This is a genomic window from Vibrio barjaei (genome assembly GCF_001639065.2).
Lineage (GTDB): Bacteria > Pseudomonadota > Gammaproteobacteria > Enterobacterales > Vibrionaceae > Vibrio > Vibrio barjaei.
In genome coordinates this window covers 57,787-141,788 of sequence record NZ_LQXO02000028.1, presented here as the reverse complement: position 1 = coordinate 141,788, position 84,002 = coordinate 57,787, and the positions used below count along the sequence as shown (strand labels likewise).

Here is an 84,002-nt window from a genome sequence, read left to right as displayed (position 1 = left end):
CGTGCCATGCTTTGTGAGTGAAGTGTGTGTCTGTTGATACTGAGTAAACTTCTACGCCGCGCTCTTGAAGCTCCGCGTAATGGTCAGCTAGGTCACCAAGCTCAGTAGGACAAACGAATGTGAAATCTGCTGGGTAGAAGAAGAATACAGCCCACTTACCTTTCACGTCTTGCTCTGTGATTTCTACGAAGTCGCCTTGTTTGAATGCAGTTGCCGAAAATGGCTTGATAGTCGTGTTGATCATGATTTTTGCTCTCTCAAGTTATTCTTTTTTAAAAGGTAATGCGCTTTGCTGCGCCGATATGTGTATATTGCAACGAGAGAGTACTTTTGAAAATTCGACTGTTCCTATCTATTCAATTGATAATTCCTATTAAAGATTTTTTATGGTCAGGGAATAAGAGCTACAATCACAATGGCCTTTCTTTGCGAGAATGTGTACAACGAGGTGTCCTGTCTATTGAACATCCCCAGTGTAGTGTCGATAAAGAAAAAGCCGCGTACTTTAGCCAACCTCATCATAATGAAACTATGAAAGTACTGCCGCTTCCTAGCGCAGATTTGACCTCTAGTGTGCCTTCTAAGTTCTCCACCATAGCAAGCGCCAACGATAAACCAAGACCATACCCTTCGATATTGCTGCGACTACTGTCGACTCGATATAAGCGCTCAAAAATCAGGTCTTGAAACTGTCGTTCAATACCAACACCGGTGTCCGTAACGTTGATGGCTACTCGTCCACTATTTTGAGTAGAAGCTTCTATGGAGACGCTTCCCTCCTCCGGCGTATACTTAATGGCATTATCGACCAAATTCACCAAAATCTGCGTGAGCTTGTCAGGATCAGATTGAATCACTATTCCTTTAGGACAATGAACAGCCAATCGTATGTTCTTATCGTCTGCAATATCTTCATACCAACTGCGCACTGTCTCTATCACTTGCCCGACATCGGTATTCACATTTTGCTGAGTTCTTTTACCCATGAGTTCATCATTTAGCTTCATCAATGCGGTCAACATATTACTGGCCTGTGTCGCATATTCTGCACAATCAGAGAGCGCATCTTGCATCATTTTCGGGTTACTACCATCAAGCAGCGCGGCTTGGGAAGACAGCGTAATGCGGGATAGCGGCGTTCGAACATCATGTGCAATCGCATCGACCGTCGTATTCAATGTTGTCGTCGTGTGTTGAAGGCGTGTAATCGCCTCTTGCACGCTACTGCTAATCACACTAAGTCCTTCTGGAGATTCTGCTGGCGTCTCGGTGAGGTCGAGTTTTCCACGCTTAACTTTGTCTAGTAAATCACCCAGAGTGACAAGTGGCGTCATCGCACTGCGAATTATTCTCCTTGTAAATAACGCCGTGATGATCACAATGACTACCAAGGCATAGAACGTCATTAGCCACTTTTGAGTAGCAATGAAATAACGTTGTTCGTTATCAAGTACTAACCAAAAGTCTTGTACATCTCCCTTAATTTTAATTGAAATGTAAGGACTAAGAATAAAGCTGTTAATCCATGACTTGCCTGCTGTTGTATGTGCCTCAAGATCGATATTGAGAGGGAGGTACCAATCACCGGCCACATATTTTGGTTTGCCCCCCCCATGCTTGTCCACCGCGTAAGCCGCAATATTATTGTCAATCAAACGATGAGGGTTTGCTTTGAGAACATGTGTCAACTGCTCGGCAGAGTCGTAGGTCAGTATCCGCTGATATTCAGAAGCCATGGAGGTCAGTATTTTTTTTTCGGCTCGATAAAGATCAAAGAAGAAGAGGGCGCCAATCGCCAGTTCAACGAGCAATAAACACAATAGCATCAGAAACATAAACCGTAGCAATAACGTATTTTGTGCTTTGCTGAGCGCTCTCTCAATATTGTGACTTGAGGACATAACCCACCCCTCGCAAAGTGTGAATCAATGGACGTTCAAAGCCCTTATCTACTTTACTTCTCAAACGGCAAACCAATACATCGACAACGTTGGTTTGCGGGTCAAACTGGTGTCCCCATACTTGCTCCAGAATCGCGGTTTTAGAAATCACAGTTTCTGGTCTCTCTAGCATTAACTTTATCAAGATAAACTCACGCTGATTTAATTGGATAGTGGTATCTCCGCGCTTGAGTGAGTGCTTGAGCAAATCTAGAAAAAGATCTTGGTATGTAAGTTCAAGAGGTTGAATTAGGCTGTGCTTGCCTCGCCTAGATAGAGACTGACAACGGGCAAATAACTCCGGAAATGCGAATGGTTTCACTAAGTAATCATCTGCACCGCTTTGGAGTCCCTGTACCCGTTCTTCAACCGAGTGTTTCGCACTCAGTATAAGTACAGGGGTCGCGTGCCCTTCACCTCTCAACTGAGCAAGCACCTGAAATCCATCTTTTAACGGCAACATTAGGTCTAAAACGATGACATCATACGATTCGGATAATGCGGCATGGAGTCCATCAACCCCATTTACTGTATGTGTGATAGAGCATCCCTCTTGATGAAAGCCATTCACAAGAAAGCGAGCTATATACGCATCATCTTCAATCAAAAGTATCTTCATTAATCATCCACTATATTATGCATTCACTCGCTTTGGTCGGCTTACTCTAACAAGAACCTTTCATAAATATAACCAACATTACACTTTTGTAATGTTTAAGAAACTCCCCAGTAATGGACGCTCCATTACTATGGTGGCGTTGAATAAAACAATGTCTTAACGGAGTAAACATGAAAACAACGAAACTCACCACACTAGCAGCAACCCTCGGCTTTTTTTCACTTTCTTTCAATGCAGCTGCTGCAGACAAAGCGCAAACCATATCGGTCAATCAAATCTCATCGAAATCAGCGTTTGCGCTTGCTCAAGAAGCCGTAAACCAATGCGAAGCCGATGGCTATAAAGTGTCGGCGACGGTAGTTGACCTTTCTGGTAACGTAATTGCACAGCTTCGTTCGGATGGCGCAGGTATCCACACGCTAGATAGTTCACGTAAGAAAGCCTTCACGGTCGCCAGCATGAAGCAACCTTCAGGCAACTTGATGAAGCTCATTGCGGATAAACCGATCATGCAACCACTACAAAATATGGATGACAACCTGTTGTTCTTAGCTGGTGGAATTCCGGTTCAACTTGATAATGTGATAATCGGTGCGATCGGTGTTGGTGGCGCTCCTGGTGGTCATCTTGATGTAGTTTGTGCTGAAAACGCAATTAAGAAGTTCTTCTAAAAAGAATCACTTACAACACAAATATCAAAACACGCATTTGGCTAGGAATGCGTGTTTTTTCGTTTTTATGAAATAGAATCGACTTTGCTACGGTCTGCTCTATTCAACGTATCACCAATTTGCTGTTTACTAAAACGTGAATCACATTCGGGGAAGATTATGTGGATCAAAAAGAATCATCGCTGGGCTCTGTCTGAAAACGAAGCAACGCCGGAGTCTATCTACAAAGAGCGTCGAGACATACTAAAGAAGCTCGGTATTGCTGTCGTCGGCATGCCTATTGCGGCCAATGCCCAAGCGGGCATACTGGATATCTTTTCTTCCGATGAGAAACCCATTACTGACAGTCGAATTGATCTCAGAGCCACTAAACCACAACAATACCAAGCCGACCTTTCGTTAACGCCAGAAAGTAAGGTTCTGAAGTACAATAACTTCTATGAGTTTGGCACTGATAAATCCGACCCTGCAAAGAACTCGTCTGAATTTGTGACAGACCCATGGACTGTGAAAATCGACGGGCTGGTCAACAACCCAATGAAACTCGACTATGACGACATCTTTAGTAAATTCACGTTAGAAGAACGCATCTATCGCCTTCGCTGTGTGGAAGCATGGTCAATGAACATTCCCTGGATTGGTTTCCCACTTGCGGACATCATTAAAATGGCCGACCCAAAAAGCAGCGCTAAATATGTTGCTTTTGAAACCCTCTATGACCCAAAACAGTTCCCTGCTCAAGGCTCATTTAGCAGCATTGAATATCCTTATGTCGAAGGACTTCGTCTCGATGAGGCGATGAATCCTCTCACTCTAATTTCGGTTGGTTTATACGGCAAAACACTCGCCCCACAAAATGGCGCCCCACTGCGACTGGTTGTGCCATGGAAGTATGGATTCAAGAGCATCAAATCGATTGTTCGTATTCGCCTCACCGACCAAGAGCCACCAACGACGTGGAATCGTCTGGCTCCTAATGAATATGGCTTTTACGCCAATGTGAATCCTAATGTCGACCACCCTCGTTGGAGCCAAGCCAGTGAGCGTTTCATTGGGGAAGGCAGTGTCCTCAGTACTCGCAGACAGCCAACCCTCATGTTCAACGGCTATGAAGAAGAAGTGGCGCATCTATACAAAAATATGGATCTGAGGAAGTTCTATTGAGAAAGCTAACGCCTAAAGCGGTCATCGCGCTAAAAGTCGTCATTCACGCTGTATCATTGGCATTTTTGGCGCTGCTTGTCATTGCTATTAATACCGACAACCTAGGTGGCGATCCGGTACAAGGCATCATCCATTACACCGGTATTAGCGCGCTGAATACCTTGTTTATCACTCTGCTGGTTTCTCCTTTGGCAAGATGGACTAAACAAGGTTTGCTTCTTCGCGTACGACGGCTATTGGGACTGTACAGCTTCTTTTGGGCGGCGCTCCATTTGGTTGCCTTCGCGACGCTGGACTTAAGGTTGGATTGGAGCTTATTGGCCTCTGAGATTGTTAAACGTCCATACCTTACCGTCGGTGCGGCAGTGTGGGTGATTTTGCTGCTTCTTGCAGTCACGTCCACCCTAGCAATCCAACGTAAAATGGGCGCAAGATGGCAAAAACTGCATAACTGGGTCTATTTAGCTGCCATCTTGGCACCGATTCACTTTTACTGGTCGGTAAAGTCAGAAGTGGCTGAACCTACTATCTACATCGTAATCGCTATAGGTCTACTTCTCGCCCGTTGGAAGACATTGAAACAACGAGTGTTTCGAAAAATGCTATCCAGTTGAGCGATTGATGATTCTTAGACTAAGCTGAATATGCAACCAAGGCATTAATCTAAGAGGCGCTCAATGGTAGATTCAAACCAATCCCCACAAGCTCAGTTCCTTTCAAAAGGATGGAAGTATTTTGTTACTGTAGGCATCGTCGTTTCCCTCGCGGGTATTGGAGCGATGGCGTTACCTGTATTTGCTGGTGTCACCATCTCAACCATTATCGGTGCCGTACTCTTGTTTAGTGGGCTTGTGCAGGCTTATCACACCTTTTCGATAAATGCGTGGGGACAAAAGCTGTGGTATGTCTTAAGCGCGGTACTCTACATAATCGGCGGTTTATTCATTCTGTTTAAGCCGCTTGCAGGGCTGGTCACTATTACTATGTTGATGGTGTTAGTGATGATATTAAACGGACTGACACGAATCTTCTTCGGGCTCGCCAATCGCAGTCTTCCAAGTAGTGGCCTCATCATTTTTAGCGGACTTCTGTCCGTCATAATAGGTGGTTACTTCTTCACGTTACTTGAAGACCCCGCTTTCTCCACTTCATTGCTGGGTACTTTCATTGGCATTTCTTTGCTAATTGAAGGAGTCAGTTTTGTGTTTTTAGGTATGAAGTTAAAACAGCTAAGCAACTAAAACTGGAAACTAGATAGCGAGCGGAATAGCTTTTACATCGTCTAGGTTAAGCTGGTCGAGTTACTTTTGACATTGTAGTATTGAGTGAATACATATGACGCGGGATACCAGCCCAGATGGATGATAACCTATTAAGAAGGCTAGACTTTAATACACTAAAGCTGCTAAAAGTCCTTGGTGAAGAACGCAACACCAAACGCGCTGCCGACCGCATGTTTTTATCACAGCCTGCGGTCAGCAAGCAGCTTAAAAAGCTCAGGGAAGAGTTTGCCGATGAGCTGTTTATCCGCAAGCAGTATGGATTAGAACCCACACCCTATTGTTTGGAGCTGCTGGAAAAGCTGCCTGCTCTGTTCGAGCTATTGGAAGATCTATTCTCTAGAAATCAACAATTCAATCCAGCGTTGTATACAGGTGACATTAGCATCGCCATTAATACCACTCTATACAGACCAGTATCACGACGCCTGTATCACCACCTCCGTCCTTTGCTGCCTAACGCTACGCTCAAAATCATCAACTGGGGGCAAGATACCGAGCACGATCTTAAGCTTGCACGCCTTCATATTGGCATCAATTACTTACCGCTAGATATCTCCAAACAGGTGATACAGAAAAAACTGACTCATTGCTTTTTCAAACTAATTTGTCGAGACGGGCATCCAGTCCTTGAAACACAAAGAACCACACAAGATATTGGACAATACCCACTCGCATTGCTTCAGCTTCCTGACTTCAATAAGAAAGAGAACTTAATTGAAACCAAACTGCGAGAAGTCGGAATTACGCCGCAAGTCGGGCTTAGAGCGGACCAACTCAGTATCTGCCTACATGTCGTTGCTCAAACCGATTCGATCTTGCCTTGTGTCGACATTTTTGATGCTGATTTACCGCAAGGGACTCAGTTCTTCTCAGCTCATAAAGAACACCAACTAGGCAGTGATATTGGTGCCTTGATTCCAAGCAAACTCTCCAATGCTCCACTGGTGAAATGGTTATATAGCGAAGTTCGCACCGTATTTGAACAACAGGAAAAGACTGAGCAAGAGCATTAATACCACAAACCCCACTGCAAACTAGTTTCCGTAACTGGCTCATCTACAGTGGGGCGTAAAGTATCAGCGTGGTTGTACGCTTAATTAATTACCATAGTTAAACGTCGCTTTAGGAACCATCAAACTTTCTAGCTCGGTTCCCTTGTAGATAATACTTTGCGCAGTATTACCTGCTAGACCCTCTTGAGGTAGGTAATAGCGGACTACAAAGTAATAGTCCTCTCCATCGACCACTGGCATCCAATAAGTCCCATTTTCAGGGTTGTCGCTTGAGAAAGTAATGGTGACATTTCCTTCATCGTCTGGCGTAGTATTGCCACCAGCCCATACTTGACGATCAGACCCACCTATCGTCGCTGGGTCCAGCGGTAAGCGCGTCTCATCAGAATAACGCGTCACCGACCAGAACTTACCCACCGCTTGGTCATGAGGCATGGTCAACACAAAATCTTCTGAACCATTCAACTGCTTACCTTCAGGCGTCATTGGAATTAGCTCATAATAAGCGTGCTCAGCAGGGAATCCTAAGTGACCTAAATGAGTCAACAGCGAACGACGTCGCTCATCAGCAAGGTCATCAGCATGTCCTGGGTGCTCAAAACCGGATAAGTTATTCACCACCAAACCAGATGTCCCTAATTCGTGTACGTAATTGCGAACCTCATTAAGTCTTTGTTTATCAAAGCTGTCATCGGCAATAATGGTTTGCATATTAGTGTGCGTTTGTGCCCAACCATCTGAAATCTCATCGGCAAACTTAATTACAGCATGAATATTGTTGCGATCTGGCAACGCAATCTCAGACTTCGGTGCAAGGTTGTTAACCTCAATCTGTTTACGCCAAGCATCGGCAACACCACTATCACGATACTCAAATGTCTGGACACGAATGAAAGAGAAAATAAGGTCGTCTTTCACCGCAATCGTATCGATATAATCGCCTTGAGGAATCGTATAGTCAGCGCCTTCTCGTACGATTAGATAAGTACCTCCAACTTCTGGTGTCACTTCGTGATAAACCGAGAAGTGCTCCGCATCCACTAAGTGCAGAGACGCGTAACGCTCTGATTCACGAGGGGGGACAATCAACTCCACGGGACCTGCTGTCACATCCAGCATCGCTTTGCCATAAATATGGTCCAGAGCAGGGGTAATCACATCCCATGTATGGTCCGCCAACCCTGGGAACTCAAAAGTATTCACTCCATTTTGCTGCATAAACGCCACCATATTTTCCATATGGTGGTAGACACGTTGACCCGTGAGTTCTGCATCCGTAGGGGTGGTATCTGCGGCGCTGACCAGAGAGCCGAAAGACAAAGATGCCACTAATAAAGAGAGTGTTGTTTTTTTCATCGTCATACCTATAAAACCGTTTGTGATTGCCTTAGCAATTCATTGGATTGTCGTCTTGGTGAGTTGTAAGAAAGCCAGAGCTAGAATTGGTAGTTGTATTCCACTCTAAAATCCGTGCCTTGTAGCACTTCACCAAAGTTCCAGAATGCTCGCAGGTTACTTCGGTTGTTCAGCTGATAGCTCGCCGCTATTTCATGCTGCCAACCATAAAAGTTACTGAAAGACTCCACTCCACCAAGTTGAGTGGTGTACATCGGGTTGTAGTTCAGCCAGAGATCATCGGTAATTTCGATTTTTGAGTAGAAACCCACTAGGGCAAAACTCGAGGGGATGGTGTAACCAATGGAACCGTCATAATCAGGGCTCGGTAGAATCAAGGACGAATGAACATCCGCCACATTAATGCCAACTCCCGCAAGTGGATAAAACTGTACAGCGCCCATTTTTGGTAACGCTTGAATCAAGGAATAGGAAGCTGAGCCTACTTTGTTGTCAAAGTCCCAGCTAAGATCAACTTGAGAGCCCAGTCCACTATTGATGTCGACGTTAAAATGTCGATATCGTAGTGAGTCGAAACTATCATCCCCCTTTAACCCCAAACTGTCTGCAGCAAACCCTTTTGCTTCTAGTACATGCATCGCCATAGTTGAGTCATTATTGGTGTCGTAAGCCTGACCAAACTTAAAGTTGATACCTTTATTGGTCACGCCCATACCCGCTTGAGAATACACTGCTAGTGGGTCAGACATATCCTGATATTCATCTGCCGTTACTGAAGCTGACGTTAAAGAGACCAATGCTGTTAAAATCATCCAACTCAGCGGACTTTTTGCTGTTTGTAAATTCATAATTACTCTTATTTATTTCAAAAGCCCTCCTTAGCAAAAACAAATTGTGGAACTTAATAACTCATTATTTTCAAGCGATTAAGTTCGATAGACTCAGGCAAACCATATCTTCACCTGACAAAATAAATAATAAAACAGAGTGAACCAGCGTCTGAAATGACTCATTGAGCTTTAAATATTACCCAAAGTAATATCTAAGAATTAACCGTAGAATGGATATGCAGATGCGACGAACAACGTACAGCGACACGGATGATATCGCGCTTATTCGAGCATCTACAGATAATCAGGTAGGAAGAAAGTGGGTTACTGCATATTTTCAAAGTAAGCTAAAAATTCTCGAGTATCCTTTTGAAACAGCGGCAGCGCCATCGCAATTTGCTCGTCACTCCAGTTCCACCATGCTAGTGCCTCTAATCGAGGTCCGAAGCTGTCATCATCAAAACGGGGACGAAGGACTCGCGCCGGATTACCGACCACAATGGAGTAAGCAGGAACCTCTTTTGTCACTACGCTCCCCGCACCAATAATAGAGCCGTTACCTACTTTGACACCTGGCAAAATGATCGCACCATGACCAATCCAAACATCATGACCTATCACTACTTTGTCTTCTTCACGCCAACTGAACACTTCGTCATCCAATACCGATGGGTTATCTCCCAAACCGTATTTACCGGGGCGATAAGTGAAGTGGTGCAACGTTGGTCTCCACCATGGATGATTGCTTGGATTGATGCGCACAGCTGCGGCGATGGAAGTGAACTTTCCCACTTCGGTAAACATCAAATTGCAATCATTTTGAATATAACTGTAATCACCAACGGTGACGTTATTTAACACGCATCGCTGCGCAATCTCAGTCCAGCGACCCAGTTCGGTGCGATGTAATTGGCTACACGTTGAAACACTCGGCTCGGCAGAAAGGGTTGGCGATAGAGGCTGACTCATAGTTGGATCTCCTGTCCGTCATGAAGAAGCTGAAAGCTGTCAGAAAAGCACTGCGGGTGTTGTTTGGCCCAAAGCAAAACATTGTGACCTAAATGCATTAGGCCAATACGCTCAGGCTGGCATTGCTCAGCGATGTACTGCACTTGGTAGATATCGTTATGGTTATTGCTAAGTCTTGTATGCTCGCACTCGACAGGAGGAAAGCTGCAATCGGTCACAATCCAGTCCACAGAGCGCTGTTTAAGCCACTGCGTCGTCGCTTCTGGCAGCCCATTGGTATCGGTCAAATAAGCAATGCAACGGCCATTCAGCTCAAAGGCATAGCCTACACAAGGTCTAGAGTGGTTGAGGGGAAGTGGCGTTATGGTGATGTCTTGCCATATGAAGGATTGAAACGGCTGTGAACGCAGCGAGAAATCCAACACGCCGGGGTACTTGTACAAATCATCACACCCTTGTTCGTCCTCAGGTGAATGTACTGGAATACGCGCTCCCTTACCCCAACGAAGATCAAACAAACTGTGCACATGGTCCATATGAAAATGTGTTAACAGAATCTTATCGAACGACCCGGGTGGAAAGCGCTCAAGAAGATCGGGGGCATTGGCATCTAACAGTAGCTTACGACCATTGTGCTCAACATAAGCCGAGCTCTTTTCACGTCGCATTGCTCTATCCAGCCTTGCTTCAAGACATATTTCGCAGTCGCAGCCCCAAACAGGCACCATGGCACTGTTTCCCGTACCCAACATGACAAGCTTCATCGCGACTTCCCTTCAAGTTGAAAACGAATGTGGCGGAACTGCTTTGCGCTCGACTGCACGTCACCGCTGTTATCAATTGGGTAAAAACCCTCTTGTTTCGATAAGGTAAATTCGGTGGCGCGTTGTAACCTGCGTTCAATCTCTTCGCGAGATTCACGTCCTCGGTTTTGCAATCGAGCCCGCAATACATCCAGCTCTACATTAACCACAATAGGAACCAGATCTGAGCCAAAGCACTGCTGCGCTTGAGCCAATTCCGCACGCGAGCCATTCAGCAAAACCGAAAAGCCTTTATCTAGCCACACTTTCACTTCTAACCCCACACCGTAGCACAACCCATGGGCCTGCCAGCTCATGGCAAATAGCCCTTTTTGTTGCCTTGATAAATACTCTTGCTCACTAACGGCAACATGGTTTTCACCACCGGCACCAAAAGGACGCGTGATATAGCGGTGAGCAACAATAATATCTTCAGGATGATCGGCGCGAATGGCATCAATCAGGGTATCTTTGCCCGCACCTGAAGGGCCTACCACATAGTAGAGTTTGCCTTTGCGCTTTGTTGAGGCGTTGGCGTAATCCGCCGTAGATGAAAAAGAAGCATCCGAGGATGCTTCTAATAGTGTGTTATTGGTCATCGGCTAAAACACCTTTTTGCCTTGTCGCCATACACGAGCGACCAACGGATGCCCATCCACTTGCTTCGCTAGTACGAGGTCGGCACGCTTCCCTTCTGCAATAACACCGCGATCATCAAGGCTCAGTGCTTGCGCTGGGTTCTTGGTGACCAGTTGAACCGCTTGGGGCAATGTTAGGGCGTTACGCTCATCCCACGATAACTTGTAGATACCTTCTAGCAGACTCATTGGGTAATAGTCTGACGATAAAATGTCTAGTACACCGTGAGAGGCCAGTTCGTGCGCGGCGACATTACCTGAATGAGACCCTCCGCGAACCACATTGGGTGCGCCCATCAACACTTTCAGTCCAAGCTCATGAGAGCGTTTCGCCGCTTCCACTGTCGTAGGGAACTCTGCAATTACCATTCCTAAGTCTTTTGACTCTTGAACATGCGCCTTTGTCGCATCATCGTGGCTCGCCATTGGGATGTTGTGCTCTCGGCACTGACGACAAATTTCATTACGGTTTTGTGTCGACCAGCGCTCAGAGAGCTCAACTTGCTTCTTCTCAAACACCGCCATCTCACTGTCCGTTAGGTTGTGCTTGCCTTGATAGTAAGTGCGATACTTTTCTACATCCACAAACTGTCGCTGACCCGGCGCATGGTCCATCAGCGAAACCAACTGAACTTCCGGTAAATCCACATACTTCTCAAACATACCGACTGTGCTTTCGTGTGGCACTTCGCAGCGAAGGTGCAATAGGTGCTCTGCACGAGTCAGGTTACGTTTTTGACTATCCACTACCGTATTGATGAACAGATCCAAGTTAGTTTGACGTTTCTCATCTCGAAAATCACCCAGCGCCACTGCATCCAGTACCGTGGTAATGCCTGAGCCAATCAATTGAGTATCATGCGCACTCATTGCAGAGAAAGGCGGCCAATCCACTTTTGGTCTCGGAGTAAAGTACTGCTCTAGGTTGTCGGTATGCAGTTCAATAAAGCCCGGCATGAGAAAGTCACCTTCTCCGTCATAAGCGCCTGCCACCTGACTTTGTGAATCTGACATGCTAACGATTTTGCCGTCACGGAGCTCTAATGAGCCTTTTACTACTTCGTTCTCAAGAACCAAATTTACATTGGTGATAATCATGCTGCTTTCTCCCGTTATGCGCATGCTGAGATGGAGGTTGCCAGAGCACTGCCCTGCTCGGCCTGTCGAGTGGCTTCATTTTGTTTCTTCACGTCATACAAACGGTCAGCCACCTGATCTCGAGTCGCTTCATCGTGGAAAATTCCCACAATGGCGGCGCCGCGATCTTTCGCTTCTTGAATCAGATTCACCACAACCGCACTGTTGGTGGCATCTAACGACGCCGTAGGTTCATCCAACAATAGAATTGGGTAATCAACGATAAAGCCTCGAGCGATATTCACGCGTTGCTGCTCACCACCGGAAAACGTGGCTGGTGCTAGATTCCAAAGGTGCTCTGGTACATTCAGACGAGTCAGCAGTGTTTTCGCTTTTTGCTCAGCTTGATCGCGGCAGCCTCCCATTTCCAACATCGGCTGCATCACCACTTCCAATGCGCTAATACGAGGAATGACACGCAAGAATTGACTGACCCAGCCGATGGTATACTTACGAACATTGATGATCTCACGCGGCTGCGCCTTAGCAATATTGACCCAGCGTCCTTGATGCTCTACTTCGATATTGCCAGTATCCACAAGGTAGTTGGCGTAAAGCGCTCGTAGCAAGGTTGATTTCCCTGAGCCTGAACGGCCATTAAGCACCACACACTCGCCACTCGCGACGCTAAAGTTGGCGTTATCGAGTACATCCAAAGTAATGCCATTTTGGTTATGCAGAACAAAGGTTTTGCTTACATTGGAAACGATGATTTTTGTTTCAGTTGTCATGATAGTAATTCCTTTATTCAGCCATCAGTTCTGCAACACGGACGAAACTAGTAATTGGGTGTAAGGGTGCTGTGGGTCATCAAGCACCTGGTCCGTCAGCCCAGTTTCTACCACTTCACTGCGACGCATCACCATCAGTCGATGAGCCAGTAAACGCGCCACTGCTAGGTCATGAGTGACGATAACCACAGCCAGTTCCAGTTCTGTGACAAGGCGGCGCAATAGGTCGAGGAGTTTTGCCTGCACCGAGACATCCAATCCACCTGTCGGCTCATCCATGAAAATCAGTTTCGGGTGAGTCACTAGGTTGCGAGCAATCTGCAAGCGCTGCTGCATACCACCAGAGAAGGTGGTTGGCATGTCATCAATTCGGTCTTGAGGAATTTCTACATCAGTGAGCCACTTGGTTGATGCCGTACGAATATCACCATAGTGACGCTCGCCTACAGCCATTAAACGCTCACCAATATTACCGCCCGCAGACACACGACCACGAAGTCCATCCATTGGGTTCTGATGCACAACGCCCCATTCTGTGCGCAATAATTGACGACGTTGACTTTCTGCCATCAAATAGAGGTCTTCGAGTTGAGTCACCTGATCTTCTCCGCGGCCACGAATGTAAAGCACCTCACCGCTGTCTGGCGTTTGGCGACCCGACAGTGATTTTAGTAAGGTACTTTTGCCTGAGCCTGACTCTCCCACGATGCCTAGCACTTCGCCGGGGTACAAATCAAACGAGACATTAGTAAAGCCTTTTCCTGGTGCGTAAAGCTTTGTGAGGTTACGAACTGACAATAGTGGCTGCTCACTTACATCATAAGTGTTGGCATCAAATGTCGGCTTTTCTGCCGCTAGCGTGCTCATGCGTGACTCTCCATTTCCTTAGCATGGATGGTGTGTTGTTCTACTTGCTGTGAACAGTAATCAGTGTCTGAACAAACGAACATATGATTGCCTTTGTCATCCATAACGACCTCGTCAAGGAAGGTGTCCGTTGCGCCACAAATGGCACACGGCTCATCCCACTGTTGGATTTCAAATGGATGATCTTCAAAGTCTAAGCTCTTCACTTTAGTGAATGGCGGAATAGCATAGATTCGTTTTTCACGACCCGCACCGAACAACTGAAGCGCCGCCATATTGTCCATTTTCGGGTTATCAAACTTAGGGATCGGAGAAGGGTCCATGATGTAGCGATCATTGACACAAACCGGATACGCGTAAGAGGTAGCAATATGACCAAATCGTGCGATGTCTTCGTACAGTTTGACGTGCATGATTCCGTACTCTTCCAGCGCGTGCATTTTTCGCGTTTCAGTCTCTCGCGGTTCAATAAAACGCAGTGGCTCTGGAATCGGCACTTGGTACACCAAGATCTGGTCTTTATCGAGGGTGATTTCTGGAATACGGTGACGCGTTTGAATGATTGAGGCGTCTACGGTTTTCTCGGTGGTTTTAGCGCTCGCCACCGACTTGAAAAACTCTCGAATGGAAACCGCATTCGTTGTATCGTCAGCACCTTGGTCAATCACTTTTAGCGTGTCAGTTTGACCAATTATCGCAGCGGTAATCTGAACACCGCCGGTTCCCCAGCCGTATGGCATTGGCATTTCACGGCCACCAAATGGTACTTGATAGCCCGGGATCGCAACCGCCTTGAGTAGAGCGCGACGAATCATACGTTTGGTTTGTTCATCAAGGTAACCATAGTTGTAGCCGGTCACACCTTGCGCCTGAGTATGGGTTTGTACTTGGCTCATGACTGGCTCTCCTGGGTTTGTTGGCCTTGCGACTGAATGAATTCATCATGCTCTTTGTGCATCTTACGAAGCAGCTCTAGCTCTGCTTGGAAATCCACGTAGTGAGGAAGTTTCAAGTGTGAGACAAAGCCTGCAGCTTCAACATTATCTGAATGCGATAACACAAATTCTTCGTCCTGAGCTGGACCATCAATGGCTTCGTCGTAATCTGCCGCTTGCAGTGAGCGATCCACCAGCGCCATCGACATTGCTTTGCGCTCGGTCGAACCAAACGTCAAACCATAGCCGCGGGTCAGTTTGGCTTTTTCTGTTTTGCTACCCACAAAACCATTCACCATTTGGCACTCGGTCAGTTCAACCTCGCCGATATCAATAGCAAAGCCAAGCTCCTCTGGCACCAAACTTAAATCGCAGAAACCGATGCGAATTTCACCTGCAAATGGGTGGTTTCGACCATAACCACGTTGCGTCGAATAACCGAGTGCCAGCAAAAATCCTTCATCGCCGCGAACCAAGTTTTGCAGTCGCGCGCTGCGATCACACGGATAGTTCACCGGATGCATGGTGATATCTTCTGGAGTTTGTTGGTTGTCTTCTTCGGTCGTCATCAAGTCGAGATTTTCAAGAATACTCATCACTTGAGGGCACGCTTCCATCGCTTGAACATCTGAGGTGTCCACTCGCGGTGCTTCACCTTCAGCAATCAAACTAAAGTCCAACAGACGGTGGGTATAGTCATACGTTGGGCCCAATACTTGACCACCAGGCAGATCTTTATAGGTAGCAGAGATACGGCGCTCAATACGCATTTTACTGGTGTTCACAGCTTGTGAAACCGAAAGACGTGGCAACGTGGTGCGATAAGCACGCAGCAAAAAGATAGCTTCCACTAAATCGCCGTTCGCTTGCTTTACAGCCAGTGCGGCTAACTCACGGTCATATATGCCACCTTCAGTCATCACACGATCAACGCTTCCTGAGAGCTGTTCGCTAATTTGTGCCACCGTCAATTCCGCTAATTCAGTATTACCACGACGCTTTTTAGCCTGCAGCTGGTGCGCGTTGTTAATGGCTTTCTCACCACCTTTTACTGCTACATACATGAGTTCACCTCAACAAGTGTGGTACGTGGTAGGCATGCAACGCTCTCATCACTGACCAAGATCAAATCGATACCAAGGGGAAAAGCAAAGTGCTCTTGGCGTGCTTGTAAAAAGTACTGAAACTCCTGAGAGACCACACCAATGTTCAACACAGATTGCGATTCGATACCCGGTCCTGATAGCGTTAGCGTGATGCCACCTTTAGATTGATTCGCGACAGAGCCATTGCCTAAGCTGCCTAGCTCGACAATAACCGTCGTAGACTGATCTGGGTACTCTTCACAGCCAAGGCTAAATGTTGCATTACTCCAATCAAAGTCAGCCAAATCTTGCTCAGCAATCACGGCAAAGCTGGCACTGTTTTGTAGCTCGGTGACGGGACTACCACTGTGAAAGCGGATATTTTCGCGAATTGCAGCATCTTTTAAGTGTGACTCTGACAGCCATATCGGCGTGGCATTGTCGCTCAAGCTCAACAAGGTTTGTGTCGCCGCTTTATGCATCGCGCCAAAGCCTTTGCTCATATCTAGAGTGACGATCTCACCCGGTTCAGACATCGCCTTAAGCAGCAATCTGAAGCACTGCTGGCTGTCATGAACTGCATCTTTAAATGCAGTAGTAATTGTGGTCATTATCTTTGCCTTACTTGGTTAATTCGTTAAACCAAACTTGTTCATGTACCTTGGAATCAATCTTCACCGCGCACCATGGTGAAAAAGTCCACCTTACTGGTCGCCACTTCTTTTGCTCTGAGTTGCTGCTGTTCTTGTTTCATCGCCGCTAAGGGCTCAATGACCATGCGCATTAACTGTTCATGGTGTGACTGGGTCTGCAGTAGGCCATCTATAACAGCAGCTAGCTCTGCTTGCGCTTTATTGCGACCGCGTAAGTAGCTATACCCCATCTCTCCACTATCCAGTTTGACGACAGCTCGAGTGATCGTGGCATCACCCATATTGAATTCACGACCGCTCCCCCCCATTCGAGCACGGACTTGTGCTAACCCGACTTCGGGCTGACGCACCATCTGATAGCTCGCTTCAATCTTCGTTGAGTGCCACAGTTGCTCTAACTCGTTCTGCTGACTTTGTGCCAGCATTGACATCCAACTTGCTCTCTCGCTCACAGCAGTCATTTAATGCTCCATTACTATTTCAGTTGCGTCGGAACGGCTATTGGAGGTCGAAAACTCGGCCACCATGTCCGTTCCCTTGATAACGTTCTTGGTTTTGACTCTTAAAATTGGTGTGTTTTGTGTGATTTGCAGCAGTCGGCACTCTTCACCCGTTGGCGTTTTCGCTCCCACTCGGGTCTCTTTGCGCTCAAGCTCTATATCAAGCCCACGTTTAATGAATTCGTGTAATGAACCACTTTGGTAATTCTTCAAAATGCTCCACCACTCTATATTGGATAAGTAGTGATCAATGATGGTACGAGGACACTCCTCGGTTTTTCGCAGTGTGCGGATATGGATGATCTTACTGCCCTCTACAACGCCAAGATTGGCGGCGATATCCATAGGAGCGACAAACACTCGATGTTGGATCACTTCGCAGCGTGGCCTTGCCCCTTGTTCAATCAGATTCTTAGTAAAGTGCGCGCCCGAATGCACGTGATACTCACTGGGCTGCCTTATCACCATATTGCCTTTACCTTGATGACGTTGAACCATGCCAGTGTTAACAAGCTCATCGATAGCTCGACGAAGCGTATGACGATTCACATCAAAGCGCTGAGCAAGTTGTCCTTCTGGTGGCAGGTAGTCACCCGGAACGTAACGTTCACGAACTTCTTGTTCTAATACCGACGCAATGTCTAAGTAAACTGGCATAGTGATCCCTTAGCGAGTGGGTTATCTAGACATGTGCTCTACTTAAGAACAGCAATCCATTTACTGTTCATGTCACATGTGTTTTCTGTGATAACTGTACTTTGAATGGGAAAGATGAAAGTTACGTGTCGATTTGTTTGCAGAATTGCAACATTTCTAAGGCATGCACAACTTATCTAGACATGCAAAAGGCTTTGAATTGATTGAAGTAAAAGGGAACTTTTGTCCATAAGTTACAGACATATATACATCACGAATTCACAATAACTTGATACGTGATGTCGCAACTTTGTGGCGCTAATTGAATAGTGCATCAAAACAAGCATGCATATATACTCTGCATCAACTTTTTAAACCTAGAAGAAATCATGAAGAACTATCTGACTACATTCTTAAAAGGAATGGCGATGGGTGCGGCCGACGTTGTACCTGGGGTATCGGGAGGTACGATCGCCTTTATTACAGGTATTTACGACACGCTTTTAGAAAGTATCCGTCGTATTAACCCAAGTATTTTTGGGATCTGGAAACGTGACGGATTCAAGGCAGCATTTGACCATATCAACGGCTTTTTCTTAATCGCTTTGTTTGGTGGCATCCTGACTTCTATCTTATCACTAGCGAAATTCATTTCTTGGGCACTAGAAACCCACCCAGTGCCAGTGTGGTCCTTCTTCTTCGGCCTTATCATGGTCTCCGTGTATCACATGATTAAGCAAGTCGAACAAAAGACACTATCGCGTTTCGTGTTCTTATTACTTGGTGCCGTATTTGCCTACAGCATCACGGTATTAAAACCATTGCAAATGGACCCTACCAGCATCAACATCTTTTTCGCTGGCTGTATCGCTATTTGTGCCATGATTCTTCCTGGTATCTCGGGCAGCTTCATTCTATTACTACTAGGTATGTACACGCCGGTATTGGGCGCTGTGAAAGGTCTACAAATCGATGTAATGGCGTTGTTTGCGATGGGTTGTTTGATTGGTCTTTTGTCATTCTCTCATGTTCTGTCATGGTTACTAAAACGCTACCGTGATTTCGCCTTAGTGTTCCTGACTGGTCTAATGCTAGGTACATTACCAAAACTGTGGCCATGGAAAGAGACCATCTCATGGCGCATTAACTCAAAGGGTGAACAAGTGCCTCTTATTCAAGAGAACCTATCACCATTTAACTTTGAGTCAGTGACTGGCCACCCTTCACAACTGGCTATCGCAATTGTGCTGATGCTAGCCGCCGTAGGTTTAGTGCTAGCACTAGAGAAAATCGCAGAAAGTAGCGACAAATAACGATTACTTACGCTTGAAACGAAAAAAGGGGCTCACTATTGTGAGCCCCTTTTTTGATATTGGGTAAGCGGACCTACGAACTAGAACACAAAATTAAGCATGACAGTGTACATATTGGCATCAGTGTCTAAGCCAGGGTTGCTTACAAATGGTCCTGATTGACCACCGAAGCTATTAAATGTTTGCCATTCGGCATTTAGAGAAACATTGTATAACACGTCGTAACGTAGCCCTAAGGTCCAACTATCCCCCGTTTTTCCGTCATATCGATTATCGCCACCTTCGCTATACGTTTGACCATAAACGACATAGGGAGTGAATTTTTGAATGCGATAAGCCGCGCTACCGTACCAAGAAGAGGTCAAATCGTTTTTTTGACCTTCAGCCGTTAGCTTCAATTGCCCAAAATCATATTCTCCACCTAATGAATAGAGCTTAATATTTTGGTCGGCCAATAAAATCTCATTATGCGGAGGCGGTAACTGAGATTGCTTTATCGTTTGGTCAAAATTGGAATCGAGGTAAGCAAAATTCACTCGGAAGTTATCGCCAATCAGTTGGGCGTTAACCCCCCACATATTCTTTGTCTCAAACTCTAACGTTAAACTAGGGTTGAACTCCACCTCATTAGTGTCTTTGAAACCAACAAATGGTGTAAGAGACAATTGTAGTTCATCGGTAAGACTGTGGTTCCACGTAACGCTTAGCCCGTTAAATGCGGTTACACCTAAAATGCTGTTGTACACTTCTTCGTTGGGCCTAGCTGTCGTATACGCTTGCCCAACATAATAGTACTCAGATGCGAGGAAGACTGGTAGACGAAGTCGACCACCACGCCCCTCAAACTCACCGATGGAATAGCTAAGATACGCCCACTCTAGTTGGGGTTCGCTCCAGTTATCTTGTGGACGTTTTACCACCTGTACCGAGGCTTTAAACGCGTCATAGAAGTAATCCAACTGAATACCGAAGGTCGTATCACAGTCAAAGCAGTTTTCTTCACTGATGCCTCTATTGATAAGTAGTGGTGTTTCGTTATCAGACTTAGCCCAAGAGGTTGAGCCGAAGCCACTTATTGAAAAGTTGTCGGTGATGTCAATGGCAGATACGGCAGGAAAACTTATCGCCGTTGTAATAAGTGCGAGTAATGAAGTTTTATTCGTCATTTGTTATTTCTCCTTACTCACGATGTAGAGTACTTTAGCATCACTCGGTAGAGCATCTAATGGGGCGTATCCAATTCGGTTGGGTTTTGCTGCTAACCAAGTAATCAGCGTATTGACACTGGCCTCGTCAATTTCTTTAGGAGGTCTTGCCTTTCCGGAGAACGAGAGACTTGCCCAGTAGGCGTTCATTTGAGAGACGTCTTTTCCAAGCAAGTATTGATAAAATTCTGAACGTTCGGATGAACTTTCTGGCCAATCGGATAATTCTATCCGCTTCCCTTGTAACGATTTAGTCTTACCTCGATAAAGCATCCTAGCTTTACTCCGACTTAATTCATCAAAGTTGTCATTTAAGGTGAATACCGCATATTCATTAGCGGCGAAAGCTCTACTTTCAGATGATAGAGCCAACATCAAACTCAAAGCGATGATGGCACTGCCACGAAATAGCCCCACACGTATGCCTATGTTTATCAGTAAGTTTTGAGTCATTTTATTACACTCAGGCGAAATCCTTTCCTAAACTAACAAACAGATTAGTTCACCAGAAACGATGTTCAAGATTATTATCAAGGAATAGTGATATGAATTTGCTAAATAAGATGTCAATAAAGAGCAGGATCATACTATTAGCTATTTTACCCTTGACTGTTATTTTATTATTTTCAGCTTGGGAAGCGTTTAGAACACAGCGAAGTCTACAGCAAATGTCTGTTTTATCGAATGAAGTAACTACTCTAGGTTTTATTTCCGGATATAGTACATCGCTCCATAAATCACGAATAAAAAAACTAGAAAACACCTTCTCTGGTAATGAAAATGAAATATTTAGTGAACTGAACGATTGCTTGGATAAAATAGCAGCGACTCTAACTCAGATTTATTCTAGTGACGTCCTCTCATCTGCGAATACAACATTAGAAGAGTTGAGAGAAGCGCAAAATGAATTGCAGCTGTTGACCGATATGGAAGAGCTTGAAGAGTGGAGCTCATGGACTAATGATCTGATAAATCAACTAATCGCTCAACTAGAAAGCACCAAAGTCGATACCGGAACAATAAAACTGGAGTCACATTTAAATGCTTTATTTACTCTCGAGTGGATTCGACTTTGGGCGACTGAGGAAAACTGGTTAATTCACATTGATATTGTGGAAGGCCACGGTGAAGAACACCACGAATCCCACTCTGCCCACGAACAACTAACCACCTTGTTCGAACGCCAACAATATTTGATTGAGCGATTTCTTAATATCAGTGCCGATGCCTCTCAAGTCAGTTTACTGCTACAGACCTTCTCTGATGACTCGTTTGTCGAAAGTATCCTGTTTCGTGATCGTGTATTAGACGAAAGCCAACATGCTCTTAGCGACCAAGAGATTACCTCTGGCGTCGCGGCTTTAGATGAACGACTTAAATTGATTCAAAAAGCTGCTGACCAAATTAACGAACAGTTAACCAATGAGATGGCGCTTAGCATTAAGAACTTGGAACAACGTCTTTGGCTCACAGTTGGCCTTACGATATCTATCATGGCCGCGCTTTTCATTTTAAGTATTAACATCACTCGCAGAATCATCTTTTTCTTAAATAACACGCTCGACACGTTTGAAAAGATAGATAACAAAAATGAGACTGACATCTTGGCATCCACAGAAGGCCAGGATGAATTTAGCCATTTTGGCCGAAAGATGAATAAGCTCATCCAAGAACGACGAGAAAATGAACACCGAATATTAGCGGCTAAGGAAGAAGCAGAACGAGCTAACGTGGCGAAAAGCTCTTTCCTTGCTAATATGTCTCATGAAATCAGAACGCCCCTAAACGGCATCATCGGCATGTCAGGTATTCTCTCAGAATCCAATCTCGATCCCATTCAGCGCGATTACCTCAACACCATCGACACCTCGTCACAGACTCTACTTATCTTAATCAATGACATCCTAGACATTTCTAAGATCGAGTCTGGCAACCTATTGATTTCTTTACACAGTTCAAACTTACGCGAGATCGCTTACGACACGATCGCGATCGTAATGTCAAAAGCGAAGGAAAAAGATCTCCAACTGCAGATCAGTTTCTCACCCAACATGCCACATATGCTGATCATTGATGATCACCGCTTACGCCAGATCTTGATGAATTTAATGTCTAATGCAGTGAAGTTCACCAACCAAGGTCATGTAAGAATGGAAATCAAAGTAAGCGACATTGACGGTCAACGCTGCATTATCTACTTTGCCATTATCGATACGGGAATAGGCATTGACGAAGATAAGCAGGACACTATTTTTAAGCCATTTACCCAAGAAGACAGCTCCATCACCCGACAATATGGTGGCACAGGTTTAGGGCTAGCAATCTCGTCTCAATTGGTTGAACTCATGGGAGGTGACATTGAAATCGACTCAGAAAAAGGCAAAGGCAGCCGATTCTTTTTCACCATTGAGTCCAGTGTAAATCAAGCCAAACCTCAACCTATCCATGAGCTAGATGACTACTGTTTTATTATCATCAGTAATGAACAGCCTTACGCAACTCAGGTTAGCCAAGAGCTTTCTCAATTTGGATTGGAGACACAGTCCATGTCCACCTCCCACAACGAGGTGAAAGCAAACCACAACTCCATCATTATTTATTGTGCTGACGAAGAGCGTAATACCAGATCTGATTTAACTGCTCTTGCCAAACAGTCCCCCGACAGCCCAATTGTTCTAGTGCTGCCGCAAAATGCATCTTCCAGCCTATACCCAAAACTTATATCTGGTTTGGTCACCTTCCCTCTGCTCGGGGCTCGTTTAATTGACACCTTAAAACATGCACCGAATCAACACCAAACCCGTCAACAATCCGCTGAACAAGAGCTGGAGATTGCAGGAAACGATTCTGCTGAGTCAAACTCAACAACTTCTGCAAAGTCACTGCTTAATATCGTAAGCAACCCAGATAGCCAATCTATATTGCTTGTTGAAGACAACCTAGTGAATCAAAAGGTCGCATCGCTATTACTGAAGAAATCTGGCTACGAGGTTGATATAGCGAATAACGGACAAGAAGCACTGAACTTTCTGTGTGATGATGCCAACTATTACCATGTCATATTGATGGACTGCATGATGCCAGTGAAAGATGGCTTCACCGCTTCCCAAGAATTTAGGCTTTACGAAGAACAATACAATAAAGCGCGAACCCCAATTATTGCTCTTACTGCTAGTGTGCTTGATGATGATATCCGTCGTTGTACCGAGAGCGGAATGGACGATTACGTGTCAAAGCCCTTTAATAAAACCGTCTTGTTAGAAAAAATCAAAACCATCCGTGACAACGCTGACTAATCGTCGACAAAAAGTGGCTTTTTATAGCGACGTTTTTTCAATAGAATCAGCGCAACGTTATTAATCTAGCAAGATATTATGAATAAGAGTCTCATTACTAATTTCATTGCCCTAGCGCTGCTCGCTGCGGGCTATCAACTCGACAACACCCTAGTGCTATATGCTGGCCTATTCGCTTTTTCAGGCGCGGTGACTAACTGGCTCGCCATTCATATGTTGTTTGAGAAAGTGCCGGGACTTTATGGCTCTGGTGTTATCCCAGCACGCTTTGAAGATTTTAAATTAGCAATTAAGAACTTAATGATGGAGCAGTTCTTTACCAATGAGAACATCGATCGCTTCCTCAATAAAGAAATAAGCTCAGGTATTCCACTGGATTTAGAACCAATATTAGAAAAGGTCGACTTTAACCCTGCTTTTGATTCGCTGGTTGAAGTGATCGCGAACTCTCAATTTGGTGGTATGTTGGCGATGCTTGGCGGCACCGAAGCGTTGGAACCAATGAAACAGCCTTTCGTTGAAAAGATGCAGCAGTCGGTGATTGAAATCAGCCAAAGCGATTCAGTAAAACAAGCTCTGGTTGAACAACTCGAATCGCCGAAGATGTTAAACGAAGTCAAAGACAATGTTGAAGCGATTATCGACCAGCGACTCAGTGAATTAACTCCAAAACTGGTGAAAGAAATCGTTCAGAAGATGATAAAGGAGCACCTAGGCTGGCTTGTGGTTTGGGGCGGTGTATTTGGTGGGGTTATTGGTATTTTGTCCTCACTATTTGTCTAGCACTTGTCGTGTTGACAATTACTATGCAAAGGCCAGCGGTATATTCGCTGGCTTTTTTGTATCTTACTCAATATAAACTGACAGCTTTAATCAAAACTAGACATAAATAAACTTAGGTTCATAACTATTACCTATGTCACGTTACCTAAATGATGAAAATATTACTATACACATCAATAACTTCGGTAAATGGACCTACTAATAATGAAGAACCTCTCGTTCAAACTAAAACTCTATTCGATAGTCATAGCAATTATATTTACTACCATTGGCACCAGCTATTTTGCTGCTAATAGCTTTGTGGAATCCTATATTGAGCGCAGTGGTTCTTCTACAACACAAGAAAAGCTCACCCTATTGAACCAAAGTGTTGCCGACAAACTTAACTACAGTTTTCAACAAGCCAAGTCTCTTAATGTCAGCTTTATCGACGTAAAAGATATCGTCGAAAAAACCGAGTTTGATAACATCACTAAAATGTCTTCTGGTTTCGTTTTCGACAAATCCGGCATTGTGGAAGATGAGAATATTGTTGCGGCATTAGAGGCAGAATTAGCCCAAGCCAACGGGCAGATCGTTGCAAACGAAATCATCAAACAGGGTGACAAGCTTTTACTGAATATAGTGGTACCCAATACTCAAAGTAATGAAGTGACCTTCTACCAACTCGATCTCAGCTTTATCACTCAACCGCTCGCAGAGACCAGCGGCAACGGTGACTACCTGACACTCAAAGATGGCGCTGGCAATGTCCTATTCTCCAATACGACTCCGGGTCAACATATCGAGTTCGACTCGACGATCCCCGTGCTAAACGATACTTGGACACTGACCGCTTACTTAGATAGTGCAGTAACGGAGGCCCATGCCGCTACGATCAGTACGCAAATAACACAGGCACTGCTCGTTGCTGCTGTCATCATTATTCCATTAAGTATGATGATCATCGCCTTCTTACTAAAACCGATCACGCTACTTCAGAACGTGGTGAGAAACCTAGCCACGGGTAAAGGCGATCTTACTCAAAGACTTACGGTCGACTCGAATGATGAGTTTGGTAAAATTTCCCAAGACATCAATACCTTTATCGCTCAATTGCAGACCTTGGTGGGTAATGTGATTCAGTCGTGCAATGAAACCAGTCGCTCCATATTACATATCGAACAACAAGCTAAAGAAAATCAGGCTCTGTTCCAATCACACCAGAATGAAATGGACCAGATTGTTACCTCTATTCATGAAATGAGCGCCTCTTCCGATACAGTGGCCAATGATGCGCAACAAGCATCAAATAATACGGAAACGGCTAATCAAGCCAGCTCCGACTCGAAGCTGATTGTCGAAGAAGCTATCTCTAGTTTGCAGGCTCTGGTCGCAGAAGTGGAAAACACCTCACACGCTGTTGTAGCTATGAGTGCCGATACACAGAAGATTGGTGACACTCTTGAAGTTATCGGTGATATCGCAGAGCAAACCAATCTACTTGCACTTAACGCTGCAATCGAAGCTGCTCGCGCTGGTGAACAAGGACGCGGGTTTGCCGTCGTCGCTGATGAAGTGAGAGCTCTGGCATCCCGAACTCGACAAAGCACATCTGAAATCAATGAAATGCTATCTAAGCTTCACGCTGGTAATGAGGCGGTTGTCGCCAATATGGACTCAACCAAACATCGCTGTAAGCTGTATGAAGAGCAAACCAGCGGAGTGACCAACTCTCTCGACTCCATGATGAGCTTTACTGATGAGATCAATGGGCTGGTTGCTCAAATTGCATCATCAGCGAAGGAGCAAAGTACGGTCTCGGAAGAGATCAATAAGAACATGGTGACGATTCAAGATATGGTGCGCACATTGGTTCAAAATGGAGAACTGGCAACGCAAAATGCCAATGACTTAAAAGGCAGAAACCAAGAGCTTCTCACTACTGTTGAACAGTTCAAAGTATAACTTCAGATCTGAGTATCCTAATAAGCTCACTTCGGTGAGCTTATTATTGCAATGACAAGCATCGCAAAAAGAAAAAAGCCAATCGCGAAAACAAGGCGATTGGCTATATAACATGTGAACAAGAGGTGTTCACTAACAACGTCAGTTGGCTAGGTGACCCTTAAATCAGAGGGTCAAATCATTCTAGATTCATAAACGAGACAAATTCAAGCAACAATTGCCATTTATATCAGCAATTTATGTACTATTGGATTTACATCACAGCTCAACTTATCGCCAGCCGAAGTCAATTACCACTTTATAGTTAAAACCGTGTTGTTCTCATCACAGCTTAAGGTAGGTTAATTCCTACTCTTAATCGGATTGTCATCTCGAATCACTTATCAATCAGTGTCATACTAGACACATCTTTCCTTGCCGCCTTTGTGAATCATGAAAGACAAAATCAACTTGGTAACATTGCCCAAAGGTCATCCATGTCAGGTCGTCGATTGCCGAATGGAGTCAGAAGAAGTCTTCTTGGAACCTCATCGTCACGACTACTTTGAAATCATTTGGTGTTTGGACAACTCCGGCTCTCAACGTATCGATTTTGTCGATTATCAGAGTGTACAAGGGCGTTTTTTCACTATCGCCCCTGGGCAAGTTCATGAGTCAAACTCACTAGGTAGTAACGTCAAAATGCTCATTTTCTCGACCGATTTTTTCGAAAATCGCTACCGTCATCAATTGATGTTTGACGCAATATTTTCTGCTCACCAGAATCAGCACCCTTATATCGATACTCAGGGTAGAGGAGCAACGCAACTTGATGCCGTTTTCGATTTGTTGCTGGAAGAGTATCAACGTGAAGACACCGATTGGGATTTGATCGAATCCTTGCTTACCTGTTTTTTGCGCTATCTTGTTCGCTTTTCGGTGGACAAGACCGAAGCAATTACCGTGCGGGATGAACGGATTTCACAGGTGATAGCACTTATCGAAACCCACTATCAGAGCGAACGAAATGTGGCGTTTTATGCCGATAAACTTTCCATTACCAGCAAGCGTCTTAATGAGCTAAGTAAAGCACACCTAGGTAAAACCATTACCAAATTGCTTCATGATAGGGTACTTCTAGAAGCGAACCGTGAACTTGTTTTTTCGACGAAAACCGTTAAAGCCATAGCACTGCAACTTGGGTTTGAAGATCCCGCTTATTTTGGCAGATTTTACCGTACGAACATGGGTGAATCTCCCGCAGAATTTCGCAGAAGAATATCCAAATAGTGCCAGATTAAAGGCAGATAATCCCTTTTTTATATCAAATTTCGTAACGATAATACCATTATCTTTGTTCATCAATTTATAGGTCTTTTCGTTTCCAATGAGCATAAATCTCAAGTCCGATCCAATCCAGAAATCGTTCATCCAGTATCTTTTACCAGCACTATCAGGCATGGTTATTAAATCCATTTTCATTATGGGTGATGCTTGGTTTGTCGGGAAAGGTGTCGGTGCTGAAGGTCTTGGTGCTATCTCTTTGACGATTCCTGCCTTTTCCCTCTTCACTGCGATTGCAATGATGATTGGTATCGGTGGCGCAGCACTCATGTCGATAGAGTTTGGGAAGGGTAATCTAAATGTTGGCCAGACGCTGTTTAGTCAGGCGATGCTTGTCACTGCGATTATCTCGACCATGACCGTATCAATCGCACTCATTTGGCTTGACGATATCATTCGCTTGATGGGCGCTACTGGATACATGGCACAGCTAGCTCACGACTATCTAGGTATTATGCTCAAGTTCTTTGTTCTTTATGCTCTTGCTTGGGTTATGTCTTGCTTTGTACGTAATGATACCAACCCTAAACTCGCTATGTATGCCATGTCAGCAGGCGCCGTCACCAACTTGGTCTTGGACTACTTCTTTGTACTTCAGTTTGGCTGGGGGATGAAGGGAGCGGCCTACGCGACTGCTATTTCTCAAGCAGTCATCGCGCTGATTCTTCTCAGCCATTTTTGGCAAGCTAAAGGTCAGTTAAGACTGACCGTACAAGGACTTGGTCTGGACAAAGTAGGACAGATACTAAAGATAGGCACCCCCACTTTCTTTATTGAGATTACCTCTGCGCTGACGATACTCTTATTCAACTACGTACTGCTTAGCCAATTTGGAGAGAGCTATATCATCGCTTATGGCTTGACCGCAAATGTGGGTGTATTCGCGTTATTTGTTATCGTTGGCATTAATCAGGCATGTCAGCCTATTATCAGCTTTAACCATGGTGCAAACTTGCCAGAACGAGTAAAAGCTACGCTTAAGCTTGGGCTTGTCACGTCAATTGGCAGTGGCTTACTATTTCTCGCGGTGATCGGGTTGTTCTCAGAGACAGTCGCGCGTTTCTACCTTGGCGATAACATTGAGCTCGTTGAACTATCCGCAACCGCACTGCTGTATTTCTTTTATGCGACACCGTTAATGGGACTAAACCTTGTTGTCGCCAACCTGTTTCAAGCCATTGCAAAACCCAATCAGGCAACCATAATCTCTCTTGCTCGTGGGTTTGTATTTGTCGCATTAGGCGTCATCGTCTTGCCGAGCTTGTTCCCTATTAATGGCATTTGGGCGAGTATACTATTTGCAGAAGCCATGACAGCCAGCATCAGTTTGGGGCTATTATTGACCTTTATAAAGTCACAAAAAATGGCGGCCATTCATACTTAAAGAAATGGGAGTCGCCACTTTTTCGACTCTCAGTGACTTAGGTTTAGTTCAGACAAGTAGGAAAGCAGCTTTTCCCTGAGCCATATGTTGGCTTTACTGCTCTGTTCACGACTATGAGCGACCAGTTTAAAGTCGACAGGTATCGGGCGAAATGGTGCATCAATGATCTGAATATCAAAACGCTCCGCAAACAGAGTAGCCACACTGCGGCTCATCATTCCAATGCTTTCACTGCTGGCTACTAATGCCATTAACACCAGAAGAGAGTCGCTTTCCGCGGCTACCTTTCTCCCTCGAATATTCTCTTCAGTAAAATAGTCAGCCAAGAAGGCGTTTTCTCGTCTTAGCTTAAGAGTAATGTGCTTCTCCTGATAATACTGCTCAACCGTGATGTTGCCGCTGATTCGCGGGTGTGATTTGCTGGCAATCAAACAGATTTGGTCAGTAAAAAACGGCTGTGAAAAACACAGTGACGGTGTACGCTTGGCAAAGTCTATCGCTAGGTCTGCTTGACGTAGATTGAGCTTGTCAAGCAGCTCCTCTTCGGTCGCTAAAGTAGGATGAAGCACGATCTCACGCTCTCCCAAGGTTGCATCCGCTTCAATTTTCGGTAACAGCATCAGCATCACTGGTTCTGACGTGTAAACGACAAAACGCCTTTTGCCTTGCACACTAAAATCTTTAACACCATCAATGGTGCGCTCTATGGTTTCCAACGCTGGCTCAATATGGCGAGCTAACTCGTGAGCCAAGTGTGTAGGCGCGATACCTCGACCGTCCCGAACAAAAAGTTTCTCACCGAGTTGGCCTTGAAGTCGTTTTAAAGCCCCACTAACCCCTGGTTGGGTCAAGTTTAGCACCTCTGCCGCCACCGTTATCGACTGATAACGATAGACAGTCACAAACACGCGCATCAGGTTAAGATCAAAATCAGAGGTATTCATAAACATCACCATTAGTTATGTATTAAATAAATTAAATTGCATATTTAGTTATGAGTCAAGCCGCTATAGTGACCTTAATTCCTGTTCTAACCGTGATGAGGTCAATTATGTACCGCAAACTTGTACCATCTACTATCACCATTGCGATTCTTGCATCATTCAATGCCAGTGCTGATTACGTTGGCTTAGAAGACTATCAAGGCAAACCCGCAAGTAGTCATACTATTGAAGCTAACCAAGCGTTAGCCGCCACTCTTCCTTGGGAAGATACTTCTGCTTTTGAGCGCACGCAAAAGGGGCTGATTGCTGAATTTGGTAATCATGCTGCTGGTGAGCTGAAAAATCGCTTCGAATTTATGGCCGAAATGTCAGTCGAAGACATCCCACCAACAGTAAACCCATCGATCTGGCGCCAAGGCATGTTGAACTACGCTGCTGGTGGTCTGTACGAAGTGACCGATGGCATTTACCAAATTCGTGGTGCCGACCTGTCTAATATGACCATCTATCGCACCGACAACGGTTACGTTATTCATGACCCATTGCTATCACGCGAAGCCGCTGAAGCATCTTGGGACTTTGCCAAGCAACACCTTCCAAAGATCAATGGCGAGCACAAAATCACTGGCATGATCTATTCACACATGCACGCTGACCACTTTGGTGGCTCAAGAGGCATTGTTGAATCTGGAGATTTTGCTGACAACGCAAAGATTTATGCGCCAAAAGACTTTATCAAAGAGCTTGCGGATGAGAATGTCATCGCCGGCACAGCGATGGGACGCCGAGCAAATTACCAATACGGTACAACACTGGTGAACGATGCAAAAGGGATCGTTGATAACGCGTTAGGCCTTGGCACATCGCGCGGTGAAGTGACCTTAGTCGCTCCAACGACAGAAATCCAAGAACGTGAAAAAATCATTACCATTGACGGCCTAGAGTTCCATGCCATCAATATGCCGGGCGCGGAAGCACCCGCTGAAATCGTCTTGTATGTTCCGCAGTATCGCTCACTTAATACCGCAGAGCTAACCTATGATGGTATGCACAATATCTACACCTTCCGCGGTGCAAAAGTACGTGATTCCTTGGTTTGGACTAAGTATTTAACCGAGCTGAAGCTACGCTATGTTGATTCTGGCTTAGTCGATAACATTCACGCTGCGCACTCAGCTCCGGTTTGGAACGATCCAAACACGGAAGGTAACGAGATTTCCGACTATATGGCGTTGCAACGCGACAACTATGGCTTCATCCACAACCAAGCGATGCGCCTCGCTAACCACGGAGTTACTATCCATGATGTGGGCCGAGAGATTGAACACCTAGTACCTGAATCACAAAAGCAAACCTGGCACACCAATGGCTACCATGGCTCTTATAGCCACAACGCACGAGCTGTTGTGAACTTATATCTTGGCTATCACGATATGAACCCTGTAAATACCAACCCTCTAAAATCTAAAGAGAAATCTTGTGTTTACGTAGAAGCAGCTGGGGCAGACACTCTCTATCAGGCGGGACTGACTCATTTCAACAATGGTCAGTATCAAGAAGCGTCCCAACTACTCAATGACTTAGTTCAGTGTGACCCGAATAACATTGACTATCGCTTTGCACTAGCAGACAGCTTTGAGCAACAAGGCTACCAATCAGAAACTATGGCATGGCGTAATTCCTACTTACAAGGTGCAGTGGAGTTAAGAACCGGTGAGATATCACCTTCAATCAAGCTGGCATCGGCCGACGTAATTGCCAATACTCCGACAGGCATGTTCCTTGATTTTATCGCGGTTAGACTCAACGCAGAAAAAGCAGAACAAGCTCAATTGGACTTTAGTTTCGGCTTATATCACCCTGATGTGGAAGAGCGCTACTACGGTGAAGTGTCTAATGCCAACATGAGTAACATCGAAGTGGACACTCTACCGAAAACCGATGTTGAGCTCATCGTACACAAAGCGGATTTAACACGAATTGCATTGGGTCAAACGACCTTAGAAGCTTTGTTGAAGTCTGGGCAAGCAGGGATCAAGGGGGATGGCAAGTTAATCGGCAAACTAGCTGCCACCTTGGACGAATTTGACGGAATGTTTGAAATACTTCCGATGCCAAGCAAATAAACGCACAAGCCCAGAGCTTAGCTCTGGGCTTATTTCATTCGATTTAAAACACACGCTATTTAAAACACACGTCCGCCCAACGCGCTAATCCCGCAGTTACCGAACCAAAGTAGTTGCCAGATACTACAGGGATATTGGGTAGCACTTCTTGAACCGCATTGCGTAATACTGAAGAACGAGCCGAGCCGCCAGTCATATAAATGACATCAGGTAAAGTCGCAGATTGCTCTACAGCTTCTTTAACTAGTGCCTGGATTTTTCTGGTTGGGTTATCAATGGCTTCAGCCATTTGCTCATGGCTGATATCAATACCTACTCGTTCAGAGAACAAATCAATCATAGCGCGATATTCTGCTGAAGATTCTAGCGCGATTTTTGCCTTCTCAGCTTCACGAATAACAGCATAACCTAACGTGTCGTTGTGCAGTGTGACCAGTCTCGACACCTTGTCCTGTTCAATGGCTTCTTTAGCGAGAAGTTGCAGCTCTTTTAGATTGTCATGAGCATAGAATTTACGTTGAGCTTGAACGTCATTAATCGCGATAGGGTTCCAAAATTGCGTCACAGGAATGTCTAAGCCTGAGTGGCGCTTAGTCCCCATTCCGAAGGCATGCATAAAGCGACGAAATGCAATGTAAATATCCAGATCGTTTCCACCTACAAGTTGACCGGTATGAGCGATGAGCGAAGACTCTCTATCCGCTTTGCCCACCCAACTTGGTCCCATTTGAATAAATGAACAGTCCGTCGTACCACCACCGATATCGACCACCAGCACATTTTTATCTTCCGTTAACGAAGACTCGTACTCAAGCCCTGCCGCTACAGGTTCAAACTGAAACTCAACATCTTTAAAGCCAGCACGCGTTGCCGCTCGCGATAAAATTCCTTCCGCCTGACGGTTTGAGGCATCACCGCCACGGCCTAAAAAGTTAACAGGTCTACCAATAACCGTTTGGCTGATACTTTGACCCAAGTGCAATTCCGCCTGACGTTTTACATTGCTCATCATGGCGCACACCAAATCTTCGAAAAATGATAGCTGCATATCTCGAAGCCCCATGGCGCCCAAGAAAGACTTCGGTGACTTAATGTAATAGACGTCTTGAGGGTCTTCGAGGTACAGATCCAACGCGGCTTCGCCAAACAGTACATCCGTAGGAATCACTTCAATCCCTTCTTCTCGATTAAGCTTTACCGCACGTCGAAGCACGGCTTCACCTACTTCGTTGGAAGGTCGAATATCCAAGCAACGAAACAAGTACTCAGACACAGTTTCAGCCGTCGGAGCACAAAGTGTTGAGGGGATATAACAGTTATCACCCACCAGCGGGATCTGCTCGATGGCGTTATTCACAAGATGAGCGACAGAACAGTTCGCGGTTCCGTAGTCAAAACCAATGGCCATGGGTTACCTCAACATAAGAAAAAGGGCGGCAAAGAATAGCAGCCTGACAATGAAGTTCAAGGGGCAGAACCTTAAACCCTACACATGTAGACAGGTCAAAAGAAATTTTGCGCTACACTGTAGACATCCTTTTTACAGTGTAAAGCAGAATAAAGGTTGTGTGATGCATGAACCGCCGTTCACTTTAGAGCGCTTCGAACCTAAATACGCTAAGGAAATTGTGACGCTTTGGCGCCGTGCTTTCGTGCAGGCGTTAGGCATAGAGCCTATTCATTCTGTTGAATCTCAGTTGTACTTCTTAACCAATATTTTGCCTCACAGTCATGACATCTGGGTAGTTCTCACCCTAGAATCACAACAACCCGTAGCGTTTATGGCAATGGATCGGAACGAAATCAATCAACTGTATGTCGCACCGGAGTTTCAGCGAAAGGGTATTGGACGGTTGTTAGTCGAAGAAGCACAAGCTCGCAGCTCAGGGGAATTATCACTGAGAACATTTCAAATCAATCACAACGCGATTGAGTTTTATCGCCGACTTGGGTTTACCGAACAAGAAGGCAATAGTGATAACGAAGAAGGGCTAGAGGATATGGTGTTTCGTTGGGTGCAGGAGCAATAACTCACAACGTTCGTTGCTACGCTTTGACTTGAACAAACTTACTGTAAGTACTGACCTTACCGTTGATGTATTCCACACCATCGTGAATATTCTGCTCTGAACTGCCCGCAATTTGATATTCAACGATGAACTCACCGCTGATCACTTTAATAAACAGTAACCCATCGATGACTTTCCACAAACCCGATAACGATCGGCCGCCAAACATATCACGCTCAACTAAACTACCATTAGGGCGTAGCTCAATAAGCGAACTAAAACCATCTTGATTGACCTTGATCCAGGATTGCTGGTGTACTTCAAAGCTTAGGATTTTCCTACGTTTTTTCATCCACAGTTTGAAATCTTGCTGCTGTTGTTCAGTCAAAACTGGAAGATCTTCCATTTCTAGCAACGTATTCTGAGTTTGATGCCAAAATAATTGGAGATGCAGAAGTTTCATAGCGGGCTTAGTGTCGAAAATGAAGGGCTAACTCTGAGGTAATCAACGAGGGATGTCAATAGATGAAAAAAGACGCAGCATGGAGGGGAATCGCTGCGTCTTACTTCAGGAACTCATCTAGCCAATGTTTGCCAGCTAGTCAAACAGCAGAGACACCTCTACTCTTTGACAAACTTGGTTTAATCGTTGCTTGGCTATCTCAATATTCTCGCGCCAGTTATCATCTTGCGCCCACATTTCAATCACCATTGGTACGGCACAATTGGTACGTTTAAGTGTCTCGAAGATTGCCACAAAATCCACTTCACCATCACCAATCACCAAATCCCTAAACTGACCTTGGTAGTCATTGGTGACCTTATAAGTGTCTTTAAGGTGAATCTGCACAATGTGCGGCATACTCAAGGCCAGTTCCGTCGATACGTCATAATTCCAACCTGAGATGTTACCCACGTCAGGGTAGGCCGTGAAAAATGGCGAGTTTACTTCACGATTAAGCACTTCAAATTTGCTTAACGAGTTGAGGTAACGGGTATCCATTATCTCGACCGCTAGCATCACACCAGCTCGCTCTGCCATTTTTGCTGCTTGCTTCATCCCTTGGATAAAGTTCTGGTGCGTCTCTTGGTTAGCTGGCTCATAGTAAACATCATAGCCCGCGAGCTGGATGGTTCGGATACCCAATTTAAACGCCAATGTAATCGCTTTTTCCATATGTAGGTGAGCTTGTTGACGTACTTGTGGATCCAAAGAGCCATAAGGGTACTTGCGGTGAGCACTAAGACACATTGATTGCAAAGGGATCTCGTAGCGTTCGCATAACCTTTTCAGATCGTAAATGGTCTCGTCATCCCAATCTAAGCGACTTCTTCTTTCATCCGATTCATCGACTGAAATTTCTAAGAAATCGAAACCGAGCAGCTTGGTTTGTTGCAGCTTTTCTTCCCAGGACAGTTCATTGGGCAACGCCTTTTCATACAGTCCCATCCGCGGTCTATCTAGCATCTGAAACATAGTGGCTCCTTAGTTCCAGAAACGGTCAATTTGCGCACGCAGTGCTTCTGCGGTCGCTTTTCCGTTCTCGCCCGCGAGTGCGCGACCTGCGATAAACGTTTTTGCCTTAATGCCTTCAAATAAGTACAAATCTTCTGGCACGATACCGCCTGTAATGGATAGCTCGATGCCCAAGTCCGACAATTGACGCATTTTAACTAAGTCCTCTTCAGTCCAACCCACACCCGCAAGTTCTGCATCGCGAGAACGGTGATAGATGGCTTGCTTGATACCTAGATCCACCCAAGCTTGTGCATCTTCCATGGTCCAGTTGCCATAAATTTCAATTTGAATTTCACCGTTAAACTCATCAGCAACTTTCTTACAAGCACCTATGGTTGCAATATGAGCCGCAGCTGACACCGTGATCCAGTCTGCACCAGCTTCAAATGCCATTTTAGAAAGAATTGCACCACCATCAGTGGTTTTCATATCGCAAACAAGTACATGCTCCGGGTGGTTCGCTCTTAGTGTTTTTACGGCATTCATTCCTTCAGCAAACGCGAGAATAGTGCCTACTTCAATCACATCAACAAAGCTCTCTACATTGTTAGCTACTTCAATCGCCGCAGGTAGATTGGTTTGGTCTAGGGCGATTTGAATCATTGGTTTTGTCATCTTACTTATCCTTTAATTTTTTCACGTATTAAACAGGCAAGGCCGTCTTCATTGTTATTGGTTTTGCAGGTGATTTTGGCGCTTTGTTTTACTAGCTCATCGGCATTTTGCATGGCGATGCCAAGACCAGCATACTCAAGCATGGAAATGTCATTGTGGTTGTCACCAGCAGCAATGACATGATGTGCTTCGTAGCCAAGTCCTTTGACGTAATCAGCCAGTCGCTTACCTTTGCTGTTCCCTTGAGCGGCAAAATCGATACGATTGGACCAAGAGCGCTCACCATTAAAATTACTCTTTATCCAAGAGTGCTCTGAGAGACGCTGAACCGAACTCGGCGCGCCCTCCACCACAAATTTCCATACGTAATCAGTCTGTTGTGCCAATTGGCTGAACGAATCTATCTTGCGTATTTGTGGCTGATGCTGCTCCGGAAATTGCATTGCCCAAGACTCCAACGCTTGCATATAAGCAATGGGATTAGCTCGGCTGTACGTCATCTCATGAGTTACGTACATCACCATTTTCATTTGAAATTCAGTGGCTAGTTCAATGAACTTCAACGCATTGTCTGTTTCGATAGCGTTATGCTCGACTACCTCATCTCGTTGGTAGTCATACACGTACGTACCATTGCAGCATATGATTGGCGTCGTCAGCTCTAGCTCATCGTAGAATGGCTTCGCTGCGGTATGGTGACGGCCAGTGACAATGACGACATGGCATTGCTTTCGAGCCATTTGGATAGCCGATTTCACCTCTGGGTGAATCGTGTGATCATCCGTTAATACCGTGCCATCTAAATCAAGAGCTAGTACTTTATACATAGGCTTACCTCTGGCCGTAATAAGCATTCTCTCCATGCTTACGCAGGTAATGCTTGTCTGACAGTTCTGGTTGAATCTTGATACCGCTGTTGAGAGAACGTGTCGCTAATGCCATTGCGGAGATTTCTTCAAGCACGACAGCGTTGTGAACCGCATCATGACCATCTTTGCCCCAGGAAAACGGCGCATGTCCAGCCACAATTACACTTGGAATCGACATCGGTTTGATATTACGTTGGTTAAATTCCTCCACTATCACCAAACCCGTATTGCGCTCGTATTCCCCTGCTATCTCTGCTTTAGTCAGCTTACGCGTACAAGGAATATCACCATAGAAATAGTCTGCATGAGTCGTGCCCAATGACGGGATATCAATACCCGCTTGCGCCCAAATAGTAGCGCTACGAGAGTGGGTATGAACGATGCCGCCAATTTCTGGAAACGCTTTATAAAGTTCGATATGCGTATCGGTATCACTGGATGGATTGAGTGACCCTTCCACTGGGTTGCCATCGAGGTCAATCACTACGATGTCATCCACCTTCATGTCATCGTATTCAACGCCAGATGGTTTAATCGCAATGACGCCTCGTTCGCGGTCAATTTCAGAGACATTGCCCCAAGTAAACGTCACCAGTCCATATTTTGGTAATGCGAGATTAGCAGCGAGAACTCGTTGTTTTAGTGCTTGATACATAACGCCTCCGTTAAGCCATCTCAGCGGCTAAGGCTTCATCGATAACCCGGTAGATGTCTTCTGTTGATTGGCAGCGGCGCAATTTATCTAGGTCAACACCCGTTTCACTGTCTTCATCATCAAGTACTTGTGTGACTTCCATTAAGCCTTCCATGTGCTCATCAGATGAACTGCCAGCAAGAGTAATAAACACATCGACAGGCTCATCTTCACCGTCAAAATAAACAGGTGTATCCAGCGTAACCAATGCAAAGGCGGTTCTAATCACGCCGTCCTCAGGTCTGGCATGAGGTAGAGCAAGGTTTGGTGCGATACAGATGTAAGGACCTAACTTTTCTACACTGCCAATAATGGCGTCATGATAAGAAGCCTTGATAGCACCAGAGGCAATGAGCATGTCGGTGCCAATAGTGATAGCTTCACGCCAATCGCCCGCATGAGCGTGCAGTTTGATAGAGTTGTTTTCGATTAGGGATTGCTTCAAAGCCATGATTTATCTCCTTCATTGGGCCAGCCGTTAAGCCGGCCCTTTTCGGTATATCGTTATTATTTTTGTGTTGCGAAGTTGGTGTTTATGATGTCGAGTAGCTCATCACCAAATGAATTTGGGTTAAGCATGTTTTGTACACCCAACACAAACTTGCCATCGCCTGGATCCATCTCAGCAGAAAGATGCTTAGATGATACGATGATGTCGGTAGACGCGAGTTTCGATTTGTAGTCAGACACGGCACATGAATCCATCACGTGGGGTATGCCTTTCTTCTCTAGATACTTACCAATCTTCATCTTCATCATCATTGATGAACCTTGACCGTTACCGCACACAGCAAGGATGCTTACTGGACGTACACCGTCACTGGCTTCGACCGCTTTAGCTACAGCTTCAATCACTTCTGGTTCTTCTGTAACCGTTACCGTACCTTGAGCATCTTCTTCTGCACGCAAAGCACGTGATGCGTAGAACATGTACACACCAGATAGCGCGACAAGAACGAAGAAGAACAAGTTAGATGCAGATAGACCTTGCATGATTGGTGGGAAAATTAACGCCCAGTCAGCCATACCCATCCAGCCGCTGAACTCAGTGCCTTGTTGCGTGAATAAGTGGATAGCCCATGCTGAACCCACAACTTCGATGATGCCCATCACGAAACAGATCTTCATGACCGCTTTCCAGCCACCGAAGTGGTTAGCAAACACACCGATCGTTGCGTTAGAGAAGAACATTGGAATGAATCCAGGAATGATCATGATTGGCGCATCAAACGCTAACATCGCAAGAACCGCGACGAATTGACCAATCGCACCCCACATAAAACCAAATACCATTGCGTTTGGAGAGAATGCGTAGATAGCCGCACAGTCAATCGCTAATACTGCGTTTGGAATAACACGTTCAGAGATACCTTTGAAGGCTTCAGACAGTTCTGCAACGAACATACGAACACCTGCAACGATAACCTGAATCGCTACCGCAAACTTAAGACCAGTCTCGAGAATATAGATTGTCCAGTGCGTGCTTCCAGCCATGGTTTGTAGGTTATCTAGGCCGAATGAAAGAAGGATAATACCGAAGAAAACCGTCATTACGATCGCTGTTGCCGCGATGCTATCGTGGAAAATATGCAACCATTTAGGCAGTTCTAATTCGTCAACACTGTCATTTTTGTCGCCCAATTTTGGTGCCACTTTAGTAGCAATCCAAGAAGCAACCTGTTGTTGGTGACCAATTGAGAATCCAGCGCCACCAGTGACGGCTTCTGTTGGCTTAAACATGATATTGGCGGAGATACCCCAATATAGTGCCATCAGAATTGCTGAATAGATGATCGTTTCCCACATGCTGGCGCCAAGCACGAAGTAGAATACCGCAATCAAACCTGCTTGTTGGAACATGATATGTCCAGTAAGCATGATGGTGCGAATACCGGTATAGCGGCGGAAAAGAACTAGGAGAATGTTGATGCCGAGTGCTAAAAGAACCGCATAGCCTACCCATGAGTAGTTATCACCCATCGTCTCCATAGTGGCCATCATTGACGTGTATGGGTCAATGACAGAACCGGTGAGTCCGTGGAACTCAGAGAGTTTTTCAATAACGGGTTTGAAACCTGCGACTAAGGTTCCCGCCCCGACTTGTACCAGCATAAAGCCGACAATAGTTTTGATTGTACCTTTGATGATAGTGGTGCCGTCGCGTCTGAGTAGCCAGTAACCAATACAAGTTACCAGACCCAATAGCAGCGGCGCTTTGGTCATTACTTGACTGTAAAATATGTAGAAGATGTCGTATAGAAACTCCATATTCTTGCCCCTTGGTAATGTTTTATATTTATGTGTAGGTCAGAGATTGTCCGTGTCGTTCACTGATGTTCTGTTCAGTAGTTGCTCACAGTACAAACATTACCAATCATAAGTAATCATTCAATGCTCATTTATGATTATTTTGATTTTTATCAATTTTCGAGTTCTATAAACTGTATTTTTGCCAACACGATCACACACAAAAACAACAAACCATTTAATATCAATAACTTAATTAATTTTAGTGATTTACTTAGCACTTTTAGGGCGAGAGAATTTGACAGTCAGCTCTGAGCAAAATAGAATCATTACAAATCAAAAATAATCACCAAGTAATCACTTGATGACAAATTAAGGTGATAACCATGAATGAATTACAAAGACATGATGGAATCTTGTCTCTACTTGATGAAAAGCGAGTCATCAATGTGGCTCACATCATCGAGAACTTCGATGTTTCGCCTGCGACTGCTAGGCGCGATATCGCAAAACTCGACGAGCTAGGTAAATTAAAAAAAGTAAGAAATGGTGCAGAACGTATTGAGATTAAGCGTAAGGCGTGGAGCCCACTCAATATTGATACCACCGATCATTACCACGAAAAATCACGTATCGCAGTGAAAGCCGCCGATTTGTGTCAACCAGGCGATAGCGTTGTGATTAACTGTGGTTCAACAGCTTTCTTATTAGGACAAGAGTTATGCCAGCAAGATGTGCAAATAGTGACGAACTATTTTCCACTCGCCAGCTATTTAATTAATGAAGATCATGAAGATGTCATCATTATTGGCGGGCAATACAACAAAGCACAGAACATATTTCTTAATCCGTCGCCAAACTCTTTAGGCGGATACGCCGGCCACTGGATGTTTACCAGTGGTAAAGGGCTCACTGAAAACGGTTTGTACAAAGCGGATATGTTAACTGCAGTATCTGAACAACAAATGGTAGAGCAGATCGATAAGCTCGTTGTTGTGGTAGATAGCTCGAAAATAGGTAATCGCACTGGCATGCTTTTCTGCCCAGCAGACAAAATAGATATCTTGATTACTGGCAAAGATGCCAACCCTGAAGTGATAGCAGCAATAAGAAGTAACGGCACCGAAGTGCTTCTCGTGTAAATAATTAACTAACCAAGTCCAGAAAAAATACCCAAGTACCTCTTTGCAAAAAGAGGTGCTAGGCACCCTACATCCAAAATTTGACCAATTTATTGAAATAAAAGGTATTGTTATGAGCAACGTAAATGAAATTACTCGTGAATCATGGATTTTAAGCACTTTCCCTGAGTGGGGTACTTGGCTAAATGAAGAGATTGAAAATACTGTCGTAGAGCCAAACACATTTTCAATGTGGTGGTTAGGCTGTACGGGTATTTGGCTTAAGAGTGAAGGCAATACTAACGTTACTATCGATTTCTGGTGTGGTACTGGTAAAAAAACACAAAAGAACCAGTTCATGAAAAACCAGCACCAAATGATGCGTATGGGTGGTGTTGAAGCACTTCAACCAAACTTACGTACAGCAATTTTCCCACTTGATCCCTTTGCGATCAAAGACATCGACGCAGTTATGGCCTCTCACGATCACGCCGATCATATCGATGTTAACGTGGCCGCGGCGGTACTACAGAACTGTGGCGATCATGTAAAATTCATAGGTCCACAAGCGTGTGTTGACCTATGGATGGGCTGGGGCGTTCCAGAAGATCGTTGTATCGTGGCAAAAGTAGGTGACGTTCTTGAAGTGGGCGATATGAAGATTCGCGTTTTAGACTCATTTGACCGAACTGCTCTAGTAACTCTGCCAGAAGGTACTTCTTCGTATGATAAAGAGATCCTAGATGGTATGGATAAACGCGCTGTAAACTACTTAATTGAGACCACAGGCGGTAGCGTTTACCACTCAGGTGATTCACACTATTCAAACTACTACGCTGCACACGGTAACGAGTACCAAATTGACGTAGCACTATTGTCTTATGGTGAAAACCCTCGCGGTGTCACCGATAAAATGACGTCATCTGACATCCTGCGTGCTGCTGAATCTTTAGATTGTGAAGTAGTCATGCCATTCCACCACGACATTTGGGCTAACTTCCAAAACGATCCTAAAGAAATCGAAGTACTTTGGAATATGAAGAAAGACCGTCTTCAGTACAGCTTCGCACCTTTCTTCTGGCAAGTCGGTGGTAAATACACCTACCCAACAGATAAAGGTCGCATGCACTATCAGCACTTCCGCGGCTTCAAAGACATCTTCAAAAATGAGCCGGAGCTGCCATATAAAGCATTCCTATAAAGCGAACCGGGGGCGATATTCGCCCCCTTTTTTTATCTGAAGAAAGGAACATCTGAATGCTGCTAAAGGAATTCAAACATCACTTTGCAAGAGGTGATATTGAAGGGGCAATAGCCCTTAAACCTCGCACGGCAAAGGGCTACTATCTGCTGATTATGAGCTCAAAATGGGGAGTCAACAGTTTCTTAGAAACAGGCCGTGACCTCACCCCTCGCATGTTCATGACAATGAGCGCGCTAATCAATGCCGCAACAGCGATTGGTTTGCAACCTCATCAAGTTGAGGTACAACATGAAGTATAAGCTAATCGCCATTGATCTAGATGGAACGCTACTCAATTCACAAGGGGAAATCGATGCTCAAACCCAGAAAATGATTCGCTCCATCTCGACTACGACCAATATCATCTTAACGACAGGCCGTCACCACACCACTGTCGCCTATTATCACCAGCTGCTGCAACTGAACACTCCGGCCATCTGTTGCAATGGCTCTTATGTCTACCAGTTCGAAAACCAACAGATCAGTTTTGCTGAGCCTATAGACAAACAGCGAGTGGCGCATTTTGTTTCTAAGTCTGAGTCTCTCGATCTGATTGCTTATGCTGACGACAAAATCCTGCTTTGCCAGCAACATCCCGCTAATTACATCTCAAAATTGGAGTCATGGGGCGCCACGCTCGAGGCAAACATCCGGCCCAAAATAGAGCGTGTTGCTGATTTCGCGAACGCCCTGAGCGATTGCAAGCATGTCTGGACGTTCGTAACAGAAGGTAGTCCAAATGACATTGATGCCTTTATCTCTAACCCTTCGATTTATAACTATTTTAGCTACGAACAATCCTGGTTCAACCGCATTGGCTTTAACAAAAAGGGCAATAGTAAAGGCGTGATGCTTTCACGTTTAGCTACTTCTTTAGGTATTGATCTTAAGGATGTTGTGGCGATCGGCGATAACGACAACGATGTGTCCATGTTGCAGTGTGCAGGACTTGGCATTGCGGTAAATAATGCGACCGAGAAACTAAAAAACTGTGCGGATGTGGTAACGAAAGCCTCAAATGACCAAAACGCTATCGTTGAAGCCATGAAGATAATTTCTTAGCACTAGGAGAGCCTGTCTCTCCTAGTTATGTCTTCTTGTTATCAATCGAAGATTGCGATGCTCTGACGACTGACTGCCACCAACTGACCTCTATTGTTCCATATATTGGCCTGAGCATGCGCGTACCCTTGAGCCGCCTGACGAGTATGGGATTGGTAAGCAAACCAATCTTCTGGTTCAACAGGTTGGTGAGGATGGATAAATTCCAAGTTCCACATCATGCTGCTCGCAGGCGCTGGCGTTGACATCATTTGCAGTACTCCTGGCGGCCATGCGTCGACCAAACAAATAAGATGTGCATCTGTAATCAGTTTTGGAGCTTGCTTGAATCGCATCCACCCCCAAGTATGTGAGTCTTTACTTGCAGTAAATGGCAGATGACCTCTAGCTAAAGCTAGGTCGATGTGCGAAGTATAATTGGGGGCACCTTGAGCCACATCTGGAAATCTAGGTAGCTCATCTGGCAGGGGCATGATGTGATTATCGTTGTTGTTAACACTAATATTCGAGTCGCGATCTGCCCCAAAACATCCTTGCTGAAATACAGCAACCTGACCATTTTGAATCAATCGAGCGCTCATCTGAGACACGCTTTTCCCTTCACGCAACACTTCAACTTCAAATGTGAAAGGCACATCTACAAGTAAGGGACCAACAAAGTTGGTGTTCAATGAGCGTAATACACGCTCACCATTAACTTTGGCTTGCATAACGGTATACAACAGAGATGCAGATAAACCACCAAACACCGTTCTGCCTTGCCCCCACGAAGATGGAATGGCCATATGCTCTCCAGTTTGAGCACATTGCTTAGCTTTTTCTAATAATTCATCGAAATGCATGCCGACCACCTCATGTTAACAGCTTGTTAGTTAAACGATAACTGGTCGGATAAGATAAATCAACACGAGCCTTATTTTTCTATAACCAAGGTCATGTTTGTTATAAAAATAAGCATTATTTGTTAACTTCGGTAATTGTTGACAGGTGTAGAACAATTATTCCACCCTATAGGTAGTACAAACATTCTACCCATAGGTTTTATGATGTCCCAACAACAAATAGCCGAGAACCTGGAACGTGCTTTTGCGCAGAAAGGGTTTGCTGAACCGAGTGTTGCTGAGCTAAAAGCACTTTCTGGTGTCAGTATGCGAACGCTTTATAAATATTTTCCTTCTAAAGAAAGTATGGTCGTGGGCGCGCTGGATTATCGTCATCAACGTTACCTATCGTTACTAGAAAGCTGCCACAGTGCCCCTGGCTTGGCTGCCACCTTATCGGCGTTTGATACGCTTAGTCACTGGATGAGGCAGAACGCACCAAAAGGATGTCTCTCTGCAAATGCTCTAGCGGCGTTTCCTGACAATGCAGAAATCCACTCCACTGTTGAAACCTATAAGCATGCGGTAATTCAACAATTGGCACAGATAAGTGGTCGTGAAGACCTAAGTCAGGCGTTATATGTACTTCATGAAGGTATCACGGCCGCTTACCCTATCCTGGGAGAAGCTGCCGTGAGTGCCGCTAAAACGGCAGTCAGCGCTCTATTCACAGCGACAACATCAAACAACTAAATAAGGAAACCACACATGAGTTCAATTATGACTGGCGTTCAGCTCATTGGGCACGGTGACTTAGAACAACTTGTCGTTAAATCAGACATCGCGGTTCCTAAACCAGCCGCTAATGAAGTTCTCATTAAAGTCAGCGCCGCAGGCGTAAACAACACCGATATCAACACTCGTATTGGCTGGTACTCCAAGGGCGATAACGATAGTGACGACGCAGGCTGGTCTGGCAATGCTCTTTCTCTACCAAGAATTCAAGGTGCGGACGTTTGTGGTCATATTATCGCTGTAGGAGAACATATTGACGATGCTCGAATTGGCGAACGCGTGCTCATTGATCCTTGTCTTCGGTACGCCGATGGAGAACGCCTTGATCATTTCTGGTACTTTGGCTCTGAGTGTGACGGTGGTTTTGCAGAATATACCGTGGTGGATTCTCGCCAGGCTTACAGTGTAAATTCAAGCTACAGCGACATTGAGCTCGCCTCTTTCCCGTGTTCTTACTCAACCGCAGAAAACATGCTCACCAGAGCAGCAGTCACGGCTAATGATACAGTTTTAGTCACTGGCGCATCGGGCGGTGTGGGTTCTGCTGCAGTGCAGTTGGCGAAAGCACGTGGTGCAAAGGTGATTGCAGTAACCAGTGAATCGAAGGCATCAGCCTTACTTGATATCGGTGCCGATAAAACGGTATCACGTGGTGAAAGCTTGGTGGATGCATTAGGTAGAAACAGCGTTAGTGTTGTCGTTGATCTCGTTGCAGGTCCTCAATGGCCAGAGTTACTTGAAGTGATGCAACCCAAAGGCCGCTATGCCGTCTCTGGTGCTATTGGTGGCGCGATGGTAGAACTCGACGTTCGAACACTGTATCTAAAAGATCTATCTTTTTTCGGCTGTACTGGGCTCGAAGATGAGGTATTTCCTAACCTAATCAGCCGAATCGAGCACTCACAAATAAAACCACTGGTGGGGAAAGTGTTTGCATTGTCAGATATCAAACAGGCACAACGGGAATTTGTAGAGAAAAGCCATATCGGAAAAATTGTATTGCAAGTGACACAAGGATAATACTAAAAACAACCAACTCTCCAATGATGCCCCTTGCTTTAACAAGTGGGCATCATCTCTTGGTAACAAGACGTTCGATATTGGTTATTTCTTGCGGGGAGGCAACATATCGGTCATAGAGCCTTCCACCAATTCCGCAGCAAAGGCAAAGGTTTCTGCTAGTGTAGGATGAGCATGAACAGTGTGAGCGATATCTTTAGCACGCCCCCCTAGCTCTAACATCGCAGCTGCTTCGTGAATGAGTTCCCCAGCATTTTCTCCACAAATCCCAGCACCTAAAAGCGTACCTGTTTCGGCACAGAAAAGCGCTTTGGTGACACCATTCGTCGCCCCAACACTCTGAGCTCGACCACTGACCAACCAAGGCACTTTGCCTGTTTGGAATTCTATACCTTGCTGCTTAGCTTCCTTCTCTGTAACGCCGACCCAAGCAATCTCCGGACTGGTGTATGCCACCGATGGAATGGCTACAGGATGAAAAGTTGAATCCATACCAGCGATAACCTCTGAGGCCACCTTGCCCTCGTGTGTCGCCTTGTGAGCCAACATCGGTCCTTTGACGATGTCACCAATAGCAAAAATATTAGGGACGCTGGTTTGCATCTTTTCATTCACAGGAATAAGCCCCTGTTTATCAACCTCAATACCTAGCAAACCCAACCCTAAATTGGACGTGTTTGGCCTGCGCCCAACAGCCACTAATACAGCATCAAAACACTCGCTTTCTGGTGCTTTCTTACCGTCAAAAGATACCGTGATAGCATCAGTACCAACTTCAATGCCAGTCACCAACGTCTTGGTCAGCATTTGATAGCGCTTCTTAACCGACTTAACTAAAGGTTGAACAATGTCTTTATCTGCTGCAGGAATCACTTGCTCCTGTGCCTCGACAATAGTTATCTGCGATCCCAGTGCTGAATACACTTGTGCCATTTCTAGACCAATAATCCCGCCGCCAATGATCAGTAGTTTGTTAGGAATCGTCGTCAGCGCTAGTGCGTCGGTAGAATCCCAAATCCTCGGATCATTAGGCGCGATAGGAAGTGACACTGAATGTGAACCAGTTGCGATGATGGCATGCTTAAACAAGATTTGCGTTTCTGATTCACCAACCACTGACAGTGCATTGTGTGAGGTAAACTGACCAACACCTTGAATACGCGTTATCTTGCGAGCTTTTGCTAGGTTAGCAATTCCTTTCGTCAGCTCTGATATCGTGTTTTCTTTGTGAGATCGTAAACCGTCAATGTCTATGCTTGGAGTACCAAATGCGATCCCCATTTGCTTTCCATGCTGGGCATGTTCAATTAACGCAGCTGCATGCAATAAGGTTTTGGATGGTATGCATCCTACGTTTACACATACACCGCCCAGCGTATCTTGCTTCTCAACAAGACATACAGACAGTCCAAGATCAGCCGCGCGAAAAGCTGCGGTATAACCTCCAGGTCCACCACCGAGTACAACTACATCTACGTTGATAGAATCCACCATCCCTATTCTCCTCATTTTTCAGAAACGTCACTACCGCAACACGATAAATTCCGTCCAGTATAGATCGTCTAAATGTCTGAGCAGTGTTAATTTTTGCTGTTAGGTGACCTGTGTTTAAAACTTCTCTTTATCTGTCACAAATAGTGTTTAGTATGAGCGCTCGTGCACAAACCTAGGACAAACCACTAACTGCTATGAGAATAAAAGCACTGTTATCTTTCACCTTGCTCATCATGACGGGCTGTTCGTCATATCAAATGAATCAGCTTGGCCTTCGCTCCTCATCAGTTAATACCTACCCTAATTACATGGACACAATAGAGCTATGCGAAGTTGCCAACGGCTATCGAGCAACCAATCAAACTCGCATCTCCGTGAGCAGCGAGCAGTGGAAACGCAATCTCACAACTGAACGCTGCGACGAGCTGGTAAAAGAACTCTACTTCAGTCGATTCATCCGTAGTATTACCATATCCAAACCCGAAGAAGCAACGCAGCCTGTCCCAACACCATTGCCGGCAAAATCTCAATAGCTTTGTAACGTATGAGTATTGCTTTTATCTTTATGCAATAACAACATACCCAGAGCAGCTAGCATCATCACAACGGCGGCCACCGCAAACCCAAGCACCGTAAGATCGTAGTGAGTCAAATAGGCGATAAGAACATAACTCATACTTTGAACAAAAGTAGAGAATAACTTCATTCCACCATCTACTCTGCCTCGAACTCTATTATCAATCGTTTCATGTAGCTTATTCACTCTAGCGATTCGATTGGTCGCATTGAATAAGCCAATAAATAACGCAAAAATAACGAGACTAAGTGCTGACATCGAGCTAGCCAGTACACTCAAGAGCACCGCTAACCCGACAACACTGACAATCATTAGCTGTTCTTGTCGAAAACGAGTCAGTAGCTGCGTAATGATAACTCCGCATAACATCGCGCCTAAACCATAATTTATTTGCCACCAAGCAAACCAATGACCTTCAATGTTTTGCTCGGAAAAATAGATAGGTACCAACTTAGACAAGTAAGTCATCATTGGGTAACTCAGACAGGACAGAGCAACAAACAAGAAAAACATCGGTGAGCGTGAAAATATGGCTTTAGATTCGCTCAGCTGCGTCATAAAAGACATATGCCTGGTCTCGCGTTGCTTTGGTTTGTAATGGATGCTGGCATAGCAAATTATAGCGCTGACAGAAAGTAACATGGCCAGCAAGGCAAAGTACTCGATTGACCACAGTTCCAATAACAACACGCCTAAGCCGCCTGCAGTCAGGGTGGTCATCTGTAGGACGATCTCTTGTTGCCCTGAGATTTTTGCATAATCTGATTTTTTATAGAGTTCTTGGGTAAATGCACCGTTTGTTCCCCATGCAAGATCGTTAGTTAACCAAAAAACCAGTTGAGCAACAGCGAGGGGCCAAAGTGCATTCGGTTCAATATACCAAGTAAAAACAACGAGTAATGCAGCTAGTGCCTGTAATAGTTGGACCAGTGCTAAGATATGCTTTCGCGAAAAGCGGTCAATAGCCGTAGCAAAGAATGGGGTCGCAAAGAACGATAACGCAGTGCAACATAGCGTGAGTATAGCCAAGAATGTACTGTTGTTTCCTTGCGTCAAGATGCTCCATGGGAGCGCCATTAACATCATCCCTGAAGCGATACCGTCAAACAGCAGTGCAGAGAGATGTTGCAGCGAAGTCCTTTTCATCATCATTCCTTTATCTTTGTGAGTTGCTTCAATGCTAAAACCTCAACATTACTTGAGGTCAAGCTATACTTGAGTGCAAAAGGAGAATGAAATGGAATTATCAGTCGGTCAGGTAGCAAAGCGTGCGGAAGTTGCTGTATCAGCACTGCATTTTTACGAACAGAAAGGGATGATTTCTAGTTGGCGTAATCAAGGGAATCAACGTCGCTATGACAGCTCAGTCTTGAGACGTATAGCGGTTATTAAAACAGGACAGCAACTCGGGCTAAGTCTGGAAGAGATTAAAGAGGCATTGTTGGTGCTCCCTATTCATAGAGCCCCCTCTCAAGAAGAGTGGGAATCTATGGGCAAAAACTGGAAGCGCATATTAGATGAGAAAATTTGGCTAATGACCAAACTTAGAGACGAGCTTGGGGAGTGCATTGGTTGTGGTTGCCTCTCGCTAAGTCGCTGTCGGCTAAGAAATCCTGACGATATATTGGCTCAGCAAGGAAATGGCGCTTTGCTGTGGAAGCAAAGCACCTAACTCATAGTCTAAGCTAACAAAAACTTGGTTCTATACTGCAAGGTCTTCTTCTTTTAGCTTTGGAGCAAAGTGGATAATATGCTTGTTAAAACTGAATGATGCAGGGCCGTGCGTATTTTTTGTCGTTACCTTCTCTTCGTCAAAAGCGACCGTTACACGTGTGTGAGTTTGAACCAAAGACTCTACCGTATTGAGTTCTAACTTGGCAAACAGCTCCAGCTCCAATCTCTCTTTTTCAACATTGAGTTCATCTAACGCTTCGGTGTTTGAGCTATTCAATGCTTCAAGCTCTTTATTCTGTTCTTCCGTTCTCGCTGACTTAGGAACCTTCTTAAGCTCTATTTCGCGGCGGATTGCTTTCATTTTACTTTCTTGAAGCTCGGTATAACGCAGTTGTAGTTGTTCTAGTCCATCTTGATAGTTTTGGAACTGCGCAAAAGCTTTTATGTAGGTGGCAGTATCACCTTCCACACCGAGTTGATTACAAACCACTTTGCCACCGACTATCGCTTCTCCACCACTTAAAATCCCTTGTTTCTTCCCAGCGCCAGTCACTAATAAATCGCCGCCACACACGATGTCGTTGTTTAGACTATGCACCGTAAAGTGAATATCTCCTTGTGAGCTGATATTGGCAAACTGAGCGTAGTTAGCGACAACATCACCGCCAGACTCAATGAGACAAGATTTGGGTTCGCCATCATCAACATTATGTCCGATGATACCTTTACTGACGATGATATCCCCTTTCGACTTCAAAATTGCCGACTCAACAAATCCCCCAACTGTAATAGTCCCTGTCGCTGTCACTTCCATATTGGGTTCAATATTTCCAGAAATCACCACACTGCCTTTAAATTTGATATGGCCCGTAGATATATCAACTTTACTTAAGCAAAGGGCTTCATCAATCTCGACACCCGATGATTTAATTACCGGCATTCCTGACATCGTAGACAACAATGTATTCGGGTTATCAGCCGAGAACTTGGTCCCTGCTCCCGGTTTAAGTGGATTGTCTTTGACTGCTTTAGGAGGGATGATGGCTCCAGTGACCGTGAATCCATTCTCACCTTTAATGGCCGGTATTCGCTTCATCACTTGCTCATTTTCACCTACCGTAACAATGGCTCCTAAATCGCGCATATCCACTTTGTCGCCATCGCCGGTAGCTTGTGGTTTGAGTACACGCTTTTTAGGGTCAGCTACTAGCGGAATAAACTGCGCATCTTTACCTTCTTTTGGCCTTTTTCCTATCGCCACAGGTTGGGTATAGCTCTCACCTGCTTTAAGCTGACGACTGAGTAACAGTACTTTCTTTAACGCTTTTTTGTTAAGCCCTTTCACTACTCTGGATTCTGTGAGTAATTTAATGATGTCATTAGGCTGAAGTGGATTGCCGCCGTATGCTCCAGTGACTTTAATACTAGCAATCATATCTTGCTCGGTTAGTATCACTTCAGCGCTAGCATCTTTAATTTGGGCAATAGTGATGCCAGAAAAGGCTTCACCTTTTGCACTTGCAGCACACTTTATGAATTGAGCGACAGCAGATTCGTCAAGAAAGAAATGCTGGGCATTAAGTTCACCCAACATGTTGTTTAACAGAGAAGCTTCTAATGCCAGACCCTGATCATACTCACTCGGTAATTGGGCAATAACTTCATTACCATTTGACGATATTTTGAGAACACTTTTCCACATGATGGCTAGACACTTCCTTATGCTCACTACACAAGCTCAAACTGAACAATGTGATCATGCTTCAACAATTATAATTATCTTAATGTAGTCTCAGTAGTGAGACTATGTTCAATATCGAAAACTCCGGTTGGCGTCACGGTAATTCGGTTGGTTCTTTGACTCTGATTCAACTATGAATATGTGTTAGATGAGGGTGAATTGATTTTGAGTTTGATGAGGATTTACAGTGTAAAAGCAGGATTCCGGTAATTTACACTGTAAACGTCGATAGATTTGTTTACAGTGTAAATCAAAAAGAGAGAGTAGTTTAAGACAATTTACACTGTAAACGTTCCATGAGTGAACAGAGTTCCAGCCTGAATTGAGCTTCTGCTTGTTTACGTCCAGCTAGGCTTAATTGATGAACTACGTATTCCCAAGACCATTCTTGCAACACAACGGCCGTCACAATCTGACTATCAACATCTACTGAAGCATTTGCTAAAGACACCATGAACTCGAACAAATCGCTACGACTGGAAACCAATGAGTTGCCACCTCTTGAGTACAAAATGGCGAGCTTGGATGGCAACGCTGCGCTTCTCTCTATCATTGAACTCGAAAATAACGACCATGCAAGCGATGGATGAATATCCCGATTGACCGTTCTCAATTGATAAACCAGATTTCGGCTGAACTGTTGTTTAGCTAGAGAAAGCCAATCTTCGCTATATTTAGATGTTGGCAATACCAAAGTAAGGCTATAGGTACCACTGGCTTTATCCTTAGCACTACCCAGTTTAAGCGGAACGAATTGGTTGCTTTGCCAGAATCTAAACAGCTCTGTCGTCACTCCAAAGCTGGTGGCAAGGTAATCTACCTGATCACCTATTTGTAGTTTCAAATGACGCAGCATCTCAGAACCGACACCAGAGGATTGTACTAGAGGATGAACCGCTATTCGCATCACTCTGCCACAACGTTGCGTTGCTGGCTCTGATAGAGCAAGGTGATTGGCTAGCTCAACCGGTGCCAAGTTACCCGGCGGACGAGACTGCCCTAATTGGACTCTCTCTACGATATCAAGAGACAAATCCCCTTCCCTATTTAAGAGAACAGCGCCGATAATCTGACCATCGTAACTCATGGTATAAAGCGTCATTGTTTTTGACGACAGCAATAACATCAGATCGTTAGGAGAAGTCTGGTAGTGCGCATTAACGAGTAAAGCAAAGGCTTCAGATAATCTCGACTCGTTATTGCTCCAATCATCTGTCGTCACTGAAGAAAAAGACCAACGCTTTGAGTCAAACGAATCAAACTTAGCGTCACTTGCCAACGGTGTTAGCTCAGCTTGTAATAGAAACGCACCGGCGCACCACTTCTCTAAAGCATCGTTTTGGGCCCATCGAATCGGCTGCTGCATATGATGCAGTTTGGTTCCTTTACGTTCCTTCTGAACCCAAGGAAGGAACTTAAGACTAAACCCTCTTCCACATCCTTCATAACCGTGAACAGTCGAACTGATAACTAGACGATGGTAATGGGCAACAATGGTTTTCAAGAGAGGAACAGGAATCGCAGCGGCTTCGTCGACAAACAATAAATCGCAGACAGGCATTGACTTTATCAGCTCATCTGGCGAAACAAACTCAATAGATGACGAAGCGCTTTGTTCAATCTGACTGAAATCAAATACAGGCTGAACAGCAGCTTTGCTTGGCGCAGTGACCAGGATTCGACACGGGCGTGAAGCAGCTATTCTTGCCGCCGCTAGTCCAAGGGCACTGCTTTTGCCACGTCCCCGATCAGCAGTAATAACCAAAGGACGTTTTCTATGTCCTGTAAGGACTCGCTCAATGGCCGCTATGGCTTCGTTCTGTTCTGTATAAATATCGCGACTCTCACAAGGCTGGAATTGATTTTGCCAATAAGCCAAATCATTAATTAGGTTGCAGCTTGATTGTTTAAGTCGAGGTAGCAAAGCTAGGTGTCGCTCTAACCAAGGATGCACATCACTTTCATTCCTTAATAAAATGAGTACACCACCTCCTGCGAGCGCACCAAGTGCGGCATTAAAACTATTAGCATCAAAATCATTACTAAGCGTCACGGCAAGCAGCTTAACTTCCCTTCCTAGTAAGCGTTTTCCTTGCTTAGCCGGAATAGTGTCTAGAGAACAGATAGATTCTCCCCCTAGCTGAAACTTAGAGTCTTTAGGAAAGCGCATCGAGAATTGCTCAATCAATTCATGCTGCCATGCCAGTGAGCCTTCTAAAATGAGTGCACTTCGTTGAAAGCGTTCATCCGCTATTACACGTTGTTGCTCAAGAAGATGAAGCTGTGAGGAAAATAAAGCCGTCATGAGTATCATTGCTGTGGGGACTTACCACAATATTAACACAAAAAAATACCTCGCTATTGCGAGGTATTTTTAAAGTTACTTAGTTCATCTTAGTTTTTATGAACTCTAGGATTTCATCCATTGTTTGGTCATCGACTTTTTTGAGGTTGAGCGCTAAGTTGGGACCTTTACGAGTGTAACTAGCACGTCCCTTGACGAGATCGATTTTTGCAACTTTCGCTCGCTTAGGTGGCGCAAGTTCGTGCATCCAATTTTCCAGGGTTTCAGACACATCTTTGGTAATGCGCGCAACACCTTGAGCACGACTCTTCTGCCACACGTAACCTTCATTCTGGTGACAACGCGAAATTAATTGGTTTTGTTTGTCACCATCGAGTTCGCTAAATTGTTTATGTAGACGCACAATCGTTGGACGCCCTAAATCACTCACGTTAGGGTATGCTTGAAGAAGTTCCAGTGGTAAGTCTGCGGCTTTCAAGGCTCCGCTTACCAGCGCTTCGCTACACTGAAACATTTTCGCTAGCGCTTTTTGGTCTTCAGCTTCACCGCTTTCAAGCTTAGCTAACATCTCTTTACCTTTTTCATATAGAGACAACGGCTTATGAGCGTTCGCAACATCAGACAAGAATTTGGCGTGGTCGCCATTGATATTTTCAGCAACGTAAATCAAGAATTCTTTATGAGCAAGAATACATGACATACGACGACGACTACCATCAAGAACTTCAATGGTTCCGTCTTTTTGGCGGCGGCCAACTGCTGGATACTGTTGCCCTTTGTCTCGCAAAGTTGCCAGTACATCAGAGAGTGCGTGCTCGTTTAAGAATGATTGCTCACGTGCATTTTCTTCAAATACGAACGTCTTCGATTCCACTTCATTTGCAGGAATACGTACAAGTTCAAATGAAACCAGCTCCTCCCCTGCAACTGATAACTCAATGTATTGGGCTTGTTCCTTGGCTGCGGTTTGCGCTTCCTGAGGGGTAGTTGCACGTCTCTTATTCGCTTTTCCGAAAAGCTTAGCGTTAAGTTCAGAAGTTTTAATAGCCATATAACGTTACCCTTGATTCAATGATGACCAGTTGCTGTGAAGCACTCTTTCTAACTCTAGTGCACTTTTGTGTACTGCGTCTTGTGCTGTCGCCAGCGTTTTTTTACCACCTTCAAAGTCAGAAGCCGTTAAATCAAATACAGTGCTGTAGGTATCTGCACAAGTTTCAAATGCCCTACTACGAGGAATTGTCGCCATCATAACTTGGTCACCAAGTAGGTAATTCATCTCTGTTAACACAGACACTTGCTTTTTATTATCATCTTCAAACATGGTCGGCATCAAACGAACGAATTCTAATCCTTTCCAATCTTCTGGGAACATCTCATAAACAGTCGGAAGGTGCTGGAAGAAATTGACTGTTGAAGCCCAATCTAAACGTTTAGCTGCACATGGAATAAGCAGCGCATTAGATGCATACATAGCGTTCCAAACTAATGGATCAACGTGAGGACCAGTATCAATCATGATGACGTCGAAATCATCCGCGATTTTGTCAATCAACTTCTCTTTTAGTAGTTTAACAATATCGAGCGATTGGTTTTGAGAAAGGTTTTGCCATGCTTCCGCGTTAAACATCGCATCTTCAGGGAAGGCTGAAATCGTTTTTAGGTTGGGATACTGAGTCGGTAGCAAAACGTTACGGCGTAAAAAATCAATATCAATATCAGTCCCTTCCGGTACATTTTCTAGCATTACATCTACCGCAGAATAGATGTTTTCATGTTCGGAAATACTGATTTGTGGATTCAAGAACAAACGAAGTGAGCCTTGAGGGTCTAAGTCAATTAGACAAATACGGTAGCGTTTGTCCAAGTTTAGCGCTAGGCAGGCAGCTAGATGAACAGCACTCATAGACTTACCAGTACCGCCCTTTTGGTTTTGAACGTTAATAATCCAAGGTTTATTATTGGCACTTTGTTTACGTTCGTGAAATTTAGGTACGGCAGCCGCATCCATCAACATGTGTGCTTCTTGCAACGAAATAGAATAATGATTGGCATTATTCTTAGTAAATTGATGACCATTTGCCTCCATCTTACTGATGGCATCATCGAGTTTACGGCGAGTCAGTCCGGAACGAGTTTCCATCATTGCTTTTGACATAGCAGGAAAGTGATCATCGCTTCGTTCTTCTAATACAATTTCGATGCGATCTGCTTGTACTTGCTGAGTTTGTTCTGCAAGTTGGTAGAGATTATCTATTGTTTGTTCTCTTTTCATACCTAAGTTCCAACCAAGTAACCTAATGAATTAATGTACAGCTATATCGTACATTCACATCAAAAAGCTGTCCACTCACTTAGTGTTGTTTTTTACAATAAATTGACCACATAAAAGCCAAATCGTGATTTTGTCTACAAAGCTGATGAAAAATACATCAAACAATCCAAGTTATAATGAAGTGAAAGGCACAGAAACCTCATCAGATTTTAAGTGTTACCACGTAACTTATTTACAATGTAAATAGGAAACATCTCGGAACGATTATAAATATGGGATAACTTACGGACCTTGTTGTTTCTATCTCAGCCATTTCAAATTAAGCGTTTTTTTAGGCACAAACATAAATGTTCATTGGTCAGTGGAGAAATGTTAGAGCACCAAAAGACAAAACTCTTGATCATAGTTCCGAGAATATAGAAGCATGATCAAGGGAAGTTTTAGATACGGACCTTGAATAATTGCTCTGTTACGTCGATCATTTATCTTGGAAGAATGATCAAGTACTTCATCACTGCGGAAGCATGTAAACTTCCGACAAAATTACGGCTTATGCCCGATAGAATAAGGGATAGTGGCAAGATTCACTGGTTAACGACAGAATTCAAAATGCAATAACACATTCAATGAACTTACTTGATCATGCTTCCCAATATATAAGGGTTAAAGCCATTGCCGATGAAAAAGCGTCTGTTCGTATAACTTTTTTTAAATCGGTTAACATTTAAACAACGACCTTCATCAATTGCCTAAAACGACGGATAATTTTTCCACCTTGATCATGCTTTCAAGCTAAATTTATGATTTTAATGATATTTACATTAAGCTATTCACAGCTTTTCTACTTTTTCTGTGGATAAGTTGTGATGACCTCATGATCATCTATCCGAAAGTACAATGATCATATTTTCGGGCAAACTATGATCATGCATCCAGCGTTTCATGATCATGCATTCGAAAAACAATGATCATCGTTTCGTAATTACTATGATCATGCGTCCGAACGCCCATTAAACATTTATCTTTAAAAACATATGGTTAAGATGAATAAAAACGCCAGATCATAAGATCACTTAATCATATTAGATCAGTATTATCAGTAAAGATCAGTTTATTAAGAGCAATAAAATAGATCTTTATTTATTCGGTATTATTCTTTATTCTATGGAACAATATCGAATTTACGGATAGTGTGATATAGATCCAATCATGAACAACGATGAAAAATTATTGATCCGATCTCCACGAGATCACAAAGGCGGACATCTTTTTGAAGTGACAGAAACGTCTGTCGATTGGATTGAGCAGTATCAGCACTTCAAAGGCGTAACCAAGAGCATTTTGGAATTACTGAATCTTATCTCTTTACGCGGATTCAGTTCTAAAGACGGCTACGTGTCAACGACTGAATTAATCGACGCCACTGACGGTAAACTAACTCGTGCTGCTATTCAGCAGCGTTTAAGGGCAGCTGTAAATATTGGTTTGTTCAGCCAACATGGTGTTAAGTTTGAGGAAGGCCTCGCCGGCAAGACAATGCTTCATCGGTTTATTAACCCTAATCAATTGGTCTCCGTTTTGGGCGCAACAAGCCTTGTAACCGAATCGGTTAAGCAATCCGAAAAGCAAAAAAAATCAAAAGCATTGGCTCAAACGCAAGTGAATAAACGCTTGTTGAATGAACATGGACTTTATACGCCACCAGCTATGCGCGATGAAGCAGATCAGTTTGTGGTATCTCCAACAAACTGGGCTGGCATTATCGACCAAGCACTCGCTCCGCCTCGTACACGCAAGAGCTATCAGAAGTCCATGGTATCTATCTCAGGTACCAAAGCGGTGATTGAAACTCGATCATCGAAGAATATCATGACTGTTGATGATCTCATGACGTTATTCGCACTGTTTACGTTAACGGTGCAATACCATGATCATCACCACGAAGAGTATCATCTTGATGCTAAGCATGTGCCTAACAAGACTCCTTTGTATATCACGGATATCCTTTCTCTTCGTGGTAAAAAAGACAGTGGCCCTGCACGTGATTCCATTCGTGACAGTATTGATCGAATTGAATTTACCGATTTCCAATTGCACGAACTTACAGGTCGTTGGCTCAGCGAAAATATGCCTGAAGGATTCAAGAGTGATCGTTTTAGGTTTATTGCAAGAACGATCACCGCATCGGAAGAGGCACCGCGCGAAGGCGCTGATGGTGAGATCAAGATCAAACCTAATTTGTATATCTTGGTTTGGGAACCGTCATTCTACGAAGAGTTATTGACGCGAGACTATTTCTTCTTGTTTCCACCTGAAATTCTAAAACAGCACACCTTGGTATTTCAGTTGTACTCTTATTTCAGAAGTCGTATGGCACGACGTCATACCGATACTCTCCTTCTTTCCGAGCTAAATCAAAAGCTTGCTCGTAACATAGAATGGCGACGCTTCTCAATGGATCTTCTTCGTGAGCTTAAGAAACTAGCAGAAGGATCTACAAGCAATGATCAATTTGATGTCAACTTATGGGGCTATCATCTGACGCTAAAATGCATGGATCCTGATGCAAAGCTACCAGATTATCAGGTTGATATTCGTTGTGATGTGGAAGAAGTGTTGCGTTACTCAAGAGCAAGAACCACGAATGCAGGAAAGCGGAACATGGCGCCAACCTTACCTAACCCATTGCGCAATGAGTTAGTGACGCGTAAGCAACTTGATGAGCTGTCGACAATCATTGACGGTGAGTTCGAGCCAATTCAGCGCAAAGCACCGTCTCCAAGAGGAAACTTGGGGCGTAGAGTGAAACAGAGAAAACACTTAGTTGAAATCAATGCGGATGAAATTACCATCATCCTGTCTAAATATACTTCATTAGAAGCTCTAGAACGCAGTGTAACGGCATTATCAGCCATGACAGGGCATTCGGTCGCCTCAATCAAACAAGAGTGCTCAGAGCTTATGGAGAAGCTGGATTGGTTGCGTGTTGATGACCAGGTCATTCCGTATGAAGTGTTAAGTCGAGTTGTGGAGTTATATAACTCTCGACAAGAAAACAAGCACTTGTCGATTGAACGATTGATCTCAGCGTTGGCTGTTCGTAAAAAAGTATGCAAACAAGTGCACGAAGGGCATATCGATGAAACGGTATTTCGAGTGCTAGATGAGGTCGCTATTTAGCGCTAATTTAACCCCTTGTTACACATAGAACTAACTTGTTAGGAATAACACATAACGCTGACAATAAGCTGACAAAGTAACAAGCGTGGTTGGCTAATATTTATTCCGAATAGACAACCTTTTGTCCTTTCTAATGAAATAAGTAGATTGGCTCATATTGTTACATTCATTCTGATATATTTTTGCGAGTTCAATTTGGACTCGCTTTTTTTTGTCTGAAATTCGACTATTACCCCATTTCTGGGTGAGATGAAGCTAATATCTGGTGCGGGTTTAGAGGAGAAAAAGGAGATCTCGATCAAGTTGATTTTCTGAGGTGGAATCTCCTAAATGTAATCCCACAGCTGATGGATTTCAAAGTTTAAAAACCGCTTTCTAAAACTTCTGTTTAGAACTATTGCCCCTATCACATTCTGACTCAGTTTTTCTTAACAACAAAATTGTCGTTTGCTACAGATTAGGTGTTCAGACATGGTTCATCAGGAGGTAACAATGTCCATTAATTCAATCGACCATGACGAAATGACATCCATGACAAGTAAGTGGGATCACTCTGAGGAAGTCCAAGAAAACATACGTCCTGCGAAACAAGGAAAATCCGCAGAAGCTAGACGTCGCATTGAAGCGTTGAGGGAAATCAGAGAAAGTGGTCTAACTCTCGAAGAAGCAAGAGAGCTAGGCTTGATTCACTAGTATTGGATAACCAGATAGGGTGGCTAAGGCCACCCTTTGTATTTTCTATCGATCCCAAATCACACCCTTTCATTTGAGTTTAATACTTCATCAATGGTATATTCTGCTCCCTTGCCAACATCAACTGACTAAATACCATGTCCCATAATTTGTCGCTTCTCCCACCCTCTGAAAAGAATAAAGTTGAACTTGATAAACAAGCTTCCTTTGTTGTGTGGCAATTAAAAGAAGCCAAAGCGGGGCCTGAAGCTATACGCGAGCAACTCGAAAAGATAGCGGATGAGGCTGAACAAGCATGGTTTGAACAGTGTGTCGACAAATACAAAAGAATGATGGGAGTGATGTAAGCGCCATTCACGGCGTTCACAATTGAATTGTACCGACGATTTGATAAAATCCTCCGCGTTAAAATGAATTAGAGAGAACATCCCGATGGGAAGAAGTTTTGAAGTGCGCAAGGCCTCAATGGCCAAGACTCAGGGCGCGAAAATTAAAGTTTATTCCAAGTATGGTAAAGAGATCTATGTAGCTGCTAAGAACGGTGGTGCAGATCCAGAAATGAACCTTTCACTTAAGCACCTGATTGCTAAAGCTAAAAAGGATCAAGTTCCTGCTCACGTTATCGATAAAGCACTAGACAAAGCTAGCGGTGGTGGTGGTGAAGATTACCAGCCTGCACGTTACGAAGGGTTTGGTCCTGGTGGCGTTAGTGTCATCGTTGACTGTCTAACAGATAACGGCAACCGTACTTTCCAAGATGTTCGTCAATGCTTTGTTAAGACTGGCGCAAAGATTGGTAGCCCTGGTACTGTGGCTCACATGTTCGATCACCAAGCGGTGTTCCAGTTCAAAGGTGATGACGAAGAAGCGGTGCTTGAAGCTCTGATGATGGCAGATGTTGATGTAACTGATATCGAGCTTGAAGATGGCGTCATCACGGTATTTGCACCACATACTGAGTTCTTCAAAGCGAAAACGGCATTGAATGCAGAATACCCAGACCTAACGGTTGATGTAGAAGAAATTACGTTTGTACCGCAAACTCATACTGCAATTGCTGGCGAAGATGCTGAGAAATTCCAAAAATTCCTCGACATGCTAGATGACTGCGATGATGTTCAGCAGGTTTACCATAACGCAGAGCAATAATACGCTCGTAATGAAGAAAAAAAGAGTCGACATAGTCGGCTCTTTTTTATTGCCGTTTTTTCAGTTCTAAACGGCGACTAAATATCATGCTCTCAGAAGCATGATCAAGGTACTCTGCCATGATCATGCTTCCTTGCTTTTAATCTTTCTTGGAGCGCATACCCAAGCTGCGAAGTTTCTCACTTGAGGCAAGACCGTAAGGTTTAACAACAGTGCACATGGCCAAGCAATAAGAAAACTCTGTAGCCATATCGGTGGCCATGCGCTACTAAAGCCCATTTTGTATCCTGAGATAATGCCGGACATCATGATTCCCATAGTTAGAGATGAAAGTAGGGCTGATACCCAAAATTGTTTTTTACTCATTGTTATTCTCCTGTTGATTTTTGTTACAAGAAGTATAAACCTATTCATAAATAGATAATATTGGGTAATTTAGAATTGTGGATTCCATATTTGGGTATATAGATGACGTCTACTTGTTTTGTAAGGTCGTGGAACACGGCTCAGTCTTAAAAACCGCTAATCTATTGGGTGTGCCTCAATCGACAGTATCAAGACGTATCTCATCACTTGAGGAGCGTTTAGGACTGCGTTTGCTAGAGAAGAAGGGTAGGGAATTAGCTGCGACTGAAATTGGTAAGCTCGTTTTCGATCAACTGAGCAGTGGTATCGAGCAGATCGAAATAGGGCTGGGTAATGTAACAGAACAAACAGAACAGGTTGCGGGTACGGTACGTTTGTCCGCCCCTCACAGTTTCTATCACTCTTTCGTAGCACCTGTGGTTGAAGGGTATTTAAAGCAATACACTAAAGTTCACATCGATCTCGCTTTAAACCATGATCAGCAAAAGCCACAGACCAATCGAGAGTTGTTGATTACTTTTGATATCAGTGAGATGGATGATCTCATTGCTCGACCACTGTTTACAGCACGTCACGGCTTTTTTGCGAGTGCTGAGTACTTAGCTAATCGTAGCCAAATTACGCACATTGAGCAGTTACAAGAGCTAGATTGGCTTGCCATAGATAATAGTCAGAAGCTGGCGATTTACCGTGATGACGCTCTTGAGCAAAGCATGACGATAAAACCTAGGCTTGTTGTCAATGATATCCAAGCGTTACTCGATGCAGTTGAGCGAGGCTTAGGAGTTGCATCACTACCTTTACGGCATGTGCGTGGCAACTCAAATTTAGTTCATCTGCTGCCTGAGCACTATCGTAGTGACCGACAGGCGTTTTTGGTGTACAAAGATAGGAAATACCAACCAAAGGCCGTCAAATCGCTAATAGACGCGATTTTATCTAGTGCAGATACGATGGATGCCGCGGTAAACCCCACCAGCAATTAAAGGAGTACAAATGAAAGTTAGTTTTATTGGATTAGGCGTTATGGGATACCCAATGGCTGGTCATTTGGCTAAAGCAGGATTTGAGGTTTGCGTATTTAATCGCACTACAGAAAAAGCGAAACGCTGGGCGGAAGAATACAATGGTCGATATCATGAAACAGTGGTGGATTGTGTTAAAGACGCCGATGTGGTGGCGGTATGCGTTGGCAACGATGATGACGTTAGACAGATGACCACATCCGCGACAGGTGCCATTGCGAGCATGAAGAAAGGGGCTATTCTCGTTGATCATACGACTACATCAGCACAGTTGGCAGAAGAGCTTGGAGCTGCGTGCGATAAAGTGGGTGTCCGTTTTATGGACGCTCCCGTATCTGGAGGACAGGCTGGCGCAGAAAATGGTGTGCTGACCATCATGTGCGGTGGCGAACAAGCAACTTTTACCGCTTTGCAGCCAGTATTTGATGCTTATGGTAAGTCATCGGTCTTGATGGGGACTGTTGGTCAAGGACAGCGAGCAAAAATGGTTAACCAAGTATGTATCGCTGGTGTTCTAACAGGGTTGTCTGAGGGATTAATACTCGCACAAAAGAGTGGCTTAGATATTCCTTCATTAGTTGATTGCTTGAAAAATGGTGCGGCGGGTTCTTGGCAGATGGAAAACCGTGCCAAAACCATGGATGAAGATAAGTTTGACTTTGGCTTTGCCATCGATTGGATGATTAAAGATCTCGGTTTTTGTTTGGATGAAGGTGCTCGTCAGGGCATTCGACTTCCACTGACGGAACAGACGGTCGAAAGATACAAAGCACTCTCTTCGCAAGGTGAAAATCGTTCAGATACGTCTGTTTTACTTAAAGCAGTTCGCAAAGACGCTGAATCGTAACGTTTACAGTGTAAATGAAGCGTTGAGCGGTAGTCGACTAATCAAGCCGACACCGCTCACATCGTTTCTTTCCAGTTAGCCAGCCCGATATTTGGTAGCGATTACGAGCAAATTTCAGGTACGCCCAGTCGCAAATAGGCTTGAAGAGTGGCCATCGTGTGAATCCATATAGATAGGGTTTTCCTACTAGGCTCCATGCTCTATGAGTAACGTCCAAACCGAGAAGCAATTTTCCTTCTGTATCGTAGGCATGAAGGCGCTCTGATGCTTCTTTAGGATCGATATTAGGAAAGGCCTCAAACTCTGTAGAGAAAATGTCGATAAGTTTAATGGCTAGTGCTTTGTCATGATGCTTTAGAGATTGCATTTCTTTGACACAAAGCGGGCACGTTCCATCAAAAAACACGATAAGTTGGGTCGACATATCAATTCCCTTCTTTGTTTTTAGCTTTTGTCTTCTTTTATTCCTAATACTTGTTTCCAGTTCATATCGATCTGTTGGAAAGTCATTTCACATTTATCTTTTTGCTCCTCTCTATAGTCTTCTTCTATCTCATCCAGAAGCGTGGCATGGTTCTCTGGGTCACTACCATATACTAGACAAAGTGTGCTGAAATAACGTTGTAGATCAAAACTATGCTCACCGATATACTCGGCAAAATCGTAATAGTCGGGCCGGTCTTCGGATTCAAAGGAAAACATATCTGCAGCGCTGATAGTGGCATCGGCACCATTTTCTACGTAGTTGAGCATTAACACTGCCGCAAAGTTATCTACGGCATCTTCTTCTTTACCTAGAATAGGAATGCCATGATCCGCGACGTAAGCATGTCCTGCTTCATGCAACAAAGTATGAAGCAGAGTATCAAGCGCTCCATCCTTAGCTGGTTTGCCAAATTTCTTTTGGTAATCGTTGTTTAAAAAGTAGTTGAGTGAGTCGGTATAGAATGCATACGGAATATGCACGACATGAGCTTGAGGATCGTAAAGTGGTCCGTCATCACCGCCATATTGAATCGTTAGGTCGTTGTTAAATGGAAAGTAAGCATCTGAGAGCTGAACCACCAGCTCATTTATTTTGCTTTGATCGATTGCAGTTTTCGCTTGTTGTTCTGACGTTGTATTTGTATCGCCATAGCTAATATTGACTGCGCTTATTGCAGTGAATGGTGCCAATAGAGCGACTGAAAAAACAGTCCTTGTTAGTATAGATTTCATTCCGTTATCCATATATTCGATGGTTCAATTAGTCGCAATGGCCTGTCTGTGGTACACTGCGCGATTAATTTAGTGTAGTTCTTCTTTTTATATTCATAAACTCAATGTAGCCAATAGGTTAACAGTGTTTCTGTTGATTAACTATGGCCACATATTTGCCGATTCTTCCCGGCACCTTAAGAAGTGATAGATAGTCTAAACAAGGTCGTTTGGTGTCTGCGTAAAGCGAGTCGCCATCTATTCTATTTCTACTACACTTTACAATTTAGTCGAACCTCATTAAGGAAGATGAGCGATAAAGCAAAAAAAGAGGTTATATGAACAACACCATCTCTGTTGGCACGTTAGAATCTTTTTTGATCGCTATCAGCGTTCTTTTTCTGGGACACATCATTAATAGTAAGCTCCCTGTTCTAAAAAAATACAACATCCCCGAACCTATCGTTGGTGGATTAATCGTTGCCCTTATCATTACGGTTTTACACTTTAACAACGTTAATCTTGAGTTCTCGTTACCCTTGCAGAAAACATTTATGTTGATGTTTTTTAGCACCGTTGGACTGGCGGCTAACTACACCCAACTGATGAAAGGTGGCGCTAAAGTCTTTGTCTTTTTAGCGGTCGCATCGGTATATATTATTATCCAGAATAGTGTCGGAGTTGGATTAGCCACTATGCTCGGCTTAGAGCCGTTAATGGGATTAATTGCAGGTTCTATTACCCTGTCGGGCGGACATGGTACCGGGGCTGCTTGGGCTCAAACCTTTACCGAGACGTACGGCATCAGCAACACACTAGAAATTGCTATGGCTTCTGCAACCTTTGGTCTAATTATCGGCGGTATTATTGGTAGTCCTGTCGCACAACGACTAATCGATAAGAATAACTTCGAGTCAGAGTATGGCCGAGGCAATGATACTCATGAGCGCTTCCCTGAATTGGTAACCTATAACGAGTACGAAAGAGATCGAGTGACTGCTAAGAAGGTTATTGAAGTTCTGTTTATCTTACTCATTTGTGTGACTGGAGCAAAGTATTTACATGCGTGGGTTAATACATTTGAAATATCTTGGTTAATGATACCGGACTTTGTTTATGCGTTATTTATCGGTGTGTTCATTACCAACATCTGTGAAGTAACCAAAAGTTATAAAGTGGATGCAGAAACGGTCGATATTCTCGGTACAGTGTCGTTATCGCTTTTCTTAGCAATGGCATTGATGAGCCTTCAGCTATGGAACATCTTTGATCTGGCGATTCCTTTCTTAATCATACTCGCCGTGCAGTCTGTTATTTTGGGGCTGTTTGCTTATTACATTACGTTTAGAGTAATGGGCAAAAACTACGATGGAGCCGTCATAGCCGGTGGGCACTGTGGGTTTGGTTTAGGGGCTACGCCGACTGCAGTTATGAATATGGGGTCCATCGTTAATCGATTCGGACCATCTCCTCAAGCCTTTATGGTCGTGCCTATTGTTGGGGCATTTTTCATCGACATTGTGAACCTAATCATCCTACAAGGATTTATCACAGTAATCGGCTAAGATTAAGCTTAAAACTCTTCCCGAAAAGTCTCGTATTTGCGAGACTTTTTTCGTTTTTGAGACAAACTAAAAATACTTCCCCAAAAAGTTTCATTTCGTCAATTTATCTGATATCTAAATGTAAAATAAAAGTAAAATTTCGAGCTTGGGCTAGTATGTCCATTCGCGCAAGCAAGGCTGGCTAGAACTGATAAAAGATATTGCTTCCTGGCGTCGGGAGCAATTCAAGGAGTAAATCATGAGTGCGTTGTCTCTATTTGGGTTAGCAAAAGTGTCTGGTACGTTAGTAATAGATGCTCAAGGAAAACTCACCATTCTTCCGGAGGGAAGTGAACCTAGACCGGGAGACGTTGTCATCAACGTTTTGAACGATACAGAAGTGGGCGAGGATATAAACCTTGTATTGATTCAAGAAGAGGGTGAAAGCCAAGAGATAGATGTTTCTGATATAGATGCCGAAGAAATCATCGCTGCCATTGAGGCCGGAGAAGACCCGACTCAAAATGAAGATCAAGCTACCGCTGCAGGTGAAGCGAATGGTTCAAGCCCAACGACTACAGGTGCTATTGAACGTGATGGTTCGCAAACGCTGGCTAAAACTCAGTTCGACACATCTGGTCTTGAGGCGCAAGGGCTAACCGCAACGCAATCGAATACACTTCTTCAGATTCTCGTCAACTCAGCACCGCAAATTCTTAGTGAAGCTCTAGCTGGAAACGCAGTGGAAGCAGGTCATAACTCTGATGGTAGCGATTTTGATGGTACTGCTGAGCTGACCGGCCAGCTTTCAGCAACCGACCTTGAATTTGACGATGGAACTTTGACTTGGAGTGTGACTTCTACTCCGGAAAATCTTTCTGACTACGGCGAGTTTGAGCTCGCCGACAATGGAGAATGGACTTTCCGTTTAAATAACGATTCCGATGCCACACAAGCTTTAAACGTCAATGATACTGTGACACTCTCCTTTACCGTCCAAGTCACCGACCCCCTAAATTCCTCTACGTCACAGCCATTTGTAATCACTATTAGTGGCACTAACGATAAACCTGTTATCAGTGCAAATAGCGAAATCAGTGGTGACGTTGTCGAAGCTGGACACAATGATGACGGTTCAGAGAACATAGGAACGGCATCGGTGAGCGGACAGTTGAACGCCACAGATGTAGACTCTCCAATCGAAAGTTTGGTTTGGTCGGAAGACGGCGATATGTCTTCTGCATATGGAGATTTTTCGATTACAGAAGCTGGCCTCTGGACATTTGAACTTGATAACACTGCAGATGAAGTTCAAGCCTTACGAGAAGGGCAATCAACTTCTCTTGAATTCAAAGTCAAAGTCACTGACGACCAAGGCGTCGATGTCTTTCAAACGATTGTTGTCAATATCCAAGGTACGAATGACAAGCCAGTAATTGACTCCGAATTGGTAACGGAAGGTGAAGTCAGAGAGTCTGGGCATTTTGACAATGGTACTGAGGATGCCGGAGCGCCAAGTACAGGTGGTCAACTTTCAGCGACAGATGTGGATTCTTCTAACCTAACGTGGAGCCCAGTAGGCGACGTTAGCAACCCGTACGGCACGTTCAGTATCACTAGCGATGGCTTATGGAGTTTTGTTATTGATAACGAAGCTGATGCCGTAGAAGCGTTAGCTGAAGGTGACGAAGTTCCTCTGAGTTTTACCGTTCAAGTTGAAGACGAACAGGGCGCTGTGGTTACTCAAATTATCTCGGTGACTGTTAAAGGGACGAATGATGTACCAGTCATAGACGATGTTGACAGTAAAGGTCGAGTTCGTGAAGCAGGTGATGATGACAATGGTAAAGCTGTCACAACAGGTTTTATTGATGCGTCGGATGTCGATAATGGAGCGGAGCTGAGTTTCACACTCAAAGAGCCAGCAGACACCACTTACGGCACATTCAGTGTTGATGAAGAAACAGGTGACTGGCGTTACGAGCTGAAGGATGATCTGCCTACGACCGATGCGTTGGCAGAAGGTGAGAAGAAACGTCTTGAATACACGGTAGTCGTGGAAGATGAACATGGTGCTAGTGTTGAGCAGACGATTCGAATTGTTGTCAAAGGCAGCAATGATGCACCAGTAATTGACGAAGACGAAAGCGACCTTACGGGTGCAGTTACTGAGTCTGGTGGCATCAATGTAGGGTCACCTGAAGCAACGGGGACCATAGTTGCTAATGATGTAGATACTGGGCACGACCTTACTTTCTCAGTTACTGATGGTACCTCACAGTACGGTCAGTTCGTTATCACTGACCCAAAAACGGGGGAGTGGAAATTTGTTTTAGATAACGAATCAGACGCCGTTCAGAAGCTGGCTCAAGGTGAGACATTGCCAATTACCTTTGACGTCATCGTTGAAGATGAGTGGGGAGCAACTGACACTGAAGTGGTAACAATTACTATCAACGGTACCAATGATAGACCTGACTCCGAAAATTTCTCAATCACACTTTCCGGAGATGATGCGATTCCCGTCATTTTTGATACTGGCGAAGGTTCGATTGAGGGTGATGGAACCGACCATATCTCCGACTATGAAGATGATCGTAGTACCACTGATGGAAAGTCACTGTCAGTTGTAATCACTGAGCTGCCTTTAGGCGGTACACTTCTCTACACTGAAAACGGTGAAACTCGAGCGATTGTTGAAGCTGACCTCCATGTCGAAGGAGGGGCTAACGGCACTCCGTTTAATCCAGATAATATTTCCTATCTACCTGATGAAAGTGCTCAAGGCTTTGTTTTAGGTGTTAAAGATTCGCAAGGGTTGGACAGCGAAGCCAGTTCGCAAACAGATTTCTTAAACTGGGGCTCTCCTGGTGATAATCCTGGAGAACGTATTTTAACTTTGGGTGATGACTCGATCAGGATTACCTCAACTGGCGGGGATCTAACTCAGTACCGGGGAGACGCTAATCACGTTGGATTTGGTCTTGGTGTCGGTGGCGGACAAGGCATCAATGAGGGAGAGACTATTTCGATTGATTTCTCCGAGAGACCAGCCACTTCAGTGACATTAGGACTAGATGGTCTAGGTGGCTATTTTGATGAAAACCTCAACAATGCCAACGAGTCATCAGTACTCGTTACCGTTACCTTAAGCGACGGTTCTACGAGAGTTCTAGATCCGATTCAAAAGACGACGTCTGGTAATAGCGATCTTGATTTAGATATTACGATATCAATCGATGACCTTTCTGGCGCGGAAGGGTTACAAATATATGGTGTCACGGTTGGAACTGAAGGTAATGGAAACTGGGAACTAAGATACCTAGAGACTAGTTTAGAAGACTCCTTTGATTATAAAGCACTTGATTCTGATGGCGCATATAGTGATGAATCAACAGTGACTATCGATGATCAACGTACCAACCTAGCACCCGATGCGATTGATGATCCAGAGTCTTATAGCCTTGTTCAAGGTGATATGGGATCGGGCGATCAAGGTTGGGATATGGTTGACAGCATTCAGGCGAAATATGATGGCCAAACTGTTAACTACAATATCGACGGCACTGACCGTATTGGTATTCCTGATGGCACTACCAACGGTGGCCCTGAATCTCAAATTCAATATAACCGAAATGAAGAAGAGTCTGAGCAGCTCATTATCACACTTAAAGAGCCAGCTGTAGATGGGGCTTTTTCTGTAACCAATTTGTTCGCTAATGAGGGTGGTGTAGGCAGTCATGAACAAGGTAAGTGGAGTGCTTATTTAGGCGACACTCTGGTTGCCAGTGATTATTTCCATAACGAGTCAGGTAATAAAGGCACGTTTGATATTGAAACGGGCGGTTTTGCCTACGACAAATTGGTATTTGAGTCCGTTGATTTTACAGGTGGTCCTGCACGTGGTACTGACTCTTCCGATTATTTCCTTCAGGGTATTGAAGTGGTCGGTGCGGGCGCTTATGTCTTTGACCATGATGAACCTGTCGTCATTCCGCTTTCAGAGCTTTTATCTAACGACGATGCAGTGGATGGTGATGATATTCGTATTACTTACGTATTCGGTGAGACGCAAGGTGATGCGCGTATTGAAGGTGATAATGTCATTTTCGATTTGCCTGAAGGCTTTGCGGGTCGCACTGAGTTCCAGTACCAAATTACCGACGATAAAGGTGGCTTTGACACTGCAACAGTGAATGTTCTTGTCAACCCTGGACCGATTTCAGTCAGCGGGTTTGAGATAGGTACGGCTAGTGTTGAAGAAGGGGAGAGCTTCTCCTATAACGTGACTCTGGACGGTTCTACCAATGTGAAGACTTTCTTTGACATTGAGTTTGGCGCTAATGGCGATGAGGCTTCAGCTAATGATGTTGACCCATCGACTATGACCTTCAGCAATGGGGTCACTTACAACGAGGTGACCGGAGAGCTTGAAGTTCCTGTTAACGTTTCTGAATTTACGATTACGTTGCCTACAATCGATGATAATCGTTATGAGGGTGATGAAGGCTTTACTCTGGTAGTCGATGGTCAATCTGCCGCTGGAGATATTCTAGATAACGATCCAATTACCCTTTCACTGACTGGTGGTGGGGAAGTGAGCGAAGACGCAGGAAGTGTTCCGTTCACTCTGTCTTTAAGTAATCCTTCTGATATTGCTCTTACGGTAGCGCTCGATCGAATCGATGTAGACACCGAAGATGATGATTTCTCTACCACGACGGCGAGCTATAACGATGGAAGTACTGATGTTCCACTGCCGATCGTTAATGGTGAGATCACCATTCCTGCTGGGGTTACCAACGTTAATATCCAAGTAGGTATCCAAGATAACGATGTCTATGAGCAGGATGAAAACTTTACGTTAAAAGTAACAGAGCCAGCGGGTGTTACCGTCAACGGTAACGTTGGCGTATCAGCTGATGCCACTATCTCTGACGATGGTCAGATAGATGGGCAACCTGGTGGTGACAATGATAATGATGCTCCAATTCTAGATTTGGATACGAGTGAAAGCGGCACTGGCTATGCCGCGACTTTCACGGAAGGGGACGCTCCGATTAAAGTCGTTGATAGCGATATGGACATTACTGATGACATTGACGTTATCACCAGTGCAGAAATTAAACTCACTAACCCTCAAGCGAATGACTCTTTTGTTGTTAATGGTACATTACCAAATGGCTTAAGCTACATTTCAAGCACTGTTGCAGGGGCTCTAATCTTAACCATAAGTGGTGAAGGGACAGCGGAAGATTACGAAGCAGCACTTCAACTTCTCGAATTTAGTAATGACAGCGAAGACCCCAATACTGATCCTCGCTCAATAACCATTCAAGTATTTGATGATCAAGGTGTGGGATCGAACACTGCAACATCAACAATAGCGGTTGTACCAGTCAACGATCTACCTGAGTCGGAAGACTTTAGCTTTAGCGTGTCGGGTAACGATCCTGTTTCCGTCATTTTTGATACCGGAACGGGCTCTATTGAAGGCGATGGAACTGATCATATCTCCGACATCGAAGATGATATGAATGGTCAGCAAGTGCAAGTCAAAATTACGGAGCTTCCGATTGGCGGTACTCTCTATCATGATGGCGAGGAAATCACTCAAACAAATGTCGCCAACGGTGATACGTTTGATCCAACTAAGATAACCTATGAGCCTGATTCAGATGCTCAAGGCTTTATCCTTGGTACCAAAGTAGTGCCAACATCAAGTGATATGGAAAGCACTCAAGATGAGTTTTACAACTGGGGTACTGAAGTCGATGGTAAGAATCGAGTATTAGAGCTCTCTAACAGTGACGGCAGCACAGACAATATCACCATTAACAGTAACAAAGGCAATCTCACTCAGTATCGAGGTGATGTCCAAGATAATCATGTTGGTCATGGCTTAGGTATTGGTGGCGGCCAAGGTATTAATGAAGGTGAGCTGTTATCTATCAACTTTGCGGATCGTCCAGCCACACACGTCACCCTTGGCTTAGATGGCATGGGAGGCTATTTCTATAGTGGCTTAGGTGGCCAAAACGAATCGGCTGTTACGATTAAGGTCACACTCAGTAATGGCGATACCGTCAATTACACACCTGATGTACAAAAAGATACGTCAGGAAATGACGTTTTATTCCATGAGCTGAGCTTCTCAATTGATGATTTAGGCGATGTCGAAGAAGGAGCCTTAATTGCGGGAGTAAGCGTTGGTACTGATGGCCGAGGTAACTGGGAGTTACGCTATCTAGAAACTGCCCTGAACGACAGTTTTAAATACAAAGCAGTTGACTCCGATGAAGGTGAAAGTTCTGAATCTATTGTAACCATCGTTGATGAGCGTGAAAACAATATGCCACCAACGCTCGATCTTGACTTGAGTGCTGACGGTACAGGCTTCGATACGAACTACCAAGAAGGTGATAGTGCTATTGAGGTTGTCGATAGTGACATCACCATTTTTGACGAGAAAAATGTCATTCATGAGGCCGAAATTGTCTTTACCAATCCAAAAGCGGGTGACAATTTTGGGATTGATGGTGCGACTAACCCGCTGCTTAGTGGGATTAGTTATACAACAGAAGTACTCGATTCTGGTGCAATTAAAATCACTTTAAGCGGAGAAGCAACACCTGCCGATTATGAGGCTGCTATTCAGCTAATTGAATTCTCCAACTCCTCACAATCTCCGGATGATGAGGACAGAGTCATTGAAATCACGACATTTGATGATGCAATGCAACCATCAAATACAGCAGTTTCTACCATTAACTTTACTGCAATCGCTGATCTAGTTGTTGCCGCCGCGATTGGTGATGAAGACAACAAGATTGCGTTGGATATACAACTGCCTGCGAACAGTGATGCAACAGAAGTTGTGATTAGTGGTATTCCTGAAGGAGCAACCTTATTCTCAGGTACTGATGAGATAGTCGTGACCAACAATGCGGCAAATATTATGCCATCACAATTAGCTAATTTATCCATTAAGCCACCACAAGATAGCGATGTCGATTTCACTTTGTCGGTGTCCGGTCGTGATGCAAATGATAATGTGGTAGAGCAGCATGATTTAGCGGTTACAGTCCGACCAGTAACAGATAGCCCAACATTAATTGTGTCCGGCGAGGACATTGTTTCTGCAATCAATTTTGAAAATGTTAATCTGGGTAATAGCAGCTGGAAAGGCAATATTAGTGGAGCGCAACTCAGTGTCGATACTCCTGATGGCTTAAATAGTGGTGATTGGGGCGTTATTACAAATAGAGGCGAAGTCGGTAAAGAAGGCGTTTATCTGGGGAATGGTGAGCAAAACCAGATCTTTGAAATAGAAGGGCGTAGTGGCCAACAAGACTCTTTATTTACTAGCTTTGCAGGGACTCCAGGCCAATTCTACGAGTTAAACTTCGATGCTGCGGCTAGACGTAGCGATTCACCGATGGATGTTAAGCTTGAAAAAGAGACCTCACCGGGTGTTTGGGTTGAAGTGGAAACCTTGCGTTCCTATGGCAGTGGAGAAGATCATAACCTAGTGGTAAAAGACTGGTCTGAAGATGAACAGCTCTTCTTCCAAACTCTGGATAGCTTTAATTATCGAGTCGTCTTTGAGTCACCTGAGCAGAATAGCTATGGGGCATTACTTGATAATATAGTGCTTTCGACACGAAGCAATGTAGGCTATGAGGATACCTTCATTGATATTAGTGATATCTCTGCCAGTCTAAATGATACCGATGGTTCAGAAGTACTGACTTTACTGATTCAAGGGCTACCACAAGGTGCAGTTGTCAGCAACGGCACTCAAACTTCGATCATAGGACCTTCTGGAGAAATCGATATATCTGATTGGAGTGACCTGAATGATCTGCAGATTAAAGTGGCTGATGTTGGAACCTATCCTATTACAATCAAAGCGATTGCCTCTGAATTGGATGGTACCTACTCTCCGGTAGATGAGGTTGTCTCGGAATCGATTAACCTTATCGTCTTAGATAACCCAGAGCCGTCCGCACCAAATACACCTCCTGAAGTCATAGATTTTGAGTTTTTTGCGCCGGATGACACTATTCCACTCAACTTTGCAGACTTTGCTACGGATAGTGAAGATGATGCTAGTAATACAAAAGCAACTCTTGTAGAAATCACTGAGGAGCCAGAGTATGGTCAGCTTTATTTCCTGAGCAATTCTGGTGAGCGCTTCGACTTAGACGTTGGCGATGTGGTGGAAGATAGTGTCGATATATTTTACGACCTAGAAGTTGGTTTTGATGTTTCCGCGCTGGGTTATAATCCTCAAGGAGATGAGCCGTTTGGTAATGACATTGTTGTTACCGGAGGCACATACGATGGTGACAAACCTCATCTTGGCGTAGAAATGGAAGAGATAGCTTTTGATAGCGCAGGTGCAGCTAAGCAATCTGGTTTCTACACCAAGCGTGATGATGAGCGAGGTCAGGGGAAAGAAACGGAAGCCAAACAAAGTGAATTTATGTCCATTAAATTTACGGCTGGCATGATGACAAGAGCTCTTGTCGGCGTAGGAAGTCTAACTGGACAATTTAGTGCAGCGGCTAACGGTAATGGTGCGGCTCAAGTCTTTGTTTACCTGTATGCCGGTGGTGTTTTACTAGATGACAATCCAATCGTGATGGATAACGGCGTTATCGACGACCATCAAGCAATTATTGAAGTAGCATCTGATATACCATTTGATGAAATGCGCATCATGCCATTTAACGCTGAGGGCAAAGACGCTGGTTTTGTGCTTCAAAGTGTGAAGGTCACAGATGGTGAGGTAGCGGATCAATTTGATTATAGAGCTATCGATTCAGATGGACTTCCAAGCTTAGAAACGGCAACCGTTAACGTCAATATCATGCCAAACGGAAATGTGGACGAGTCTGAAGAAGTCGACTATGCGATACAAGGAGGCAGTGGCGTCACAGTTATCCATGGTACGGATGGTGACGATGTTCTATCTGGTGGACTTGGTAATGATGTATTAACTGGTGGACTTGGAGATGACACCTTCAAATGGAGTGAGGGTGACCTAGACGGCAGTCATGATGTGATTACGGACTTCTCTCAAGTTGAAGGAAACCGCGACGTTATCGACTTGTCAGAGGTATTTGAGGATAGTAATACATCATTAGAAGCTCTGTTAGATAATGTCGCCGTCGACGGAGACAAGATTACACTCACTGAAAACGATGATAATACGAGTACCTTGGTTAATGTCACCAAGGGTGATAAGAGTGTCACCATAGAACTTGAGGGTGTAACAGGGTTGTCTGAATTGGATGTTCAGCAGTTGAGCAACATCATTATTATTCATGACACCTAATCCAAGTGTATAGCAATAAAAAAGGCCGCAGTTTAATCTCTGCGGCCTTTGTGCTCTTTTTGTCCCGTCTTGAAATGTGTTTACACATTGAGGACGAGGATACATAGTTTGACTTTAACTTGCGGCGCGAACTTTACCTTGTCTCAAATCACTCAACACCTGCACTTTAGGGCCATCAGCAATAATTGCTCCTTTCTCCATGACGATGACTCTGTCTACAACATCTAGCATCGATGTTTTATGAGTAATTAAAATCAGAGTCTCGGATTCCTTGAGCTGTTTTAACTGTGTCTTGATATGCAGTTCGGAACGGTTATCCATTGAGCTTGTCGGTTCGTCCATAATCAAAATAGGTGGACGAGCTAAAAACGCTCGTGCAATGGCGACGGCTTGACGTTGACCACCGGATAGCAGTAGACCACCTTCTCCAACCTGACGTTCAAGACCAGCAGGATCTTGCTGAGTGAATACGGTCACCCCTGCACGGTTTGCGGCATCCATAACATCACGGTCGTCGACCAACGGCCTTCCGAGAGTAATGTTATCGCGAATAGAGCCATAGAACAGGGCACAATCTTGCGGGACACAGCCTATATTGCGTCGTACATCCACGTGATGTAATTGAGCTATGTCTGTTTCGTCAATTCGCACATGACCCTCTGTAGGCTGATACAGGCCCATGATGAGGCGCTCTAGCGTGGTTTTACCTGAGCCAATACGTCCAATAATCGCGACTTTTTCACCAGGTTCAATAGTTAGGCTCAGATCTCGAATGGACGCCATTGGAGAATCAGGGTAGTGAAAGGTTACGCGATCCAATTCGATTTTGCCGTGGATGATTGGGCGATGAATATAGCGCTTTCCTTCTTCTTGTTCGTCGGGCATTGCCATTACTTGTTCAATGATGGTCATAGATGACTTCGCTTGATTGTAACGTGTAGAGAGCAATGAAAGTTGCACCAAAGGGCCAATAGCACGGCTACTTAGCATGGTCGCAGCAATCAGGCCACCCATTGTGAGTTCACCCTCCGCAATAAGATAAACACCAAGAATGATCATTCCGATGTTGGAAGATTGCTGAACAAATCCTGCGGTGTTTTGAATCCCATCCGTAATGCGCTTACTTTTGATGTTCCAGTTTGCCATGTGGGCCACTGCTTCTTCCCAACGATACTGATACTGGCTCTGTGCACCGAAGATTTTTACGGTTTCTAGGCCAGCCAAACTTTCAATAAGGTTGGCGTACTTTTGAGAAGCAAGGCGTGAGCCTTCTTCAATCGTTTTACGCAGCGGCCCTTGTATCAACATTGAGTAGATGATTAGTATCAACACGCCGATGATTGGGATAATGACAAGGTTGCCCGCCATGAGCCAAATAAGCACCAAAAATAGCAATGCAAACGGCAAGTCGATTAACGAAGCAATCGTTGCAGACGTAAAGAATTCACGAATCGATTCAAATTCTTGTAAGTGACGCGCAAAGGCACCGACAGAAGGTGGGCGTGACTCCATTCTGATGCCCATAACCTTGCTGAAAAGCTTAGAGGAAATCAGGATGTCTGATTTTTTGCCAGCAACATCAATAAAGTAGCTGCGCATCAGCTTCAGTACTAAATCGAACCCGAAGACAATAAATATCCCTGCCGCCAGTACCCATAGTGTTTCAAACGCTAGATTAGGTACTACTTTGTCATAAACAAGACGAGTGAACAGTGGTGCGGCAACGGCAAATATATTGATCAGTAGCGAGGCGATGAGCACATCACGGTAGATGCGTTTCGACTCCCACAGGGTGCCCCAAAACCAGTGACCATCGCGAGTTTTTAGGACTTCAGGTGATCGCTCGTCATATCGGAACTGCTTCTTAACCAAGAAGTAGCGGCCCGTGAATTGTTCTCTTAAATCCTCGAGCGGAACGGAAATGGGGACCATGCCGGACTCGAGTGTGATCACTTCCGCTTCATTGGCATCGGAGTCAATGCTGTTTAGTACACAAGCATCACCACCTTTTAAAAGCAGTATGACAGGGAATACTATGCTTGGGATTTTTTCTATATCAGAGCGGTTCTCTTTCGCGACCAATCCAGCGCGCTCGGCTGAGCGAGGAAGTAAGAACGGTGTGAGCTTACCTTCCGACAGGGGTAAGCCATTCACCAATGCTTCTGGAGAATTAGCTAAGCCGTAGTATCGGCTGATATAGATAAGCGAGTTTAGTAACGGATCCTTCATGGATTCTGCACCTATTATTTGTCCACGATAAAGCCTTGGAATACATCCACAAAGTGCTCAGACAAGAAGTCGAGCTGAGTTTGTGTTTCCACTCGTGAGGCAATAGTTTTAATACCCAAATTGTGCGCCGTTCTCGAAATCGATGTTAGCGTAAATTTTTGTTTCTCATCGTCAAGCTGGTGGGTATAGAGATAATCCAGTTTCACATAATCCGGTCTGAACTCGTTGAGATATTCCAGTGACTGGAAGTTCCGACCATAGTTATCAACACCGAACTTGGCACCTTCATTGCGAATAGCGTTACAGAAAAGTGCGGTATGGTGCGGATTATTGATAAAGCAGCTTTCTGGGATCTCAAAGTGTAGTTTATCGTTAATATCACGATGTTTGGCGAGCACTTGGCTAATCCAGCGAATAAAGCTTGGTTGAGCGATACTAGTTGGAGTGATGTTAATCGCCATTGAATCGGACATTTCTTCTCGTTCGAGCTTGTTAATCACCGACATAATAACGTGTTCATCAAAGATATGGCTGGCATCAAGCTGCTCTAAAGCGAGTAGGTATTGATTGGCTGTATAGCGTTCGCCATTCATTTCGATTGCGGAGAACACCTCTCGGTGATACGTCTCGCCACCACTGCTGTTTGCTGCTTGGAACCTAAAGGTCACTGCATCGTCGCTGATCGCTTCTTCTACCAGTGAACGCCATTGCTGTTTACCCATGATGACGCCAGTATGCTCACTAGAGATATAACCATAATCGATTTCCGGATTGGATTTCGCTTTGGTCAATGCGTTATCAAGCACGGAGAGCATTTGCGTTGAGTTCTTACGCTCTTCGTTAAAGACAACGCCTAGCGATGCGTTAGCTTTGCTCAGACCTGTAGGATCGGCGTTTAGATCTTGAATACAAGTAATGATGCTATTTGCCGCGAACTTCAATTCGCTTTCATCAATATTAGGGAATACAAAACCAAACTCATCGGTTGATATACGGGAAATGACAGTGTTTGGAATATTGATGGTCATCGATAAGAGATCAGACAACTCTCTTACTAATCCATCGCCAGCCTCGTAGCCATCAGCTTTGTAGGTTTGTTTAATGAATTCAGCGTGTAAGATAGCCACACCGCCTAGCGAAGATTCTGAAAGCCACTGATTTAGCTGACCCATAAAGAAGGCGCGGTTACCAAGTTGAGAGACTGGATCCATATAAGCGCGTTCACGGAGCTTCTGTGCTTCTTTCGCTTGTTGTTTGAATGACTCTTCAACATGCGCGGACATGCTATTTATACCATCAACGACGGCGATTAAGTCTTTCGTATTGGGACGAAGCAAAGGTTCACCAAATTGCTTATTCGCTACCTGCTCCATTTTGGTTACGATAGCTCTAAGTGGTGTGAGAGCTCGTCTCAGGATAAAGGCTATAGATAACAAACCTAAGGTAAAGATAACAACGAATGCGCCAGCAAGACGCTCAAACGCTTGCCAAAGCTGAGCGTAAGCTTCGCCGGGGTGACTGATGATTTCGACTTCCGCCAATTGTAGCCAACCGCTAGTAACCACGCGAGAATCATGAATGGGCGTAAATAGGTTCAGGTTGGTAAACCAATCAGGTACTCCGTTGGGTTTGATTGGATAGCTGCGGACAATCTCTTCATCGGTCTCTAGGAAAACGAGTTTTACCGTGGAATAAGTACTGCCATCAAATAGCGCATTAATCACAGATTCAACCGCAACCTTGTCTTGTGTCTTCAAGTAAGGTGCTAAGGCTAAGCCCACGGTGTTAATCGTGTTGTTCACCTCTGAGCGTTGTTGCTGCTCTAGGAAGTTTTTAGTCGTGTTGAACTCGATGATAAACACCGACGTCAATAGCATAATAAATACTGCTATCATGCCGACCACTAGCTGTCTGTATAGTGTCATAATTGTTTACTCGTCGTAATTTACCTTAGGTTTCCTTAACGTCAATGAACGCTCTCGGCTTCGCAAATCATTCCATAATTTCAGTCTCGACGACTTTCCGGCTAATTTGCCTTGGGTGGTTTTCATGGTCCACAAGTTGCGACCATTAAAGCTGTAGATCGGTAGTAAATCGCCTCGCTTAGAAGCGGGTTTAATCTCACCAATCAGGTTATCCAAAATCAGCGGTTGTGAACGCGGTGTCTCGTAGTAAGCGAGTACCATGTGAAATTGGTTCAATTCGATGGCTTTGACGTACACAAGCCTCAGTTTTTTGTCTGGAATACCGAGTTCAAGCAGTGAGAAGTACTTAGCAATAGTAAAGTCTTCACAATCACCTGCATTACTGCCCAAAAATTCTAGTGGTGTGGCCCAGTAGTCTTTCTTACCCCATAAATGTATGTCGTCGACAAAGTTGAGTTGATTGAAAAACTGATTCACTCCAGCAAGTTGCTCTTTCTCCGATTTACCCTGTAAATCTTCGATAACAGTGCGCCAAGTTTCGACACGTTTACCGGCTCGAGGCCCATACGTTTTTGCTACGGTGCTTATCCAACGCTGCTCTTGCTTGGTATAGGCGTCACTGTGCCCAGCCAAAGAAATAGCTGTGATTACCCCGCATACCAACAGTGCGGTTTTGAACTTAGTTTGCAGACTTCCTGTCCGCTCAATCCGTAACACTACATTCCTTTATTCTTTCAGTGCGTTGTTTTGCGCACTGAGTATTGGCTTGAGTAGGTAATCCAGAACCGTTCTTTTACCAGTAATAATGTCCACGGACGCTGTCATACCTGGGATGATCGGTAACTGCTCATCGTGTCCAAAATTGGTTTTGTCGGTTCTTACTCTGACGATATAGAAGCTATTACCTTCTTCGTCTTGGGTCGTATCGGCACTGATATGCTCCAAGGTGCCATCCAATCCTCCGTATTTGGTGAAATCATACGCACTGAATTTCACGATGGCATGAAGATCGGGTCTTAGGAAAGCAATATCTTGTGGGGCTATTTTGGCTTCTACTAACAAAGTGTCTTCCGTTGGAACTATCTCTACGATATCCATTCCCGGTTGAATAACGCCGCCTACAGTATTGACGTTCAGTGTCTTAACTGTGCCATTAACAGGAGAGACCACAACGGTGCGGTTCACACGATCTTCTAACCCTACCGCTGACTCAGTCATAGAAGAGAGCTTATCTTGAGCTTGATTGAGCTTTTCTTGCTGTTCTGAGCGGAATTTCTGTGCGATATCAATGCGGCTTAGCATGGACTCTTGAATAGCAGATTTTAAAGCTGGGACTTTCAGTTCTGTGGAAGTTAACTCACGTCGAGTATCATTGACCTGACGCTGAAGCTTTAACAATTCGACTTTAGGAACAACACCCTCATCGGCAAGAGGCTTGGTGATATTCAGTTCATCACGCGCAAGGTTATAGCCTTCTCTGAGGTTATGGACGCGCGCTTGGATTTCTATCAGATCTTGTTGTTTTTGACGTACTTGTTGGTCAATAACAGAGAGCTCATTGCGTAGTTTGTTGAGGTCCTGACGGTATTCAGCGCGTTGTCTGGAAACGAGAGCTTTGTTTTCTTCTTCAAAAGTAGGCGGGAAAGCGAGTTTGTTGAAATCTAGGGTCACCGACTTTTTCCATTCTTTATCTTTGACATCTTCATTGATGACCACACTGGTTAAGGAGGCTGAGAGTTGTAAGACGTTGGCGGTCAAATTGAGAACTTGTTGCTCTCGTTCGCGGTAATCTGAGCGGAAACGCGTATCGTCAATAAGCAGGAGCTGCTGACCTTTCTTGACCGTGTCACCTTCTCTCACCAAAATCTCTTTAACGAGTCCACCTTCGAGGTTTTGGATCACCTGTACTTGTGATGAAGGAATAACTTTGCCTTGTCCGACCGTCACTTTGTCTATTTCAGCCCAAGATGCCCACACTGCTGCACTGATAAAAAAGAGCACCATAACCCACAGCATAATCCGAGCACTGGTGGGGGTATTAAGGAGTAAGGCCGCGGTTTTGTCATCGATGTAGTCGAGTTCAGCGTCAGAGACCTTTTTGTATTCTTTTTTATCCATGTTCAACTCGGAATCCTGATGGCTAGGATTTATCTAATAATATGATTTTATTACCATCGTTAATGAAATGTAACCTTTTCAACCACAAAGAGTCGATCTATCCTGCATATTTATCAACAATCTAATATTTCAAGAATTGCATCTATCGGTATGTTTTTAACGTATTTAGAAGTTTAGCAGTGGATTCTTGTTTATAAAGTAATGAATTATCGAAAATTTGTCTGGTATGGCTGCGTATGTCATAAGCTCGAATACAAACTAGGAGATTGGATTCAAAAATCGATAATAAGATGCCGTTAGCGGGTTGTTTTCTCGTAGTTTAGAGCGCAGAATTCAAGAAAAACGTGAGGAGTGGTTATGGGAATTGAAGATATCCGCCGAGAGTATTCTCAAGGGGGGTTACGTCGAAAGGACTTGAATAGCGATCCTATTGTTCAATTTAATCTTTGGTTGCAACAAGCGGTCGACGCTAAATTGACCGATCCTACAGCAATGACAGTGGCAACGGTTGATGAACGCGGAATGCCGTTTCAACGCATCGTGTTACTGAAAAATGTGGACAGTGAAGGCTTCGTTTTTTACACCAACTTAGGTAGTCGTAAAGCTCAACACATAGAGCACAACAGTAAGGTAAGCTTGCACTTTCCTTGGCATCCATTAGAACGACAAGTGCATATCACGGGTGTCGCTGAGAAATTGACGGCGATGGAAAACATGAAGTATTTCGCCTCTCGCCCCAAAGAAAGCCAACTTGCTGCTATTGCAAGTAAGCAGAGCAGTCGTATTTCAACTCGTGGCGTACTTGAAGGTAAGTTCCTAGAACTAAAGCAGAAATTTGCTAAAGGTGAAATTCCTGTACCTTCATTCTGGGGTGGTTATCGTATTCGCCCTGAATCGATCGAATTCTGGCAAGGTGGTGAACACCGACTGCATGATCGTTTCTTGTTTAGTAAAGATGGTCAAGGTCAATGGGATGCAGAACGACTCGCTCCGTAACCATTAGCGCAAATATTGTTTCTAAGCTGCGGTTTTCGCAGCTTTTTTTATGCCTCAATCATCGATATCGCACAAATTACAACCACCGTAACTTATCGCTTCATGATCATGGTTCCGGAAGCTTGATCAAGTAAAGATCCTTTTTCGCAGTTCTAAGCGGGATACAAAATCATCACTCCGTGCCCGTTATCACAAGCTTGGTGGTGATTACTTTTTCCAATTGCTATTGAAATGGGTATACTCGGCGGATCGAATCTCATTTTACAAGATGGCCGGAAACATGGTGACACGAAACAATGACATCCTTGATCATGCTTCCCCAAAACCAGCAGAAATCGTTCGGTTACCCTCTCATATGGACTCACACGAGCACCAATACACCCAAGTTGTGATCGGGTTGAAGGGGAAATCTGAGTTTGATGTAGGTGGTGTGGGTAACCTCGTCGGCCCAGGGCAAGGATGCGTGGTGACTTCAGGCCTTGATCATGCTTTCGGAGGTGTGATTGATCAGCCTGATATTCTCGTGTTGAATATGCCGCTGCCTAGTAATGATGATCCGATACTTCTTCAACGAATCAACGAGTTATCTCAGTCCAAGACATACTTTCAGTTGGATATCCAAATTCAAAAGCTGATACAAATGTTAGTGGCGGAAATGAAAAGCAGCCCTGATGATTTGCTGCTAAGTCGTGCATGCAATGACACGGTCGTAGCATTATTACAACGTCATATCTCGGATCTTAAAACATCACTTCGTGACTCACGATTCGATCTTGAGCAGATCGATCGTTACATTGAACAGCACCTGTGCCATAAGATCTCTGTCGCTCAATTGGCTGGAAGCGTATTTTTGGGCGAAAGCCAGTTTCACATGTTGTTTAAAGAGCAAATTGGTATTACTCCTCATCAATATGTATTGAACAAACGAGTCGATGCCGCAAAACGCTTGATAGAGCAAGGCAACTTAAACCTTGGCCAAGTCGCTGAGTTAACGGGTTTTTCAGGACAAAGCACTTTTACGCATGCCTTTTCACGCCTACAAGGTGTTTCCCCTTCGCAATATCGAAAGCGCTTTTCTTGATCAAGGCGATTCGCTATCAATACAAATCATCATGGCATCGGGTCGCCAATACTCAAACTCACAGTCCATTAGATCCC

General features: G+C 44.5%; 73 protein-coding genes (1 of these 73 running past the window's edge). 31 read left to right on the top strand and 42 right to left on the bottom strand.

All coding sequences use genetic code 11. From position 1 onward, the window contains the following. The 3 genes from AWH66_RS13920 to AWH66_RS13910 all read right to left on the bottom strand — a co-directional run. Positions 1-244: redoxin domain-containing protein (locus AWH66_RS13920; RefSeq protein WP_143081478.1), on the bottom strand; the 244-nt coding region annotated here is incomplete at its 3' end. A gap of 274 nt (positions 245-518) precedes the next feature. Beyond that, a complete protein-coding gene (locus tag AWH66_RS13915) occupies positions 519-1,901 on the bottom strand; it encodes a sensor histidine kinase (RefSeq protein WP_063602910.1) in 1,383 nt (460 codons plus the stop codon). Next, a complete protein-coding gene (locus tag AWH66_RS13910) occupies positions 1,879-2,559 on the bottom strand; it encodes a response regulator (RefSeq protein WP_063602909.1) in 681 nt (226 codons plus the stop codon). The genes AWH66_RS13915 and AWH66_RS13910 overlap by 23 nt, the downstream gene beginning before the upstream one ends. Positions 2,560-2,729: 170 nt before the next feature. Between AWH66_RS13910 and AWH66_RS13905 the strand changes: the two genes are divergently transcribed. The 5 genes from AWH66_RS13905 to AWH66_RS13885 all read left to right on the top strand — a co-directional run bounded on the left by AWH66_RS13905 (position 2,730) and on the right by AWH66_RS13885 (position 6,690). Further along, positions 2,730-3,230 carry a GlcG/HbpS family heme-binding protein gene (locus tag AWH66_RS13905; RefSeq protein ID WP_063602908.1) on the top strand — a complete coding sequence of 167 codons (501 nt, stop codon included), beginning with the start codon at positions 2,730-2,732 and terminating at the stop codon, positions 3,228-3,230. Between the two features lie 159 nt (positions 3,231-3,389). Next, positions 3,390-4,394 (top strand): protein-methionine-sulfoxide reductase catalytic subunit MsrP, encoded by a 1,005-nt coding sequence (gene msrP, locus AWH66_RS13900; protein WP_063602907.1) that lies wholly within the window; start codon positions 3,390-3,392, stop codon positions 4,392-4,394. After that, entirely contained in the window at positions 4,391-5,008 is a 618-nt protein-coding gene (gene msrQ / locus AWH66_RS13895) for a protein-methionine-sulfoxide reductase heme-binding subunit MsrQ (protein ID WP_063602906.1), read from the top strand. The genes msrP and msrQ overlap by 4 nt, the downstream gene beginning before the upstream one ends. A 63-nt stretch (positions 5,009-5,071) precedes the next feature. Continuing rightward, positions 5,072-5,635, top strand: a complete 564-nt coding sequence (locus AWH66_RS13890; RefSeq protein WP_006069768.1) for an HdeD family acid-resistance protein — start codon at positions 5,072-5,074, stop codon at positions 5,633-5,635. Positions 5,636-5,751: 116 nt separating this feature from the next. Continuing rightward, positions 5,752-6,690, top strand: a complete 939-nt coding sequence (locus AWH66_RS13885; RefSeq protein ID WP_063602905.1) for a LysR family transcriptional regulator — start codon at positions 5,752-5,754, stop codon at positions 6,688-6,690. Positions 6,691-6,774: 84 nt separating this feature from the next. On the opposite strand, the gene AWH66_RS13880 is transcribed toward AWH66_RS13885, so the two are convergent. From AWH66_RS13880 to phnF, 13 genes are all read right to left on the bottom strand, one after another. Next, complete coding sequence (locus tag AWH66_RS13880; protein WP_063602904.1) at positions 6,775-8,046, bottom strand: DUF1254 domain-containing protein; 1,272 nt, start codon at positions 8,044-8,046, stop codon at positions 6,775-6,777. Positions 8,047-8,126: 80 nt separating this feature from the next. After that, complete coding sequence (locus AWH66_RS13875; protein ID WP_063602903.1) at positions 8,127-8,894, bottom strand: hypothetical protein; 768 nt, start codon at positions 8,892-8,894, stop codon at positions 8,127-8,129. A 306-nt stretch (positions 8,895-9,200) separates the two neighbouring features. After that, positions 9,201-9,845 carry a DapH/DapD/GlmU-related protein gene (locus AWH66_RS13870; RefSeq protein ID WP_063602902.1) on the bottom strand — a complete coding sequence of 215 codons (645 nt, stop codon included), beginning with the start codon at positions 9,843-9,845 and terminating at the stop codon, positions 9,201-9,203. Beyond that, positions 9,842-10,609 (bottom strand): phosphonate metabolism protein PhnP, encoded by a 768-nt coding sequence (gene phnP / locus AWH66_RS13865; protein WP_063602901.1) that lies wholly within the window; start codon positions 10,607-10,609, stop codon positions 9,842-9,844. The genes AWH66_RS13870 and phnP overlap by 4 nt, the downstream gene beginning before the upstream one ends. Then, a complete protein-coding gene (gene phnN, locus AWH66_RS13860; protein WP_063602900.1) occupies positions 10,606-11,247 on the bottom strand; it encodes a ribose 1,5-bisphosphokinase in 642 nt (213 codons plus the stop codon). Before phnN ends, phnP begins: the two co-directional genes overlap by 4 nt. Positions 11,248-11,250: 3 nt before the next feature. Continuing rightward, positions 11,251-12,384 (bottom strand): alpha-D-ribose 1-methylphosphonate 5-triphosphate diphosphatase, encoded by a 1,134-nt coding sequence (gene phnM / locus AWH66_RS13855; RefSeq protein ID WP_063602899.1) that lies wholly within the window; start codon positions 12,382-12,384, stop codon positions 11,251-11,253. A 14-nt stretch (positions 12,385-12,398) separates the two neighbouring features. Beyond that, entirely contained in the window at positions 12,399-13,154 is a 756-nt protein-coding gene (gene phnL / locus AWH66_RS13850) for a phosphonate C-P lyase system protein PhnL (protein ID WP_063602898.1), read from the bottom strand. Between the two features lie 24 nt (positions 13,155-13,178). Continuing rightward, positions 13,179-14,021 carry a phosphonate C-P lyase system protein PhnK gene (gene phnK / locus AWH66_RS13845; RefSeq protein WP_063602897.1) on the bottom strand — a complete coding sequence of 281 codons (843 nt, stop codon included), beginning with the start codon at positions 14,019-14,021 and terminating at the stop codon, positions 13,179-13,181. Next, entirely contained in the window at positions 14,018-14,917 is a 900-nt protein-coding gene (locus tag AWH66_RS13840) for an alpha-D-ribose 1-methylphosphonate 5-phosphate C-P-lyase PhnJ (RefSeq protein WP_063602896.1), read from the bottom strand. Before AWH66_RS13840 ends, phnK begins: the two co-directional genes overlap by 4 nt. Continuing rightward, positions 14,914-16,020 carry a carbon-phosphorus lyase complex subunit gene (locus AWH66_RS13835; protein ID WP_063602895.1) on the bottom strand — a complete coding sequence of 369 codons (1,107 nt, stop codon included), beginning with the start codon at positions 16,018-16,020 and terminating at the stop codon, positions 14,914-14,916. Before AWH66_RS13835 ends, AWH66_RS13840 begins: the two co-directional genes overlap by 4 nt. Then, on the bottom strand, positions 16,011-16,652 hold the full coding sequence (phnH, locus tag AWH66_RS13830; protein ID WP_063602894.1) for a phosphonate C-P lyase system protein PhnH: 642 nt from the start codon (positions 16,650-16,652) through the stop codon (positions 16,011-16,013). The genes AWH66_RS13835 and phnH overlap by 10 nt, the downstream gene beginning before the upstream one ends. Positions 16,653-16,708: 56 nt before the next feature. Beyond that, entirely contained in the window at positions 16,709-17,155 is a 447-nt protein-coding gene (phnG, locus tag AWH66_RS13825; protein WP_063602893.1) for a phosphonate C-P lyase system protein PhnG, read from the bottom strand. Beyond that, positions 17,156-17,851: a phosphonate metabolism transcriptional regulator PhnF gene (gene phnF, locus AWH66_RS13820; RefSeq protein ID WP_063602892.1), complete on the bottom strand. Its 696-nt coding sequence runs from the start codon at positions 17,849-17,851 to the stop codon at positions 17,156-17,158. Positions 17,852-18,219: 368 nt separating this feature from the next. Between phnF and AWH66_RS13815 the strand changes: the two genes are divergently transcribed. Beyond that, positions 18,220-19,143, top strand: a complete 924-nt coding sequence (locus AWH66_RS13815; protein ID WP_063602891.1) for a polyprenyl-phosphate transporter — start codon at positions 18,220-18,222, stop codon at positions 19,141-19,143. A gap of 80 nt (positions 19,144-19,223) precedes the next feature. On the opposite strand, the gene AWH66_RS13810 is transcribed toward AWH66_RS13815, so the two are convergent. Then, complete coding sequence (locus AWH66_RS13810) at positions 19,224-20,309, bottom strand: porin (protein ID WP_063602890.1); 1,086 nt, start codon at positions 20,307-20,309, stop codon at positions 19,224-19,226. A gap of 3 nt (positions 20,310-20,312) precedes the next feature. Continuing rightward, the gene (locus AWH66_RS13805) at positions 20,313-20,801 is read right to left on the bottom strand and encodes a hypothetical protein (protein ID WP_063602889.1); all 489 of its coding nucleotides are present in this window, start codon (positions 20,799-20,801) and stop codon (positions 20,313-20,315) included. Positions 20,802-21,016: 215 nt separating this feature from the next. Between AWH66_RS13805 and AWH66_RS13800 the strand changes: the two genes are divergently transcribed. The 5 genes from AWH66_RS13800 to AWH66_RS13780 all read left to right on the top strand — a co-directional run bounded on the left by AWH66_RS13800 (position 21,017) and on the right by AWH66_RS13780 (position 29,081). Beyond that, positions 21,017-23,644, top strand: a complete 2,628-nt coding sequence (locus AWH66_RS13800; protein ID WP_167360958.1) for a hybrid sensor histidine kinase/response regulator — start codon at positions 21,017-21,019, stop codon at positions 23,642-23,644. Between the two features lie 78 nt (positions 23,645-23,722). Continuing rightward, the gene (locus tag AWH66_RS13795; RefSeq protein ID WP_063602887.1) at positions 23,723-24,427 is read left to right on the top strand and encodes a DUF445 domain-containing protein; all 705 of its coding nucleotides are present in this window, start codon (positions 23,723-23,725) and stop codon (positions 24,425-24,427) included. Positions 24,428-24,631: 204 nt separating this feature from the next. Next, positions 24,632-26,374 (top strand): methyl-accepting chemotaxis protein, encoded by a 1,743-nt coding sequence (locus AWH66_RS13790; RefSeq protein ID WP_167360957.1) that lies wholly within the window; start codon positions 24,632-24,634, stop codon positions 26,372-26,374. Between the two features lie 432 nt (positions 26,375-26,806). Then, positions 26,807-27,643: an AraC family transcriptional regulator gene (locus AWH66_RS13785; protein ID WP_063602885.1), complete on the top strand. Its 837-nt coding sequence runs from the start codon at positions 26,807-26,809 to the stop codon at positions 27,641-27,643. A 97-nt stretch (positions 27,644-27,740) separates the two neighbouring features. Beyond that, positions 27,741-29,081, top strand: coding sequence for an MATE family efflux transporter (locus AWH66_RS13780; RefSeq protein ID WP_063602884.1), 1,341 nt, complete (start codon positions 27,741-27,743; stop codon positions 29,079-29,081). 29 nt (positions 29,082-29,110) lie between these two features. Here the strand turns inward: AWH66_RS13780 and AWH66_RS13775 are convergent, their stop codons facing one another. Continuing rightward, entirely contained in the window at positions 29,111-30,025 is a 915-nt protein-coding gene (locus tag AWH66_RS13775) for a LysR family transcriptional regulator (protein WP_063602883.1), read from the bottom strand. Between the two features lie 107 nt (positions 30,026-30,132). Between AWH66_RS13775 and AWH66_RS13770 the strand changes: the two genes are divergently transcribed. After that, positions 30,133-32,151, top strand: a complete 2,019-nt coding sequence (locus AWH66_RS13770; RefSeq protein ID WP_063602882.1) for an alkyl/aryl-sulfatase — start codon at positions 30,133-30,135, stop codon at positions 32,149-32,151. Positions 32,152-32,206: 55 nt separating this feature from the next. Here AWH66_RS13770 and yegD read toward each other — a convergent pair whose 3' ends face one another. Continuing rightward, positions 32,207-33,559, bottom strand: a complete 1,353-nt coding sequence (yegD, locus tag AWH66_RS13765) for a molecular chaperone (RefSeq protein ID WP_063602881.1) — start codon at positions 33,557-33,559, stop codon at positions 32,207-32,209. Between the two features lie 163 nt (positions 33,560-33,722). Here yegD and AWH66_RS13760 point away from each other — a divergent pair, with 163 nt between their 5' ends. Next, positions 33,723-34,181: a GNAT family N-acetyltransferase gene (locus tag AWH66_RS13760; RefSeq protein ID WP_063602880.1), complete on the top strand. Its 459-nt coding sequence runs from the start codon at positions 33,723-33,725 to the stop codon at positions 34,179-34,181. A gap of 16 nt (positions 34,182-34,197) precedes the next feature. Here the strand turns inward: AWH66_RS13760 and AWH66_RS13755 are convergent, their stop codons facing one another. The 7 genes from AWH66_RS13755 to AWH66_RS13725 all read right to left on the bottom strand — a co-directional run bounded on the left by AWH66_RS13755 (position 34,198) and on the right by AWH66_RS13725 (position 40,125). After that, the gene (locus AWH66_RS13755) at positions 34,198-34,623 is read right to left on the bottom strand and encodes a hypothetical protein (protein WP_063602879.1); all 426 of its coding nucleotides are present in this window, start codon (positions 34,621-34,623) and stop codon (positions 34,198-34,200) included. A 135-nt stretch (positions 34,624-34,758) separates the two neighbouring features. Then, positions 34,759-35,637, bottom strand: coding sequence for an L-ribulose-5-phosphate 3-epimerase (locus AWH66_RS13750; RefSeq protein ID WP_063602878.1), 879 nt, complete (start codon positions 35,635-35,637; stop codon positions 34,759-34,761). A 9-nt stretch (positions 35,638-35,646) separates the two neighbouring features. Continuing rightward, the gene (locus AWH66_RS13745; protein WP_063602877.1) at positions 35,647-36,294 is read right to left on the bottom strand and encodes a 3-keto-L-gulonate-6-phosphate decarboxylase UlaD; all 648 of its coding nucleotides are present in this window, start codon (positions 36,292-36,294) and stop codon (positions 35,647-35,649) included. Between the two features lie 5 nt (positions 36,295-36,299). Next, entirely contained in the window at positions 36,300-37,121 is an 822-nt protein-coding gene (locus AWH66_RS13740) for a Cof-type HAD-IIB family hydrolase (RefSeq protein ID WP_063603686.1), read from the bottom strand. A gap of 4 nt (positions 37,122-37,125) precedes the next feature. Further along, entirely contained in the window at positions 37,126-37,818 is a 693-nt protein-coding gene (locus tag AWH66_RS13735; protein ID WP_063602876.1) for an L-ribulose-5-phosphate 4-epimerase, read from the bottom strand. 10 nt (positions 37,819-37,828) lie between these two features. Next, positions 37,829-38,308, bottom strand: a complete 480-nt coding sequence (locus tag AWH66_RS13730; protein ID WP_063602875.1) for a PTS sugar transporter subunit IIA — start codon at positions 38,306-38,308, stop codon at positions 37,829-37,831. Between the two features lie 56 nt (positions 38,309-38,364). Continuing rightward, a complete protein-coding gene (locus AWH66_RS13725) occupies positions 38,365-40,125 on the bottom strand; it encodes a PTS ascorbate-specific subunit IIBC (RefSeq protein WP_063602874.1) in 1,761 nt (586 codons plus the stop codon). Positions 40,126-40,490: 365 nt separating this feature from the next. Between AWH66_RS13725 and ulaR the strand changes: the two genes are divergently transcribed. The 4 genes from ulaR (at position 40,491) to AWH66_RS13705 (ending at position 43,530) form a co-directional block, all read left to right on the top strand. Next, on the top strand, positions 40,491-41,246 hold the full coding sequence (ulaR, locus tag AWH66_RS13720) for an HTH-type transcriptional regulator UlaR (protein ID WP_063602873.1): 756 nt from the start codon (positions 40,491-40,493) through the stop codon (positions 41,244-41,246). Between the two features lie 112 nt (positions 41,247-41,358). After that, positions 41,359-42,426, top strand: coding sequence for an L-ascorbate 6-phosphate lactonase (ulaG, locus tag AWH66_RS13715; RefSeq protein WP_006069731.1), 1,068 nt, complete (start codon positions 41,359-41,361; stop codon positions 42,424-42,426). A gap of 56 nt (positions 42,427-42,482) precedes the next feature. Continuing rightward, complete coding sequence (locus AWH66_RS13710) at positions 42,483-42,728, top strand: hypothetical protein (RefSeq protein WP_063602872.1); 246 nt, start codon at positions 42,483-42,485, stop codon at positions 42,726-42,728. Further along, positions 42,718-43,530, top strand: coding sequence for a Cof-type HAD-IIB family hydrolase (locus AWH66_RS13705; protein WP_063602871.1), 813 nt, complete (start codon positions 42,718-42,720; stop codon positions 43,528-43,530). Before AWH66_RS13710 ends, AWH66_RS13705 begins: the two co-directional genes overlap by 11 nt. A gap of 41 nt (positions 43,531-43,571) precedes the next feature. On the opposite strand, the gene AWH66_RS13700 is transcribed toward AWH66_RS13705, so the two are convergent. After that, positions 43,572-44,372, bottom strand: coding sequence for an acyl-CoA thioesterase (locus AWH66_RS13700; RefSeq protein ID WP_063602870.1), 801 nt, complete (start codon positions 44,370-44,372; stop codon positions 43,572-43,574). Between the two features lie 204 nt (positions 44,373-44,576). On the opposite strand from AWH66_RS13700, the gene AWH66_RS13695 reads away from it, so the two are divergent. Beyond that, the gene (locus AWH66_RS13695) at positions 44,577-45,104 is read left to right on the top strand and encodes a TetR/AcrR family transcriptional regulator (protein WP_063602869.1); all 528 of its coding nucleotides are present in this window, start codon (positions 44,577-44,579) and stop codon (positions 45,102-45,104) included. 15 nt (positions 45,105-45,119) lie between these two features. Then, positions 45,120-46,166: an alcohol dehydrogenase family protein gene (locus AWH66_RS13690; RefSeq protein WP_063602868.1), complete on the top strand. Its 1,047-nt coding sequence runs from the start codon at positions 45,120-45,122 to the stop codon at positions 46,164-46,166. An 84-nt stretch (positions 46,167-46,250) separates the two neighbouring features. Here the strand turns inward: AWH66_RS13690 and lpdA are convergent, their stop codons facing one another. Further along, positions 46,251-47,660 (bottom strand): dihydrolipoyl dehydrogenase, encoded by a 1,410-nt coding sequence (lpdA, locus tag AWH66_RS13685; protein WP_063602867.1) that lies wholly within the window; start codon positions 47,658-47,660, stop codon positions 46,251-46,253. A 194-nt stretch (positions 47,661-47,854) separates the two neighbouring features. Between lpdA and AWH66_RS13680 the strand changes: the two genes are divergently transcribed. Next, complete coding sequence (locus tag AWH66_RS13680) at positions 47,855-48,193, top strand: hypothetical protein (protein WP_063602866.1); 339 nt, start codon at positions 47,855-47,857, stop codon at positions 48,191-48,193. Here the strand turns inward: AWH66_RS13680 and AWH66_RS13675 are convergent. Further along, on the bottom strand, positions 48,187-49,389 hold the full coding sequence (locus AWH66_RS13675) for an MFS transporter (protein ID WP_240495621.1): 1,203 nt from the start codon (positions 49,387-49,389) through the stop codon (positions 48,187-48,189). The two genes, AWH66_RS13680 and AWH66_RS13675, sit on opposite strands and share 7 nt — an antisense overlap. An 85-nt stretch (positions 49,390-49,474) precedes the next feature. On the opposite strand from AWH66_RS13675, the gene soxR reads away from it, so the two are divergent. Beyond that, positions 49,475-49,909: a redox-sensitive transcriptional activator SoxR gene (soxR, locus tag AWH66_RS13670; protein ID WP_063602864.1), complete on the top strand. Its 435-nt coding sequence runs from the start codon at positions 49,475-49,477 to the stop codon at positions 49,907-49,909. 30 nt (positions 49,910-49,939) lie between these two features. On the opposite strand, the gene AWH66_RS13665 is transcribed toward soxR, so the two are convergent. The 4 genes from AWH66_RS13665 to AWH66_RS13650 form a co-directional block, all read right to left on the bottom strand. Continuing rightward, the gene (locus AWH66_RS13665; RefSeq protein WP_063602863.1) at positions 49,940-51,613 is read right to left on the bottom strand and encodes a DUF342 domain-containing protein; all 1,674 of its coding nucleotides are present in this window, start codon (positions 51,611-51,613) and stop codon (positions 49,940-49,942) included. A gap of 307 nt (positions 51,614-51,920) precedes the next feature. Continuing rightward, positions 51,921-53,957 (bottom strand): tRNA(Met) cytidine acetyltransferase TmcA domain-containing protein, encoded by a 2,037-nt coding sequence (locus tag AWH66_RS13660; RefSeq protein WP_167360956.1) that lies wholly within the window; start codon positions 53,955-53,957, stop codon positions 51,921-51,923. Positions 53,958-54,036: 79 nt separating this feature from the next. Next, positions 54,037-55,008 (bottom strand): ParB/RepB/Spo0J family partition protein, encoded by a 972-nt coding sequence (locus AWH66_RS13655; RefSeq protein ID WP_063602861.1) that lies wholly within the window; start codon positions 55,006-55,008, stop codon positions 54,037-54,039. A gap of 6 nt (positions 55,009-55,014) precedes the next feature. After that, positions 55,015-56,232 (bottom strand): AAA family ATPase, encoded by a 1,218-nt coding sequence (locus tag AWH66_RS13650; RefSeq protein ID WP_006069718.1) that lies wholly within the window; start codon positions 56,230-56,232, stop codon positions 55,015-55,017. 1,209 nt (positions 56,233-57,441) lie between these two features. Here AWH66_RS13650 and AWH66_RS13645 point away from each other — a divergent pair. The 4 genes from AWH66_RS13645 (at position 57,442) to AWH66_RS13630 (ending at position 61,254) form a co-directional block, all read left to right on the top strand. Then, positions 57,442-59,412: a replication initiator protein RctB domain-containing protein gene (locus tag AWH66_RS13645; RefSeq protein WP_063602860.1), complete on the top strand. Its 1,971-nt coding sequence runs from the start codon at positions 57,442-57,444 to the stop codon at positions 59,410-59,412. A 492-nt stretch (positions 59,413-59,904) separates the two neighbouring features. Next, positions 59,905-60,105: a PA3496 family putative envelope integrity protein gene (locus AWH66_RS13640; RefSeq protein WP_006069716.1), complete on the top strand. Its 201-nt coding sequence runs from the start codon at positions 59,905-59,907 to the stop codon at positions 60,103-60,105. A gap of 137 nt (positions 60,106-60,242) precedes the next feature. Beyond that, on the top strand, positions 60,243-60,452 hold the full coding sequence (locus tag AWH66_RS13635) for a DUF3283 family protein (protein ID WP_006069715.1): 210 nt from the start codon (positions 60,243-60,245) through the stop codon (positions 60,450-60,452). An 85-nt stretch (positions 60,453-60,537) separates the two neighbouring features. Beyond that, a complete protein-coding gene (locus tag AWH66_RS13630) occupies positions 60,538-61,254 on the top strand; it encodes a YebC/PmpR family DNA-binding transcriptional regulator (RefSeq protein WP_006069714.1) in 717 nt (238 codons plus the stop codon). Between the two features lie 123 nt (positions 61,255-61,377). Here the strand turns inward: AWH66_RS13630 and AWH66_RS13625 are convergent, their stop codons facing one another. Further along, positions 61,378-61,620, bottom strand: coding sequence for a DUF2798 domain-containing protein (locus AWH66_RS13625; RefSeq protein WP_063602859.1), 243 nt, complete (start codon positions 61,618-61,620; stop codon positions 61,378-61,380). 77 nt (positions 61,621-61,697) lie between these two features. Between AWH66_RS13625 and AWH66_RS13620 the strand changes: the two genes are divergently transcribed. Continuing rightward, complete coding sequence (locus tag AWH66_RS13620; protein ID WP_063602858.1) at positions 61,698-62,606, top strand: LysR family transcriptional regulator; 909 nt, start codon at positions 61,698-61,700, stop codon at positions 62,604-62,606. 10 nt (positions 62,607-62,616) lie between these two features. Beyond that, the gene (locus tag AWH66_RS13615) at positions 62,617-63,492 is read left to right on the top strand and encodes an NAD(P)-dependent oxidoreductase (protein ID WP_063602857.1); all 876 of its coding nucleotides are present in this window, start codon (positions 62,617-62,619) and stop codon (positions 63,490-63,492) included. A 37-nt stretch (positions 63,493-63,529) separates the two neighbouring features. Here the strand turns inward: AWH66_RS13615 and AWH66_RS13610 are convergent, their stop codons facing one another. After that, the gene (locus AWH66_RS13610; RefSeq protein WP_063602856.1) at positions 63,530-63,916 is read right to left on the bottom strand and encodes a thiol-disulfide oxidoreductase DCC family protein; all 387 of its coding nucleotides are present in this window, start codon (positions 63,914-63,916) and stop codon (positions 63,530-63,532) included. 20 nt (positions 63,917-63,936) lie between these two features. Then, on the bottom strand, positions 63,937-64,710 hold the full coding sequence (locus AWH66_RS13605) for a DUF4344 domain-containing metallopeptidase (RefSeq protein ID WP_143081512.1): 774 nt from the start codon (positions 64,708-64,710) through the stop codon (positions 63,937-63,939). 317 nt (positions 64,711-65,027) lie between these two features. Here AWH66_RS13605 and gltS point away from each other — a divergent pair, with 317 nt between their 5' ends. Together gltS and AWH66_RS13595 are read left to right on the top strand one after the other, a co-directional pair. Then, positions 65,028-66,254 (top strand): sodium/glutamate symporter, encoded by a 1,227-nt coding sequence (gene gltS, locus AWH66_RS13600; RefSeq protein ID WP_063602854.1) that lies wholly within the window; start codon positions 65,028-65,030, stop codon positions 66,252-66,254. 238 nt (positions 66,255-66,492) lie between these two features. Next, positions 66,493-75,576 (top strand): VCBS domain-containing protein, encoded by a 9,084-nt coding sequence (locus tag AWH66_RS13595; protein WP_063602853.1) that lies wholly within the window; start codon positions 66,493-66,495, stop codon positions 75,574-75,576. 114 nt (positions 75,577-75,690) lie between these two features. Here the strand turns inward: AWH66_RS13595 and AWH66_RS13590 are convergent, their stop codons facing one another. From AWH66_RS13590 to AWH66_RS13575, 4 genes are read right to left on the bottom strand one after another with little or no spacing between them, the layout of a single operon-like run. Further along, on the bottom strand, positions 75,691-77,805 hold the full coding sequence (locus tag AWH66_RS13590) for a type I secretion system permease/ATPase (protein ID WP_063602852.1): 2,115 nt from the start codon (positions 77,803-77,805) through the stop codon (positions 75,691-75,693). A gap of 14 nt (positions 77,806-77,819) precedes the next feature. Next, complete coding sequence (locus AWH66_RS13585) at positions 77,820-79,730, bottom strand: bifunctional diguanylate cyclase/phosphodiesterase (RefSeq protein ID WP_063602851.1); 1,911 nt, start codon at positions 79,728-79,730, stop codon at positions 77,820-77,822. A gap of 6 nt (positions 79,731-79,736) precedes the next feature. Continuing rightward, positions 79,737-80,396 (bottom strand): transglutaminase-like cysteine peptidase, encoded by a 660-nt coding sequence (locus AWH66_RS13580; RefSeq protein ID WP_096994662.1) that lies wholly within the window; start codon positions 80,394-80,396, stop codon positions 79,737-79,739. A 60-nt stretch (positions 80,397-80,456) separates the two neighbouring features. After that, on the bottom strand, positions 80,457-81,848 hold the full coding sequence (locus AWH66_RS13575; protein WP_063602850.1) for an HlyD family type I secretion periplasmic adaptor subunit: 1,392 nt from the start codon (positions 81,846-81,848) through the stop codon (positions 80,457-80,459). Between the two features lie 357 nt (positions 81,849-82,205). Between AWH66_RS13575 and pdxH the strand changes: the two genes are divergently transcribed. Together pdxH and AWH66_RS13565 are read left to right on the top strand one after the other, a co-directional pair. Beyond that, the gene (gene pdxH, locus AWH66_RS13570; RefSeq protein ID WP_063602849.1) at positions 82,206-82,844 is read left to right on the top strand and encodes a pyridoxamine 5'-phosphate oxidase; all 639 of its coding nucleotides are present in this window, start codon (positions 82,206-82,208) and stop codon (positions 82,842-82,844) included. A 280-nt stretch (positions 82,845-83,124) separates the two neighbouring features. Then, positions 83,125-83,925 (top strand): AraC family transcriptional regulator, encoded by an 801-nt coding sequence (locus AWH66_RS13565; protein WP_143081511.1) that lies wholly within the window; start codon positions 83,125-83,127, stop codon positions 83,923-83,925. Here the strand turns inward: AWH66_RS13565 and AWH66_RS13560 are convergent, their stop codons facing one another. Next, on the bottom strand, positions 83,926-84,002 hold the end of the coding sequence (locus AWH66_RS13560; protein WP_083400038.1) for a UTRA domain-containing protein. It continues 640 nt past the right edge of the window; the window shows 77 of its 717 coding nt (coding positions 641-717); its start codon lies beyond the right edge, outside the window; its stop codon occupies positions 83,926-83,928.

Coding starts and splice junctions, on each gene's coding strand:
- AWH66_RS13880 (WP_063602904.1), bottom strand. CDS start 8,046: ATGAAAAAAACAACACTCTCTTTATTAGTGGCATCTTTGTCTTTCGGC.
- ulaR (WP_063602873.1), top strand. CDS start 40,491: ATGAATGAATTACAAAGACATGATGGAATCTTGTCTCTACTTGATGAA.
- AWH66_RS13585 (WP_063602851.1), bottom strand. CDS start 79,730: ATGACACTATACAGACAGCTAGTGGTCGGCATGATAGCAGTATTTATT.
- AWH66_RS13785 (WP_063602885.1), top strand. CDS start 26,807: ATGAAAGACAAAATCAACTTGGTAACATTGCCCAAAGGTCATCCATGT.
- AWH66_RS13700 (WP_063602870.1), bottom strand. CDS start 44,372: ATGCATTTCGATGAATTATTAGAAAAAGCTAAGCAATGTGCTCAAACT.
- AWH66_RS13680 (WP_063602866.1), top strand. CDS start 47,855: ATGAGAATAAAAGCACTGTTATCTTTCACCTTGCTCATCATGACGGGC.
- AWH66_RS13610 (WP_063602856.1), bottom strand. CDS start 63,916: ATGTCGACCCAACTTATCGTGTTTTTTGATGGAACGTGCCCGCTTTGT.
- AWH66_RS13635 (WP_006069715.1), top strand. CDS start 60,243: ATGTCCCATAATTTGTCGCTTCTCCCACCCTCTGAAAAGAATAAAGTT.
- ulaG (WP_006069731.1), top strand. CDS start 41,359: ATGAGCAACGTAAATGAAATTACTCGTGAATCATGGATTTTAAGCACT.
- phnN (WP_063602900.1), bottom strand. CDS start 11,247: ATGACCAATAACACACTATTAGAAGCATCCTCGGATGCTTCTTTTTCA.
- AWH66_RS13650 (WP_006069718.1), bottom strand. CDS start 56,232: ATGAAAAGAGAACAAACAATAGATAATCTCTACCAACTTGCAGAACAA.
- AWH66_RS13605 (WP_143081512.1), bottom strand. CDS start 64,710: ATGAAATCTATACTAACAAGGACTGTTTTTTCAGTCGCTCTATTGGCA.
- AWH66_RS13740 (WP_063603686.1), bottom strand. CDS start 37,121: ATGTATAAAGTACTAGCTCTTGATTTAGATGGCACGGTATTAACGGAT.
- AWH66_RS13565 (WP_143081511.1), top strand. CDS start 83,125: ATGGTGACACGAAACAATGACATCCTTGATCATGCTTCCCCAAAACCA.
- AWH66_RS13870 (WP_063602902.1), bottom strand. CDS start 9,845: ATGAGTCAGCCTCTATCGCCAACCCTTTCTGCCGAGCCGAGTGTTTCA.
- AWH66_RS13665 (WP_063602863.1), bottom strand. CDS start 51,613: ATGTGGAAAAGTGTTCTCAAAATATCGTCAAATGGTAATGAAGTTATT.
- AWH66_RS13885 (WP_063602905.1), top strand. CDS start 5,752: ATGGATGATAACCTATTAAGAAGGCTAGACTTTAATACACTAAAGCTG.
- AWH66_RS13695 (WP_063602869.1), top strand. CDS start 44,577: ATGTCCCAACAACAAATAGCCGAGAACCTGGAACGTGCTTTTGCGCAG.
- AWH66_RS13655 (WP_063602861.1), bottom strand. CDS start 55,008: ATGGCTATTAAAACTTCTGAACTTAACGCTAAGCTTTTCGGAAAAGCG.
- phnP (WP_063602901.1), bottom strand. CDS start 10,609: ATGAAGCTTGTCATGTTGGGTACGGGAAACAGTGCCATGGTGCCTGTT.
- AWH66_RS13590 (WP_063602852.1), bottom strand. CDS start 77,805: ATGAAGGATCCGTTACTAAACTCGCTTATCTATATCAGCCGATACTAC.
- AWH66_RS13780 (WP_063602884.1), top strand. CDS start 27,741: ATGAGCATAAATCTCAAGTCCGATCCAATCCAGAAATCGTTCATCCAG.
- AWH66_RS13735 (WP_063602876.1), bottom strand. CDS start 37,818: ATGTATCAAGCACTAAAACAACGAGTTCTCGCTGCTAATCTCGCATTA.
- AWH66_RS13815 (WP_063602891.1), top strand. CDS start 18,220: ATGAAGAACTATCTGACTACATTCTTAAAAGGAATGGCGATGGGTGCG.
- AWH66_RS13810 (WP_063602890.1), bottom strand. CDS start 20,309: ATGACGAATAAAACTTCATTACTCGCACTTATTACAACGGCGATAAGT.
- AWH66_RS13795 (WP_063602887.1), top strand. CDS start 23,723: ATGAATAAGAGTCTCATTACTAATTTCATTGCCCTAGCGCTGCTCGCT.
- AWH66_RS13625 (WP_063602859.1), bottom strand. CDS start 61,620: ATGAGTAAAAAACAATTTTGGGTATCAGCCCTACTTTCATCTCTAACT.
- phnG (WP_063602893.1), bottom strand. CDS start 17,155: ATGACTGCTGTGAGCGAGAGAGCAAGTTGGATGTCAATGCTGGCACAA.
- AWH66_RS13775 (WP_063602883.1), bottom strand. CDS start 30,025: ATGAATACCTCTGATTTTGATCTTAACCTGATGCGCGTGTTTGTGACT.
- lpdA (WP_063602867.1), bottom strand. CDS start 47,660: ATGGTGGATTCTATCAACGTAGATGTAGTTGTACTCGGTGGTGGACCT.
- AWH66_RS13760 (WP_063602880.1), top strand. CDS start 33,723: ATGCATGAACCGCCGTTCACTTTAGAGCGCTTCGAACCTAAATACGCT.
- AWH66_RS13595 (WP_063602853.1), top strand. CDS start 66,493: ATGAGTGCGTTGTCTCTATTTGGGTTAGCAAAAGTGTCTGGTACGTTA.
- soxR (WP_063602864.1), top strand. CDS start 49,475: ATGGAATTATCAGTCGGTCAGGTAGCAAAGCGTGCGGAAGTTGCTGTA.
- AWH66_RS13890 (WP_006069768.1), top strand. CDS start 5,072: ATGGTAGATTCAAACCAATCCCCACAAGCTCAGTTCCTTTCAAAAGGA.
- phnK (WP_063602897.1), bottom strand. CDS start 14,021: ATGAGCACGCTAGCGGCAGAAAAGCCGACATTTGATGCCAACACTTAT.
- AWH66_RS13675 (WP_240495621.1), bottom strand. CDS start 49,389: ATGATGATGAAAAGGACTTCGCTGCAACATCTCTCTGCACTGCTGTTT.
- AWH66_RS13575 (WP_063602850.1), bottom strand. CDS start 81,848: ATGGATAAAAAAGAATACAAAAAGGTCTCTGACGCTGAACTCGACTAC.
- AWH66_RS13750 (WP_063602878.1), bottom strand. CDS start 35,637: ATGTTTCAGATGCTAGATAGACCGCGGATGGGACTGTATGAAAAGGCG.
- pdxH (WP_063602849.1), top strand. CDS start 82,206: ATGGGAATTGAAGATATCCGCCGAGAGTATTCTCAAGGGGGGTTACGT.
- msrP (WP_063602907.1), top strand. CDS start 3,390: ATGTGGATCAAAAAGAATCATCGCTGGGCTCTGTCTGAAAACGAAGCA.
- AWH66_RS13800 (WP_167360958.1), top strand. CDS start 21,017: ATGTCTGTTTTATCGAATGAAGTAACTACTCTAGGTTTTATTTCCGGA.
- phnH (WP_063602894.1), bottom strand. CDS start 16,652: ATGACCACAATTACTACTGCATTTAAAGATGCAGTTCATGACAGCCAG.
- AWH66_RS13790 (WP_167360957.1), top strand. CDS start 24,632: ATGAAGAACCTCTCGTTCAAACTAAAACTCTATTCGATAGTCATAGCA.
- AWH66_RS13915 (WP_063602910.1), bottom strand. CDS start 1,901: ATGTCCTCAAGTCACAATATTGAGAGAGCGCTCAGCAAAGCACAAAAT.
- phnM (WP_063602899.1), bottom strand. CDS start 12,384: ATGATTATCACCAATGTAAATTTGGTTCTTGAGAACGAAGTAGTAAAA.
- AWH66_RS13840 (WP_063602896.1), bottom strand. CDS start 14,917: ATGAGCCAAGTACAAACCCATACTCAGGCGCAAGGTGTGACCGGCTAC.
- AWH66_RS13770 (WP_063602882.1), top strand. CDS start 30,133: ATGTACCGCAAACTTGTACCATCTACTATCACCATTGCGATTCTTGCA.
- AWH66_RS13730 (WP_063602875.1), bottom strand. CDS start 38,308: ATGGCTTTGAAGCAATCCCTAATCGAAAACAACTCTATCAAACTGCAC.
- AWH66_RS13835 (WP_063602895.1), bottom strand. CDS start 16,020: ATGTATGTAGCAGTAAAAGGTGGTGAGAAAGCCATTAACAACGCGCAC.
- AWH66_RS13640 (WP_006069716.1), top strand. CDS start 59,905: ATGTCCATTAATTCAATCGACCATGACGAAATGACATCCATGACAAGT.
- AWH66_RS13805 (WP_063602889.1), bottom strand. CDS start 20,801: ATGACTCAAAACTTACTGATAAACATAGGCATACGTGTGGGGCTATTT.
- AWH66_RS13725 (WP_063602874.1), bottom strand. CDS start 40,125: ATGGAGTTTCTATACGACATCTTCTACATATTTTACAGTCAAGTAATG.
- AWH66_RS13910 (WP_063602909.1), bottom strand. CDS start 2,559: ATGAAGATACTTTTGATTGAAGATGATGCGTATATAGCTCGCTTTCTT.
- gltS (WP_063602854.1), top strand. CDS start 65,028: ATGAACAACACCATCTCTGTTGGCACGTTAGAATCTTTTTTGATCGCT.
- AWH66_RS13755 (WP_063602879.1), bottom strand. CDS start 34,623: ATGAAACTTCTGCATCTCCAATTATTTTGGCATCAAACTCAGAATACG.
- yegD (WP_063602881.1), bottom strand. CDS start 33,559: ATGGCCATTGGTTTTGACTACGGAACCGCGAACTGTTCTGTCGCTCAT.
- AWH66_RS13905 (WP_063602908.1), top strand. CDS start 2,730: ATGAAAACAACGAAACTCACCACACTAGCAGCAACCCTCGGCTTTTTT.
- AWH66_RS13630 (WP_006069714.1), top strand. CDS start 60,538: ATGGGAAGAAGTTTTGAAGTGCGCAAGGCCTCAATGGCCAAGACTCAG.
- phnF (WP_063602892.1), bottom strand. CDS start 17,851: ATGCCAGTTTACTTAGACATTGCGTCGGTATTAGAACAAGAAGTTCGT.
- AWH66_RS13660 (WP_167360956.1), bottom strand. CDS start 53,957: ATGACGGCTTTATTTTCCTCACAGCTTCATCTTCTTGAGCAACAACGT.
- AWH66_RS13615 (WP_063602857.1), top strand. CDS start 62,617: ATGAAAGTTAGTTTTATTGGATTAGGCGTTATGGGATACCCAATGGCT.
- phnL (WP_063602898.1), bottom strand. CDS start 13,154: ATGACAACTGAAACAAAAATCATCGTTTCCAATGTAAGCAAAACCTTT.
- AWH66_RS13710 (WP_063602872.1), top strand. CDS start 42,483: ATGCTGCTAAAGGAATTCAAACATCACTTTGCAAGAGGTGATATTGAA.
- AWH66_RS13690 (WP_063602868.1), top strand. CDS start 45,120: ATGAGTTCAATTATGACTGGCGTTCAGCTCATTGGGCACGGTGACTTA.
- AWH66_RS13745 (WP_063602877.1), bottom strand. CDS start 36,294: ATGACAAAACCAATGATTCAAATCGCCCTAGACCAAACCAATCTACCT.
- AWH66_RS13875 (WP_063602903.1), bottom strand. CDS start 8,894: ATGAATTTACAAACAGCAAAAAGTCCGCTGAGTTGGATGATTTTAACA.
- AWH66_RS13705 (WP_063602871.1), top strand. CDS start 42,718: ATGAAGTATAAGCTAATCGCCATTGATCTAGATGGAACGCTACTCAAT.
- AWH66_RS13645 (WP_063602860.1), top strand. CDS start 57,442: ATGAACAACGATGAAAAATTATTGATCCGATCTCCACGAGATCACAAA.